Genomic DNA, 105625 nt, shown 5'->3' with positions numbered 1-105625 from the left:
CCTGTGGACACTACGGAAGTAGGCCGCGAAGGCCATCCGCCCGGGGCCAATCAAGGCGTACCGCGCCGCCCGCACTGATGTGCGGGCAAGCGGTGCAACGCGGAGTGGCCCCGGGCGGATGGCCTTCCCTGCGGGTTGCGGCCAGAAAACCCGCGCGCGGCGTTGCGAAGCCTCGCTTGGGGCCTACCCAAGCCTCGTTTCGCGCCTTGCTCGCGGGCTTTCTGGCCACAACTCGGTCTGCTGCCGTAGTGTTCACAGGCCCTAGCCAAGTTTCTTCAGCAGATCGGCCTTCTTGGCGGCGAATTCCTCGTCGGTCAGGATGCCCTTGGCCTTGAGGTCGCCGAGCTTTTCCAGCAGCGAGACGATGTCTTCGGGCTTGCTGGCCGCCGGTGCGGGCGCTGCGGTGCCGACGCCGGCCAGGCCCTGGCCCAGCGTCTGCGCCAGCGTCTGGCCCAGGGCCACGCCGGCGCCCAGGCCCACGGCCTGGCCGGCGATGCCACCGCCGTCGCCACCGCCCTTGGCCATCTCGGGCAGGGCTTGCGCGGCCTGGTACTGCATGAACTGGCCCATGTTCTGGCCAATGATGCCCATGCCGATGCGCTGGTCGAGGATCTTCTGCAGCTCCTCGGGCAGGGACACGTTCTGCATCGTCACCGAGATCAGCTCCAGACCGATGGCCGAGAAGGACTCGGYAGTTGCGTTCTTCAGCGCGGCAGCGAACTCGACCTGGTTGGCGGCCAGGTCCAGGAAGGGCGTGCCGCTGCTGGCGACGGCGTCGCTGATGTGCTGCAGCATCAGGCCACGCAGCTGGCCGTCSAGGTCCTGCACCGTGTAGCGCTCGCGCGTGCCGGAGATCTGGCTGTGGAAGACCTTSGGGTCCAGGATGCGGTAGSCATAGTTGCCGAASGCRCGCAGGCGCACGGCGCCGAAGTCCTTGTCGCGGATGGCGACCGGCTGGCTGGTGCCCCAGCGCTGGTCGATCTGCTGGCGCGTGCTGAAGAAGTAGACGTCGCTCTTGAAGGGCGACTCGAAGAGCTTGTCCCAGTTTTTGAGGTAGGTCAGCACCGGCAGGGTCTGGGTCGTCAGCTTGTGGGTGCCGGGGCCAAAGACGTCGGCCACTTGACCCTCGTTGACGAAGACCGCGACCTGGGATTCCCGCACGACGAGCTGGCCGCCGTTCTGGATTTCCATGCCGGACATCGGGAAGCGCCAGGCCAGCACGCCATCGCCGTCCTCCGTCCACTGGATGACGTCTATGAACTGTTTCTTGATGAAATCCATCAGGGCCATGTCGATTCCTGGCTGCGTGAGAAGAAATGAGGGGCAAGTATCCGGCGGCGGGCTCAGACTTCAACGGCCAAACATGTGAATCTCACCGCGCGCCAGGGTGAGAATCTCTGTCATGCCCAGAGTTTGCATCCAGTCCGGGGACTTTGACGTCGGCGCCGAAACCTCCGCCCTGCGGATGGGGGATGGCGGCGTCGGTGCCGTCGTCGCCTTCGTCGGCACCGTGCGCGAGCACAGCAGCGGCGCGGCAGTGTCGGCGATGGAGCTGGAACACTACCCGGGCATGACGGAGGCGGCCATCGAAGCCATGGTCGACGCGGCCATGGCCCGCTTCGACATCCGTGCCGCCAAGGTCATCCACCGCGTCGGCACCCTGCAGGCCCGCGACCAGATCGTGCTGGTGCTCGTCACCAGCGCCCACCGAGGGCAGGCCTTCCAGGCCTGCGAATTCCTGATGGACTATTTGAAGACCCAGGCGCCGTTCTGGAAGAAGGAACACACGCCGGACGGCGCGCACTGGGTGGATGCCCGGGTGGCGGACGACGAGGCGCTGGCGCGCTGGGGCATCGCGGCGGGGAATGCTTCTTGAACACGCTGGCGGTGGCCTTCGGCGCGGCCATGGGGGGGCTGACGCGCTGGCAGATCGGCCTGTGGCTGAACACGCGCTGGACGGGCTTCCCGCTCGGTACGCTGCTGGTCAACCTCGTCGGCGGGTTGCTGATCGGCATGGCGCTGGAGTGGTTCGGGCGGCAGCCCAACGAAGTGCTGAAGTTGCTGCTGGTGACGGGCTTTCTTGGCGGGCTGACGACGTTCTCGTCCTTCTCGGGCGAGTCACTGGCCATGTTGCAGCGCGGTGAATTGCTGCTGGCACTGGCGCACACGCTGGCCCATGTGACGGGCGCGCTGGCCGCGGCGGCGGCGGGTTTCGCCCTGATGCGCGCTGTCGTTTGATCCAGGACAAAGAGGCGCTGTCCGACAGCCGCCTTTCACTCGCTGGCGCCAGACTGTGACTTGAAAATGCAGGGCTTGTGCCCACTTGGCTTCGCAACCGGAGGATTCCCACCATGCGTGCCGACAAGTTCACCACCCGCTTCCAGGAGGCCCTGGGTGAGGCCCAGAGCCTGGCCCTGGCCCGCGACAACCCCTATATCGAGCCCGTCCACGTGCTGGCGGCCATGCTGGCCCAGGATGAAGGCCCGCGCGCCCTGATGGAGCGCGCCGGCGTCAACGCTGGCGGCCTGCGTACGGCGCTGGACGGCTTGATGGCTGGCCTGCCCCAGGTCAGCGGCTCGGGCCAGACCGTGCAGGCCGGGCGCGATCTCGTTTCCCTGCTGCAGGCGGCCGAGAAAGAAGCCACCAAGCGCGGTGACCAGTTCATTGCCAGCGAGATGTTCCTGCTGGCGCTGACCGAGGCCAAGACCGACCTGGCCGGCGTCGTGCGCGGCCATGGTCTCACCCGCCGATCGCTGGAGTCGGCCATCGAGGCGGTTCGCGGCGGCCAGAAGGTCGAGTCGGCCGAGGCCGAGGGCCAGCGCGAGGCGCTGAAGAAATACACGCTGGACCTGACAGAACGCGCCCGCATGGGTAAGCTGGACCCCGTCATCGGCCGCGACGAGGAAATCCGCCGCACGATCCAGGTGCTGCAGCGCCGCAGCAAGAACAACCCCGTGCTGATCGGCGAGCCGGGCGTGGGCAAGACGGCCATCGTCGAGGGCCTGGCCCAGCGCATCATCAACGGCGAGGTGCCCGATTCGCTGAAGGGCAAGCGCGTGCTGGTGCTGGACATGGCCCTGCTGCTGGCCGGCGCCAAATACCGCGGCGACTTCGAGGAGCGCTTGAAAGGTGTGCTGAAGGAAGTCAGCCAGGACGCCGGCCAGACCATCCTCTTCATCGACGAGATCCACACCATGGTGGGCGCCGGCAAGTCCGAGGGCTCCATCGACGCCGGCAACATGCTCAAGCCCGCTCTTGCGCGCGGCGAGTTGCACTGCATCGGCGCGACGACGCTGGACGAATACCGCAAATACGTCGAGAAGGATGCAGCCCTGGAGCGCCGTTTCCAGAAGGTGCTGGTCGACGAGCCGACGGTGGAAGCCACCATCGCCATCCTGCGCGGGCTGCAGGAAAAGTACGAGGTCCACCATGGCGTGGAGATCACCGACCCGGCCATCATTGCCGCGGCCGAGCTGAGCCACCGCTACATCACCGACCGCTTCCTGCCCGACAAGGCCATCGACCTCATCGACGAGGCCGCGGCCAAGATCAAGATCGAGATCGACTCCAAGCCCGAGCCGATGGACCGGCTGGACCGCCGCATGATCCAGCTCAAGATCGAGCGCGAGGCGGTCAAGAAGGAGAAGGACGAGGGCTCCATCAAGCGCCTCGGCCTCATCGAGGACGAGCTGCTGAAGCTGCAGCGCGAGTACAACGACCTGGAAGAGATCTGGACGGCAGAGAAGGCCCAGGCCCAGGGCTCGGCCCACGTCAAGGAAGAGATCGATCGCGCCCGCCAGCACATCGAGGAATGGAAGCGCAAGGGCGACTTCAACAAGGTTGCCGAGTTGCAGTACGGCAAGCTCCCCGAGCTGGAGAAGCAGCTCAAGGAGGCCCAGGCCAAGGAGGCCGGCAAGGCCGGCACCAACAGGCCGCAACTGCTGCGCACGCTGGTGGGTGCCGAGGAGATCGCCGAGGTCGTGGCGCGCTCTACCGGCATTCCGGTCTCCAAGCTGATGCAGGGCGAGCGCGAGAAGCTGCTGCAGATGGAAGCCAAGCTGCACGATCGCGTCATCGGCCAGGACGAGGCCATCCAGGCCGTGTCCGACGCCATTCGCCGTTCACGTGCCGGCCTGAGCGATCCGAACCGGCCGCTGGGCTCCTTCCTCTTTCTCGGTCCTACCGGCGTTGGCAAGACCGAGCTGTGCAAGGCCCTGGCCGGCTTCCTGTTCGACAGCGACGACCACATGGTGCGCATCGACATGAGCGAATTCATGGAGAAGCATTCGGTGAGCCGCCTCATTGGGGCGCCCCCCGGCTATGTCGGCTACGAGGAAGGCGGCACGTTGACCGAGGCCGTGCGCCGCAAGCCCTATTCGGTGCTGCTGCTTGACGAGGTCGAGAAGGCCCACCCGGACGTGTTCAATGTGCTCTTGCAAGTGCTGGACGATGGCCGCCTGACCGACGGCCAGGGCCGCACGGTGGACTTCAAGAACACCGTCATCGTGATGACATCCAACCTCGGCTCCCAGCACATCATGGCGTTGTCGGGTGAGAAGGACGAGGTCATCCGCGAGGCCGTGTGGGGCGAGGTCAAGGCCCACTTCCGGCCCGAGTTCCTGAACCGCATCGACGAGACGGTCATCTTCCACGCGCTGGGCGCCGACCACATCAAGTCCATCGCCCGCATCCAACTGCGGCTGCTCGAGGCGCGCCTGGAAAAGATGGAGATGAAGCTGGACATCAGCGAGGCGGCGCTGAACGAACTGGCCAAGGTCGGCTTCGACCCCGTCTTCGGCGCCCGGCCGCTGAAGCGCGCCATCCAGCAGCGCGTCGAGAATCCGCTGTCCAAGCTCATCCTCCAGGGGCGCTTCGGCCCGAAGGATGTCATCCCGGTGCAGGTCGAGGGCGGCGAGTTCTCGTTCGGGCGCGTCGTGCACTGAGCGGCGTGCGCGGCGCCCGCCACGCTCAGAGCGTGGTGACGGCGTCGTGCGTGGTGTCGAGTTCGACGCGGTTGCGACCGGCGGCCTTGGCGCGGTAAAGGGCCGCGTCGGCCCGCTTGAAGGCGCGGTGGGTCGACGCTCCGGGCGGTGCCAGCGCAACGCCGAAACTCGCCGTGATGCCGAAACGACCCTTGGCGTCGAAGTTGCCGCGTTGCACGGCATCGCGCAGCTTCTCCGCCAGCCGCACCGCGTCGTCGGCATGGCGGCCCTGGCAGGCGACGAGGAACTCCTCGCCGCCCCAGCGACCGATGACGTCACTGGTGCGCAGATTGGCCGACACGATGGCGGCCATGCGGCGCAGCACCTCGTCGCCGACGGGGTGGCCCCAGCGGTCGTTGATGTGCTTGAAGTGGTCGATGTCGAGCAGCACGAGCGCCACGCCGGCCGATTCGGCCTCGAAGTCCTCCAGCGCAGACTCCAGACCGCGCCGGTTGAGCACCCCGGTCAACTCGTCGATGGTGGCCAGGCGGCGCAGCTTGTCCTGCTCGACGCGCAGCAGGCGGGTGCGTGCCGTCAACGCGTCGATCTCGCGCTGCTGGCGCAGATGACTGCGCCGCAGCGCGCGCCAGTGCCGGCCCACCACGGTGCCGGCCGCTAGCAGCCAGGCGCAGAGCAGGCCGAGGTAGAGGGTGTCGCGGGCGATCCACGGCCCCTTGAGCGTGAGATGGCGTAGCTCCAGCTCGTGGTTCTGGCCGGCGAGGCCGTCCGCCACGTCGATGGACAGGGACGTCACGTTCTCGACACTGGGCCGGTTGAACTCGCGCGGCAGGTCGAACTGCGTGATCCACCACTCGGGCACGGTCAGCTCGGAAAGTTCAAGGGTGACCGGCCCGGTGACATCGCGCCCCCTCAGGTTGATCGACTGCATGCGGGAGCTGTTGCCGTCGGTCAGCTTGGAGAAGCGCGGGTCGAAATTGCGCAGGGCCACGCGCAGATGAGCGGCACTGCCCTGGTAGGCCAGGTCCATCTCCAGGTTGTCGAATCCGCTCAGGTTCCTGCCGCGGGCCGGGTCATCGCCGCTCAGCACGAGGGTGATGCCACACGATTGCGAAGGGCTGTTCGCGGGATAGCGGCAAACCCAGCGGCGGCGTTCGAAATCGACCCACTGCACGGGGGGCTCGCCCGGTGCGTCGCCCGCGGTGATCAGGAACAGGTTGCTCACCGCACCGGGGGCCGCGAGGTCGATGCTGCGCTCGGGCAGCCAGGCCTGCGCCAGCACCAGTGCCACGGTCAGCGCAATGCCGGCCGCGAGGTTGCGTGTGGGTGTGGTGGCGTGGGGCACGTGGGGGGCGACTGGAGATGCGCCATGACTGTATCGACCCGCCCCGGTCTTTGAACCGACCTGCCGAGCCCGAGCGTGACGTATCACCAGCGGGAGCGGTGGTCCTCGGTCACGCCCAGCAGGCCGTCGATGCGGCGCGCCGGTGCGCCGGCACCGGCCCGCACCGTGCCGGCGAAGCAGCCGATGGGCTGAACGTAGTGGCTGGCGGCGACAAGGAGGTCACGGTCCTCGGCACGTGCGCCTTCAGGCGTGAAGACCAGGTCGAGCAGGCCGTCGTCGGTGTGCACCCGCCACGGCCGCAACGGCTGGGTGGGGTCGAAGTCGAAATGGGCGCCGGCCAGCGCGATCGGCATGCCGTCCAGCCACAGCACGTTCTCCTGCCCGCCGAAATAGCCCTGCTGCAGATTGAAGCCGGCGTCGGCGCGGTGGGCGCTGGCCCAGCGCCAGGCGGTGTCGCGGGCGAGCAGGCCATTGGACGCGTCGACCGCCGCCCAGGCGCCATCCAGGCCGAAATGATGGCCCTCGGCCTCGGCCCAGCCTTGCACGGGCAGGGCTGTGGTCTTTTGCGTCGCATGGACGATGCCGCCGTCGACCGGGCCGATGGCCAGCAGCGGCGGCGCCATGCGGCCGAGGTCCAGGCGGGCCTGGATGCGCAGCGCGCGCGTGGCGACCGTGAGGCGCAGGCTGTCGTCCGGCTCGTGGCAGAGCGTCAGACGCGCGCCTGGGCCGCGGAACCAGGTGCGGGCGCCGGCGAGCGGCGCGTCGGATACACCGGCCTGCAATCCCGGCAGGCCGTCCTGGCGCCAGTTGGCCAGCAAGGTGCGGCGGCGACGGTCGAAGAGGTAGGCGAAAGCCGTGCAGGTCCAGCCGAGGTGGACGATGGCGACGCCGATGAAGAGCTGCTCATTGCCCAGGCCAACGTAATGCCAGCGCTTGTGATGCAGCTTGTGCCAGAGCCAGGAGCGGCGCTCACGCATGGGTGACCAATCGATGCGCGATATGCGGCCGGCATAGCGGCCCATGGCCGGCGCGCCATGGGTGACGACGGTTTGGGGAGCCAGGTTCATCGTGAATGCTGTCTGCGCCACTGCAGCGGCGCCTGGCCTGTCCACTGCCGGAAGGCGCGCGTGAAGGCGCTTTGTTCGGAGTAACCGAGCAGCAGGGCGACCTCGGCCAGCTCGACGCTGGCGTCGCGCAGATAGGCCTCGGCGAGCTGCTGGCGGGTCTGCGAGAGCAGGGCCTGGAAGCTCTGGCCGTGCTCGGCCAGGCGCCGCTGCAGGCTGCGCGGGCTCATCTGCAGGCTCAGGGCCAGGTCGGGCAGTTGGGTGCGCCCGCTGCGGATCAGGCCGACCAGGGCCTGGCGCCAGACGCCAACTGGTTCGCTGACGGCCGCCACCTCCTGCAGCAGGCGTTCGGCCTGGGTGTCGAGCAGAGCCAGCAGGGCTGAATCCGCGCCGCGCAAGGGCAGGGCGAGGTCGCGCAGTGACAGCACGAGGCGGGTGCTGGGCTGCCCGAAGCGCACCGGACCGCCGAAGAAGTCCTCGTAGGGGCGCACATCTGCCGGGCGGCGGTTGACGAAGTCGACGGCCAGCGCCCGCAAGTGCTTGCCTGTGAACTCGCGCGTCAGCTGCACCAGCGCGGCAATGGCTGTCTCGTCGACCAGCGCACCCGGCCGGCCGCGCTCCACGCCCCATTCAATGCAGATGCCCTCCGTGCACGGATGCACCTGGGCGATGTTCACGTCATACACCGAGCGGTGATAGCGCTCCAGCCGCTGCAGCGCCTCGCCCAGCGTGCCGCAGGCCAGCGCCACGAAGCCGACCACGCCGAAGTGGCGCGGCGCGATGCCGCGCGCCAGGCGCAGCGGGAAGGTTGATTTGGGGCCGGGGTCGAGGTCGCGCGCCTGTTCCAGCAGCGCCTGCCAGCGGCGCAGCGCGACGAAGGTTTCGGTCGGCGCTGGCGGTGTGCCCAGAGGGTCGGCACGGCCGAGCGCCGCCATGTGCTCGAAGAGCAGCTGAACATAGCTGGCGGCGACACGGGTCTCATCCATAGCCAGTCGATGATGCAGCAGCGCCGACCGCCGTCTCCTGCGTGATCTCCCCAGGGCTGGCGCGATCCGTCAAAAACGCGGGTTTTGCCGTCAAGAAGCGGCGGCCTTTTCGGATCAACATGGCGGCATGGACTGGCTGCTCGACCTCTACCACCGCCACGGCGACTGGCGCGACCTGACGCTGGTCATGTTGTCACCCGTCTTCGGCGTCTTCATCGCGATGGAGGCCTGGCGCTTCCGCAGGACCGGCGTCTTCGACCTCTGGGACACCTTTGACAGCATGAACAGCGGCGGCAGCTACCTGGTTGCCGACCTGGTGCTGCTCGTCGTGCTGGTGTTGCCGGCCATGGGCTGGGTCCATGACCACCGCCTCTTCACCGTGGACGTGACCGTCTGGCGCTTCATCGGCCTGTTCCTGCTCGTCGAGTTCCTTTATTACTGGTTCCACCGTGGCAGCCACCGCATACGCTGGTTCTGGTGTGCCCATGTCGTGCATCACGGCTCGGAGAAGATGAACTTCGGCACCGCGCTGCGCCAGAGCTGGTTCTATCCGATTGCGGGCAACTGGCTGTTCTACCTGCCGGCCGTGTGGCTGGGCTTCGAGCCTCGCTGGGTGCTGTTCGCGCTGTCGCTCAACCTGGGCTACCAGTTCTTCGTGCACACCGGCTGGGTCGGCAAGATGCCGGCCTGGTTCGAGTTCATCTTCAACACGCCGTCCCACCACCGCGCCCACCACGGCCGCAACCCGCAATACATCGACAAGAACTTCGGCGGCACGCTGATCGTCTTCGACCGCCTCTTTGGCACTTTCGTGCCCGAGGAGGCGGCGGTCGACTACGGCCTGGAGCACCCCTTTTACACACACAACCTGTTCTGGCTGAATGCGCACGAGTGGCGGGCGATGTTCCACGACATGGCCCAGGAGAAGACCTGGGGCATGCGCCTGGCCCACCTGTGGAAGCCGCCGGAGTGGCGGCGGCATTACAACGGGTTCAAGGGCTAGTCGGGCCCAGGTATTTGGCCAGGAAAGCCTCCATGCGCTCGGCGAAATCGACGCGATTCTTGAGCACCGCAAAGCCATGGCCTTCGCCGGGGTAGGTCACCCAGGCCGGCTCGTTGCCGGCCTCGCGCATGGCCTTGCGCAGGCGCTCACCGTGGGCCAGCGGCACCCGCAGGTCGGCTTCGCCGAAGGCCAGCAGCACGGGCGCCTTGATGCGCGCCGCCTGCTTGACGGGTGAATGGGCGGCGATGAGGGCGGCGTCCTTCTCGGGGTCGCCCACCATGTCGCGCAGCTGGAACTGGCGGCCCCACTCGGGGATGTCATCGCGGACCCACCAGGACCCCGCCACATACAGATCCAGGTCGGTCACGGCCACCCAGGCCACGCCGCAGCGGTAGAGCTCGGGGTCCTTGATCAGGCCCATCAGCGTGCTGTAGCCGCCGTAGCTGGCGCCGGCGATGCAGGCCTTGTCGCTGGCGATCTTCTGTTCCTGCGCCCAGCGCAGCGCGTCCGCCACGTCGTCCTGCATGGCCTGGCCGAACTGGCGGAAGCCGGCGCGGAAATGGTCCCGGCCGTAGCCGGTGCTGCCGCGGAACTCCGGCTCGATCACGGCGTAGCCTCGCGAGGCCAGGAATTGCGCATAGGCATGCCAACCCCAGGCATTGCCGCGCACCCAGGGCCCACCGTGTACGAGGACGACGGCCGGCAGCGCACCTGTGGCCTCGGCGTTCTTCGTGACCCAGACAGGCAAATCGCGGCCATCGCGTGCCTTGATGCGGTGCAGGTCCATCTGTGCCATCTCGGACGGCTCGATTGCGTTGCGCATGCGGCCCACGGGGCGCCAGACTGATTCGCCCGCGGGCGGCTGGGCCTGGTAGAGCCACAACTGGCCGGGCTCGCGGTCGCTGTAGGAGCGCACCAGCGCCACGACATCGGCCTGGCCGCAGCGTCGGCAACTGATGCTGTTGACGCGGCCCGGCATGCGCTCGTCCGCCGCCTTTTGCAGCGCCTGCATGGCGGCGTTCTGCCAGACCGTCGTCTCGGCGTCGGTCGTGACACGCACGCCCAGGGCAGTGCCCGCGGCGTCATTGAGCACACGACCGTTGAAGTCGAAACCCGGTGTCACGACCAGAGGCTTGGGGTCTGGCGCGTGACGTTCGAAGTCGTACAGGCTCAGCACCGTTTCGCTACCGCGCTGGGTGTGCGTCACATAGAGCCGGCCGGCATCGTCGACGGCGTTGATGCCGAAGGGCGCGTTCAGCAGATCGCTTTCGTACAAAGGCTGCCAGTCCTGGCGGCCCGGGCCGCGCCACAGGGCGCCTCGCCGGCCGTCGCGGCGCGTCAGCGCGACGCGCAGCTCGCCGCGGCTGTCGGTCACCCAGCCCACGGTGTCGGGTGGGGCGTTCACGCCGGCCAGCCGCGTGCGGCCGGTGCGGGTGTTGAGCCACAGCGGCGTTTCCAGGTGGCGCTCGTCGGGCGTGAACTCGGCCAGCAGCACCTCTTCGTTGACCTCGTTCGGTTGAGGCCGTGGCACGGCCAGCAGGCGGTGGTTCCAGTCCAGCAGACGATCCTGCCGGCTGCCGTCAGTGAAGAATGGCCGCCCCATGCGCCGCACCAACTGTCGGATCTGGCTGCCGTCGGGGTTGATTGCAAACAAGCCAGGCGCGCCATTGGGGCGGCCGCTGCCATCGGACAGGTCCGTGACGCTGAAGACCAGCCGGTCATCGTTGATCCAGTTGACCTGCGAGATGTCGCCATCATTGAACTGCGCTGTGCGCATCGGCTTGCCGCCAGGGTTGAGGTCGAAGACGCCGAGGCCGACGCGCGGCCCGCCGAAGGTGCTCCTCACGGCGAGCTTGCGGCCCGACGGCGACAGCACGGCCTCGACGATGGTGGGGTCCTTGAAGAAGGCCTCGACTGGCGGCGGCGCGGCCAGGACCGGGGTCCCCGTGGCGAGCGTGGCCAGCAGGATCAGTGGGGCGAGCAGGCGCTGCTTCATGGCTGGTCCAATTGCTTGGCGAGAAAGGTCTCCACCCTGCGGGCGAAGTCCAGTCGGTTCTCGGGCTTGCCGAAGCCATGGCCTTCTTCGGGGTAGCTGACCCATTCCGGCGGATTGCCGGCCGCCTTCAGGGCGTCGCGCATGCGCTTGCCATGCACGATGGGCACGCGCAGGTCTGCCTCGCCGTAGGCCAGCAGCACCGGCGCCTTGATGCGCGAGGCCAGCTTCACCGGTGAGTTGGCGGCCAGCATGGCGGCATCCTGCTTGGGGTCGCCGACCATTTCGGGAAGGGTCAGCTTGCGGGCGATGCTGCTGTCATCGCTCACCCACCACGACCCCTGCACCATCAGCTCCAGGTCCGTCACGGCCACCCATGCCACGCCGCAGCGGTAGAGGTCGGGATCTCTGGCCAGGCCCATCAGCGTGCTGTAGCCGCCGTAGCTGGCGCCGATGATGCAGGCCTTCTCGCTGGCCAAGCCTTCCTTCTGCGCCCAGCGCAACGCGTCGGTCACGTCGTCCTGCATGGCCTGGCCCCATTGCTTGAAGCCGGCGCGCAGATGCTCCTCGCCGTAGCCGGCGCTGCCGCGGAACTCCGGCTCGATGACGACGTAGCCGCGCGAGGCCAGGAACTGCCCCCATTTGTCCCATTCCCAGACATGGCCCCGCACCCAGGGCCCGCCGTGCACCAGCACAACGGCCGGGCGCGGCCCCTTGGCATCGTCGGCGCGCGTGATCCACACCGGCAGTTCGCGTCCGTCACAGGCCTTGATGGTCTTGAAATCCATCGTCGCCATCTGCTCGGGGGCGACTGCCTCGCGCACCCGGCCGATGGAGCGCCAGTGCGGTTCTCCGTCGGGCGGTTTACCCAGGTAGAGCCAGACCTTGCCGGGGTCGTGATCGCCGTAGGACTTGATGATGGCCACCATGTCCTGCTGGCCGCAGCGAAGGCAGCTGATGCGGTTGATGAAGCCCGGCAGGCGCTTGTCGGCCTGCTGCTGGAACTTGGCCATGCGTTCATCCAGCCAGACCGTCGCCTCGCTGTCCACCAGCGCCCGCACGCCCAGCACGGTGCCGCCTTCGGTGATCAGGTGGCCGGCGAAATCGAAGCCAGGCGTTGCCACGATGGCGGCCTGAGCGGGCGCTTTCGTTTGGACGTCGTAGCGCGCCAACACGCCTTGCGGGCTTCCTTTGGGCACGTGCGTGACGTAGAGCGTGCCTTTGCTGTCGACGTCGTGGAGCCTGAAGGGCTGCTTCAGCACCGTCGTGTCGTAGAGCTGCTCCCATTGCGTGCTGCCCGGCTTGAGCCAGTAGGCCTGCAGGCGGTCGTTCGTGAAGCTCACTGCTGCGCGGGGCGCGCCGCTGGCGTCGACCAGCCACTGCTGGATGTTGTCGGCCGGTGCCTGGACGGCGACATCGCGCGTCATGCCCGTGCGAGTGTTCAGCCACAACAGCGCCTGGGTGCGGCGCGAGTAGGAGGTCACCAGCACTTCTTCATTGGGTTCGCCGGGCCGTGGCTCGGGCACCAGGCGCAGGCTGTGGCTCCAGTCCAGCAAGCTGTAGTCAGGCTCCCCCTTGTTGATCCCGAAGCGGTTGTCGCGCTCGATGAGCTTTCGCAGCCCGGTGCCGTCCGCGTTCACGGCGAACAGGCCCGGCGGCCGCCAGTTCTCGCCACTCAGGTCCGTGAGGCTGAAGACGAGCCGGTCATCGTTGACCCAATGGACCTGAGTGACATCCTCCTTGCCGAATTGCACGGCTCGCGTCAGCTTGCCACCGGGGGCCAGTTCCAGCACGACGAGGCCGACGCGCTTGGCGCCTTTGGCGGTCGTGATGGCCAGCCGCTTGCCCGAGGGCGACAGCGCGATTTCGCCGATGTCCGGATCGCCAAAGAACACCTCGGCCGGCGGTGGGGCCGCCCGCGCGGCGCTGACGAACAGCAAAAGGCCGGCAACGACGCCGGCCCAGCACTTCAATATCTCCATATCGCTCCCTGCACTGCTTCGTTGACAGCGGCGCGCAGCATAGGGGAGGGCGTGGCGTAGGCAGCCTGCGTGTGATGGCAATCCTCACCATGGCGCGGGAGTGCCGGCACTGCACGACAATGCCCGGCCATGACTGCTGCCCCCCCAGACGACGCCCCCGTCGTCATCATCGGCGCCGGCCTGGCCGGCCTCACCGTGGCCCTGCATCTCGCCGACAGCGTGCCCGTCGTCATCCTCGCCAAGCGCGAGCTGACCGAGGCGGCCACCGCGTGGGCCCAGGGCGGCATCGTCGGCGTGCTGGGCAGCGACGATTCCATCGAAAGCCATGTGCGCGACACCCAGGACGCTGGCGCAGGCCTCGTCGACGAAGCCGCCGCCCGCTTCATCGCCGAGCGCAGCGCTGCGGCCGTGGGTTGGCTGGTAGACCAGGGGGTGCCCTTCACGACCGACGACACCGGCCCGATGGGCCTGCACCTGACGCGTGAGGGCGGGCACGCCGTGCGCCGCATCGCCCACGCGGCCGACGCCACCGGCAAGGCCATCCACGACCAGCTGCTGGAGTTGGCCCGCAAGCACCCCAACATCACGCTGCGCGAGCGCTGGATGGCTCTGGACCTGATCACGTCACGGCATGTGCAGCGCGACGAACCTCCGCGCGTCTACGGCACTTACGCGCTGGACATCGACACCCAGCGCGTGGAGACGCTGCCGGCACGCGCCGTCGTGCTGGCCACCGGCGGCGCCGGCAAGGTCTACCGCTACACCACCAACCCCGACACCTCGACCGGCGATGGCATCGCCATGGCCTGGCGCGCCGGCTGCCGGGTCGCGAACATGGAATTCATCCAGTTCCACCCGACCTGCCTGTATCACCCGCAGGAGCGCAGCTTCCTCATCACCGAGGCCTTGCGCGGCGAGGGGGCCTACCTGAAGCTGCCTGAACATCTCGGGGGCACCCGCTTCATGGCCGCCCACGACGAGCGCATGGAGCTGGCGCCGCGCGACATCGTCGCCCGCGCCATCGACTTCGAGATGAAAAAGCACGGCCTGGACCATGTGTGGCTGGACGCCACCCACCTGGGAGAAGCCTTCCTCATCGAGCATTTCCCGACCATCCATGCCCGCTGCCTCAAGCTCGGCATCGACATCGCCAGGCAGCCTATTCCCGTCGTGCCGGCTGTGCACTTCACCTGCGGCGGTGCTGTGACCGACCTGCTCGGCCGCTGCGACCTGCCGGGCCTGTATGCCGTGGGCGAAACCGGCTATACCGGCCTGCACGGCGCCAACCGCCTGGCCAGCAACTCGCTGCTGGAATGCGTGGTGCTGGGCCAGACCTGTGCGGCCGACATCCTGTCGCACCCGCTCCCCGACGGGGCCCCCATCCCAGCCTGGGACGAGAGCCAGGTCGAGAACGCCGACGAGCAGGTCGTCATCGCCCACAACTGGGACGAACTGCGCCTGTTGATGTGGAACTACGTCGGCATCGTGCGTACCACCAAGCGCCTGGAGCGCGCGCTGCATCGCATCAAGCTGCTGCGCGGCGAGATTGATGACTACTACGGGAGCTTCCGCGTCACACGCGACCTGCTAGAGCTGCGCAACCTCGTCGAATGCGCCGAGCTGATCGTGCGCTCGGCCCTGATGCGCCACGAGAGCCGCGGCCTGCACTTCAGCCGCGACTACCCGCGCACGCTGCCGGTGAGCTTCCCGACGGTGTTGATCAGCAAACGGCGCCGACGCTAGCACCGAGCGCGGATATGCCGGGCCTCAGCTCTTCACCATACAAGCTCGCCGTCGTGCCAGGCTGCTCGTTCCGACTCAAGTTCTGATCAGGCCTGCCGATACATGCGAGATGGACATCGCCAACTCCGCCAGCGTCAACATCGCGTCGAGCAATACCCAAGGGGCAGCCGATGCGGTCGGCCTCCTGGTGCTGCGCAAGGCGATCGACATTCAGGCGGCGGGCGCCATGGCCCTGCTCAGCGCGCTGCCGCAGCAGCCGGCACTGGCGACCGAAGGCACGCTGGGGCGCAACGTGAACGTTTACGCCTGAGTAAGACCGGGGCGCGGTTCAGGCGCCCAGAATCCCCCGACCACCGCGCATCGCCCCTCTGCCCCAACGCGAGACCCGGCGCCGGCATAGGGCATCGTGACAGGCGTGGGCGAATTGAAGGCGGCAGCCAATCGGGCGCCGAAGAGCGGGCCGGTGGCGATGGCCATCACCAGGTTCCCGTCGCCATCGCGGGCGCTGATCCTGCCGGCGGCGCTGTCGAAGGCCCAATGGCTGACGCCGGCCTCGGCGCCAAGATGGCGGTTCGCATCAAGCAATCCCATGATCGTCTCCTGCTCTGGCGGCGAACTCGGCGACGGTGTCTTGCCACTCGTTCCAGCCGCCTTCCTTCACCTCGATGGCGCACAGAAATTCCATCTCGAAGCGCTTGGCCTGAGCCTCACGCCTGAGCCTGGCTCGCTCTTCGACCCGCTTGGCCCGGGCCGCGAAACGCCGCGGCATCTTCTCGAGCAGCGCGGCGAAGCCGACAGGTTTGTTGATCGTCAAAGCACCGTCCTCCGCGGGTCCAGTTCGGTGCCTTCCCAGGCCTCTTCATCGGTCGTCGGCTGCGCGGCGAGGTGCGGCGCGTATTCGGCTTCCCATGCGCGCAACTGGCTGATGGTGATGCGCAGCAGCGAGGCGCTGGCCCAGAGCGCGTCATCCGGGGCAAGTGGGGTGGATTGAGATTGCATGGCGGCTCCTGTTTTCGATGGAGCCAGTCTCGGAGCCCGCCGGCCGCGGGGGTATCGCCCTTTGGGGGTGCCGAGGGGGGATGGGCGGGCGGGCATCCCCCGTCGTATCCCTCCAAAGGGGGATGGCGGTCGACTCGAAAGCCACGACCTCAGATGCGAGAAAGGCGCCTAGGCTGTTGATTTCGCTAGGGATTCGTGGGCCTACGGCACCGGAGCCTGCGTCTGCGCCCGGGAAGGTGTCTCATTCAGTGCCGTCGCGGGCGGGCAGAAAGTCCTGGGCAGCACCGAGCGCCCGCTGAGTCTGACGCAGTTCGGCTGCAGGCCCTGCCAGGCCCGGCTGCCGAAGTTGGCTGTCACGGCCCTGCCGTCTGCGTAGCTGACCTGCTGCACGCTGTGGTCGTCCGTGAGCCACGCGAAGGCCGTGAGCGCCATGGGTGCCGACACGCCGTGCACGGCCTGGAAGTCGTCATGCGCCGCCTTCAGCCAGGCGGCGGCACTGGCGAGGTCGCGCCGGTCAAGGTTCCACAGAGTCGGCACGCCATACAGCAACGAACGCGCGTAGCGGCGCGCTTCCTGGCCCACCACCTTGGTCAGGCTGAGCTCCCAACGATCCACGGTCACCAACGCGTCGTGGTAGACCGCATCGAACAGGGGCAGGCGATCAGCGGGTTCGAACAGAGCGCGTGCTTCGTCAGCCGTGGGCGTGAAACGGCCGAAATAGATCGGAGGGCGCTCCGGTGGCCAATAGCCGCTGAAGCGCTTGTCGCTGAGCAGGGGCCAGAACGCCGCCACGTGGGCCTGCCCGGTGCCGTGCGAGTAATGCGTGACGTCGGCGCTCCAGGCGGTCACGTTCTCCGAGCCCAGCACCAGGCCGAACTTGCGCATGCCCAGTTTCAGGCGGGCCAGGACGTTGCGGCGGTCCTGCGCCTTGGTCATGCGGTGCTCGGGGCTGAAGTCGTCGTAGAAGTTGCCGAAGCCGTCCACGTCGATGAAGACCTGGCTCGCGCCGTCACGGATGTGCCCCTCGTAGCGCTGCGCCGGGACAAAGCCTGCCGGGTGCCGTGCGATGGCTTCGCTGGACATCTGGCAGCCTCTGCTGGCGAAGCCCGGCACGACGGCGCCCTGCTTGTCGCGCAGGCAGCCCGACGGATAGAGCTCAGGCCCCCAGATCGCGGCGGGCATGTCGGCCGTGTCGTCGGGTTGGCCATTGTCGAAGGCGTCGTAGGGCCCCGCCAGGTAGCCCAGGCCATGGGCCTTCTTCAGGTAGGCCGGCCGGACCAGGTGCTTGTGCGTCTTCGGGTCCTGGTCGTAGCTGATCACGAGCCTGGCAATACCCAGCGCCTTCAAGTCGTCCAGGAAAGCGAGATCGCGGCCATCGCCCCAGACGTACAGATGCGGGGCGCCAAACAGGCGGTCCAGTTCAGGCACCTGCTTGTCGGCAAAGGATCGCAACCGACCCTGCTGCCGCAGGTAGTCTCTGTAGAACAGCGCCGGTGCGAGCGGGTTGGGTGCACCGAGCTCGATCATCAGGTCCAGCGTGCTGGCACCGTCGGCGAAGTCATGCTTCAGGCTGGCCTGCAGCCCGTTCGAGTTCTGCAGGCAAAGCTCGGACTGAAAGCCGTCGTCCAGCGCGTAGGTGATGGCCCGCGTGCCTGTGAGGTGGGTCCACGCCGGGAAGGACAGCAGGGTGGTGCCGCCGAAGCACTGCGGGCGATTGAAGACAGAGCGCCAGTAGGCATCGTTGACGCCGAAGGCCATGCCCTGCCCGTCCGGCACGATCCACGTTCCTGACGAGACTTCCGGCATGGACACCTGCCAGCGCGTGCCGTGCTGCCCGGTGACCGACACCTTGAGCGCCCGGCCTTGCACACTGAGGCGCACCTGCTGGCCTTCGCCGGTTGTCCAGGCCCAGGCCCCCGGGCTTGTGGTGACCGGGCTGTCATGCGCTTGCACCTGGGGCTTGAGCAGGGGGATCGGTGCGGCATCGCCGTCGCGGGCTTCGATGCGCAAGTTGGCGCTGTCGACGAGGTAGGTGACCGAGCCGGCATGAACCTCGATCACGGCCGCCTGCGCGATGGTCGACAGAATGGCCAGCAGCAGACCGCCGAGGCCCAAGGCGCGGGACGTCATGGATTCAGATGGCGTTGTGCGGTGTGGGCGATTGTCGTGGCCACCGCCGCGTACGGAGCGGTTCGGACTTCCGATTGTCGATTTCTGCCGTCTCGGATCGTCGTGAGGTTGTGGCGGCAGAAACCGCAGCGACTCCCGGGCCGATGCCCCTGGCCATCAACGAAGGAATCCTTATGCGCAACGGTCTTGTTCCCGTGTCGCCGTGCCGGTGGGTCCATCTTCATGTCGCGATCGTCGTGTGTGCCGTGATCGCAGCGACGATCCAGTCAATCTGCGCCGTGGCGCCCATGGAAATGCAGGGTGCAACGGCTTCGACCCCTTCTAGAGACGCGCCGCAGCGCAGCGACACCTGAGTGTCGGCCGAACTGGGCACGGTGCGCAGGCAAGCCGTTGAATCATTCGGTCAGAGGACAGTTCCATGAGAAGGATCGTGTCGGTCGCTGACGGCATCGCCGGGCGCGGTGGGCGAGCGATAGCCCTGCAGGCCGAGCTCGGCGATATAGCGTCCATCCAGCGCCTGTTCGACGCAGCACAGCAGGCGTTCGGGGCGCCTGACATCGTGGTCGTCAACGCGGGCGTGGTGGTCATCAAGCCGGCGCGCCCAATCAACCCCCTTCGGCATCGAGATCAAGGAGGTCATTGACCGCCGCGTCCTGCGCATCGGCACTGCTCTTCAAGTCCAAGGCTGATTGACGCTTGTCGAGTAGCGAGACTGCGCCCGAAACGATCAGCGCCAGCATCGCAACTCCGAAGGAGAAACATCCACCGATGAAAAGCAGCACGGCGTGCGATTCAAGGTGGCGGAAATTCGCGCCGGCGTAGTACGCCGCATAGCCTGCGGCCAGTGCCATGCTGGCTAGACCGCTTCCGGTCATGACAATGGCCACGAGAAGCAGGAACCAGCAGACAAGCATTCCGGCGAGGGGAACCCGCCGCGCGCTGTGGATATCGACAACCTTCTCAGAGAACGTGATTGATGCGACGAGGATGGCGACCAGAATTGTCAAAAAACTCTTTGCCAAGTCCTTCGACTCCGCGTAGTCCTTTTCCAGAAACAACTTCGCGTTGCGCTCGATGCAGTCAGCGAACTTGGCATCCGTCGACTGCAAGACCTGGTTCGAGCCATCCACGCAGATGGTCAAGGAGCCGGGCGCCTGGAACCACGGGAGGGTCAATTGCCTGGCAGCGAAGATCGCTAAGGCAGCAATACCAACGACTAAGAACCAGCGAATTGATTTGGTCATGGCTCCGTGTACAGGCGCGGGGCATTGGATCGCCCTCAAGCAGTCGCACGTTCGCACGCAGGTCCAACCGAGCGAATCATCAGATGTGAGGAGGAAGATCGTTCGCATATCGGACTGTCACGCTTTTCCGTTCGACAGCTTGGCCCAAGGCGCGACGCCGAGCCGGCCGATGCATCGAAGCCGACGGCGAATTGCATCAGATGGCCGCCGGCATACTTAAAGAAGCGACGGGAAGGCGAGGATAAAAGCGACTCAATGGGTCGAGGTCAGCGCGCTTGCCGTGGCCCGCCGCTGCCAAAAGCGGACATGCTCCGTCTCTCGCGGTCCGGTCCGCGATGCCATTAGTCCCGTGCCACTCGGTCAACCGCCACCTGACACGAAAAAAGCGCCTAAGCCCTTGAGGAACTTAGGCGCCTGATCGGCAGTGAGTTCTCGTGAACTCTTGATTTGGCCTGCCCGGAGGGACTCGAACCCCCGACCTGCTGCTTAGAAGGCAGCTGCTCTATCCAGTTGAGCTACGGGCAGACAGAACAGGTGATTATCAGATCAGCACGCCGATGATCGCGTCGCCGATGCCCATCAGGGCGGCGCCTGAGATCAAGCCGGCGCAGATGGGCTCCATGCCTTCGACCCAGATGCGGTGGCCGCGGGAGTCGGCGGGGGCGTTCTTGTACTTCTTGGCCATGTACCAGAACATCAGCGCGCCGACGAACATCATGAAGGTGGCTTGCGGCGGCAGCGTGACGCCCAGGCCGATGGCCACGGCCGACAGGCCCGATTTGCCCTTGGTGACGATGCGAGCCACTTCGATGGCGACGGCCGCCAGGGCGGCAACGGCCATGGAGATCAGCGCCGAGGTGGGCAGGCTCTTCAATCCCTTGGCGATGATGTCGGCCACGCCCTTCCACTGCAGCGCGGCAGGGAAGCCGAACTGGTCGGACACCATGTTCGCCGCGCTGGCAGCGCCGTTGGCATCAGGCTTGATGAACAGCAGGAAGAACAGCGGCACGCAGACCAGCACGCCGGCCAGGTTGCCGATGATGTGACCGATGGCCTGGTGGCGCGGCTTGCCGCCGAGCATGTAGCCGGGCTTGATGTCGGACAGCAGGTTGGCCGCGTTGGAGGCGATCTCGGCCGTCATGCCCGCAGGCAGCAGGTTGGAGCCGGGGTTCGTACGGTCCAGCGCGCCCATCGTGAACTGCGTGATCTTGGACAGGGACCCGGTCGGCGTCCACGACGTCAGCGCCATGGAGTTGGTGCAGATCACGGTCAGCACGAAGATCAGCGGCAGCGACACGATGGCCAACCACAGCGGCACGCCGAAGAAGGCGTGCGTGGCGTAGCAGCCCATCAGGCTGACGACGGGCACGCCAATCCAGCTGATCCACAGCGGCACCTCGATGTCCTTGAGCAGGTCACTCTTGGGTTCCGCCTTGGCCGCGATCTGCGCCGGCGTCTTGCGCTTGAACGCACTCGTGAAGATCTCGGGCTTGGCCAGCAGCGACACCAGCGCGCCCACGACCATCATCGTCACGCCCCACCACAGCGACCATTGGTTGACGATCTCGACGCGGTTCAGCGGGATGAGCACGCCATTGGCGCCCAGGCGCGGTGCGATGTCGCCGGCCTGGATCATCAGCGGCGCCAGGATCACGAAGTTGACGATCACGCCGACAAAACAGCTCGCCGCCACCGCAAGGCCCATCAGGCCACCGGTGCCGATCAACGCGGCGTCCACCACCAGGCGCAAGCCCAGGGTGCGGAAGTCCGTTCCCAGGATGCTGGGAATGAAGCCATGCGCCTTGACGGCCCAGGCGTAGTAGTAGTCGTCGATGCGCTCGTGCAGATGCCAGGGCTCCGCCATGCCGGCCCACTTGTCCATGGCCAGCAGCTTGAACTGGATCAGCTTCATCCAGCCTTCGCCGCAGATGCCCTGCAGCAGCGCCGCGCCGCCCGCCACCCAGCCCAGCAGCTTGGCCTTGAACATGCCCTCGCTGCCCTTGCCGTGGTACAGCGAGTCGAGCACCACGCCGCAGGCACGGCCTTCCGGGAAGGGGGCCTGGTCTTCATTGATGAAGCGGCGCTTCAGCGGGAAGGCCAGCAGCACGCCCACCAGCGACACCAGGAACATCCAGATGGCGATCTGCCACCACAGCGGCACATGGCCCGTCACCAGCATGTAGGCCGGCAGGCTGGAGATCAGCGCCGTGGTGACATAGCCCGACGCCGTGGCGATGGACTGGGTGCAGTTGTTCTCAAGGATGGTGTAGTCCTGGGCCAGGCCGGCTGCGTGCAGCGCGCGGAACAGCGCAAAGGCCAGGATGACCGAAGTGAGGCCAACGCCGAGGGAAATGCCCGTCTTGGCACCGATGTACAGGCCGGTGGAGGAGAGCACACCGCCGAGCAGGAAACCGGTGATACCGGAGCGCAGCGAAAGCTGGGCCATGTCGCCGCGGAAGACGTTCTTGAACCACCACTCGTCCTTTTGGGCGCGTGACATGGTGGCGATCTGCTCGTCGGTCAGGTGTTGGAGTGCCATGAGATCRGGGCGGCGCTTGTGGCGCGGCCTGGTTAAAGCAAAGCTGGCGATTGTCYCGGCCGACCGCTCGGTCGGACTTTGGGATATGCCCTGGGTCGAAGCCCCTGGATGCGGGGGCTCAAAAAAATACCGCCACGGCAAGGCCAGCGGCGGCGCATCGGTCAGAAGCGGGCGCATTTTGCCAGCTTTCCCGAACCGGGCCGCGCCACAATGCGGCGGCTCCAGGCATTGGCATGACAGCTCCCATTTCTCCCCTGATCCACGCACTGCGCCTGCTCAAGGCCGAACTGGCGCAGGCGCGTCATTCGCCGTCGCAACGCCAGGCAACGGCCGGGGCCTCGGCTGGCTTGGTCAATCGGGCCGCGCCACCCGCGGCCGTGACGGCATTGCAGGGGCTGACCGCCAAGCTCAAGGCCGCCCGAGCTCAAGGCGGTGCCATCCCCCGTGCCAAGGCCTTGCGCCTGTTCGTCGAGGCTGCGTTGCTCGATGAACTCGGCGGCGAGCTGCAACTGGATCCGGCGCTGGAAGGCCTGGTGGAGCGCACCTGCCGGGCCATCGAGCAGGATGCCGGCAGCGCGGCCTTGTTGGACGAAGCCTTGCAGGAGCTTCAGGCCCTGGTTGACTGAGCCTCACCGGCTGGGCCGCAGGGCCTATTGCTATTCCTGGATGGCCTCGATGCCGAGTTCGCGCATCCGCTGCACATGCGCCAGCATGGTTTGCAGCTGCTCGGGGGAGTGACCCTGCCATTGCATGACTTCGCCCGTCACCCGCAGCCCCGCCTTGCAGCGGTAGGACTTGGTTGGATTGCCGGAGAACTTGCGGTCAGTCAGGTTGGGGTCGTCTTCGATGGGGCCGGTGGGCTCCACGATGTAGATGCGGCCGCGGCCGTCGCCCACGGCCAGCTCTGCGCCCCAGATCGCTGCTTCCAGCGTCGCGGACAGATAGACGTAGTTCGCCTTCTTGCGCTGGCCGTAGTTGGACACGTAGCCAGGCTGGATCAGGTCACCGGCCTGCAGGTCGGCCTTGGTGCCGTGGTAATACGGTGGAGGGCTTGGAGCGTCGGTGCTTGTCATCGGGCCGTTAGGGGCGAGGGCGCGACAGTGTCCATGACAGAGGCAATCTCGTGAAGCCCCGTCACGCCTGGGCCGGCACCGCCGCCGTCCTGCGGCTCAGGCCCAGCCCCACCAGGCCCGCCGACGCAATGCCCATCATCAACGCCGCCGCCGAGCCCGCGAACACGCCGCGCGGCATGCCCTGGTCCAGGATGGCCCCGAACACGGGTGCGGCAATCGCGAAGCCGATGTCGAGGCCCGAATACACCGTGCCATAGACCCGGCCGGTCGCTCCCGGTGGCGAGGCGCGCTTGATCAGCATGTCGCGCGACGGGCCGGCCAGGCCGGTGCCAAAACCCGCCAGCGCGGCCACGATGGCCGCCAGCCCGCCGGGCAGCCAGCCGGTCGCCGTCAGCAGCAGCAGTGCGGCGGCAAAGGCCATGGCAAACGCAATCGTGCGCTCCAGCCGCTCGGCCTTGGCGACCAGGAAGCCGCCGCAGACCATGCCCGCCGCGCCGGCCAGCATGTAGCCCGTGACGACATAGGCCGTCAGTGCCAGCGGCAGGCCGTAGATCTGGTGCAGGGCCGGGCTGGCAAAGCTCTGGATGGCCGACAGCGCCGCCGTGCTCCAGAAGAAGAAGGAAAAGCACAGCCACACCGACGGCAGCTTCAGGAAAGCCATGGGGTGCTCGGCCTTGACGCCGGCCGCCGGCTTCGCGTGTCCCCACGACCCTTGGCGGTCGTCGATTGCCGAGCGCTGCCAGAACAGCAGGGCCATCACCGAAAGCGCAACGAGGGCGGTGCCGACATAGGCGAAACGCCAGTTGCCCGTCGCCTCGGCAATGCCGATGGAAAACACCGGCGCGAAGGCCCAGCCGAGGTTGCCGCTGATGCCGTGCACCGAGAAGGCATGACCCAGGCGCGGCTGGGAGACGCGCTTGTTCAGGATGGTGAAGTCGGCCGGGTGGAAGGGGGCGTTGCCGACGCCGGCGAGTGCTGCCGCCAGCATCAGCCCGCCAAAGCCCTGGGCCAGGCCCGCAGCGATGGAGGCGAGAAAGAAGCTCGCCATCGCCGCGAACAGCACTGGCCGGGCACCGATGCGGTCGACGATGAAGCCCGACAGCGCCTGCCCGGCGCCCGAGATGACGAAAAAGGTCGTCACCAGCAAGCCCAGTTCCGAATAGCTCAGGCCAAAAGCCTGGATGAAGGCCGGGAACAGCGGCGGCAGCAGCATGTGGAAGAAGTGCGACGTGCCGTGGGCGACACCGATGGTCGAGATCGTCGTGACGTCACGCCGGCGCTGCAGGCCGGCGTCGAGGGAAGAGGCGAGGGCGGTATCCATGCCCTCAATGTAGGCAGGGCAGCGTCGGCGTTGTTACGATGGTTCGTCAACTTCTGTCGAAATTCAGCCATGGCCGGCCGCCGCAGCTTTCCTGCCTTTTCGCCCGAGCTCTTCGCGCCGACGCCCGAGCGGCCGCTGCGCGCCAAATCGCGGCTGCTGGAGCACCTGGCCGACATCCAGCCGCACCGGCACGACTGGGCCCAGCTCGTGTTCTCGATGACGGGCGCCGTGCGCGTGAACACCGAGGCGTCGACCTACATCGTGCCGCCGTCGCGGGCGGTGTGGATTCCGCCTGGCGTCGTCCACGCGGTCACGGCCATCGAGCAGTGCGACCTGCGCACCCTCTACCTCGGCCCCGAGCTGCTGGCGGGCGAGGCCTGGCAGGTGGGGCGGGTGCTGGAGGTGTCGCCGCTGCTGCGCGAGTTGGTGCTGGCCCTGCCCGCCATGCCCGATCCCGCACCCCCGGAGAGCCGCGACGACGCCGAGCGCCGCGGCGCCATGGAGCGGCTGGTGCTCAGTGAACTCCAGCGCGCCCGCCCGTTGGCGCTGGGCGTTGCCCTGCCTCAGGACGCGCGGCTGCGCAAGCTCTGCGAGGCCATGCTGCGCGAGCCCGGCCGCCATGCCGGCCTGGACGAATGGGCCGCCGAGGCGGGCGCCAGCCCGCGCACGCTGAGCCGGCTGTTCCGCGAGCAACTCGGCACCAGCTTCGCGCAATGGCGCTCGCAACTGCTGCTGGCCCACGCGCTGACCCTGGCGGCGCGCGGCCGGCCCATGAGCCATATCGCCAGCGAGCTCGGCTATGCCAGTGCCAGCGCCTTCACGGCCATGGTGACGCGCACGGTGGGCATGCCACCAAGCCGGTTCTTTGCAGAGGCGTGATCAGGCGTTCCGCCCGCACCCCACCCGTCGCAGCGCCGGCCGGAATGCATCTTTGAGTCGATAGAGTTGCGCCGGCCTGGAGGCACACAACAACAGGACACGCCCATGAAGACGCATCTGCTGCTGATCGACCCTCAGAACGATTTCTGCGACCTGCCGGTGGACTGGCTGCCGCGCTCGCCCGTGACGGGAGAACTCATCCAGCCCGCGCTGCCGGTGGCCGGTGCTCACGCCGACCTGCAGCGCGCCGCTGGCCTGGTGGAGCGCCTGCGCGGCCAGATCGACGCCATCACCGTGACGCTGGATTCGCATCACCGCATCGACATCGCCCACCCTGGCTTCTGGCTGGAAACAGCCAGCGGCCGCCACCCCGGGCCGTTCACGCCCATCACGGCCGCCCAGGTTCGCGCGAACGAATACCTGCCGCGCGACCCCGCCCGGCTCGACCGCGCGCTGGCCTATCTGGATGCGCTGGAGGCCGCCGGCCGCTACACGCTGATGGTCTGGCCGGTGCACTGCCAGATGGGCAACTGGGGCCATGGCGTGCACGCCGGCCTGCAGGCTGCGCTGGACGCCTGGACGGACAGGCAAGGGCGCTCGGTGGCCGTCGTCACCAAGGGCGAGAACCCCTGGACCGAGCACTACAGCGCGCTTCAGGCCGAGGTGCCCGACCCCTCCGACGAAAGCACCGCGCTGAACCAGGCCCTGCTGGCCGAGCTGGACCGCTTCGACCGCGTGCTGATCGCCGGCGAGGCCGGCAGCCACTGCGTGAGAGCCACCGTCGAACACCTGGCCGACCATCTGCCGTCGCGGCAGTTGGCCAAACTGGTGCTGCTGACCGATTGCATCAGCCCCGTGGCGGGCTTCGAGGCCCAGCAGGCCGGCTTCCTGGCCGCGATGCGGGCACGCAGTTTGCAGTTGTCCACCAGCACGGAGATCCAGGCATGAGCACCCCCGTCATCACCAGCCTGCTGGACACCGACCTCTACAAGTTCACGATGTGGCAGGCGCTGCTGCATCGCCACCCGCAGACGCAGGCGGAGTACCGCTTCGTCTGCCGCAACCAGCCCGGCTACCCGCTGGCCGAGCTGAAGGCCGACGTCGAGCGCGAGCTGCAGGCGCTGTGTGCCTTGACCTTTCGCGCCGATGAGCTGGCCTATGTGAAGGGCCTGCGCTTCATCAAGAGCGACTTTGTCGACTTCCTGCGCATCTTCCGGTTCCAGCGCGATTTCGTCGAGGTGACGACGGACGGCGCGCAGCTCAACATCGTCGCGCGCGGCCCGCAGGTGCATGTGATGGGCTTCGAGATTCCGATACTGGCCATCGTCAACGAGCTCTATTTCCGCCGGCTGGATACGCCCGAGGTCCGCGCCGAAGGACAGCGCCGGCTGAACGCCAAGATCGCCACGCTGCAGGCCTTTGCCGCGGAGCCCCTGCCGCAGCGCCACCCCTTCGACCTGTTCGACTTCGGCCTGCGCCGCCGTTTCTCCGGCGCCTGGCAGCGCGAGGTAGTGACCCGGCTGCGCGACGCCTTGCCCCAGCATTTCAAGGGCAGCTCCAACGTGCTGCTGGCCAAGGAGCTGGGCCTGGTGCCCATCGGCACCATGGCGCACGAATACCTGCAAACCTACCAGGCCCTGGGCACCGTGCGCTTGCGCGACCACCAGAAGGCGGCGCTGGAGGACTGGGTGCAGGAATACCGCGGCGACCTCGGCACGGCGCTGACCGACGTCGTCGGCATGGACGCCTTCCTGGCCGACTTCGATCTCTACTTCGCCAAGCTCTTCGACGGCCTGCGCCATGACAGCGGCGACCCGGTCGCCTGGGGCGAGAAGGCCCTGGCCCACTACGCCAGGCTGCGCATCGACCCGCACACCAAGCGCCTGGTGTTCAGCGACGGCCTGACCGTGACCAAGGCCATCGAGCTCTACCGCCACTTTGCTGACCGCGTGCAGCTGGGCTTTGGCATCGGCACCCACCTCAGCAACGACCTGGGGCCCACGCCGCTGAACATCGTCATGAAGCTGACTCACGCCAACGGCCAGCCCGTGGCCAAGCTCAGCGACAGCCCCGGCAAGACGCTCTGCGACGACGAGACCTTCCTCGCCTACCTGCGACAAGTGTTTGGCATCAAGCCATGATCAAGCTCACCCTCGTCCCGGTGCTGGACGAACTGCTCAAGCTGCTCATTGAACGCGTCACCCGCATGGTCCAGCGCCGCGGATACAAGCGCCGCCAGGCGCCACCGCTGATCCGGCTGCGCGCGGGCGCTTTCGGCCAGGGGCGGCAGATGCCCATTGCGGCGGTTTTCCCCGGAGTGCTGTCATGACCTCTGCCGCCGTCGTCATCGGCCGCTTCCAACCGGTCCACAACGGCCACGTCAGCTTGTTGCGCGCGGCGCTGGCCGAGGCGCCCCGCGTCATCGTGCTGCTCGGCTCGGCCCACCAGGCGCGTTCACCGCGCCATGCCTTCAGCTGGACCGAGCGCGCCGAGATGCTGCGCCTGGCCCTGACCGACGCCGAGCGTGAACGCGTGGAGGTCGTGCCGCTGCGCGACCTCTACGACGAGGCGCGCTGGGTGCAGGCCGTGCATGCGGCCGTGCAGGAGCGCGTGGGCGACGCCGACGTCACGCTGGTCGGCCACTTCAAGGATGCCACCAGCGACTACCTGCGCCGCTTCTCGCCCTGGCGCCTGCTGAGCCTGCCGCGCCAGCACCGCGTGGACGCCACCGACCTGCGCGCCGCGCTGTTCGAGGCCGGGCCCGAGGCCCTGGACGGCGTGCTGGCCAGCTGGGTCGATCAGGTGCCGCCGGGTACGCGCAGCTTCGTGCAGGCCTGGGCGCATCTGCCCTACCTGGCGGCGCTGCGGCGCGAATGGGCCATGCTGAAGGCCTACCGGCAGGCCTGGGCGGCGGCGCCGTATGCGCCGGTCTTCGTCACCGTGGACCTGGTGCTGCGCTGCGCCGACCATGTGCTGCTGATCCAGCGTGCCAAGGACCCCGGCCAGGGGCTTTGGGCCCTGCCGGGTGGCTTCGTCGAGCCGCGTGACACGCTCCACCAGTCCGCCGTGCGCGAACTCGAAGAGGAAACCGGCTTGCGACTGCTGCCCGAGACGCTGGCGGGCGCGCTGCAGGGCGTGGCCGTCTTCGACCACCCCGACCGCAGCCAGCGCGGTCGCACGATCTCGCACGCCCACCACTTCGATCTGGGGGATCGCGAGTTGCCCGAGGTGCTGGGCGCAGATGACGCGGCCCAGGCACGCTGGGTGCCGGTGGCTGAACTGGTGGCGATGGAAGAGCAGTTCTTCGACGACCACTTCCACATGCTGGACCGCTTCCTGAGCTTGCTGCCGGCATGACGATTGCCGGAGGCTGCTCACAGCCAAGGAACAGCCATGAACAACCCTTTGCGCCACGTGGGGCAGACGGCGCGCCCGGAGGATCCGCAGGCGCCTGCCGCTCAGCCCGGCGATGCCGCCGCCCAGTCGCTTCCGCAGCATCCGACGGAGAAATCGGACCCGGCTGATGCGCAGCTGCCGACGCCCGCCGGGAAGAAGGACATCCCCGACCTCAAGCCCGGCGAGCCGCCACCGGAATCCAGCGCGGGGTCGTAAGTCCTCAGGACAGCCGGGCCAGCATCATGGCTTCGGTGGCTTCGTCCCAGGCCAGCGGGTAGAGGCTGCGCGCCGAGGCCAGGGAGTCCGGGTGGCCGCCCCACAGCGAAATCTGCTCGCGGATGTCGGCGAAGGCAATGCTCATCAGCACGGCCGGCGCGTCAACACGCGGATTGTGGCGTTCCGCGGTGTAGGGCACGAGGCCCAGGCAACGCCGGTAGAAGCCCACGTGGCGCGGGTTGACCTCGATGACGAGGCGCGCGCAGCGGGCACGGCGGTGGGCGTGCAGATAGCCCAGGTGGAAGATCTGTGCCAGCACGCGCTTGGGGTCATGGGAATGCCTGTCAACGGCCAGGCCGCCGAACTCGCAGAGCTTGTCGCCCGCGGCGCGCCATTCGTCCAACTCTTGCTTGAACAACAGATCGGCGTGAAGGCCGCCGCTGCCGTCGAAGCGCACGGACAGGGTGCCGACGATCTGATCGCCGTCGCGCGCGGTGCAGACGATGTCGCCGTCCTGGTTGCGGCTGCTGTAGCGCTCGCGTGAGATGACCAGCCCGCGGTCGCCATAGCGGCGCTCGACAAGGCCCAGGGCCTCGCCATCGAGCGCGCCGAAGTCGCTGTTCAAAGCCAGTGCGGCAGCGCCCGAGAAACTGGGCGACGACGCACTGTGCCGCGTTTGCATGGCAGGGGTCATGGACTGCATCCTTCTTTCCGCGCCGAACGCGCGAGCGGCGCAGTCTAGGAAGGACACCCCCCAAATGGGGGGAGTCTCACAGACCGATACACCGGTCGCATTCAGGGCATGAGATTTCTCACGGGGTACCGGTTGCAAGCCGTGCCTTTTGTTAGCGCATGTTTCTCGCTGGTGCGGCGTCGTCCTACAGCGCGGCCTTCGCGCCGGGGCTAACGTTGCGTTCGTCTGCTTCTCCCTCCCTGAGCAGACCGCTGGCAGCCTCGCAGGCGTGCAAGTGATTGCCCCGGCCACTGGCCGGGGCATTTTTTTGGGTGCTACGTGTTTGGGTCCCTGTTGGCACCGGCCGCCTGACGGCCCTGCGTAGCGCTCGCCCGGTCGAACTGACCGAGGAAGGGCGCCCTTATGCGGCGCTAACGCCGCCCCGCACACAGTGAAGGCCTCTTCACCACTCGTGCTCCTCATGGACGCCCTGTTCACCCTGTTCGCCCACCCTCTGCTGACGGCCGCCGGCCTGCTTGGCATCATGGCGCTGGTCTTCTACAAGCGCACCCTGCGCCTGTTCGGCTTTGTCAGCGTGCCCGACGACTCCATCGGCACGGTGACCAAAAACTTCGTTCTGTTCGGCCGCCACCGCGAGCTGCCGCCCGGCCGCATCGTCGCCCTCTACGGTGAAGCCGGCCTGCAGGCCGACACGCTCGCCCCGGGCCTGCACCTGGGCCTGTGGCCCTGGCAGTACGAGATCGAGCTGGTCAAGTTCACCGTCATTCCCGATGACGCCGTCGGCATCGTCGAGGCCTGCGATGGCCTGCCCATGCCCGACGGCCGCGTGCTGGCCCGCCATGTCGACTGCGACCACTTCCAGGATGCCCGCACCTTCCTCGCCGCCGGCGAGCGCGGCCTGCAGATGACCGTCGTGCCCCCGGGCGCCTGGCGCATCAACACGCTGCTGTTCACCGTGCACCTGGAGCGCATGACCGTCATCGAGCCCGGCAAGATCGGCATCGTCGAGGCCCGCGACGGCAAGCCGCTGGCCGGCGGCCGCGTCATCGGCCGCACGGTGGCCTGCGACAGCTTCCAGGACGCCCGCGCCTTCATGGCCGGCGGCGGCGAGCGTGGCCCGCAGATGACCGTCATCCCGCAAGGCAAGTACCGCATCAACCCGCGCTTCTTCAAGGTCGTGCAGGTGCCCGTCACCGACGTGCCCGACAACAAGGTCGGCATCGTGACGACCCGCGAGGGCACGTCCCTGACCACCGGTGAGATCGCCGGACCGGAAGTGCCCGGCCACAACCTGTTCCAGGAGCCGCATGCCTTCGTCAACGCCGGTGGCACCAAGGGCCTGCAGGAGCAGGTGCTGCTGGCCGGCCGCTACTTCATCAACCCGATGTTCGCCACCGTCGAGATCATCGACATGACCGAGGTGCCCATTGCCTCGGTGGGCGTCGTCGTGGCCTTCGTCGGCAAGCCCGGCGTGGACGTGACGGGCGAGGGCTTCCGCCACGCCAACATGGTCCGCCGTGGCGAGAAGGGCGTGTGGGTGGATGTGCTCGACCCCGGCAAGTACGCCATCAACACCTACACCCACAAGGTGCGGGTCGTGCCCACGGCCAATGTGGTGCTGAACTGGGCCACCGGCAAGACCGAGGCCCACCGCCTGGACGCCAACCTGTCAACCATCACCGTGCGCTCCGCCGACGGCTTCACCTTCAACCTCGACGTCAGCCAGATCATCCACATCCCGCGCAACGACGCGCCCAAGGTCATCGCCCGCTTCGGCAGCATGGAGGCGCTGGTCACGCAGGTGCTGGAGCCCACCATCGGCAACTACTTCCGCAACGCCGCGCAGAACTCGGACGTCATCGACTTCCTGAAGAAGCGCAGCGAGCGCCAGGCCGAGGCCAAGGCCGCCATCGCCGTGGCGTTGAAGGCCTATGACGTCGGTGCGGTGGAGACGCTGATCGGCGACATCGTGCCGCCGGCCGAGCTGATGAAGACGCTGACCGACCGCAAGCTCGCCGAGCAGGAGAAGGTCACCTTCACGACGCAGATGGAAGCCCAGGGCGTGCGCCAGCAGCTCGAGCAGGCCACAGCCCTGGCCCGCACCCAGGCCCAGGTGGTGGATGCCGAGCGCAAGGTGGCCATCGCCGAGTTCAGCGCCCAGGCGGCGGTGAAGACGGCCGACGGTGCGGCGCGCTCGAAGAAAATCACGGCGGAAGCCGATGCCGAGGTCACGCGCGTGACCGGCCAGGCCGAGGCCGGCCGCACGCTGGCCATCGGTGAGGCCGAGGCCGAGGTCATCCGCCAGAAGATCGGCTCGATGGAATCGGGCAACTACGCCATCGTGCAGGTCGCCCAGGCCCTGGCCGGCGCCGGCGTGCAACTGGTGCCCGAGGTCGTGGTGGGTGGTGGTCAGGGCGCGGGACAGGGCGGCACCCTGGTGGACGTGCTGCTGGCTGGCCTGGTGAAAGATCGCCTCGACAAGCCGGTGCGGCCGCAGGTCGAGGTGGTGGAGGCCTCCTAAACTCCGCCGCCTCATGATCCCTCGTCCCGTTGTCCAATTCCTGCCCTGGATCGCCGTCGGCTCGCTGATGGGCCTGGCCTGGGCGGGCTGGCGGCTGCGCCTGGCCTGGCAGGGCCTGCAGGCTGCCCAGCGCGCCGCTCAGCTCGAGCGCGCGCTGCGCGAGTTCGGCGACTTGATGCGTGACGCTGACCTTCCCGAGGTCCATGTCCACGAACTGTTGCAGGCGCTGGCCGGCAACACCGGCCTGGCCACGGCGGCACTGCTGCGGCCGTCGCCCGGCGCGCAGGACATCGTCGTCGGCGAGCCGGATGCGAATGCGCTGGCCGGCCTGCAGCTGTGCGCCGATGGCGGCCGGGCGCTGGGCCCCGGCACCGACCATCACGCCGAGGAGCCTGACCTCTATCTGCCGCTGCGCGGCCGCGATACGGCCCTGGGCGCCGTCACGCTGCGCGGGCTGGGCACCGAGGCCTTGGCCGTGGACCAGCTTGCGCACGCCCAGGCCCTGTGCGACCAGATGGGCCTGGCCCTGCAGCGCCGCCGTGTGCAGGATGAGGCCCGGCAATCGGCCGAACTGGCCGAGACCCAGTCCACCCGCAACGCCATGCTGGCCGCGATCTCGCATGACTACCGCACGCCGCTGGCCACCATCATGGGCTCGGCCTCGGCCCTGCAGACCCAGGGCGAGCGGCTGACGACGGCCCAGCGCAGTGAGCTGGCCGGTCGCATCGTCGACGAGACCGCCCGCCTGGTGCGCCTGACCGACAACACGCTGCAGCTCGCCCGCCTGGGCGCGCCGGGCGTTGCGCTGCGCTGCGACTGGGAATCAGCCGAGGAGATCGTCGGCGCGGCCCTGCGCCGCGTGCGCCGTAGGCCCGACGGCGAGCGCGTGAAGGCGCGCATCGAGCCGGAGCTGCCGCTGCTGTGGTGTGATGCGGCCTTGATGTCGCAGCTGCTGGACAACCTCATCGACAACGCCCTGAAGTACAGCCCGGCCGAAGCCGCCGTCGAGCTCGTTGTGCGCCGTCTCGGCGGCGAAGCGATGTTCGCCGTCCGCGACCGCGGCCCCGGCATCGACCCGGCCTGGCGCGAGCGCGTCTTCGATGCCTTCCAGCGCGGCGACCTGGCTGCCTTTTCTCAGCGTCCGCCGGGCTCGGGTGTGGGCCTGGCCTTGTGCCGGGCGATCGCCGAGGCTCACGACGGGGCCCTGAGCCTGCGCCCACGTGGCCACGGCGGTTGCAGCTTCGAGCTGCGCCTGCCGTTGCGCACCGCACCCGAACTTCCGGAAGTGGCCGCATGAAACTGCTGCTCGTCGAAGACGACCGCGAACTGCGCGTGACGCTGCGCGAGGCCCTGGTCGTCGAGGGCTACGAGGTGCTGACCGCCGCCAGCCTGGCCGACGCGATGGCCCAGCTCGCCCACGCCGGTCATCTGGACGCCGTGCTGCTCGACCTCGGCCTGCCCGACGGCGATGGTGAGGAACTGCTGCAGGCCCTGCGCCGAGAGCGCTCGACGCCGCTGATCGTCATTTCGGCCCGCCAGGTCGAAGGCCAGAAGATCCGCCTGCTCGATGCCGGTGCCGACGACTACCTCGTCAAGCCCTTCGGCATCGGCGAGCTGCTGGCACGGCTGCGCGTGGCCCTGCGCCACCGCGGCACCGTGGCCCAGCCGGCCATCACGATGTACCGGCGCGCCGGCCTGGAAGTCGACCTGGCCGCCCACCGCGTACGTCGCGATGGCGCCGACGTGCGCCTGACGCCCACCGAGTTCAAGCTGCTCGCCCGCCTGGTGCGCCAGGCCGGCCAGGTCGTCACCCACCGCCGCCTGCTGGCCGACGTCTGGGGCGCGGACGCGACCGAGCAGACCCACTATCTGCGCCTGTACATGGGCCAGTTGCGCGCCAAGCTCGAGGTCGAGCCGGCCGAGCCCTGCGTGCTGCTGACCGAGCCGGGCGTGGGCTATCGCATCGCCGAACCGAACTGATCCCGCTCATGCAAGTCACCCACTGGATTCCCGTTGACGGCGCCGAGCTGGCCGTCGAATACCGCCCCCACGACGATGGCCGCGCGCCGCTCGTGTTCCTGCACGCCGGCGTCACCGACAGCCGGTTGTGGGACGGCGCCATGGCCGCGGCTGCCGGGCAGCGCTCAGCTCTGCGCATCGACCGCCGCGGCTTTGGTCAGACGCGCGTGGCCGCCGCTCGCCCGCATGCCTGGGTCAGCGACCTGCGCGCCGTGCTGGACGTGCTGCGGCTGGACCGCGTGGAGCTGGTGGGCTGCTCGTTGGGCGGCCGCATCGCCATCGATTTCGCGCTGGCCTCGCCCGAGCGCGTGGCCGGCCTGACGCTGGTGGCGCCTGCCGTCACCGGCGCCCCCGACCCCACGCCCGAGCTGGATGCCGCCAGCCGTGAGTTGAACGACGCCACGCAGGCCGCCCGCGCCGCGGGCCAGCTCGACGAGGTCAACCGCCTGCAGGCCCGCCTGTGGCTGGACGGCCCCGGCCAGCCCGAAGGCCGGGTCGGCGGCGCCGCGCGCGAGCTGTTCCTGGCGATGAACCGCATCGCGCTGCACGCGCCGGCCATCGGCGAGTTGCAGCCYGCGCCCGACGCCTGGCCGCGGCTGGAGCAACTGGCCATGCCCACGTGCGTGGTGTGCGGCGACCTGGACCTGCCTTACCTGGTGCAGCGCTGCCGGCAGATGGCCGCGCGCATGCCTGGCGCGCGCCACGTGGCGCTGCCGGGGATGGCCCACCTGCCGTCGCTGGAAGCGCCGGAGGCCTTCACCCGCGTGATGCAGGACGCCGGGCTGCTGGACCGCTGAGGGCTCAGCGCGGCGGCTTCACGCTGGCCAGGTGCATGCCGCTGTCCAGCATCAGCAGCTCACCGGTCACCGTGCGGGCGCCGTCCACCAGCCAGACGATGGCTTCCGCCACGTCCTCGGGGGAGCAGGCGCGCTGCAGCGGCACGCCGGCTTCATAGGCCTTCAGGCCAGCCTCGTAGCCCTGTTGCCCCACGCCCTGCACGAACCAGCGTGACGTGATGAGGCCAGGGCACACGGCGTTCACGCGCACGGCGGGTGCCAGGGACCGGGCCAGGTGCAGCGTCATCGCGTTGATGGCGCCCTTGGACGCGATGTAGGGCATGGACGAGCCCACGCCCAGAGCGCCGGCCACCGACGATACGTTGACGATGCAGCCCTGCGCGGCTTTCAGCGCGTCGACGCAAGCCCGCACCATCTGGAAGCTGCCCAGCGCATTGACGGCCAGGATGCGCTGGAATGTGTCGGCGTCCAGCGCGTCCCAGTCGGCCGCGGCGCCGAACACCGACACGCCGGCGTTGTTCACCAGTGCGTCGATGCGGCCCCAGCGGTCCAGCGCGGCCTGCGCCAGCGCGCGGCAGTCGCCGTCCTGCGCCACGTCGCCCTGCTTCACGAACACGTCGGACCCGGCCGCACGGCAGGCCGCGGCGCAGGCTGCGGCCTCGTCCGCGCTGCGCGAGTAGTTGATCAGCAGGTCGTAACCCCTGCCGGCCAGCATCAGCGCCGTGGCGGCGCCCACACCCGTGCCGCCGCCGGTGATCAGCGCGACCTTGCCTGCCGTAGCCATGCGTCTTCTCCAGTGGAATTGCGGCGGGTCAGTCCAGGACCCGCCGCCGCCTCAGGCCTTCTTCGCCGTCAGCTGGTCCTTCAACGGCAACTGCCGGATGCGCTTGCCCGTGGCAGCGAAGATCGCGTTCATCAGCGCCGGTGCGATGGGGCCGATGGCCGGCTCGCCGACGCCGCCCAGCGGTTGGTCGTAGCTCTTGGCCGGCATGATGTGCACGGCGATGGTCTTGGGCGCGACGTTGAGCCGCGCGATCTCGTAGTCGTGGTAGTTGCTCTGCTCGACGCGGCCGTCCTTGAACGTGATCTCGCTGTACAGCGCCTGGCTCAGGCCCATGATGCAGGCGCCCTCGATCTGGGAGCGGATGCGGTCCGGGTTGATGGCTGGGCCGCAGTCCACGGCCACATCGATGCGCGGGATGCTGAGCTCGCCCTTGGCGCTGACGCGCACCTCGACGACCACGGCCATATAGGTCACGAAGCTGTAGTTGGCTGCCAGGCCCAGCCCTTGGCCGCGCGGCAGTTTGCGGCCCCAGTGCGCCTCCTTCGTCACGCGCTCGATGACGCCGCGCAGCCGCCCGGTGTCGACCGGGTAGAGCTGGGGCGACTCGCCGTGGTTCCAACCGTCACTCAGCTGCGGCGGCGGGATCTGGGCCGCCGGGCCGAGCAGCTCGAACAGGAAGTCGCGGTGGTCGCGCTTGGCCGCGTGGGCCAGTTCGGCCACGAAGGACTGGGCCGCAAACTGGTGCTGGATGTTGTTGACGGAGCGCAGCCAGCCGATGCGGGCGTGCGCCGTCGCGGCCGGGTTCTCGATGCGGATGTTCGGGATCGCGTAGGGCAGGTTGATCAGGCCCAGGCCCAGCTCGAAGGGGGCCAGCTGCTTGGGGTCGGGCATGAAGATGGACAGGATGGTGGGCTCGGCCGCGCGCTGCAGCCAGGCGGTGACGCGGCCCCTGGCGTCCAGCCCGGCTTCCAGATGCTGGGCGGTGACGGTGTGCAGATAGTCGTGGTGCAGGTCGTCTTCGCGCGTCCAGGTCAGCTTGACCGGCGCGCCCTGCATCTGTTGTGAAGCCAGTGCCGCCTCGATGACGAAGTCGGGCTTGGACTTGCGGCCGAAGCCGCCGCCCAGCAGGGTCACGTTGACCGTCACCTTGTCCACGCCCAGCCCCAGCCGCGCAGCCACGCGCTCGCGCGCGGCCTGGGGCGACTGCACGCAGGCCCAGACCTCGCAGCGCCCGTCGACGATGCGCGCCGTCGCGGCCGGTGGCTCCATCGTGGCGTGGGCCAGGTGCGGTGCGTAGTAGTCGGCCGCCACGCGTTTGGCGGCCTTGCTCAGCGCGGCAGGCGCGTCGCCATCGTCGCGCACGACCTTGCCGCCCGGCTTGGCCACCGCCGCCTCCAACTCCTTGCGGAAGGCGACCGAGTCGTAGCTGGCGTGCGCGCCGTCGTCCCAGACGATCTTCAGCGCCTCGCGGCCCTTCATCGCGGCCCAGGTGTCCTTGGCGACGACGACGACCCCGCCCAGCGGTTGGAACTCCGCTGGCGCCGGCGTGCCCGCCAGCTCGAAGACCTTGACGACACCCGGCACCTTAAGCGCCGCGCTGCTGTCGACGGACTTGAGCTTGCCGCCAAACACCGGTGGCCGTGCGATGACGGCGTAGAGCATCCCTGGCAGCCGTGTGTCGATGCCGTACTGCGAGCGACCCGTGACGATGGCCTCGGCGTCCACGAGGTGGCTGTCCTGCTTGCCGATATAGCGGAAAGCCTCGGGGCTCTTGAGCTTGATCGCCTCGCGCTTGGGCACCTCCAGCTTGGCGGCGGCCTCGGCCAGGGCGCCATAGCCCAGGGATCGGCCGCTGGCCTTGTGCGCCACCACGTGGTTGCTGGCCTGCACCTCGGCCACCGGCACGCCCCATTGCAGCGCGGCGGCCTGCTCCAGCATCTGACGGGCCGCGGCACCGCAGCGGCGCATGGGCATGAACCAGTGGCGCATGCTGCGCGAGCCATCGGTGTCCTGGTTGCCGTACTTCTCTTCGTCGCCGGGCGCCTGCACGACCTTGACCTTGGCCCAGTCGGCCTCCAGCTCGTCCGCCAGCACCTTGGGCAGGCTGGTGCGCACACCCTGGCCCATCTCGGAGCGGTTGACGACGATGCTGACCGTGCCGTCGGGCGCAATGGCCACAAAGGTGCGCGGGCTGTCCTGGATGCCGTGGGGCATGGCGTCGCCGCCGTACTTCTTGGGCTCGTCGGCGCCGGCAATGCCGGGCAGGCCGACACCAAGAACAAGGCCGGTCAACGGCAAGGCACGCAGGAGGGTGCGGCGGTTGACGCCGGTGCCTCGCAGCAGACGCTGCGGAATGAATGCGTTCATGCGGCACCGCCTTCCAGGCCGGCGGCCGACTTGATGGCGCTGCGGATGCGCGTGTAGGTGCCGCAGCGGCAGAGGTTGCCGCTCATGGCCGCGTCGATGTCGGCGTCGGTGGGCTTGGGCTTTTGCTGCAGCAGGGCTGTCGCGCTCATGATTTGACCCGCCTGGCAGTAGCCGCACTGCGGCACGCCGAGCTTGACCCAGGCGTGCTGCACGGCCTGTCCGGTCTTGGTCGCGCCAACGCCTTCGATGGTCACGACGCGCTTGCCCGCCGCGGCGGACAGCGGCGTCTGGCAGGCGCGCACCGGCTGGCCATCGAGGTGCACCGTGCAGGCGCCGCACAAGGCGAGGCCGCAACCGAACTTGGTGCCCGTCATGCCGAGATGGTCGCGCAGCACCCACAGCAGCGGGGTCTCGTCGCTGGCCTCTACCGTCATCGATTGGCCATTGATCTGCAATGTCGTCATCGAAGTCTCCACGGGTCGGAAACGTGCGCGGAACCGGCGCATTCGGCTACAGCAGCCGCGAACGCTACACGTTTCCGGCCAAACGCGCTGGCGGCTCAGTGCGATTGCTCGTCCAGCATCTGCGCCAGCGCCTGCGCGAAGGCGTGGGCGTCGCCCGGCCAGCGCGCGCTGAGGTAGTGGCCGTCGCGGACCGTGAAACCGCGGCCGAGGTGCTGGGGCGTGTCGCGCAGCAGGGGTGGCGGGCCGGCGTCGAAGTCCCGCGGGCTGGCCAGCAATGACTGCACTTCGGTCTGCAGCGGTGTGGGATAGGTGCGGTAGTAGCTGCCCAGCCAGGCGGCCGTCATCAGCCAGGCCGTCATTTCCTGCTGCTTCGTCAGGCCGGTGGTTCGCCGGCCGTGCAGCACGGACTTGCCGTCGGCGCGCTTCGAGCGGGCCGCCAGCAGCACGCCGTGGCAGATGGCGGCGACCGGCTTGTCGGCCGCGAACTGCGCCGCCACCACCGCCTGCAGCCGAGGCGATTCGAGATAGACCTTCATGCCCGGCGCATGGCCACCGGGCAGCAGCAGGGCGTCGACGCTGCCGGCGTCGATGTCGTCATAGGGAACAGGTTGCCGGAACGCCTCGCTCTGCACCATCGCCGCATGCGCCTCGCGGGCCGTGGCATCGGCCCTGAGCACGGATTTCCAAGGTCCCAAGCCTTTGCCATCCAGCATGCGCGGATCGGCCTGGGCGGGGCGGCCGTCGGGCGTCGCGAAGCGGATGGTGTGGCCCCGTGCCGTCAGCAGCTTCCAAGGGATGCCTGCCTCGGAGGGGTCGTAGTCCTGGGCGGGCAGGGGGATGAGGATGCGGGCCATGTTGAGCATCCTAAAGACAGAAAGGTGCCGATGCTGCTAGGCTGCCCCGCGCCCGCCAGCGGTGGCGGAACGGGAGCGAGGCATGGCGGAATTGACGGTCAACGGCAAGCGGATGCAGTTCGAGGCGGAGGCCGACACGCCGCTGCTGTGGGTGCTGCGTGAGCAGCTCAGCCTCACGGGCACCAAGTACGGCTGTGGCGTCGCCCAGTGCGGCGCCTGCACCGTGCACATCGACGGCGCGCCGGTGCGAAGCTGCGTGATGCCGGCCTCGGCGCTGACGACGGCGCAGAAGATCACCACCATCGAGGGCCTGGCGCCCAACGCCTCGCACCCGCTGCAGAAGGCCTGGGACGCGCTGGACGTGCCGCAGTGCGGCTTCTGCCAGAGCGGCATGCTGATGGCCGCCGCGGCGCTGCTGAAGGCCAAGCCCAAGCCGACCGATGCCGACATTGACGCGGCCATGACCAACATCTGCCGCTGCGGCACCTACAACCGTGTGCGCGCCGCCATCCACCTGGCTGCCGGCCAGGTGCAGCGCAAGCAGATCCCCATCGTCATCGAAGGGGGCCAGGCATGAGCCCCGCACGGCCGCCCGAAGGGGCTCAACGCCCGCTTGGCGGGACAGCGCGCAGCGCGAAGGGTGCACCAATGAGCGCGGTTCTTTCCCGTCGAAGCTTTCTGCACACCATGAGCGCCGCCGCCGGCGGGCTGATGGTGGGCTTCCACGTGCCAGGCCTTGCCGAGGGTGAAGCCACGCCCGAGCTGAACGCCTGGGTGCAGATCCTGCCGGACGAGAGCGTCGTCATCCGCATCGCGCGCTCGGAGATGGGGCAGGGCACGCTGACCGGCCTGGCCCAGCTCGTGGCCGAGGAGCTGGAGTGCGACTGGGCCAAGGTGAAGACCGAATACCCGACGCCGGGCCAGAACCTCGCGCGCAACCGCGCCTGGGGCAGCATGAGCACGGGCGGCAGCCGTGGCGTGCGCGAGTCGCACGAGTACGTGCGCAAGGGCGGGGCGCTGGCGCGGGCGCTGTTGATCCAGGCGGCGGCCAACCAATGGCAGGTGTCGGTGGTGGAGTGCACGACCTCGGCGGGTTGGGTGGTGCATGCCGGCAAGCGCTTGAGTTACGGCCAGCTCGCCGCCGAGGCCGCCAAGCTGGCCGCGCCGGCCGACATCCAGCTCAAGCCGGCCAAGGAGTGGACGTTGGCGGGCAAGCCGATGAAGCGGCTGGATACCCGCCCCAAGCTCGACGGCTCGCAGGTCTACGGCATGGACCTGCAGCTGCCCGGCATGCTGAATGCGGCGATCAAGGACTGCCCGGTCTTCGGCGGCAAGCTCAAGAGCTTCGACGCGGCGGCCATCGAGGGCCGGCCGGGCGTGAAGAAGGTGGTGAAGGTGGGCGACTCGGCCGTGGCCGTCGTGGCCGACACCTGGTGGCGGGCCAAGACGGCGCTGGACGCGCTGCCCATCGTCTGGGACGAGGGCGCGAATGTCAGCCAGAGCAGTGCCGACACGGCCGCCACGCTGAAGGCCGGCCTGGACGCCGCCGAGGCCGCGGTGGGCAGCAGCCAGGGCGATGTGAAGGCCGCGCTGGCGGCTGCCGCGAAGAAGGTCGAGGCCGTCTACAGCTACCCGCACCAGAACCACGCGACGATGGAGGTCATGAACGCGACGGCCAAATGGACCCCCGAGCGTTGCGAGGTCTGGACCCCGACGCAGAACGGCGAGGCCGCGCTCGCCGCTGCGGCCGAATCGTCGGGCCTGCCGCCCTCGGCCTGCGAGGTCTACAAGCTGCATCTGGGCGGTGGCTTCGGCCGGCGCGGCGCCGTGCATGACTGGGTGCGCCAGGCCGTGGCCATTGCCAAGGAGCTGCCGGGCACGCCGGTCAAGCTGATCTGGAGCCGCGAGGAGGACATGACCCACGGCCGCTACCACCCCGTCACCCAGTGCAAGCTGACGGCGGGCCTGGACGCGGCGGGCAAGCTGACGGCCCTGCACATGCGCATCTCGGGCCAGAGCATCATCGCGGGCATCTTTCCGCAGAACATCAAGGACGGGAAGGACCCGGTCGTCTTCCAGGGGCTGAGCGCCGGCGGCGCGGAAGGCGCGCTCGGCTACGCGGTGCCGAACCTGCTCGTCGACCACGCGATGCGCAACCCGACGGTGCCGCCGGGGTTCTGGCGCGGCGTCAACCTGAACCAGAACGCGGTCTATCTGGAGTGCTTCATCGACGAGGTGGCCCACGCCGCCAAGCGCGATCCGCTGGAGCTGCGCCGCGAGCTGCTCGCCAACTCGCCCAAGCACCTGGCCGTATTGAATGCCGTGGCGGCGAAGGCCGGCTGGGGCAAGCCACGAGCGAAGGGAAGATATCTGGGCCTGGCACAGATCATGGGCTTTGGCAGCTATGTGGCGGCCTGCGCCGAGGTGTCGGTGAGCAAGAAGGGTGAGCTCAAGATCCACCGCATCGTCGCCGCCACCGACCCCGGCCATGCGGTCAACCCGCAGCAGATCGCGGCCCAGGTCGAGGGCAGCTTCGTCTATGGCCTGTCGGCGGCGCTCTTCGGCGAGATCACCGTCAAGGATGGGCGCGTCGAGCAGCAGAACTTCGACACCTACCCGGTGCTGAAGATGGAGCACATGCCGGCCGTCGAGACCATCGTCATGCCCTCGGGCGGCTTCTGGGGCGGCGTGGGTGAGCCCACCATCGCGGTGGCGGCCCCGGCCGTGCTGAATGCGATCTTCGCGGCGACCGGCAAGCGCATCAGGGACCTGCCGCTCAGCAAGAACAAGCTCGCGTGATGCGTGCGCTGCTGGCACTCGTGCTGACCGCCAGCGCGCATGCCGGCGACGTCGAGCGTGGCCGGGCGCTGGTGGCCGACCGCACGCAGAGCCTGTGCCTGCTGTGCCATGCGCTGACGGCCTCAGGAGATGCCAACCAGGGCAATCTCGCGCCGCCGCTGGATGCAGTGGCGACGCGTTTGAATGCGCAGGGCCTGCGCGATCGCATCGCCGACATGCGCCGCTTCAACCCCGCCACCGTCATGCCGCCCTTCCGCTCCACGGAGGGGCTGCGCGATGTGGCGCCCGCCTGGGCGGGCCGGGCGGCGCTGACCGAGCAGCAGCTCGACGACATCGTGGCCTATCTCGGCACGCTCGCGAAATGAAGCGGCGCGAGTTCACGCTGGCCGCCGCGGCGCTTGCGCTGCTGCCGGAGGCTCGCGCGTCCGACGAAGTCATGCGTGCAGCCATCCGTGCCTGGGCCGGTCGCGACCCCGAGCCCGGCGTGCTGAAGATCGAGATGGCCGAGCTGGTGGAGAACGGCAATGCGGTGCCGGTGCGTGTGGCCGCCAGCGAGGCTGTCGTGGGCCTGGCGCTGTTCACGCCGCTCAACCCCGAGCCCGAGGTCGTGCATGTCGCCTTTGGCGCCAACAGCGACAGGCCCGAGTTCAGCACCCGCATGCGCCTGGCGCGCAGCCAGCGCATCGTCGCCGTCGCCAAGGCAGCCGATGGGCGCTGCTGGCAGAGCGGAGTCGATGTCATCGTGACCTTGGCCGCCTGCGTGGAGCCCTGATGGCGACGCGCGCTGTCATCACCCTGCCTGCTGCCATCAAGGCCGGTGAGCCTTTCGAGGTGCGCGTGACCGTCGCCCATGCGATGGAGACCGGCTACCGCAGCAGCGACGAAGGCGCCCGCCTGCCGCGCGACCTGGTGAGGCGCTTCGAATGCCGCCTGGACGGCGAACTGGTGTTTGCCGCCGACCTGTTTGCGGCTGTTTCGGCCAACCCCTATCTCGCCTTCTGGCTGCGGGCTGAAAGACCTGGCGAGTTGAGCTTTGTCTGGCGCGGCGACAACGGCTTCGAGCACCGTGAGACGCGATCACTGAACGTCGGCCCATGAACACAGCCACAGAGGCACAGAGGCACAGAGGCCAGGCGCTTGCACGAGTTCTCTGTGTCTCTGTGCCTCTGTGGCTGTGTTGCTTGACAGCTCATTCCGACGAGCGCCGCTCCGGCCGCGACACCATGAGCCCGGCATTGCGAACTCTGCAGGCCGACGACGCTCAACACCCCGCCCAGCTCGGCCTGGCCTTCGGGAGAGATCTGTGGAGCCAGGGGGCCAAGTCCTGCGCCAGCTGCCATGGCGAGCCCGAGAAGCTGCGTGGCGCGGCGGCGCGCTACCCGGCGTGGGACCAAGGCCTGCTCGACCTTCCCGCCCGCATCCAGCGCTGCCGCGTGCGCCACCAGCAGCAGCCGGGCTGGGCGCCCGACGCCGAGCCGCTGCTCGCGCTGACCGCTCTCGTCGCCCAGCAGTCGCGCAGCATGCCGCTCAGCCCGCCGCGCGGCCCCGAGCTGGACGCAGCCGCCAAGCAAGGCCAGCGTCTTTACACGGCCCGCATCGGCGCGCTCAACCTGTCCTGCGCCCAATGCCACGACGAGCGTGCGGGCCTGCGCCTGGGCGGCAGCCTCATTCCCCAGGGCCATGTCGACGACTACCCCGTCTTTCGTCTGGAATGGCAGTCGCTGGGCAGCCTGCAGCGCCGCCTGCGTGGCTGCCTGAGCGGCGTGCGCGCGACAGTGTGGGACTGGGACAGCGCCGAACTGCTGGCGCTGGAGGTGTATCTGTCGCGCCGCTCGGCTGGCATGGCGATGCAGCCGCCGGGTGTGCGCCCCTAACAAGCAGGGTGACTGTTACACCGCGTCCTTCCTAGTATGGGGCCATGGCAGTCACGACAACAAGGCGCGAACCGACACTGGAGCGTCTGCGGCTGTCGGTGGGCGAAGCGCTGGTTTTCATCGACCTGGCCAGTGGCGACCTCATCACGACGGGTCTGCGCTGCAGCCTGGTGCAGCGTGGCGGTGGCCGGCTGCTCGGTCGTTCGGTCGTCACCCCGTCGGGGCTGCATGTGTGGCCGGACCTGCCCGAGCGCTGGCGCCAACCGCAGGAGGGCGTCTGTGCCGACGTGCTGGTGCGCGATGAACTGCAGCGTTTCCAGCCCCTGAACCTGCCCTGGCCGCTGCCGATCCGACCGGTGGGCCAGATCCTCAGTGACCGGGTGCTGGGAGGCATGCGCATGATGCGGGTGGGCTTGCTCAGCGCACCGACACGCAGGCCGCCGCCGGGTGTCTGCAGCGTCTACGGTCTGCTCACCTGGCAGGGCGACGGCGAGCCGGCGGCCTGGGCCCGCGTGTGCCTGATCGATGGCGAAGGCCGTGTGCACGAAGGCGCGAGCGATGCTGAGGGCAGGCTGGCCTTGCATCTGCCGCCGCCTCGCCCGGGCGGCGTCGGAGCGACAGCGCTTCAGGTCTTCGCCGATCCGGCGCTGGGCTTGGCTTCAATGGGCTTGGGCGCGCCCGATGTGATGGCCTTCGCCGACCAGCCGGCGGTGGTCGCACTGGCCGACGTCGAAGGGCAGGCGGCTTTTGTGCCGGGCGTCGTGGCGGCGCACGAGCCCCTCATCCTCGCCAGTCATGGCCTGCCGCCCGCGCATCGCGAGCTGCGCCTGGTGCCTGTCTGACGCCGCGCTTCAGCGCTGTTCCAGCTGGCGCTTGCCGAACAGCACCTCGCGCGCCTTGTCGTCGGTCAGCGGCTTGCGCGCACCGGCCAGCACCTCCACGCCACGCTGCACGGCCGGGCGCTTGGCGATCTCGTCGAACCAGCCTTTCAGATGCGGGTAGTCGCCCATCTCCACGCCCTGGTTCTTCCAGGAGCGCAGCCACGGGAAGAYGGCGATGTCGGCGATGCTGTAGTCCGGCCCACCGAGATAGGTGGCATGGGCCAGGCGCTTGTTGATGACGCTGTACAGGCGCTTGGCCTCGTTGGTGTAGCGATCGATGGCGTAGTCGATCTTCTCGGGCGCGTAGATGCGGAAGTGATGCGCCTGGCCCAGCATGGGGCCGACGCCGCCCATCTGGAACATCAGCCACTGCAGCACCTCGTATTTGCCACGCACGTCGGCGGGCAGGAACTTGCCCGTCTTGCCAGCCAGGTAGAGCAGGATGGCACCGCTCTCGAACAGCGAGATGGGCTGGCCGCCGGGGCCGTCGGGGTCGGTGATCGCGGGGATTTTGTTGTTGGGACTGATGGCGAGGAAGTCGGGTGCGAACTGCTCACCGGCGCCGATGTCCACGGGATGCACCCGGTAGGCGAGGCGGCACTCCTCCAGCATGATGTGCACCTTGTGGCCGTTGGGCGTGGGCCATGAATACACTTCAATCATTCGTCGCCTCCATGCGGTGTGCCTAGCAAGCAGGCCCCATTCTCAGACTTCCTCACGACTCATGGTGGTAAAGCAAGTCAAGCACTGGCTCGTGACGCGCGCCAACGCGTCGCGCTGGCGTCCGATCGAGGACTGGGCCGAGGCACGCGGGGCCGGATTCACGCAGACGCGGGACGGGTTGGGCTTCCTCGTCGAGCAGCCCAAGGCGTCGCCGGGGCCGCTGCGCATCGAATGGGGTGTGTCGCAGCGCAGCTATCTGCCCGGCTTTGAGCTGCGCATGCGCTGTGAGATGGGCCTGCACCATGACCTGCAGATGATGGTGCTGTGCCGGGCGCTGATGGAGAACCTTGAGCGTGCTGTCTTCGAGGCCTACACCGACACGCTCAAGACCCGCGTCGATACCGACACGCCGGAAGAGATGCGCTGGCTGGTGATGTTCCCCAAGTTCAACAACGCCGCCTCGCAGATGCTGCGCCAACGCTATGGGATCGTCGGCGTGACCAAGGATCTGACCGGCGCGTGGATCGAGGGCGAACTCAGCGAAGCCCTGGTTCAGGCCAGCCAGGACCTGCTGCCCGAAGGCCATCCCTTCGTGCTGATGGCGATGCGCGGCAACCTCTATCTGCGCACGGAAATGAGTGAGGCCGACCTGCCCAGGCTGCAGGCCCTGGTGAAGCTGCTGGAAGTCGCAGCGCGTGAGGCGCAGCGCGTGAACGGGCGGCTGTCAGACAGCGGGGCCTGGCCGACGACGACGTCGATCGCCTGGACGCCCTCGACGCGCCCGGGGGATGTGACCTGAGGCCGTCCAAGGTCTCAGGCCTTCTGCGCGAAGCTCCAAGCTAGATCCGCTAGCGGTCGGGCGCTTTTGGCCGTCTCCCTGGCCTGGGCGCTGGAGGCCGTGCCGTCCACCACGCGTTTGGCAATGCCCTGCACGATCGCCGCGATGCGGAACATGTTGTAGGCCATGTAGAAGTTCCAGTCGGCCATGACGGTGCCGGCGTCCCCACGGCCGGTGCGCTCACAGTAACGCTGCACATACTCGCGCTCGCTCGGAATGCCCAGTGCAACCAGATCCTTGCCGCCCAGGCCGCGCGCGGCGCCCGAGGTCTGGATGTGCCAGCTCATGCAGTGGTAGCTGAAGTCGGCCAGCGGATGGCCGAGCGTCGAAAGCTCCCAGTCCAGCACGGCGATGATGCGAGGCTCGCTGGGGTGGAAGACGACGTTGTCCATGCGGTAATCACCATGGACGATGGCCACCTCGCTCTCGTCGCGGGCCGAGGCCGGGATGTGGGCCGGCAGCCAGGCCAGCAGCGAATCCATCGCCGGGTTGGGCTCGGTGACGGAGGCCAGGTATTGCTTGCTCCAGCGGCCGATCTGACGCTCGAAGTAGTTCCCCGGCTTGCCGTAAGCCGCGAGGCCCACGGCCTTGAAGTCGACCTGGTGCAGGGCCGCGATGACCCGGTTCATCTCGTCGTAATGTGCGGCGCGCTCGGCATTGGTCATGCCGGGCAGGCTCTGGTCCCACAGCACGCGGCCGGGCATGAAGGACATGACGTAGAAGGCGCGGCCGATGACGGCCTCGTCCTCGCACAGCGCGTACATGGCCGGCACGGGCACGTCGGTGCCGGCAAGAGCGCCCATGACCTGGAATTCACGCTCGATGGCGTGCGCCGACGGCAGCAGCTTGGCCACCGGGGCGGGCTTGCTGCGCATCACGTACTGCGCGCCCGGCGTCTTCAGCAGATAGGTCGGGTTGGACTGGCCGCCCTTGAATTGCTCGATGGCCAGCGGCCCGACAAAGCCGTCGACATGCGCGGCCAGCCAGGCTTCGAGAGCCGTGGTGTCCAGGGCTTGGGCAAGGGGACGGGTGCCGGTGAATGCTTCCATGGATGTCTGGGTAGAGAACGCCAACTGTCCATTCTGCGAGTCGAGGCCCGGCTGCCGTGTCTCCTCGGCGCCAGCCTTATCGGGATGCGGCTGCTAGCAGCTTCTCGCGGCTGAGCACGACCAGGCGGGTCGGCTCGACGCGCACCGCGCCTTCGCGTTCGAAAGCCTTGAGCTCCTGGTTGACGCGCTGGCGCGAGGCGCCGAGCAACTGGGCGAGGTCTTCCTGGGCCAGTTGCAAACCGATGCGGATCTCGTCGCCCTCCTGCACGCCATAAGAGCGCGCCAGCAGCAGTACCTGCTTGGCCAGGCGGGCGGCCAGTGGGCGCGTGTTGAGGTCCTCGATCATGTCGAACATCAGCCGCAGCCGGCGGCAGTTCAGCCGCAGCAAGGCGTCATAGAGCTCGGAGTGGGCCTGCAACAGCGCGCGGAAATCGGACTTGCGCACGCACAGCAGCGTCGTCTCGCCGTGCGCATAGGCGTCGTGGGTGCGGGGCAGGCCGTCGAAGAGGGCGATGTCGCCGAACCAGGTGCCTGGCTCGACATAGGTCAGCGAGATCTGCTTGCCGGCCAGGGACACCGAGCTGACGCGCACGGCGCCCTTGGCCACGGCCGACCACTCCTCGGCAGGCTCGCCGCGGTGGGACAGCATGGTCTCGTCGGGCAGGCGGCGCACGAAGGCGCGCTGCAGGATGTCGTTGCGCAGCGCCTCGGAGAGCTTGGAGAACCAGGCGCCCTGATCGATCTGCTGGCGTTCGGCGGGGGTGAGGCTGAGTGCGTTCATGGTCTGGGGGCATTGTGCCGCCCGCGGTTCCCTGGGAATGGGGCCGTTGGCGAGGTGGCCCCATGCTAGAGTGATCCGCGCCGTCTTCACCCCCTCGTTCAACCGATAGCTAGCCGCCCGCAGTCAATGCCCTTCACGGCCTTGCGCCCGACCTTGCTGGGTGCTCTCACACCCACTTTGGCACTGCTGCTTGGCCTGGCGCCAGACGCCCAGGCTCTGGGCCTGGGACGGCCGCAAATTCATTCTGCCCTCGGCAAACCGCTGGACGCCAGCATCCCGCTGACGCTGGCGGATGGTGAACGACTGACCGATTCCTGCGTGCGCGCCGAGGTTTCCGCTGGCGACGCACGGGTGCCGGCGGGGCTGTTGCAAATGCGTGTCGAGGGTGAACCCGGCCAGCAACGCATTCGCCTGCAGAGCCTGGCGCGCATCGACGAGCCGGCCCTGCGCATCACGCTGGCCCTGGGCTGCCCGCTGCGGCTGACGCGCGAATTCAATGCTTTCGTCGACCCTGCGGCCGATGCCGCCACAGTGCCGGCACCGCCCGCGCCTGCGGCGCCGCCGGTGGTCGCCCCGCCGACGAGCGTGATGGCCGAGGCATCGCCCGCACCGGCGCCAGGCCCGGTGGTACGGCAAAAAACCCGCTCCAAGCCGCGCGCCAGTGGCCCACGCCTGGTGCTGGAACGGCCTGAGGTGCTGGTGGCCGAAGCGCCGCGGCCCGTCCAGCCTGCCGCCAGCGCGCCCGAGATGGAGCTCACGCCCGAGCTGGAAGCCCAGATCGCTCAGCTTGAGCAGACCGTGGCCCAGCTGCGCGCCGACCTGGAGGCACGGCTGCTGGCCGAAGCCGCCGCGGCCTCGGCGGTGGCCATACCGCCGGCCTCCGCACCGGCCGTGGCACCGCCGCCCGTGGCGGTGCGCAGCGCACATGCCTCGCCCTATCGCGACCCCATGACCTGGGTGCTGACGTTGGGGCTGAGCCTGCTGGCGGGCTCGGCGGCTTTCTATTTCAGCCGCTGGCGCGATCAACGGGCCCGCCGCGAGCTTGCCTATTGGCGTGCCCTGCATGCCGCCGAAGGGGCCGGCCTGCCGGCGGTGCTGCCACAACACTCGCCGGGCATGGCGCCGCCTGTCGTCGGCCAAGCCGCGGCGCTGCCGGACGAAGGCCAGCACCAGGTCACGCGGCCACAGCCTCGACCGATGGCGTGGCCGCCGGCGCCCATTGCATCACCGCCACCACCCGCTGTCGCACCGCCCGCGATGGACATGCAGGCGACCATGCGTCTGCCGGTCCAGGCCGCGGCCGCGCCGGTGCTGTCCAACGAGCTGACCGTGGCGGACGAGCTGCTGGACCTGCAGCAACAGGTCGATTTCCTGCAGCTGCTCGGCCAGCAAGAAGCGGCGGCCGACCTGCTGGCCACGCGGTTGGCGCGTGGCAATGCCGGCGCCATGCCCTATCTGATGCTGATGGAGCTCTGCCAGCAGCGCGGTGAGCCCGAGGTATTCGCTGAGCTAGTCAAGCAGTTCGAGCAGCGTTTCCGGGTGCTGGCGCCGCAGTGGTCGCAGAGCCTGGCGCGTGGCCGCAGCCTGGATGCCAGCCCCAGCGTCATCGCTCATCTGCAGGTCGTCTGGCCTGAACCGGGCACCGCTTTGCAGATGCTGCAGGACCTGCTCGCCCGCGGCGGCGGACCGGGCGTGCCGAGCTTCGAGCTGCCCGCCTACCGCGATCTGCTGACCCTCTACAGCGTGGCGCGCGATCTCTTCGAGGCCGGCCTGCGCGGTGAGGAGGTGGACCTGATGCTGCCGATCGACTCCAGCTTCGGCCGGGAGTCCTGAGAGGGCGTGCCCTTAGATCCCAAAGTCGGTCGAGTCGCCGTTCATGGCCTTCTCGATGAGCTTGCGTGACAGTCGTTCGGACAGCAGTTCGGCAAAGGCGTACACGTAGTTGCGCAGATAGGCGCCGCGCTTGAAGGCGATGCGCGTCACGTTGCTGCCCAGCAGCGTGCCCAGTGGCCGCGCGACCAGGTCGCTGTTGGCGGGCTCCTCACGCATGGCCATTTCGGCCACGATGCCCACGCCCATGCCCAGGCGCACATARGTCTTGATGACGTCGGAGTCGATGGCCTCCAGCACCACATTGGGCGTCAGATGACGCGAGGCGAAGGCCTTGTCGACGCGGGTGCGGCCCGTGAAGCTGGGGTGGTAGGACACCAGCGGCTCGCCAGCGAGCTGTTCCAGGCTGACGCGCTCGACGCTGGCCAGTGGATGGTCGCGCGGCACGACCATGACGTGCTGCCACTCATAGCAGGGCAGGGTGACAAGCTCCGGGTACTGGGCCAGGGACTCGGTGGCCAGTCCCAGGTCGGCGGTCTCGTCGAGCAGCATCTTGGCGACCTGGTCCGGGCTGCCCTGGTGCAGGCTGATGCGCAGCTGTGGCAGGTTCTTGCGCAGCTGGGCCACCGGCGCGGGCAGCACATAGCGGGCCTGGGTGTGGGTCGTCGCGATGGAGAAGGTGCCGCTGTCCTGGCGCGAATACTCCTCGCCGATGCGCTTCAGATTGCCGACTTCGCGCAGGATGATCTCGATGCAGGCCAGCACCTGCTGGCCCGGTTCGGTGATGCGGCGCAGCCGCTTGCCGTGGCGCGAGAAGATGTCCACGCCTAACTCCTCCTCGAGCTCGAGGATGGCCTTGGACACGCCCGGCTGGGAGGTGAACAGCGCCTTGGCTGTCTCGGTCAGGTTGAGGTTGCGGCGGGCCGCTTCCTGGACGAAGCGGAATTGATGCAGGTTCATTCGAGTATTGCCAGGCAGGCCAGGCTGATGGCGTTGAGCACGGCTTCCTGTTCACCCAGCGGCGCATGGAGCAGCCATTGAATGGCGTCGCCATGGCGCTCGCGCAGGCGGTCGAGCAGGGGCGGGATGTCACGGCGCACATGGCCACCGGTGCCGAGGAAGAGCGGCAGCACATGGACGCGTGTGCAGCCGGCCGCGGCCAGCTGCTCGGCCGCTTCCTCGATGCCGGGCGACATGAACTCAAGGTAAGCCATCGCCAACGGCGTGCCGGGACGCGCGGCGCGCAGCCGCTCGGCAATGGTCTCGAAGGGCCGCGCCCAGGCTGGGTCGCGGGCGCCATGGGCGAAGAGCAGCAGGCCTTCCATCAGCGTCCGCACGGCCGCCCGAAGGACGCTGACGCCCCCTCGGGGGGCTGAGCCCGCGCACGCAGCGTCCGGTGGACGCTGCGTGGCTGGCGAAGAGCCGGGCCACTGGCCTGGCGCGGCCTGCAAGGCAGGGCACGAAGTGACCGTGGGGGCTTCATCAGCGGTATCTGACGAGCCAGGTGAAGGCCGCCATCGACAACCCGAGGTAGAGCAGGCTGGGCGTTGCCGCGACGACCCAGGGTGTCCAGTTCTTCAGCAGGCCCAGATGGCCGGTCACGTTGTTCAGCAGCACGAAGCTGATACCCAGCATGATGCCGCCGAAGACCTTGATGCTGATGCCGCCCGAGCGCCCATGCAGGTAGGCAAAAGGCAGGGCCAGGGCCACCATGACGAAGCAGGCAAACGGATAGAAGGCCTTGCGCCAGAACTGGATGTTGTGCGCCTGGGCCGACTGCTCCTGGGCCGACAGATGCTTGGTGTAGCGGTAGAGCTCCAGCGTCGACATGGACATGGCCGGCAGCACGGCCGCGGCGATGACGCCGGCGTGCAGGGAACTCTGCCAGTCGAGCTTATCGAGCTGCTGCTCGCTGATGACGACGTCGCCGACGCTGCCGCTGGCCGTCGCCGTGCCGGGGTTCCAGACCGTGCGCTTGACCGCCTGCAGATGCCACATGCCCTGAGCGTCGACGTCGACCTTTTCCGCTTCGGTGCGCGACATCAGCCGGCCTTCGGCGTCGAACTCGAAGATGCGCACATCCTCCAGTTCGCCGCCGCCGCCAACGCGGCCAACCTTGACTGAATAGCTGCGCTCCCGACCATCGATATTCTGGTGGTCCTTCAGCCAGGCGCCGCGCTTGGCCGGGTTGCTGTCGTGCACGAAGCGGGCGCGCATCTCGTCCCCCTCGCGTTCGAAGCGCGGCGCCACGTAGTCGCCGACGAAGAAGGTGAGCGCCGCGAACGCGGCGGCCAGGCCGGCCAGCAGGGCCAGGGCCCGCGCGGGACCGAGGCCACCAGTGCGCAGGATGGTGAACTCGCTGCTCTGCGCCAGTCGGGCCAGGGCGACGATGGCGCCGATCAGCACGGCGATGGGGAATAGCTCGTAGAAGTGGCCAGGCAGCTCCATCGCTGCGAGCACGGCGGCCTTGCCCGCACCCGCGCCGACGCGGGTCATGCGCTCGATCTCGTCGACGAAGTCGATAAAGAAGAACAGCGACAGGAAGGCCAGCGCGACCATCAGCACCGAACCGGCGATGTCCTTGTAGAGCAGGGCGCGGACGGTCCTCATGCCATCGCCTCTTTGCTTACGCGGCGGCGCAGGCAGAAGCGGTTGGCGTTGTCGCGCAGCCAGATGACGGCCAGGGCCAGGAACAGGGCACTGCCATGCACGGTCAGCAGGCCGCGGGGCAGGCTGGTGCGACCGTTGCCTACCCAGGACTGCGACAGGTTGATGAGATTGAAGTAGATGACGAAGGCCAGTAGCGCAAACAGCAGATTCCAGTTGCTGGCGCGGCGCGGGTTGGATGCCGACAGGCCGACGCCGAGCAGGGCCATGTTGAAGCCGGCGAGGATCATGCCGAAGCGCCAGGCCAGCTCGCCCTGGTTCTTGGGCGTGGGCAGGCGCAGCAGGTCCAACGTCGCCATGGCCTTGGGCGGCAGCTGGTTGGCATTGGCCAGCACCTGCGGGTCGGTCATCACCTTGTACTGCTCGAAGCGTGCCAGGCTTTTCTCGCCGGTCTTGAGCTGGCTCTCGTTGCGCTGGCCGTGATCCAGCACGAGGAAGCGGTCATCGCCTTCCATCTCGAGATGGCCGCGGGCCGAGGTCGTCACCGACTCGCGTTCGTTCTGGTTGGCGAGGATGAAGACATTGCGGCCGGTGGCGGCGTTGTCGCCGTCGCGTTCGATGAAGAAGACCCGGCTGCCGTCGCGCGAGGTCTGGAACTGGCCCGGCGCCACGCGCGAGAGGTCGCCGCGCTTCTGATAACGGTCCCGCAATTCGGCGCTGTTCTGATTGCCCCAGGGCCAGACCAGCAGCTCGAGCACGATGACGCCGAGCAGCACCGGCCAGGCCATGCGCAGCACCGGGCGCACGAAGCGCGACAGCGGCACGCCGCTGGCAAACCAGATCGTCATTTCCGACTCGCGATAGGAGCGGCTGAGCGTGATGACGACGGCAACGAACAGCGACAGGATGAGCATGGTCGCGAGGTGGGCGATGGTCGCGTAGCCCATCAACAGCACGACGTCCTGAGGCGCCACATTGCCCCCCGCGGCCTGGCCCAGCGTGCGGATCAGCGTCGACGTCAACATGATGGTCAGGATGACCACCAGCGTGACGCCGAAGCTCTTGGCCAGCTCGGATCGCGTGGATGAATCGAATAACATCAAAAGTACTTCTACCTACTTCTGGTCATTATGGACTTCAAGATTCAAACCGCTGAGCTCGATGGGCTCGCGGGCGCCGGTGCCGACGCCCTGGTCGTCGTGCTCGGCGGTGAGGCGCTGCCCAAGGGCCTGGATGCAGTGGTTGCCCGTCATGCGCAGGCGGCCATCAAGCTCGGCGACTTCGCGCTGAAAGGTGGCCAGGCACTCACGCTGACCCACGCCGAAGGGGTCAAGGCGCCTCGCCTTGTCCTCGTCGCCAGCGGCAAGACGACGTTGGCTGCCGGGCGCGCCGCATTGGCTGCAGGCCTGGCGCAGATCAAATCCCGTGGCGTGGTCAGCGCGGCTGTCGCGTTTGTGGGTTTCGACGCCGGCAACGTCGAATCGCTGGCCGAACAGACCGCCCTCGCGGCCACGGATGCGGTCTATGTCTACCGCCACACCAAGCCCAGTGCGCCGGCAGCCCCCAAGCTGGCCAGGCTTGCCCTGCTGGTCGGCAAGGCTGACATCAAGACGGCCAAGGCCGGCCTGGCTCGTGGCGAAGCCATTGCCGCCGGCGTCGAACTGGCGCGCGAATGCGCCAACCGCCCGGCCAACTTCGCGACGCCGACCTATCTCGGTGAGGTCGTGCAGGGCCTGGGCAAGGCCCATGGCCTGAAGGTCGAGGTGCTGGACAAGAAGGCCGTCGAGAAACTCGGCATGGGCAGCTTCCTGTCCGTCGCCCAGGGTTCGGACGAGCCGCTGCGCTTCATCGTTGCCCGCTATGAAGGCGCGGCCAAGACGGTGGCGCCCGTCGTGCTGGTGGGCAAGGGCATCACCTTCGACACCGGCGGCATCTCGCTCAAGCCCGGTGCCGAGATGGACGAGATGAAGTTCGACATGGGCGGCGCGGCCAGCGTCATCGGCACGCTGCGCGCCATCGCCGAACTCAAGCCCAAGCTCAATCTGGTCATGATCGTCGCTGCCTGCGAGAACATGCCCAGCGGCCGCGCGATCAAGCCGGGCGACGTCGTCACGTCGATGTCCGGCCAGACCATCGAGATCCTGAACACCGACGCCGAAGGCCGCCTCATCCTGTGCGATGCGCTGACCTATGCGGAGCGTTTCAAGCCCGCGGTCGTCGTGGACGTGGCGACGCTGACCGGCGCCTGCGTCATCGCGCTGGGCGGCGTGCGCAGCGGCATGTACGCCAGCGACGACGAACTGGCCGCTTCGCTGACCGCAGCGGGCGACGCGGCCCTCGACCCTTGCTGGCGCATGCCGCTGGACGACGAGTACGCCGAAGGCCTGAAGAGCAACTTCGCCGACGTGCCCAATATCGCCGGCCGCGCGGGCGGCTCGATCACGGCGGCCAAGTTCCTGCAGCGTTTCACCAGCAAGTACCGCTGGGGCCATCTCGACATCGCCGGCACGGCATGGAAGGGCGGCGCTGCCAAGGGCTCGACCGGCCGGCCGGTGGGCCTGTTGACGCACTTCGTGTTGAGTCACGCGAAGTAAGTGACCCTGCAGGTCAGTTTCTACAGCGACGCGGCGGACCCGCTGCACTTTGCCTGCCGCTTGATCCGTCGCGCCCTCGCGTCGGGCAAGCCGGTGGGTGTCTGCGTGGGGGCGGCGCAGGCAACTCGTCTAGACGAGTTGCTGTGGAGCTTCGACGCGGCGGAGTTCATCCCGCATCGGCGTTGGGACGGCGCCACGGCGCCCGCGCCGGGCGAGGTCCTCTTGGTTGATGACGCGGCGCGTCTGCCACACCGCGGATTGCTGTTGAACCTGCGCGACGACGTGCCTTCGGATGCGCTTGCATTTGAACGCGTGCTGGAGGTCATCGGACAGGCCCCCGAGCGCGTTCAAGCTGGGCGTGCGCGCTATCGCGTCTACCAGCAGTCGGGAGCCAAGCTGGACCACTTTTCCGCGGCGGGTTGACAACGCTGCGTCCACGCTTTCCCGAATGAGAGCCCCCCGGATTTGGGGTATGTTCAATTGGTTGAAAAATCAACGGTTCTCTGTTTGTTCCTCTCTCTTTCAAACTGGAGTTGATCCATGCAAATCAAGTTGAATATCGTGGTGGGTGCAGTTGCAGCACTGCTCAGCGGCGCTGCCATGTCGCAGGACCTGGTCGTCAAGATCGGCCACGTCGCACCGACCAGTGGCGCGATTGCCCACCTGGGCAAGGACAACGAACTGGGTGCCCGCCTCGCCATCGAGGACCTGAACGCCAAGGGCGTCATGATCGGCGGCAAGAAGGCCAAGTTCGAGTTGCTGGCTGAAGACGACGCTGGCGATCCGAAGCAAGGCACCGCTGCTGCGCAAAAGCTGGTCGACTCCAAGGTCAACGGCGTCGTGGGTCACTTGAACTCGGGCACTTCCATCCCGGCCTCCAAGGTCTACAGCGACGCCGGCATTCCGCAGATCTCGCCGTCGGCCACCAACCCCAAGTTCACCCGCAACGGCTACAAGACGACCTTCCGCGTCGTGGCTGACGACGTGCACCTGGGTGGCACGCTGGGCCGCTACGCCGCCAAGGACCTGAAGGGAAAGTCCATTGCCGTCATCGATGACCGCACGGCCTATGGCCAGGGCGTTGCCGACGAGTTCGAAAAGGGTGTCAAGGGCGCGGGCGGGAAGATCGTCGGCCGCGAATTCACCAACGACAAGGCCACGGACTTCACCGCCATCCTGACCTCCCTGAAGGGCAAGAAGCCCGACGTCGTCTTCTTCGGCGGCATGGACGCCGTGGCCGGCCCGATGCTGCGCCAGATGAAGCAGCTTGGCATCGAAGCCAAGTTCATGGGCGGCGACGGCATCTGCTCGGGCGAACTGCCCAAGCTGGCCGCTGGCACGATGGCCGATGGCCAGGTCGTCTGCGCCGAAGCCGGTGGTGTCGAGGGCGAAGCCAAGAAGTCGATGGACGACTTCAAGGCCAAGTTCAAGGCCAAGTTCAACGTCGATGTGCAGATCTACGCGCCGTACGTCTATGACGCCGTCAATGTGATGGCGGCTGCCATGGTCAAGGCTGGTTCGGCTGACCCGGCCAAGTACCTGCCTGTGCTGGCCAAGACGGCCGGCTACAAGGGTGTGACGGGCACCATCGCCTTCGACGAGAAGGGCGACATCAAGAACGGCGCCCTGACGCTGTTCACCTACAAGGGCGGCGCCCGCGAGCAGATCGCGGTCGTGCGCTGATTCGGATTCGCGTCCAGAACGCCCGCCTCGGCGGGCGTTTTTCATGACGAACCCGCCCTTGGCGGGTTCGTCGCTTTGAGGAACTCCGAAATGGGATCGATCAGATTCAAGGACGACAAAGGAGTGCTCGTTGCGACAAGCCTTACGGCCGATCGTGAATACTGCCCAGAAAATAAGCAGGGCAATATTTGATTTGCTCGAAAACCGGACCTCGCCGCCGCAAGAGCGCATGAATCGGGTTTCGTCGGATTTCAATGTGACGCCTGTGCGTTTCGCACGTTTTGCAGCGGCTGGCGCCATCCCTGTCATGGTGTTGTCGCCCGCTTTCGGTTCTACTGCGGCCCGTTGTGAAAATGACCGCGGCGGAGACCTCGCGGGCTGCGGCACGACGCGGATTCAAGGGGCAAGCACCCTCTAAACGGGGGGCTTTCAAGCCAGGGGGCCAGAGGCATGATGCCGGCGCGATCAAGGGTTGGTCGGATATGTCCGTTGCGGCGTGTGGCCGAAACGGGCATTCAGAGCCGGCCGGGCGGTCTCCGAGGAGGTCTGCGCAGTCGAGGTTGTCATCGAGGTGGCGATACGGCAGGCGGTCTCCGCGCTAGGGTGAATGGAATATCGATATTGATTCGAATTCCATTGATCGGATTGCAGATGCGGGAACGCCAGTAGTAATGATCGGGGAATGCAAATGATTCGAATATTCAACCATTACCTGCATAAGCAGACCTTGCTTCAGGTCTTCTTCGATCTCGGCCTGATAGTTTTCGCCGTCATTGCGGTCGTGCTCAGCCAAGGTGAGTCGGCGCAGATGGTGCTGCCGTTCGCGGCGTCGCACGGCCTGTCACTGGCCGGTTGCATGTTCGTGATCAATTCGGCTACGGGCTTCTACCAGCATGTGCACAACCGCTCGATCACGGAGTCCTGCGCCCGGGCCCTGTTCGGGCTGCTGTTTGGCCTGCCGCTGGCCTATGCCATCTTCAGCCTGGTGCCTTCGAACACCAGCCACCGCGACATGCTGACCCTGGTTGCCATGAGCGCTGTCGCCGCAGTCATGGTGCATCGTGTCTATGCGGCCCATTCGGGTACTCAGGCACGCATGCGCAGCCGCATCCTGATCTTCGGCACCGGCATTGCGGCCCGCTCCGTCGGCAATACCTTGCGCGCCTCCGATCCGCATGCGCAGATCGTCGGTTTCTACGCCGGCCCCAACGAGGACCAGCCCGAAGTGCCGCGCGCCGAGATCATCAATGACGGCGCCAACCTGACCGAAGCTGCGCTCAAGCACAACGTCGACGAGATCGTCGTGGCCCTCAGCGAGCGCCGCGGCGGCAGCATGCCGTTGCGGCAACTGCTGGATTGCAAGCTGTCCGGCGTGCGCGTGGTGGATATCGCCACCCACTTCGAGAAGACACTGGCCCAGATCAACATCAAGCATGTCAATGCCGGTTGGCTGGTGTTTGGTGACGGCTTCAGCCAGGGCATGCTGCGCGCCGCGATCAAGCGCGTGTGCGACATCGTCTTCGCCGCGCTGATTCTGGCGGTGACCTGGCCCATCATGCTGATCACGGCCCTGGCCATCCGCTTCGAATCGCGTGGGCCGATGCTCTACCGTCAGGAGCGGGTGGGGCTGAATGGTGTGCCCTTCAACGTCATCAAGTTCCGCAGCATGCGCACCGATGCTGAAAAGGACGGCAAGCCGCGTTGGGCCACCAAGAACGACGACCGCGTGACGCGTATTGGTCGCTTCATCCGCAAGGTTCGCATCGACGAACTGCCCCAGCTCTTCAATGTGCTGTGGGGCGAGATGAGCATGGTCGGCCCGCGCCCGGAGCGCCAGTTCTTCGTCGACGAACTCATCAGCAAGATCCCCTATTACGCTGTGCGCCACAGCGTGAAGCCGGGCGTCACGGGTTGGGCCCAGGTGCGCTATGAGTACGGCTCGACCATCGAAGACTCGGTCGAGAAGCTGCAGTACGACCTGTACTACGTCAAGAACCACTCCCTCTTCCTTGATCTGCTGATCATGCTGGAGACGGTGGCCGTGGTGCTGACTGGCAAGGGCGCTCGCTGAGCGCGGCGGCGCTTCGGCGTAAGCGCCGATGCCCGAACGCCAGGGGCATGCTTGAATGATGCATGTCTCTTGTCGCCGATTTGGACTCTGCCCCGGGCGCCATGATTGAGGCGCTGGCTCCCTTCCTCTCCTTGAGCAGCCTTGGCGATCTGATCTGCTGTGCGGCCTACGGGCTGTTCGCGCTCTACTTCGCGCAGCGGCTGCTGCGGGGCAGCATGCCCGTCTCCGTGCTCGCCATGGTGTTCCTGGCGGCGCTGACAGCCAGTTCGATCTGGGCCGGCCTGGCGCTGATGGATGAACTGAGGCATTGGTCCGACCGCTTGCCGACCTGGGTCGTTCCGGGCCTTGACCTGCTGCGCATCAGCTTCTGGTTTGCCTTCATGCTGATGCTGCTCCCGCCACCGCGGCGGGGCGGTGGCCTGGGTTGGTTGCGTCCCCTCGCGATCGTCGCGGTGCTGGCGCGTCTGGTGTTGCTCCTGGTCGGCGAGAGCGTACCGGCGGAGAGCCTGGCTCGTCCCCAGGCCTTCGCCGCCTTGGGCTTGGCAGTGCTGGGCCTTGTGATGGTCGAGCAGATGCTGCGCAATGCGACCGGCGACGCGCGATGGAATGCCAAGCCGGTCTGCCTGGGGCTGGGTGCCATCTTTGTCTTCGACCTCTTCATCGGGTCGCAGGCCGCGCTGTTCCAGCGTTTTGACGGTGACGCGATCAGCGTTCGCTCGCTGGTCCATGCCGCGGCGGTGCCGCTGCTCTATGTGGCGTCCCGCCGCTATGCCGACTGGCTCGGCAGGCTGCATGTGTCGCGGGCGGCGGTCTTCCATTCGGCGACGCTGCTGCTCGTCGGCGTCTACCTGCTGATGGTGGCCGGCGTGGGCTACTACGTGCGCTACACCGGCGGCGAGTGGGGGCGGGCGCTGTCCGTGGCCCTGGTTTTCGTCGCGCTGGTGGCACTGACGCTGCTGATGGCCTCCGGGTCGATGCGTTCGCGCCTGCGTGTCTACATCAGCAAGAACTTCTTCAGCTATCGCTACGACTACCGCGAGGAGTGGCTGCGGTTCACCCAGCTCTTGTCCGGCAGCGCAGAACCCCAGCACACGGCCGAAACCGTGGTGCGCGCCCTCGCCAACCTGGTCGAAAGCCCGAGCGGCATGCTGTGGTTGCCGCGTGCCGCGGGTGGCGACTTCGTGCAGGCCGCCCGCTGGAACCTGCCCGCCGAACTGGGCAGCGAGGCGCACGATGGCCCGCTGGCGACGTTCTGGCGCGAGCGCGCCTGGATCGTCGACGTGGATGAGTGTCGTGAACGCCCTGAGGCCTACCCCGGCCTCGAATTGCCGGCCTGGCTGGCCGAGGAGCCACGTTGCTGGCTGCTGGTGCCCCTGCTGGTGCGCGAAGCCTTGATCGGCTTTGCGGTATTGGGGCGGCCGCGTGTGGTTGTCGAGGTGAACTGGGAGGTGCGCGACCTGCTGCGCACGGCCGCCAGCCAGGCGTCAGGCTATCTGGACCAGGCCCAGGCCACGGAGGCGTTGCTGGAGGCGCGCAAATTCGATGCCTTCAACCGCATGTCGGCCTTCGTCGTGCACGACCTGAAGAACATCGTCACCCAGCTCTCGCTGATGATGAAGAACGCCAAGCGCCTGCGCGACAACCCTGAATTCCAGCAGGACATGCTCGATACGGTGGAGAACTCGCTGGAGAAGATGCGCCAGTTGATGCTCCAGCTGCGCGAGGGCGACAAGCCGCATGGCGTGACCAGCGGTGTCGACCTGGAGCAGATCGCCAAGCGCCTTGCGGCTGCGGCTTCCAGCAAGGGCAGGGTACTGGAATTGACGCTGCAGGGCGGTGTCAGCACGCGTGGGCATGCGGAGCGCGTGGAGCGCGTGCTTGGCCATGTCGTGCAGAACGCCTTCGATGCCACGCCCGCGAGCGGCCGGGTCTGCCTGACCCTGGATGCCCAGGGCAGCCAGGCGCGCGTTCGCGTGGAGGACAGCGGCTGCGGCATGAGCGAGGATTTCATTCAGAATCGCCTCTTCAAGCCGTTCCAGACCACCAAGGCCAGCGGCATGGGCATAGGCGCCCACGAGAGCTATCAAAATACATACAGGAACTGGGAGGCAAGATCAGCGTGCAGAGTGAATTGAACCGGGGCACCACCGTGACCCTGCTACTCCCGCTGTTCCATGCGCAGGCGGACGCACCCTTGACGGCGTTGGACGTTCAATGAGCGCCGCGCCGGGCCGTCCCAAGCAAGCTCGCTCCCGCCTGGCGGGAGTGAGCCCGGACATGGGATGCCCTGTGGGCATCCCGTGCCTGGCGAACGCCTGGCCGCGCTGTCGGTCAGGCAAGGCCGCAGGCCGAAGGGTGCACCTATGAACACGCCTCGCCATGCGCCGCTGTTGATCGTCGAAGACGATCTGGCCCTGCAGAAGCAGCTCAAGTGGTCGCTGGACCGCTTCGAATCGGTCACGGCCGATGACGTCCCCAGCGCGGTGCTGCAGTTCCGCCGTCACAACCCGGCGGTGGTCACGATGGATCTCGGCCTGCCGCCCGATCGGGACTCGGTGTCCGAGGGCTTCAGATGCCTGGAGAAGCTGCTGGAGCTCGACCCCGGCGTGAAGGTCATCGTGCTGACCGGCCAGAACGACCAAGGCAACGCGCTGCGCGCCATCCGCATGGGTGCCTACGACTTCCTCGCCAAGCCCGTCGATCCCGACGTGCTCAGCCTGACCGTCGAGCGCGCCTACCGGCTCTATGAGCTGCAGCAGGAGAACCGCCGCCTGCAGACGCAGCAAAGCAGCGACGTCTTCTCGGGCCTCATCACGCGCGACCCCGGCATGCAGCGCGTCTGCCGCATGATCGAGAAGGTGGCCCCCAGCGACGCCACCGTGCTGCTGCTTGGCGAAAGCGGCACCGGCAAGGAAGTGCTCGCCCAGGGCCTGCATGACGCCTCCAAGCGCAAGGGCCGCTTCGTCGCCATCAACTGTGCGGCCATCCCCGAGACGCTGCTGGAGAGCGAACTCTTCGGCTACGAGAAGGGGGCCTTCACCGGTGCCAACAAGTCGACGCTGGGCAAGATCGAGACCGCCAACGGCGGCACGCTGATGCTCGACGAGATCGGCGACCTGCCCATGCCCTTGCAGGCCAAGCTGCTGCGCTTCCTGCAGGAGCGGGTCATCGAGCGTGTCGGCGGCCGCCAGGAGATTCCGATCGACGTGCGCGTCGTCGGCGCGACCCACCAGGATCTCAAGGCCCGGATCGTCGACGGTCGCTTTCGTGAAGACCTGTACTACCGCCTGGCAGAGATCGTCGTCGAGATACCGCCGCTGCGTGACCGTGTGGGCGACCCGGTGCTGCTTTCGCATGCCTTTGCGCGACGCTTCGCGACCGAAATGCGCCGCCCGGTACCCACACTGGCCGACGATGCCGTGCGAGCGCTGGAAGCGCATCGCTGGCCGGGCAATGTGCGCGAACTGCAGAACATGCTCAAGCGTGCCGTCATCATGGCCGAGGAGGACCGCATCGCGGCGGTGGACCTCGGTCTGCGGCCGGCGTCGGCACCGGCCGATGACAACGTGACGCTGGACCTGCGCACCGTGCGCGAAAACGCCGAACGCCAGGCCCTCATCACGGCGCTCGCCCGCACCGATGGCAACATCGTCCGTGCGTCCGAACTGTTAGGCATCAGCCGCCCAACCCTCTACGACATGATGAACCGGTTGCAGATCAAATGAACAACAAGATGCATTCCACACCCGCGCGGTTCGCCGGTGCCGTGCTCGTGGCCTCGGTGCTTCTGACCGGTTGCTGGGGTCCGTCGGCGCCGCAGATGGTCGAGTCGGGCAAGGCCCGCATGCAGAAGGCTGAATACAAGGCGGCCGTCATCGAGTTCAAGAACGCGTTGCAGAAGGATGCGTCGCTCGTCGATGCCCGCTTCTGGCTTGGCAAGGCCCTGCTGGAGACCGGCGATGCGAACGGCGCCTGGGTCGAGTTGTCGAAGGCGCGCGAAGGTGGCTACAGCAAGGACGAGCTCGTGCCTTTGATGGCCGCAGCGATGATCCTGCGCGGCGAGTCCACCAAGTTCATCGCCGAATATGCGGATGTCCAGCTCACCGACCCCAAGCGCCAGGCGGAGCTGAAGGCCGCGCTGGCCACGGCCTATGGCTCCAAGGGCAAGTATGTGCAGGCGCGCGCCGCGGCAGACGCCGCCCTGCAGGCTGATCCCAACAACATCGTCGCGCAACTCGCCGTTTCCCAGCTGATGTTCGTCGCCGGCGACCGGGTCGGTGCGATGGAGCAGGTGGAAAAGTCGCTCAAGGCCCATCCTGAATCGGCGCGGCCGTGGGTGTCCAAGGCCGAGCTACTGCAAAGCAACGGTGCCGACCCCGCCCAGGTGATGCTGGCCTATCGCGAAGCGCTCAAGCGCAACGGTGACGAGCTGCAGGCCCACGTCGGCGTGATGCGGCTGCTGATGGCGCAGCGTGACTTCGATGGCGTCGACAAGCAGTTGGCCGCACTGCGCAAGGTGCAGCCGAACAATCCCCTGGTGCTGTATTACTCGGCCACGCTGGCCTTCGAGAAGCGTGACCTGAAGAAGGCCGCCGAGTTGTCCCAGCAACTGCTGAAGATGGCGCCGCAGAACCCGTCCTTCCTGTACCTGGCTGGCACGATCGAATACGAGCGAGGCGGCTACCTCCAGGCCGTGGCCCACCTCGGCAAGGCGCTGCCGAATTCGCCGGCGCCAGGCCCCGTGCGCGTCCTGATGGCGCGTGCGCAGCTCCGCGCCGGCGATGCGCGAAAGGCGCTGGGGTTCGTGCTGCCGCTGCTCGATGACGAGAAGCTGGCCAGCTCCGAAGCCTATTCGGTGGCCGCCGATGCCCATCTGCAGATGGGGAACGGTGAGGCGGCCAAGCGCATGTACGCCCAGGCCGTCAAGCTCAATCCTGGCAACACGCGCGGCCGTACTGCCCTGGCCGTGGCTGAAATGACGGCGGGCCAGACCGAGCAGGCCATGGAAGAGCTCAAGTCCGTCGCCGCCAAGGATCCCGGTGTCGAGGCCGAAGTGGCGATGGCGATGTCGCTGTACCGCCGCAATCGCCTGGACGACGTCGCTGCGATCATCGATGCAGTGGAAAAGAAGCAGCCCGGCACGCCGGTGGCACCCTTGTTGCGCGGACGTACCGAGCAGTTGCGCGGCAATCGCGACAAGGCTCGCGCACATTACGAAGAGGCTTTGCGGCGCTTGCCGTCCTATATGGCTGCCGCCACCGTGCTGGCGGCCATGGACTACGAGGATGGCAAGCCGGCAGCCGCGGTCGGCCGCTTCGAAAAGGTCGTCGCGGCAGATCCGCAGTCAATTGACGGCACCGTCGCATTGATCTCGGCGAAGACCCGGGCTGGCGCACGCGCGGAGGACATCCGCAGCCAGCTGGACGCTGCCATCAGGCGCTTCCCGGACCATCAGTTGCCCCGCCTCGCGCTGGTTTCTTATTTGATGGAAATTGGAGAGAACAAGCTGGCGAGCCAGATCGCCAATGAGACCGCCAGCCGTTTCACCGACAGCCCCAAGGTGTACGAGGCGGTGGGCCTGGCCGAGATGGCAGTCGGCAACCTGAATCAGGCCGCCCAGGCGTTCAACAAGATGACGACGCTGCAGCCGAACTCGGTGCTGCCCATGATGCGTATGGTCGACCTGTACGACGCGCGCAAGGATGCGCCAGCGGCGATGAGCCAGCTGCGCAAGGTGCTGGCCATCAAGCCCGACCATCTGCAAGCGCAGATGCGGCTGATCACGCTGCTGGGGCGCGCCGGCAAGATGGATGAGGCCCTCGCCATCGCCAAGTCCGTGCAGGCCCAGGCGCCCAACGAGCCGCAGGGCTGGTCTTTTGAAGGCGATGTGCAGGCCGCGAAGCGCAACTGGCCGGCGGCGGTGGTGGCATTCCGTACCAGCCTGTCCAAGCGTCCGCTGGAAGAGACGGTCATCAAGCTTTATCTGACACAGGCCAGCGCGGGAGCGCAGGCGGAGGCCGACAAGCTGGCTGCCGACTGGCTGACCAAGTACCCGGATTCGCCGGCGCTCGACTACCTGCTGGGCGACCAGGCGCTGGCACGCGGTGAGTTCGACCGGGCAGAACGGCATTTCCGAAGGGTGATTGCCGTGCGGCCCAACAATGCGGTGGCGCTGAACAATCTGGCCTGGTTGCTGCATCGTGCTGGCCGGCCCGGCGCACTGGAAATGATCGAGAAGGCGCTCAGCCTGGCGCCGAATTCACCTTCCCTCACCGACACTGCGGCGGAAATCCAGGCGGGTGCGGGTCACGTGGACAAGGCCCTGGTGCTGCAAAGGCGTGCGGTTCAGCTGGATCCCGAGCAGCCCTTGCACCGCCTTCATCTCGCCGAATACCTGATCAAGAGCAACCAGAAGGCCGAAGCCAAGATCGAGTTGCAGAAGCTGAACGAACTGGGCAAGAGTTTTGCCAGGACTGCGGATGTGCAGAAGTTGCTGGCGGAGCTGTAATCTGTTGCTCAACTAACCCTCGGATCGACCGGGCAGCGTCATGAAGATCAAACAAGCCAGCTTCAGAAAACGCTTGCACCAGTTGATGCGGCGGGGCTTCGGCCGACTGCCGCGCGACACACGGCATGCCATCTATCGCGGCATGATCGACTGCGACCCGGCGCCGGATCCAAGGCTGGAGCTCAAGGTCGCCGAGACCCGCGAGGAGCTCGAGGACTGCTTCCGCATCCTGCATGATGCCTACGTGGCCAGCGGCTTCATGAAGCCGTCGCCCTCAGGCCTGCGCGTCACCATGTATCACGCGCTGCCGACGACAACCACGCTGTGCGCCAAGTACGACGGCCGCGTTGTCGGTACCATGTCCATGATCCGCGAGGGCGTGTTCGGCTTTCCGCTGCAGTCGGTCTTCGACCTCAGTGAGGTGCGCGCCAAGCAGGGCCAGATCGCCGAGATTTCAGCGTTGGCCGTGCATCCGGACTTCCGCCAGACGGGTGGCGCCATCCTGTTCCCGCTGATGAAGTTCATGTACGAGTACTGCACCAAGTACTTCGACACGCGCCACCTCGTCATCGCGGTCAATCCGGACAAGATCGAGCTCTACGAGTCGCTGCTGTTTTTTGAGCGGCTGCAGGAAAACGTCGTTGCCAACTACGACTTCGCCAATGGCGCACCCGCCGTCGGCGCCACGCTGGACCTGCCGGTAGCGAAAGAGATATTCCGGCGCGTGTACGGCAAGCGCAGGGAACGCAAGAACCTCTATAACTACTTCGTCCAGCTGAGCCTGCCCAACATCAAGCTGCCCAAGCGCCGCTATTTCACGACCAATGATCCGGTGCTGACGCCGGACATCCTCGACCACTTCTTCAATCAGCGCAGCCCGGTCTTCGCGGAACTGGACGACCGCCGCAAGGCGCTGTTGTGGTCCATCTACGACCAGCCCGAGTTCCGGGCCGTTCTGCCGATGATGAGTGGATCGGACACGGGCTTTCATCCGATGCGCCGGCATCAGCGCTTCTCGCTGCGCTGCCCGGCCGAGTTGCGTGTGCGGCTCGACGGCGATGAGCGCTCCATCGTGATGACCGTCATCGAAATTTCCCTGTCGGGCTTCCAGGCCCAGTCCAAGCTCGACATACCGATCGGGGCTGACGGCGCGGTCCGGGTGGAATTGGGCGTGCAGGACAAGGCGACGCTGGACGTGAAGGTGATGCGGCATCACCACACCGACACCGGCGAGTTCTATGGCTTTCGCGTGGATGAGCCCGACGATGTCTGGCGCCGCGCCGTCAGTGCGCTGGAAACCGAGTACGTTGCAGGCGAGCTGTGAACAGCCCCGGCCGACGTCGCCTGCTGGCCCTTGCGGCTGGACTGGCATGCATCGGCACCGCAGCCGGTGCGGAAACTCTGCCGGAACTGATTGCGCGGGCCAAGCGCTCGGTCGTTGTCGTGGGCAGCTGGGGGTTGATGGACAACCCCCGCTTCGGGTTCAAGGCGGCAGGCTTTGTTGTCGCGGACGGCCTGCACGTGCTGACCAATGCGCACGTGGTGCCGACGGAAACGCCCGATCGAGTCGATCGCAGCATCGCGGTCAAGATCTGGACGCCCGACGCGCAGTGGGTGATGCGAAGCGCCAAGCTCATCAGCCTGGATCGTGCGCATGACCTTGCATTGCTGCAGATGGACGGACCACCCGCGCCCGCGCTGCGCCTAGCCGCCAGGGAGGCGCCGGAGGGCACCTCCATCGCCCTGATCGGATTTCCGATCGGCAATGCGTTGGGCTATGACGTGCACGTGACGCACAGAGGCATCGTGTCGGCGCGCACGGCCATCGTGCCGCCCGCCGCCGCGCCCTCGGGCCTGACCGAACGCGCGGTGCGGCAACTGCGTGCCGGTGCCTTCGAGGTGTTGCAGCTGGATGTCCTGGCCTTCCCGGGCAACAGTGGCGGGCCGGTGCTGGACATCGAGACCGGCGAAGTGATCGGCGTCCTGCAGGGCGGGGCCATCAAGGGAACCCGGGAGGCCGCGCTCAGCGCCCCCACGGGCATCAGCTACGCCGTGCTGATCCGCGATGCAGCGCCCATGCTGAAGTACATCGACCGCTGACCTGCGTCGACGGGCGACTGTCCGTCCAGCGAGACAAACCGCGCGGCCAATAAAAAACCCCGCCGTAGCGGGGTTCTCTGAGTGCGGAGCAGCGACGACTGGCGTCGCTGTTCACATCACTTGGCTTGACGGCGGCGGCCGGCGAAGCCCAGGCCAGCGAGAGCCAGACCCACCAGACCCACCGTGGCGGGCTCAGGCAGCTTGGTGGCTTCGATGGTGGCAGACCAGTCGTTCTGATCCAGGGTGCCGCCACCCAGGATGATGGCAACCAGGGCTGCAGTCGAGGTGTTCGTGTACTGCGCCGAGAAGATGCCCGTCCACTTGGTTTCGTCTTCGCCGATGTCGCAGCTCTTGTTGCCGTTGGTGTCATCACACGCACGGCCCAGGATGCTCATCGTGACCGACGTATTGCCGGCGTTGTCGGTGAAGATGAAGGGCGAACCGAACTGGCCGGGAGCCAGGTAGGTTTCGCTGAACAGCCAGTTCGGCTTGGCATCGAAGTGCAGGAAGTTGGGGATCGGCGTGCCGTTCACGCCGATAGGCACATTGTTCGGACCCGCGCCTTGGGTCATGTCTTGCACCCAGCCAGCGGTCGGAGCGAAGATCGTGCCGAACGCCGGGTCATTGAAGGAACCGGTGCCGCCCAGTTGCTTGGTGGCGAACTGGCCGTAGGTCTTGCCAGCGGTCTGGTAAGCATCGGGAGCGGGATCCGGAACCCAGTTGACGGTGCCGAAGGACACGATCACTTGGCCCAGGCTGACACTCGTCTTGCCGACGATGGGGGTGGCGGATGCGGCAGTGGCCACTGCGAGGGCCGCTGCAGCAACCAGCGTCTTCAGGGTCTTGCTCATTTGAATCTCCTTGATTCACTTGCTAGAAGTTGGGGCGCGGCCCCGGACGCTGGGTAATAAGCAGGTCGCGTGCCAGCTTTGAAGGTGCCGCCTGCTTTCCCTTTTAAAACAACGAGTTGCCGTGCTCTTGGATGACGTATTGCCGGTGTTTTGAGGGCTGGTTGATGGTCGCTGTAAAGTCCTCCGACACCCGTCTCAGGCAGGCGGGCAGGGAGATGGTGTGGACGGACTGTCAGGCGAACATGGAGTGACGCGGCGGAACTCTGGCAATGTGACCGGCTGGGACCGCGGGGCGCTGGACTGCTGGCGGGCCACGACTGTCGATGAGGTGAAGGCTTGCGTGGACGAGGCGCGCCGCCGGGGGATTTCGCTCTACCCGCTATCGACCGGCTTGAACTGGGGGTATGGCTCGGCTGCGCCGCCCCAGGCAGACGCCGTGCTGCTGGATCTGAGCGGCATGAACCGCATACGCAATGCGGCAGAGATCTCGCAAGCGAATCCTGTCGCGGTCATCGAACCTGGGGTGACGCAGCGGCAGTTGCACGAATTCCTGAGCGAGTCCTGCCCGGGCCTGAGCTTCAACGTGACGGGTTCGTCGGTGGACACCAGCATCCTCGGCAATGCGCTGGACCGGGGCGTGGGATATCTGGGGCCGCGCCGCGAGGATGTTTTCGGGCTTGAGGTGGTGACCGGCCGAGGGGAGTTGCTGCGGACCGGGTTTCGCCGCCTGGGCGAGGATTCGCCGCTTGCGCATGCCCACCCTTATGGCCTCGGGCCGATGCTGGATGGCCTGTTCTTCCAGGGTAATTACGGCATCGTCACCAGCGCCTGCCTGAAACTGCTGCCGCGGCCGGCCCGCTCGGTTGCCGTGTCGCTGGCCCTGCGTGATGTCTCGAAGTTAGGGGACTTCCTGGATGGCCTGGCGCTGCTGAAGCGGCTGGGCGTCATGGCTGGCGTGACCCATGTCGGCAATCAGGCGCGCACGCGGGCCAGCATGATGTCGGGCATCAGTGAATACCTGCGTATTTCCTGCGGTGTTGCGGAGAGTGACCTGGCGGCCGAGGCGGATCGGGCGCTGGCGACGGTGGCGCCCTATGAATGGACCAGCCTGGGCGGCGTCGCCGGCAGCGCCGCCCAGGTGAAGGCCGCGATTGCCGAGGTCAGGCGGGTCCTGGGCGGCATGGCCAAGTTGACCGTGGTGGACGATGCCAAGCTGGCGGCCGGTTTTCGGCTGCTGAATCCCTTGCGAAACCTGTGGCCCTGGGCGCGCGCCAATGCGGCGGCTATTTCGGCCATCCGGCCCTTGCAGGGTTTGGCGGATGGCCGGCCGACCGATGCCGCCATCACCAACCTGTTATGGCGATATGGCCAGCCGCAGCTGCCGGCGCGGGAACTGGACGCTTCCGGTTGTGGCCTGATCTTCATCAACCCGGCGCTGCCCATGGCAGGCGGGGCGGTGGCGAAGGTCGTCGATGCCATGAAAGCGGTCGCCGCCGGATTCGGCCATGAGCTCTATGTGACGCTGAATATCGAGACGACCACCTCGCTGGTGGCGGTGGCCAATCTGTTGTTTGACCGCGGCGACGCGGCTGCGGTTGCAAACGCCCGAGCCTGCGCGCGGGCGCTGTGGGAATATTTACGCAGTTGCGGCCTGGAGGTGTACCGGGCGCGGGCGGACATGATGGAGGACGTGGTCGACCCCCAGGATTCGTTCTGGCGCACCGCCTGGGCGCTGAAATCCGTGTTCGACCCGGACAATCTGATTGCGCCGGGGCGCTACAACCTGGCTCGGGCGCCCGACGCCTGAGCGGATTTCGCGGTCGCCGCGCGCGTGTGAAAGTCCGCGTTGCCCGGGGGAAGCCCCCGATTTAGGTTGCCAGACATGGGGTGGGGCTATGGCATCATTCCAAGGCTTTGGCCCTGGGTGACGGCAGGTTTTGCCGTTCCCTCTCGACTGCAACGGTTTGCGGGGGCCTTCGATGAACAGACCCACAGAGGACTCGCCTTGAACGCTTCCAACAACCGTGATGCGCAAATGACGTCGGCAAGAGGCTCGCAGAGGGCGGCAAAGGCAGCCGGCGCGTGGTGGGGCCGGGCCCTGGCAATGCTTGCCATCGGCGTGCTGGCCGGCTGCGCCAGCACCAGCTTCCCGCCAGCGCCGGCGGCAGTGGCCAACGATGACTACAGCTACATCATCGGCGCGGGTGACAACCTCAATATCCAGGTCTGGCGCAATCCGGAGCTGTCGATGTCGGTGCCGGTTCGCCCGGACGGCAAGATCGCCGCCCCGCTGGTGGACGAGATGGTCGTGCAGGGCAAGACCTCGGTGCAGGTGGCTCGTGAAGTCGAGAAGCAGCTCGGCAAATACGTGCGCGACCCGGTCGTCACTGTCATCGTCACGAGCTTCATTGGCCCCTACAGCGAGCAGATCCGCGTCGTCGGCGAGGCGGCCAAGCCGCAATTCCTGCCCTACAAGCAGAAGATGACGGTGCTGGACGTGATGATCGCCGTCGGCGGCCTGACGGACTTTGCATCCGGCAACAGCGCCACCATCCTGCGCACGGCCGAGGGCAACAAGCAGTACTCGGTGCGCCTGAAGGACCTGATCAAGCGCGGTGACGTGTCGGCCAATGTCGAAATGCGGCCGGGCGACATCCTCATCATTCCGCAGAGCCTGTTCTGAATTGAAGGGAGAGGACCTGCGTTCGCTGCCGGCCTCTCCTAGCCATAGCTTTAACCGAGACTGTTCCCCATGGAATTGCTGATTGGTCAGCTTCTGATCATCGTCCGGCGGATGTGGAAATACCGCTGGGTCGGCCTGGTCGTGGCCTGGGTGGCCGGGCTGGTCGGCGCCGTGGTGGTGTTCGTGCTGCCTGACCGCTACGAGGCCAGCGCCCGCATCTACGTGGACACCCAGTCCATCCTGAAGCCACTGATGTCCGGCCTGGCCGTGCAGCCCAATGTCGAGCAGCAGGTGATGATGCTGAGCCGCACGCTGATCAGCCGGCCCAATGTCGAAAAGCTGGTCCGCATGGCCGACCTGGACTTGAAGAACCAGTCCAAGGCCCAGCAGGAATCCACCATCGAGACGGTGACGAGCAATCTGTCCATCCAGAGCAGCGGGCGGGACAACCTCTACATCCTCGGCTACCGCGACAGCGATCCGGAAACGGCCAAGCGTGTCGTGCAGGCGCTGGTGTCGATCTTTGTCGAATCCAGCCTGGGCCAGACGCGCGTGGGCACCTCGACGGCAACGACCTTCATCAACGAGCAGATCAAGTCCTATGAGGCCAAGCTGGAAGAGGCCGAAACACGGCTCAAGGAATTCCGGCTCAAGAACCTGTCCAATATGTCGGGTGACGGGAAGGACTCCGCGGCTCATATCGCGGAGTTGAGTGGCCAGCTGGAGCGCGCCCGCCTGGAGTTCCGCGAGGCTGTCAATGCGCGCGATGCCGCCAAGGCCCAGCTGGAGGCCGAGAAGGCCCGCGGCGGCGCCCAGACGACGGCCCAGAGCCTGATTCAGGAATCCAACGCCAACGTCAGCACGCCTGAACTCGACGCGCGCCTGGCGGAGCATCGCCGCAGCCTCGACGCCTTGCTGCAGCGCTACACCGACCAGCACCCCGACATCATCGCCACGCGCAAGCTCATCAAGGATCTCGAGGAGCAGAGAAAGCGCGAGCTCGCCGAGCTGCGCAAGGCCGCCATGAATGTCCCGACGGCTTCCGTGGGCCAGAACAGCGGCAGCCTGGCCACGCAGGAACTGGTGCGCGTCCTGGTGACGACCGAAGTCCAGGTCGCGGCCCTGCGCGCCCGCGTCGACGAATACTCGGGGCGCTACTCTCAGGCCCTGGTGGCGCTGAAGACGGCGCCTCAGGTTGAGGCCGAGGCTGCCCAGCTGAACCGCGACTACGCGATTCACAAGAAGAACTACGAGGATCTGGTGCAGCGCCGCGAACAGGCGTCGATCTCCGGCGAGCTTGATGTGGCGTCCGGCGTGGCGGACTTCCGCGTCATCGACCCGCCGCGCGCCAATCCCAAGCCGGTCGCGCCGAACCGCCTGCTGCTGCTCGCCGGTGCAATGGCGGCGGCCCTGGGCGTCGGCCTGTTCACGACCTTTGCCGCCAGCCAGCTGCGCCCCGTCTTCCATGACGCGAACGACCTGCGCACCCGCGTTGAATTGCCCATCCTGGGCGTCGTGACGCGGCTTGTGACGGATGCTGATCGTGCCCGCCAGCGCGTCGACCTGATTCGTTTCTCAGCGGGGGCCGGAGGGCTGCTGGCGATGTTCGCCGTCGCATTGACGGTCTTGGCTGTGCAACTGAGCCGGCAGGTGGTTTGACATGACGAGCCTGATTGAACAAGCCGCCAAGCGGCTCGAGCAACTGCGCCAGGCCGGCGTTGTGCTGCCCGGCGACGAGCAGGCGCAGCCAGCGGCGGCGCAGCCGCCGGTCGTCGCGCCCTTGGCCGCGCCCGCCGCCGCTTTGCCTGCGCAGCCGCAGGCAGAGCCTCGGCCCCATGTGGGCATCTCGGTCCTGGACGATGGGCTCCATCCGTCGTCCAAACGCGTGGAGCTGGACGTCGTGGCGCTGGCCGCGCAGGGCTTCCTGATGCCCCACACGCCGCGTTCGCAAACGGGCGACCAGTACCGGGTCATCAAGCGCCCCTTGATCAAGAACGCGATGGGCAAGGGCGCCGCGACGATCAACCACGCCAACCTGATGATGGTGACCAGTGCGTTGGCCGGTGAAGGCAAGAGCTTCACGTCCATCAACCTCGCGCTGAGCATCGCGGCCGAACTGGACAACACGGTCATGCTGGTCGACGCCGACGTGGCCCGCCCGTCGGTGTTGCGCATGCTGGGCCTGCCGCAAGGCCCCGGCCTGCTCGACGTGCTGGAAGAGCGTGTCGAGATGTCCGAGGTGCTGCTGCGCACCAATGTCGAGAAGCTGACCATCCTGCCCAGCGGCACGCCCCACCCGCGTGCGACCGAACTGCTGGCCAGCGACGCCATGCGCCATCTGCTGGACAACATGGCCAAGCGCTATCCCGACCGCATCATCATTTTCGATTCGCCGCCGCTGCTGCTGACGACGGAGTCACGCGTACTGGCTTCGCACATGGGCCAGATCGTCATCGTCGTCCATGCCGAGAAGACGGCGCAGAGCGCCGTCCAGCAGGCCCTCGCCGCCATCGAAACCTGCCCGGTCAAGATGATGCTGCTCAACCAGGCCAGCCCCAACGCTGCCGGTGGTTACGGCTACGGGTATGGCTACGGCTACGGATACGGCTACGGCTACGGATATGGCAGCAATGACTCGGCTCAGACCTGAGCCGCGCCATCTGCCTCTGGCCCTCGCCCTTTGTGCGATCGCGGCTCACGCCCAGCAGGGAGACGCTGCTGCTGGTGCCGGCGGTGGCGCCATCCAGCCTCGCATCGGCGTGTCACTGAGCTGGACCGACAACCTGCGCCTCGACGATCAAGAAAAGGACGCGGCGGTGATTGCGACGGTATCCCCCGGCGTCAGCATCGTGCGCAATACGGGTGCGCTGCGCGGCAGCCTGGACTACTCGCTGAACGGCATCACTTACCTGAAGACGACCTACAAGTCCCAGCTGCAGAACGCGCTGACGGCAACCGCCCAGGCCGAGATCATTCCTCGTACCTTCCTTGTCGATGCGCAGGCCAGCATCGGGCAGCAGAACGCGACGGCCTTCGGCTCACAGGCGGCACCCACGCTGGGCTCGCAAGGCTCGGTGTCCGCTTTGGACAACCCCAACCGGCGCGAGACGGGCACCTTGAACGTCTCACCGTTGCTGCACGGCCAGCTGGGTGGATTGGCCAGCGTGGATCTGCGTGGCAATCTTTCGGTCACCGAGGTGCGCGGTAGCGCCCTGGGCGACAGTCACGGCAGCGGTGGTTCCATGCGCATCGCACAGCTCAGCGCCGGCGTGCTGAGTTGGTTCCTTCAGGCGAACACACAGCAGATACGGCCCAAGGCTGCGTTCTCCAACCGCACCAGCTCGGCGACGGCGGGCCTGAACTACCACCCCAACCCCGACTGGCTCTTCAGCGTCAATGCGGGCCAGGAGCGCAATGATTACCTCAGCCGCAGCGGCGGCGAGCAGACCGGGCTCACGGGCGGCCTGACCGCCGATTGGACGCCCACGCCGCGTACGCGCGTCAATGGCAACTGGCAGCGTCACAGCTATGGCAACAGCCACGGCCTGAGCTTCGAACACCGCATGCGCAACTCGGTCTGGCGCTTCTCGGACTCCCGCAACGTCACGCTGGGCAACGCTGGCGCCACGGGCGGCGTGCGGACCAACTACGACCTGTACTTCCTGTTGTTCGCATCGCTGGAGCCGGACCCGATCAAGCGCGACACCCTGGTGCGTGCCTATCTGCTGTCACAGGGCTTGTCGCCCGATGCGCAGGCCGCGGTGGGCTTCCTGTCCACCGGGCCGAGCCAGCTGCGCAACCAGATGCTCAGCTTTGCCCTCCAGGGCGTGCGCAGCAACGTGACGGCCACGGTCAGCCGTTCCGTCACCAGCCGCCTGGGGGACAATCTGAACCAGGGCGATCTGGCCAACAACTCGCGCATCGACCAGCGCTCCTATTCGCTGTCGGGCAGCTACCAGCTCACGCCGGTGTCGGGGGTGTCGTTGACGGCTTCGCGCCAGGAGACTATCGGCGACTCCAGCAATCGCCGCACCCAGCTGACCAGCCTGGTGGCCAACTGGAACAGCCGCCTGGGTTCGCGCATCAGCATTCAGCTTGGTGCGCGCCACAGCCGCTTCGAAGGTGTCAGGCCCTATTCCGAGAATGCGGCCTACGCCAACCTGACGCAACAGTTCTGAAATGAAATTGGAGCCCCTCGTCCGGTCTCGCCCCGCTGAACGCGGGCGCGCCCAGCCGGTCCCCCGTGGGGACGGCGATGCTCGCGGCATCGAGCCGCGAGCACATCGCCAAACGGGCCGGCTCGGGAGCGGCCCAGCGCTCGGCCCCGCAGACGCCGGTTTCGTGCGCCGAGAATGCGTAATGGACAACTGACATGTACGAAGCCTTCTATGGCCTGAGCAGCAAGCCCTTCCAGCTCAGCCCGGACCCGAACTTCTACTACGGCAGCAAGCAGCATCGCCGGGCCAAGGCGTACCTGGACTATGGCGTGCTGCGCAATGACGGCTTCATCGTCATCACCGGCGAGATCGGTGCCGGCAAGACCACGCTGCTGCGCGGCCTGCTGGACAGCCTGAACCGCAGCAACGTCGTCATCGGCAATGTCGTGACCACCCAGCTCGACGCCGAGGACACACTGCGCATGGTGGGCGCGGCCTTCGGCGTGCGCGTCAAGGATGCGCCCAAGTCCGAGCTGCTGATGACGCTGGAAGCCTTCTTCGTCAACCAGGTCACCCAGGGCAAGCGCTGCCTGCTCATCGTCGACGAGGCGCAGAACCTGACGGCCCGCGCGGTCGAGGAGTTGCGCATGCTGTCCAACTTCCAGTTTGCCAACCAGTCGCTGCTGCAGACCTTTCTCGTCGGCCAGCCCGAGTTCCGCGGCATCCTGCAGAAGCCCGAGATGGAACAGTTCCGCCAGCGCGTCGCGGCGACCTGCCACATCGGCCCGCTGGACGAGGACGAGACCCAGCGCTACATGGAGCACCGCCTGAAGTGCGCGGGCTCCGCCGGCAAGCCGACCTTCGACCACGACGCCTTCCCGGCCATCCACAAGGCCAGCAACGGCATCCCGCGCCGCATCAACCGCCTGTGCGACCGCCTGCTGCTGCTGGGCTTCATGCAGGGCCGCAGCCATCTGACGCTGGCGGACGTGAAGGAAGTGCTGCGCGACATCGCCCAGGAGAGCGAGATCCCGCGCCACAGCGACGTCAGCCCGCTGGACAGCACGCCAGCCAAACTGCCCGACAGCCGCCCCGGTGCGCTGGACAGTGCACCTGGCGCGCTGGACGTGTCCAGGCTGAAGTTGAGCGTCGCCGAGGTCGATGGCCTGTCCAGCGAGATCGCGGCCCTCAGCGCCGATCACCACACCGACCGCCTGCAGCGCCTGGAGCGCAGCATGATGCGGCTGGAGCGCATCAATCTCCAGACGCTGGCGCTGCTGCAGAAGCTGGTGGACGCCGTGAAGCAGCACTGATGGAGTCCCGATCATGCTGATGCCCACCAAGACCCCGGCCCTGCGCAATGCGATGAGCATTGACGTGGAGGACTACTTCCAGGTCTCCGCCTTCGCGCCCTACATCAAGCGCGAGGACTGGAACGGCCTGGAATGCCGCGTCGAGCGCAACATCGAGCGCATCCTCGCGCTGCTGGCCGCCAAGCAGGTCAAGGCCACCTTCTTCACGCTGGGCTGGATCGCCGAGCGCTATCCGCAGGTGGTGAAGGCCATCGTGGCCGGCGGGCACGAACTGGCCAGCCATGGCTATGGCCACGAGCGTGCCAGCGACCTCAGCCCGACGGCCTTCCTGGACGACATCAGCCGCGCCAAGAAAATGCTCGAGGACCTGGGCGGCGTGCCCGTCATCGGCTACCGTGCGCCGAGCTTCTCCATCGGCAAGGCCAACCTCTGGGCCTTCGACGTGCTGCGCGATGCCGGCTACCGCTACTCCAGCAGCGTCTACCCCATCGCCCACGACCACTACGGCATGCCCGACTCGCCCCGCTTCGCCTACCCGGTGCGTGAGGGCCTGCTCGAGATCCCGGTGACCACCCTGCGCATGGGCTCGCGCAACCTGCCCAGCAGCGGCGGTGGCTATTTCCGGCTGCTGCCCTATGCGCTGTCACGCTGGATGATCCGCCGCGTCAACGAGATTGACGGCGAGCCAGCGGTCTTCTACTTCCATCCGTGGGAGATCGACAGCGAGCAGCCGCGCATCCCCGGCATCAACGCCAAGACGCGCTTCCGCCATTACGTCAACATCCCGCGCACCCACGACCGGATCGCGCGGCTGCTCGGCGACTTCCGCTGGGGCCGGATGGACGAGATCTTCCTCGGCCGTGAGGCCAGCCCGCGCGCTTCGGCGCCCTCGCTGAGCCCGGCCTGAATGAACTCCCCCCTTCGCATTGCGCGCCTGGCCGCGCAAGACAAAGCCTTGTCCGCGCGCTGGGACGCCTTCGTCTTCGCCCACCCGCAAGCGACCTTCTTCCACCGCAGCGGCTGGCTGCGCATCATCCAGTCGGTGTTTGGCCACAAGGGATTCTTCCTCTACGCCGAGCGAGACGGTGTCATCGAGGGCGTGCTGCCGCTGGCCGAGGTCAAGAGCCGGCTGTTCGGCCACTCGGTCACGAGCCTGCCCTTTGGCGTCTATGGCGGCGTGGCCGCGTTGAACGACGAGGCCACCGCAGCGCTGGAGGCCGAGGCCGAGAAGATCGCGCGAGGGCAGGGCGCCGAGCACCTCGAATACCGCAACCKCGGCCCCACGCGCCACGCCGACTGGCCGCGCCAGGATCTCTACGTGACCTTCCGCAAGGAGATCCTTGCGGAGGAGGAGGCCAACATGCTGGCCATCCCTCGCAAGCAACGAGCGATGGTGCGCAAGGGCATCAAGAACGAGCTCAAGGCCGAGATCGACGCGAATGTCGATCGCTTCTTCGACCTCTACGCCGACAACGTGCACCGCCACGGCACGCCGGCCATGCCCAAGAAGTACTTCCAGGCCTTGCTGGACGAATTTGGCGCGGATGCCGAGGTGCTGACCGTCACGAGCCCCAGCGGCAAGCCGCTGTCGACCGTGCTGACGTTCTATTTCCGCGACGAATGCCTGCCCTATTACGCCGGTGACGATGAAGCGGCACGCGACCTGGCGGCGAACGATTTCAAGTATTGGGAGCTGATGCGCCGGGCCTGCGCCCGGGGCCTCAAGGTCTTCGACTACGGCCGCAGCAAGCAGGGCACCGGCCCCTATGCGTTCAAGAAGAACTGGGGCTTCGAGCCGCAGCCGCTGAGCTACGAGTACCGGCTGTTCAAGCGCGACGCGATTCCCCAGAACAACCCGAACAATCCCAAGTACCAGCTGATGATCAAGGCCTGGCGCAAGCTGCCCATCGGCTTTGCGAACTGGCTCGGGCCCTTCATCGTGAAGAACCTCGGGTGAACGTCGGATCATGAAGATCCTCTACCTCGTCCACCGCCTGCCTTACCCGCCCAACAAGGGCGACAAGGTGCGCTCCTACCATCTGCTCAAGCACCTGGCGGCGCGGCACGAGGTCCATCTCGGCACTTTCCTCGACGACCCCGATGACGAGCAGCACCTGCCGCGCGTGCGCGCGCTGTGCAAGAACGTGCATGTGGCGCGCCTGAACCCGCGCTCGGCCAAGCTGCTGAGCCTGCGCGGCCTGCTCAGCGGCGAGGCGCTGAGCCTGCCGTACTACCGCGACGCCGGCCTGCAGGCCTGGGTGGACGACGCCGCGGCCCGTGTCGGCTTCGATGCCGTCGTCGTCTTCAGCGGCGTGATGGCGCAATACACGCACGGCCTGAAGGGCGTGAAGACGCTGGTGGACTTCGTCGACGTCGACTCCGCCAAGTGGCGCGATTACGCACCCGAGCATGCCTGGCCGATGTCCTGGCTCTACCGCCGCGAGTTCGCCAAGCTGCTTGGCTTCGAGCAGCGCGTGGCAGAAGGCGCCGCCTGCAGCTTCTTCGTCACCGACAACGAAGTCGCGCTGTTCCGCGCGTTGAGCCCCGGCCATAAGCTACGCCTCGCGGCCCTGGGCAACGGCGTCGATGCCGATTTCTTCACGCCGGACGCGGCGCGCACCAACCCGTTTGCGTCCGGCGAGCTGCCGCTGGTGTTCACTGGCGCCATGGACTATTGGCCCAACGTCGACGCGGTGACCTGGTTCGCCAGCGACATCCTGCCCGCGCTGCGCGAGCGCTTTCCGGCACTGCGCTTTCACATCGTCGGTCGCAGCCCGGCGCCCGCCGTGCAGGCGCTCGCTGGCGACACCATCAACGTGACCGGCACTGTGCCCGACGTGCGACCGTATCTGCAATACGCGGCCGCGGTTGTGGCGCCGCTGCGGCTGGCGCGTGGCATTCAGAACAAGGTGCTGGAGGCGATGGCCATGGCACGTCCGGTTGTCGCAGCCAGTACCTGCGTGCGTGCGATCGCGGCGGGTGTGCAGCCTGGGCTGCAGCCGGCCGATACCGAAGCGGACTACGCCGAACGCCTCGGCGCGCTGCTTTCCAATCACGAGGCTGCCAATGCGGCCGGCCGTACGGCGCGCGACTTCGTGCTCGGCGCCTACAGCTGGGACGCCCATCTGGCTGGCCTGGACCGCTACCTGGAGGTTGCTTGATCACCCTGCCCAAGCCCTGGCGACTGCCCCTGCTCGGCCTGGCCCTGGCCTGGGGGCTGCTCGCGATCCTGTATTTCGCGACCGGCGCCGCCATGGTCGAGATCTGGAACCGTTCCGAGACCTTTGCCCATGCCTGGGTGGTGCCGCCAATCTCGGCCTGGCTGGTCTGGCGTCGGCGCGCCGAGCTGGCGTCGATCACGCCGCGGCCAGCGCCCTGGTGGTTGCTGGCCTTGCTGCCCCTGGGCCTGCTGTGGCTGATCGGTGACCTTGCCGCCGCCAATGCCGCAACTCAATTCGCGTTGCTCGGCATGGCCGTGGCCCTGGTGCCTGCGCTGATCGGCACGCAGGCCGCCGGGCGCATTGCCTTCCCGTTGGGCTTCCTGTTCTTCGCCGTGCCTTTCGGCGACTTCCTGACGCCTTGGCTGATGGAGCGCACGGCCGACTTCACCATCGTTGCCCTGCGCGCCACCGGCATCCCGGTGTTCCGCGAGGCGCTGCAGTTCGTCATTCCGTCGGGCTCGTGGTCCGTGGTGCAAGCCTGCAGCGGCATCCGCTACCTGATGGCTTCGGTCATGGTGGGCACGCTGTTCGCCTACTTGAATTACCGCACGACCGGCAAGCGGTGGGCCTTTGTGGGCGTGGCCATTGTTACGCCGCTGGTGGCCAACTGGTTGCGCGCCTACATGATCGTCATGCTGGGCCATCTTTCGGGCAACAAGCTCGCCGTGGGCGTAGACCACATCATCTACGGCTGGGTCTTCTTCGGACTCATCATGCTGGCGATGTTCATGATCGGGGCGCGCTGGTCGGACCCCGACCCCGAGCCCGTGCTGGCCTCGCCGGATGCGGCCGGACTGGGGCTGTCGCCTACGCGCTTCGCGACGGTCCTGGTGGCGGCGCTGCTGCTGGCGGCCCTGCCTTCGGGCATGCGGGCCCAGGCCGCGCACTCGGGTGCCCATGGCGAGCCCAGCCTTGCAGCGCCTCAACTGGCGGGCTGGACCTGGTCGCCCGAAGCCCTGACCAACTGGAACCCCCATTTCAAGAACCCCAGAGCGGTCCTGCGTGGCCGGTTCGCGCCCGCCACCGGCGACGCGCCGGTGGGGGTCTATGTCGGCTATTACCGCGACCAGCGTTACGGTCGCCAGCTCRTCACCTCAGTCAACGACCTCGTCAATGACGAGGACGACAAGGAATGGTCGCGCACGGGCGCTGGCCAGGCGCAGCTGGACGGCCTGACCTGGCGCACCGGGGAGCTGCGCGGCCAGGCCCTGAACCAGGTCAGCGGCGGCGGCAACATGGCGCCGCGGCTGCGCGTCTGGCAGATCTACTGGATCAACGGCCGGCCCTTCACCAGCGACTGGCAGGCCAAGCTTTATGGCGCCTGGCAGAGTCTGCTGGGCCACGGCGACGATGCGGCGGTCATCCTGGTCTATGCCGACAAGACCGTCGCCGGCGCTGATGACGCCCTGCTGCGCGAATTCCTGCACGCGCACTGGGGCAGTCTGGACACCGCTTTGCGCGGGGTGCGCGACCGCGACGCCGCGCGCCAGCAGTGACAATCACGCGCCTTCAAAAATCACAGCAACGAGAAACGATCCATGAATACGCTCGCAGTCATCGGCCTGGGCTACGTGGGCCTGCCCCTGGTGGTGGAGTTCGGCAAGCAGGTGCGCACCATCGGCTTCGATATCGCCAAGAACAAGGTGGAAGCCTGCCAACGCGGCACCGACCCGAGCCGCGAGCTGACGGACGAGGAAGTCCAGGCGGCCAAGCACGCCGTCTACACCGACGATCCCAAGATGCTGGCCGAGGCCGACGTCATCATCGTCGCCGTGCCCACGCCGGTTGACGAGGCCCACATCCCCGATTTCCGCCCGCTGATCGGCTCCTCCACCAGCGTCGGCCGCCACATGAAGAAGGGCGCCATCGTCGTCTACGAGAGCACGGTCTACCCCGGCGCCACCGAGGAGGTCTGCATCCCCGTGCTGGAGCGCGAATCGGGCCTGAAATGGAAGCAGGACTTCTTCGTCGGCTACAGCCCCGAGCGCATCAACCCGGGCGACAAGGAGCACACGCTCACCAAGATCCTGAAGATCGTGTCCGGCGACACACCCGAGACCCTCGACACGGTCGCCAAGGTCTACGAGATGATCGTCGAGCCCGGCGTGCACCGCGCGTCCAGCATCAAGGCCGCCGAGGCCGCCAAGGTCATCGAGAACACGCAGCGCGACCTCAACATCGCGCTGATGAACGAGTTGTCCATCATCTTCGACAAGCTCGGCATCGACACCTCCGAGGTGTTGGAGGCTGCCGGCACGAAGTGGAACTTCCTGAAGTTCAAGCCGGGGCTGGTGGGCGGCCACTGCATCGGCGTCGATCCCTATTACCTGACGCACAAGGCCGACATGCTGGGCTACCACCCGCAGGTCATCCTGGCTGGCCGTCGCATCAACGACGGCATGGGCAAGTTCATCGCCGAGCAGACCATCAAGCAGATGATCGCCAGCGGCAGCCCGGTGAAAGGCGCGCGCATCAACGTGCTGGGCCTGACCTTCAAGGAGAACTGCGGCGACCTGCGCAACTCCAAGGTCATCGACATCATCAACGAGCTCAAGACCTACGGCGTCGAGATCTTCGTCACCGATGCGCAGGCGGAGGCCGATGAGGCCATGCACGAGTACGGTGTGCGCCTGATGCCCTTCGAGGACCTGCCGCAGGCCGATGCCATCGTGGCCGCCGTGTCGCACCGCGAGTACGCCGGCCTCAGCGCCGCGGACATTGGCAAGAAGCTCGTCAAGGGCGGCGCCTTCATCGACGTGAAGGCCGCCTTCGACGCCAAGGCGCTGGTGGACGCGGGCTTCCGCCTCTGGCGCCTGTGACCGCGACAAGCGGCGCGGATGCACGGCCACTGGTCGTGCATCTGCTGCACCGCTTCGACACCGGCGGGCTGGAGAACGGCGTCGTCAACGTCATCAACCACCTGCCGGCGTTCCGGCACGCGGTGGTGGCGGTGACCGAGATCACTGCGTTCAAGGAGCGGGTGAAAGCGCCCGGCACGCAGTTCATCGCCCTGCACAAGCCGCCTGGCCAGGGCTTCTGGCTCTATCCGCGCGTCTACCGGCTGCTGCGCGAGCTGCGCCCCGCCGTCGTGCACACGCGCAACCTCGGCGCGATGGAGTTTCAGATGCCGGCCTGGGCCGCCCGTGTGCCGCTGCGGGTTCACAGCGAGCACGGCTGGGACGTCAACGATCTCGGCGGCGTCAGCCGCACCAACCAGCGCCTGCGCCGTGTCTACGGTTCTGGCGTGCATCGCTTCGTGGCCTTGTCCAAGGCCATCGAAACCTATCTGACCGGCCCGGTCGGCTTTGCGGCCGAGCGCGTGCAGCGCATCTGCAACGGCGTGGACACGCAGCGGTTCATGCCCGCGGCCATCCCGCCCGAGGCCTGGCCCTATCGCCGCGGCGAGCATCTTGTCATCGGCGCGGTGGGACGGATGCAGGCCGTGAAGGACCCGCTCAACCTCGTCAACGCCTTCCTGAGCCTGCGCGAGCTTTGCCCGGCCGACTGGCCGCGCTTGCGCCTGGTGATGCTCGGCGGCGGCCCACTGTTCGACGCGGCGCGCACGCGGCTGGCCGAACGGAGCGCAGCCGATCAGGCCTGGCTGCCCGGCGACCGCAGCGATGTCGCGGCCCTGCTGCCGAACTTCGACATCTTTGCGCTGCCGTCGCAGGCCGAAGGCATCAGCAATACGCTGCTGGAGGCCATGGCCTGCGGCTGCGCGCCGGTCGCGACGGACGTGGGGGGCAACCCCGAACTGGTGGAGAACGACGCGAACGGCCTGCTCGTGCCGGTGCAGGACAGCGCTGCGCTCGCCGCGGCGCTGGCCCGGCTCGTCAACGATGCGGCGCTGCGCCAGCGTCTGGCCGAGGCGTCGCTGGCCCGCGCACGGGCGCAGTTCAGCCTGGACGGCATGATCGCCGCCTATGGGGCCTTGTACGCGTCGGCGGCGCGCGGCCGCAGTTCGTAGGCGGGGAAGCCGCCGGCATCAACCGGGCCGCTGATCGCATAGCGCGCCGCCAGGTGTTCGCGCAGCTTGGCGCGCGGCATGCCGGCCAGCGCCACCTGCATGACCGGGCCGCGCCAGTCCTGGTCGTCCAGCGCACGGAACACCAGCACGCGACCGCCGCGTGCCAGCGCGGCATCGACCTGCGCATCCAGGCGTGCCAGCAGCGCCGCCGTATCGGCCTTGGTGTCGTTCATCTGCACGAGGTCGATGTTGAAGCGCTCGACGCCCGGCGTGTCGAAGAGGCTGCTGTCCGGCTCACCCGGGTAGGCGGCAAAACCCACGTACAAGCCCTGCGGCCCCAGCGCCGCCTGCAGCGCCTGCTGGCGCTCAGCCAGCGCGAAGCGCGCCTTGGGGATGCCGTAGCCGATGAGGTTGACGACCAGCAGCGCCGGCATCGCGACGCCCAGCAGCCACACGTCAAGCCAACGCCGGCGCAACTGCAGCGCCAGCACCGCGACCGGCATCGTGAACTGGAACCAGTGCTCCGGGTCGTTGAGGTTGTAGTAGTACGAGAAGGCCGCCGCGCCCAGCACAAAGGCCCAGGGTGACAGCAGGCCGGGCTCGGCGCTGCGCAGCGCCTGGCGGGCACCCACGACGGCGATGGCTGCCAGCAGCAGCCCCACCAGCGCCGCCAGCAAAGCCTGGCCCAGCAACGATGGCAGCACCGCATGCACATCGGGCAGCCAGCCCCACATATAGGCCCGGCCCAGCGTACCGAGGGACGGCAGGAAGGCGAAGTTGTTGATGAGGCTGAAGGCGAAGCGCACCGGCATCTCCTTCCAGGAGACCAGCCAGTTCTGCAAGGCCTGCTTCTGCTTCAGGCCACCCAGCGTGAAGCCCAGCAGGTCCTGCGCCTGCGTCGTGCCGGTCTGGCGTGCCATCACATAGGCGGCCAGCAGCAGCGCAAAGCCCACGACGGCCAGCGTGATCGCATAAGGCAGGGTCTGGCGAAGTGCCACCATGAAGCCCCGGCGGCGTGCGCCGCGGATCAGCATGAAGAGGGCCAGCAGCAGGGCCTGGGGCAGTACGCTGACGAGCAGGTTCACGCCCACGCCCGACCAGGCCGCGCTTGCGATCATGTCGCGCGTGCCGGGCTGGCCGGCGGCCTCGGCGCGTTCCCAGCGCAGCGCATGGTGCAGGGCCAGCGCCAGCGGCGGGAACACCATCAGCTTGATGTGCGCCGTGGGGCCGAGGGTCAGGAGATTGAAGCTGACCGCGACAAAGACGACGGCGGCGACGCTCTTCAGCACCGGATGGCCGGCCTCCCGCAGCGTCGCGAAAAAGACCGCGCAGCCCCAGGCCACCGAGAGGACATTGATCGCCTCCAGGCTGTGGTTCACACCCAGCACGCCGCCGGTGGCGCGATACAGCAGCATCGCCAGCGGCTGCATCCACAGGTGGCCCAGGTCCCAGAAGAAGCTGTTGGCACCCAGTTCGTGCCAGTAGCGGTCGACGTCATCGACCTTCAGCGCCGAGCACAGCCAGGCGTAGGCCAGCGCGACCGCCAGGCCGACGCCCAGCAGCTGTAGCGGGCGGGCGCGTTGCGCCGTGCCGCTCACTTCTGGCCCCAGTGGCCCGAAATGGCCTCCACATGGAAGCGCGGGCGCTGCTTGCTGGCCTCGTAGACCTTGGCGAGGTACTCGCCGATGACGCCCAGGCTGAGCAACTGGATGCCGCCGAGCAGATACATCGGGATTACCGTGGACGCCCAGCCGGGCAGGGCGACCTCGGTGAACAGCCTGATGAACAACGCCCAAAGACCGAAGGCCACGCTGACGAGTGACACCATGGCGCCCAGGCCCGTGATGGCCCGCAGTGGTGCGGCGGAGAACGATGTGACGCCCCGCCAGGCCAGGCTGAGCATCTTGGATAACGGGTATTTGGATTCGCCGGCAAAGCGCTCGGCGCGGTCGAAACTGACGACGCTGCTGGGGTAGCCGAGTTGGGGAATCATGCCGCGCAGGAAGAGGTGGGTTTCCTCATAGTTGCGCAGCGCCTCCAGCGGGCGGCGACCCATCAGCCGGTAGTCGGCGTGGTTGAAGACGACCTCGACGCCCATCATGGCCAGGACCTTGTAGTAGCCCTCCGCCGTGAAACGCTTGAAGAAGGTGTCGGTGTCGCGGCGGCGGCGCACGGCGTAGACCAGTTCGTCGCCATTGCGGAAGGCGCGGATCATGTCCGGGATGATGGACAGGTCGTCCTGCAGGTCGGCGTCAAGGCTGATCAGTGCGTCGCCGCTCACCGTCATCAGCCCGCACAGCAGCGCGTTCTGGTGGCCGCGGTTGCGGCTGAGCTTGATGCCACAGGCGTCATCGCGCTCGCGGCCCAGCGTCTCGATGAGGGCCCAGGTGCCGTCGCGGCTGCCGTCGTCGATGTAGTAGGCCGAGCTGGCCGCGGCGATCAGGCCTTCGGCTTTGAGCTCGTTCAGCAAAAGCCCCAAGCGGCTGGCCGTCTCGCGCAACACGGCCTCTTCGTTGTAGCAGGGCAGCACGAAGTTGACGACCGGCGCTTGGGCGCCGGCCCAGCTGGCACGGTGGAATTGGGCGGGGTCGATCAGTTCCATGGCGGGATGGCAGTCAAGGTTTGCGGAACACCCAGAGGCGGCTGAGCGTGAAATTGCTGGCCAGCACGCCGGCGGTGGCGATGAGCTGGCTCAAGACGGGGTGCAGGCCCAGCGACACGGCGATGCGCAGCAGGCCGGCATTCAGCGCGCAGCCCAGGGCCACCATGGCGATGAAGCGCAACTGCTGGGGGCGATTGCGCGCAGCGCTGCCCTGGGCGGCGAAGGTCAGGCGTGCATTGGCCCAGTAATTGAACGTCGCGCTGACCAGGAAACCCACGGTGGATGCCGGCACCAGCGGCAGCCAGCCCGCCAGCACGAGGCCGGCCGTCAGCACGTACTGCAGGCCCGTGGCGAGCACGCCGACGGACAGGAAGGAGAACAGCTGGGCGATCAAGATGGCCGGCGCTTTGGGAGCAGGGCGGTGGAGGGCGCCGAAGTATCGGCGTTGCCGGCAGGCCGCAGCCCCCGTTGCCCGCGGGTCAAGCATCCCCCGGACAGGGGGATAACCCGTGCCTGACATCACACCAGGGACAGCGAACGCCCGGCGCGGTCACCAAGCTCGGTAAGAATCCGCCTTTCCCCGTGCCTTGCCGTTTCGGCAGGCGCGGCTTTACCCAATGATTGGCTGAACCAGGTCCAACCCATGTGCGGCATCACCGGTCTGTTCGATACCCGCGGCCAGCGCCTCCCCGAGCGCGAGCGTCTGCACCGGATGAACGAGTCCCAGCATCACCGCGGGCCGGATGAAGGCGACCTGCACATCGAGCCCGGCGTGGGCTTCGGCCACCGGCGCCTGTCGGTCATCGACATCGCGACCGGCCAGCAGCCCATCTTCAACGACGACAAGACGGTGGCCCTGGTCTTCAACGGCGAGGTCTACAACTACCTGGAGTTGATGGACGAGCTGCGCGGCCACGGCTATGTGTTCCGTACCAAGAGCGACTCCGAAGCCATCGTGCGCGCCTGGGAGCACTGGGGCGAGGACTGCGTGCACCACCTGCGCGGCATGTTCGCCTTCATGATCCACGACCGAAAGCGCGACTGCCTCTTCATGGCCCGCGACCGCCTGGGCGTGAAGCCGCTGCACTACGCAATGACCGAGGACGGCTGGCTGCTGTTCGGCTCCGAGCTGAAGAGCCTGATGGCCCACGGCGGCCTGCGCCAGGAGATCGACCCGCGCGCCGTCGAGGCCTATTTCGCGCTGGGCTATGTGCCCGACCCCTGGACCATCTACCGCCACGCGCAGAAGCTCGCCCCCGGCCACCGCCTGCTCGTCAAGCGCGGCCAGCCCATCGGCACGCCGCAGCGCTATTGGGACGTCAAGTTCACGCTCGACGCCAAGATCGGTGAGGAAGAGGCCGCCGAGGAGCTGCGCCGGCGCCTGTCCGAGTCGGTCAAGCTGCGCCTGAAGGCCGAGGTGCCGCTGGGCGCCTTCCTGTCCGGTGGCGTGGACTCCAGCGCCGTCGTCGCGGCCATGGCCCAGCTGGACGACCAACCCGTCAACACCTGCTCCATCGGCTTCGACGACCCCAAGTTCAACGAGACCGAGTTCGCCCAGCAGGTGGCAGACCGCTACCGCACCAACCACCGCGTCGAGGTCGTCAGCAGCGACGACTTCGGCCTCGTCGACCTGCTGGCCCACCTCTACGACGAGCCCTATGCTGACTCGTCGGCCATTCCCACCTACCGTGTCTGCGAGCTGGCGCGCAAGCATGTGACGGTGGCGCTGTCGGGCGACGGCGGCGACGAGAGCCTGGGCGGCTACCGTCGCTACAAGATGCACATGATGGAAGAGCGCATGCGCAGCGCCTTCCCGCTGGCCCTGCGCAAGGGCGTGTTCGGCCCGCTGGCCAAGCTCTACCCCAAGGCCGACTGGGCGCCGCGCGTCTTCCGCGCCAAGACCACCTTCCAGGCCATCGCCCGCAACTCGGTCGACGCCTACTTCAACACCATGGGCCTGGTGCGCGACCCGCTGCGCCAGGAGCTGTTCAGCGACGCCTTCAAGCGCGACCTGCAGGGCTGGCATGCCAGCGAGGTCTTCCACCATCACGCCCAGCGCGCCAACACCGACGACCCGCTGGCGCTGATCCAGTACCTGGACATCCACACCTATCTGCCGGGCGACATCAACACCAAGGTCGACCGCGCCAGCATGGCCCACAGCCTGGAGGTGCGCGAGCCCCTGATGGACCACCAACTGGTCGAATGGGTCGCCTCGCTGCCTTCTGACCTCAAGCTGCGCGGCCAGGAAGGCAAATACCTGTTCAAGAAGGCGCTGGAGCCCATGCTGCCGCATGACGTGCTGTACCGGCCCAAGATGGGCTTCGCAGTGCCGCTGGCGCGCTGGCTGCGCGGTCCGCTGCGCGAGCAGACTCGCCAGGCCCTGCAGCAGGGCGCGCTGGCCCAGACGGGCTGGTTCAGCCCAACCGTCATCGGCCGCCTGCTGGACCAGCATGAGCGCGGCGTGATGGACCACGCCCAGCCGCTGTGGGTGCTGCTGATGTTCGATGCCTTCCTGCGCAATGCAGGCCTGGGCGCCGCAACCGCGCGCGCCGCGGCCTGAACGATTTCAAGAGATAAAGGGACGACATGAAGGTTTCGGTTTTCGGTCTCGGCTACGTCGGCGCGGTCTCCTGCGCCTGCCTGCCCGAACTCGGCCACGAAGTGGTGGGCGTGGACATCAACCCGCTCAAGGTCGAGCTGATCGCTTCCGGGCAGTCGCCGGTCGTCGAGGAAGGCATCGAGGAGCTGATTGGCGCCGCCGTGAAGGCCGGCAAGTTGACGGCCACGCGCGATGTGGCCGCCGCGGTGCGCGACACCGAGATCTCGCTGATCTCGGTGGCCACGCCCTCACTGCCTAACTACATGCCCGACCTGACCGCGCTGGACGCCGTCGTCGGCCAGATCGGCGCCGAGATCGCCAAGAAGGACGGCCAGCACACACTGGTGATCCGCAGCACGGTCGCCCCGGGCACCACGCGCGCCCGCATCGCGCCGCTGCTGGAGAAGGCCGCCGGCCGCAAGATCGGTGATCGGCTGTCGCTGGTCTTCAACCCCGAGTTCCTGCGTGAGGGCTCGTCGGTCTCGGACTTCCACAACCCGCCGCAGACCATCGTCGGCAGCCTGGACGAGGCTGGTGTCGAGGTCATGAAGCGCCTGTATGCCGGCGTGCCGGGCAACTTCGTCGCGGCCGACGTGGGCGTGGCCGAGTCGGTCAAATACCTGTGCAACGTCTTCCACGCGCTGAAGATCGTCTTCGCCAACGAAGCCGGCGCCGTGCTGAAGGAAACCGGCCTGGACTCGCGCGACGTGCTCGAGCTCTTCTGCCGCGACACCCAGCTCAACATCTCCAAGGCCTATCTGCGCCCTGGCTTTGCCTTCGGCGGCTCCTGCCTGCCCAAGGAGGTCAAGGGCTTCCTGACCATCGCCCGCGAGCGCGGCGTGAACATCCCCGTGCTTGGCGCGCTGCTGGACAGCAACGACGCCCACATCGGCCGTGCCTATGAGTTGATCGCCGCCAACGGCCGCAAGCCCGTGGCCCTGTTCGGCCTGGCCTTCAAGCCCGGTACCGACGACCTGCGCGACTCGCCGCTGGTGGTGCTGGCCGAGAAGCTGCTGGGCAAGGGCTTCGATCTGACGATCTACGACAAGTTCGTCAAGATCGCGCGCCTGCTGGGCAAGAACAAGGAATACATCGACCGCGAGATTCCCCACCTCGACAAGCTGCTGCAGGAGACGCCCGACGCCGTGCTGGCGCGCGCCGAGATCATCGTCGTCGGCCATGCCGACGCCGAGACCCGCCAGCGCATCATCGCGCTGGGCAAGCGCGCGCGCGTTGTCGACCTGAACGGCTACGCCGACCTGCGCGACGCTGGATTCGCACAGTACGAGGGCATCTGCTGGTGAACCGACTTCGGGTCGCGTTCGTCTCGCCGGTCTTCCTGTTCCCGGCCGATGCCGGGGGCAAGATCCGCACGGGCAACATCCTGCGCGGGCTCAAGGAGAGCGGCCGGTTCGACGTCACGCTGCTGTCGCCGGCCACGCCTGAGCAGCAGCGCGAATGGCAGGGCGAACTCGACCGTCTGTGCGAAAGCTTCATCGGCTGGCAGCCCAGCGAGGCTCGCCCTCGTTGGCAACGTGCCCCTGATCTGCTGTCCTCGTTGCCCATCAACGTGGTCAACGACCGCACGCCGGCCGCGGTTGCTGCGGTCGAGAAGGCGCTGGCTGCCGAGCACTTCGACGTCGTTGTCTTCGACTTCGTCCACGCCGCCGTGCTGCGTCCCGACCACCTCAAGGGCGCGACGGTCTGCTTCACGCACAACGTCGAGGCCGAGATCTTCGAGCGCCATGCCAAGACGGCGGCGAGCGCGCCGCTGCGCTGGCTGTGGGCCTCGCAGGCGGCCAAGATGCGCCGCTTCGAACGCGAGGCACTGGCCCGCTTCACGCGCGTCGTCGCCGTGTCCGAGCGCGACGCAAAAATGTTCGAGAAGAACGACGGCCTGAAGACCGCCCGCGCCATTCCCACCGGCGTGGACCTGGACTTCTTCTCCTGGCAGGCACCGGCTAACGGCAGCCCAACCGTCGTCTTCACCGGTTCGATGGACTGGGAAGCCAATGTCGACGGCATCCGCTTCTACATCGAAGAGGTGTGGCCGCGTGTGCGCGCCCAGGTACCGAACGCACAGCTGCGCGTCGTCGGCAAGAATCCGCCGGCGTCGTTGGTGCAGCGCAATGTCCCCGGCGTCAGCTTCACGGGTTTCGTCGACGACGTGCGCGACCATGCCCGCGACGCCCAGGCCTTCGTCATCCCGCTACGTGTCGGCGGCGGCACCCGCATCAAGGCCTTCGAGGCCATGGCCATGGGCCTGCCGGTGGTGTCCACCAGCATCGGCATCGAGGGCCTGGACGTTGACGACGGCACTCACTTTCTGCGCGCCGACGGCGCCGAGGCGCTGGCCGAGGCGACGCTCAGGCTCATCCATGACGGCGCCCTGCGCCTGCAGCTGTCACAGGCGGCGCGTCGGTTGGTCGAGGCCCAATTCGGTCACCGCGTGGCCGCCGAAGTCTTCGGCCGCATCCTGATCGAAGCCGTGGAGGCCGTCGCGTGAGAAAGCTGAAGGTCCTCACCTTCTCGACACTGTTCCCGAGCAGTGTTCGGCCCAGCCACGGCATCTTCGTGGAGACGCGGCTGCGCGAGCTGATGAAGAGCGGCGAGGTCGAATCTCGCGTCGTGGCCCCCGTGCCCTGGTTTCCGTCTACCAGCCCTCGCTGGGGCGACTACGCCAGGTTCGCCGCCACGCCGGCGCGTGAGCAGCGCAACGGCCTGGATGTGCTGCACCCGCGCTATCTGTTGCTGCCCAAAGTGGGCATGACGTTGGCGCCGCTGACGCTGGCTTTGGGCGCGCGTGGCACGGTGCAGAAGCTGATCGACGAGGGCTTCGATTTCGACCTCATCGACGCCCATTACTACTATCCCGACGGCGTCGCTGCGGCTTTGCTGTCCAAGTGGTTCAACAAGCCGCTGACCATCACCGCGCGCGGCACCGACCTGAACCTCATTCCCCAGTACGCCCTGCCCAAACGCATGATCGAGTGGGCGGCCGAGCGCGCATCAGGCTCCATCGGCGTCTGCGCCGCCTTGATGGACGTGCTGCGCGGCTGGGGCCATGACCCGGCGAAGCTGAATACCTTGCGCAATGGCGTAGACCTGGAGCGCTTCCGCCCCCTGCCGCAGGCCGACATGCGTGCGGAGCTCGGTGTGTCCGGCGAGCCGCTGCTGCTGTCCGTGGGGCACCTGATCGAACGCAAGGGCCACCACATCGCTATCGAGGCGCTGGCAGAGCTGGCGAAGCAACGGCCCGGAGCCCGTCTCGTCGTCATCGGCGAGGGCGAGGAGAGGGCGGCACTGACGGCGCTGGCAGCGCGTCTGGGCGTCGCCGACAAGGTGCGCCTGACGGGCTCGCTGCCCAACACCGAGCTGCTGAAGTGGTACAGCGCCGCCGACGTGCTGCTGCTGTGTTCCAGCCGCGAGGGCTGGGCCAATGTGCTGCTTGAGTCCATGGCCTGTGGCACGCCGGTCGCCGCCACCGATATCTGGGGCACGCCCGAGGTTGTTGCCGCACCCGAGGCGGGTGGGCTGGTGAGCGAACGCACGGGCAGCGCGTTCGCCGCGGCTATCGGGGCGTTGCTGGCCAAGGGTATAGACCGCGCGGCCACGCGCCGCTATGCCGAAAGCTTCAGCTGGCAGGCCACGACGGACGGTCAGATCGCTTTGTTCAAGTCCATCGCCGGAGTGGCCGCGCATGCGTGATCTGACATTGTTGGTGATCCTGGGCTGGATCTTCTTGCAGGCGTTCAGGCGGCCTTGGATTGGCATCCTCGGCTGGACTTGGCTGAGCATCATGAATCCCCACCAGCTGTCCTGGGCGCTGAAGACAATGCCCTTCGCCGCCGCCATCGGCGGAGCGACGCTGATCGGCCTCTTCATCACGAAGGACAGACGTGACTATTCGTTGAACCGCGAGAACGTCACGCTGATGGTCTTCATGCTGTGGATGTGCATCACCTTGCCGTTCTCGATGATCTTTGATCAGAGCTTCGAGTTGTGGAGCCGGGTCATGAAGATCGATCTGATGATCCTGGTCACCATGGTGTTGCTGCACAGCAAGCGCCACATGATGCTGCTGACCTGGGTGCTGGTCGCCTCTATCGGTTTCTTCGGTGTCAAGGGGGGCGCCTTCACGGTCCTGACCGGCGGCAGCTACAAAGTCTGGGGGCCCGAGAACACCTATATCGAGGGCAACAACGAGATCGCGCTGGCCATCGTCATCGTCATCCCGCTGATGCGCTTCCTGCAGATGCAGATGAAGGCCAAATGGGCCAAGACGACGATGACCATCTGCATGGTGCTGATGGCGATGGCGGCCCTGGGCAGCCATTCGCGCGGCGCTTTGCTGGCCATTGCCGCGATGGCGCTGGTGCTGTGGTGGCGCGGCAAGAACAAGATGGTGGGTGCGGTCACGATGGTCGTCGTCGCGGTGGCCCTGCTGTCGCTGATGCCGGCTGAATGGTGGGAACGCATGAACACCATCAAGACCTACCAGCAGGACGAGTCGGCCATGGGCCGCATCAATGCCTGGGGCATGGCCTGGAATCTGGCGAAGTCCAACTTCTTCGGCGGCGGCTTCATGATCTGGACGGGGGTCATCTTTGCCGTCTATGGCCCGGACCCCAACGACGTGCATGCGGCCCACAGCATCTATTTCATGGTGCTGGGCGAACAGGGCTTCGTCGGCCTGTTCATCTTCCTGGCGCTGTTCACCATGGGCTGGTTCACGGCCGGCACCTTGCGCACGAAGGCGCGCGGCAAGCCCGAGACGCAATGGCTGTCGGACCTCGGCGGCATGCTGCAGGTGAGCCTGGCCGGCTATGCCGTGGGCGGCGCCTTCCTGAGCCTGAGCTACTGGGACCTGCCGTACAACGTGCTGGTGCTGGCCGTCGTCGGCCGGCGCTGGCTGGAGCGCAAGGAGTGGCTGCGGGAGAAGGAGGAGCCGGTCATCTACTGGCCCGAGTTCCTGAAGAAGCGCTTCGAGAAGAAGAAAAGCATCCCCCTGCCATGAAGCCCCTGTTCAGCCTGCTGTCCCCGGCCGGCGCGCGTGCGCGCCTGACCGTGTTGATCTTCCACCGCGTGCTGCGCGAGCTCGACCCGCTGTTTCCCGACGAGGTCGACGCGGCCCGCTTCGATGAACTGCTGGGCTGGGCCAAGTCCTGGTTCAACGTGCTGCCGCTGGACACGGCGATCCGGCAGCTTCACGATGGCAGCCTGCCGGCACGGGCTGCCGCGCTGAGCTTCGACGACGGCTATGCCGACAACCATGACGTCGCCCTGCCGCTGCTGCAGAAGCACGGCCTGCCCTGCAGCTTCTTTGTCGCCACCGGCTTTCTGGATGGCGGCCGCATGTGGAACGACACGCTGATCGAATCGGTGCGGCTCAGCGCCAAGTCCATGCTGGACCTGCGCGGCCTGCAGGACGGTCGCGGCGAGGACCTGGGCCAACTGGCACTGGGCGATACCGCTGGCCGCCGCGCGATGCTGGGCAAGCTCATCGAACGCGTGAAATACCTGCCTCCCGAGCCGCGGCTGGCCTGCGTCAATGCCATCGCGGCGCGCGCCGAGGTCAACCCGCCGGACGACCTGATGATGAGCAGCGAGCAGGTGCGCAGCCTTCGTCGTGCCGGCATGCAGATCGGTGCTCACACGGTCAGCCATCCCATCCTGGCCACGCTCGACGCCAGCCAGGCCGCCGACGAGATCGGCCGCAGCCGCGATGTGCTGCAGCAGCTGCTGGGCGAGAAGGTCGGCCTGTTCGCCTATCCCAACGGCAAGCCGGGGACGGATTACCTGCCCGAGGTGCATCCCGCCCTCGTGCGCGAACTCGGCTTCGATGCGGCCGTGTCCACGCGCTGGGCCGCGGCGCGGCGCGGCGACGACGTGTTCCAGATCCCGCGCTTCACGCCCTGGGATCGCGACCGGCTGAAGTTCGGCCTGCGGCTGGCGCGCAACCTGCTCAGCTGATGCGCCGCGTTCTCTTCATCGCCTATCTGTTCCCGCCGATCACCAACTCCGGCACGCGGCGCAGCCTCGCTTTCGCCAACCATCTGCCCGATCTGGGCTGGGAGCCGCTGGTGCTGAGCCTGGAGCCCGACCCGCGCTCCCACGTCGACTCGGAGCTGCTGAGTGAGGTCAGGCCTGGCACGCGGGTCGAGCGCGTGCCGCTGCAGAGCCGCGTGCTGGCCCGCCGCTGGGCGGGCTGGCTGCCCGGGCGCCTGCGTGAGCGCGCCGTCGCGGCGCTGGCCTGGCGGCTGCGTGCGCGGTCCGAAGTGCCCGACCAGGCCGCGGGCTGGCTCAAGCCCGCCGTCGAGCGGGCCCTGTCCCTGCGCGACAGCGTGGGTTTTGACGCCATCTACGCCAGCGGCTGGCCCTGGACCGGTTTCCTCATCGCCCGCGAGGTGTCGCGCCGCACCGGCAAACCCTATGTGCTCGACTATCGCGACCAGTGGACGCCCAGCGGCGACATGGCCTGGGAGCAGGTGTCGGCCGAGCAGGCTCGCGAGAACCCGGCGCTGGAGCGGCTGGCGGCGCGCGACGCGGCGGCCGTCGTCACCGTGACCCACGCACTGGTGGACAGCATCGGCCGCGACTGCGGCCGCGGCGACCTGCACCTGATCACCAACGGCTTCGAGCCGGCCGACTTCGCTGGCGAGGCCTCGCCCGTCGCTGATGGCCTGCTGCGCATCGCCTACACCGGCGTCTGGCGCCCTGGCTACGGTTTGCAGGACCTGTATGCGGCCATCGCCTTGCTTCAGGCCCAAGGCTGCCCGGAGCTTTCGCGGCTGCGCGTGCAGGCCGCTGGCTTCAAACCAGGCCCGGCGGCTGAGGCTGGAGTCACCGCATGGGTGACGGAGCTGGGCCCCGTGCCGCACGGCCAGGCCGTCACGCTGATGAAGCAGGCCGACCTGCTCTATCTGCCGGTGCCGACGGGCTACTACGCCACCGCGTCGCTGCCGGGCAAGCTGTTCGAATACCTGGGCTGCGGCCGCCCCATCCTGGCCGTCGTGCCCGAGGCCAGCGAGGTGGCTCAGGTGCTCAACGGCACCGGCGGCGGCGTGCGCGTCGAGCCGGGTGACGTGGCGGGTCTCGCCCAGACGCTGCAGCGCTGGCTGCGTGGCGAGGCCAGCGTGGACACGCCGCGCGATATCGAGCGCTACAGCCGCGCGGCGACAGCACGGCGTCTGGCCGGCGTGCTGGACGCGGCCGCCGACGGCCGGCGCCTGGAGCCACTGAGATGAGCGGCGTACGCAGTGCGCTGCTGTTCTCCTTCGCGGAGCGGTATGCGCTGATCGTCATCAACCTGGCGAGCAACCTGATCATTGCCCGGCTGCTGACGCCGGACCAGATTGGCGTCTACTCGGTGACGCTGGCTGTCATGAGCATCGCCCAGGTGCTGCGCGACTTTGGCGTCGCCAGCTACCTGATCCAGGAGAAGGACCTCACCGACGATCACATCCGCACGGCCCTGGGGGTCACGCTGATCATCGGCATCGGTCTGGGCTTCATCGTCTTTGCCGTGGCGCCCTGGGTGGCCGACTTCTACCGCGAGCCGCGCATGCGCGACCTGCTGTGGCTGGCCTCCATGAACTTTCTGCTGCTGCCGTTCTCGACGATCTCGCTGGCGCTGCTGCGCCGCCGCCTCGCCTTCAAGGCCCTGGCCGTCGCGAACCTGGTTGCGACGCTGGCCGGTGCCATCACCAGCGTCAGCCTGTCCTGGGCCGGCTGGGGCCCCATCGGCCTCGTGGCCGGCACGCTGGTCGTCAGTGCGACCACGGGCTTCGCCGCCTGGTGGGCCCAGGGCGAGCGGCGGTTGCTGCGGCCGGGGCTGTCGCAATGGCGCAGCCTGTTCAAGTTCGGCGCCCAGAGCTCGGTCGTGGGCGTCGTCACGTCGGTGTCCATGGACATCAACGACCTGGCCGTGGGCAAGCTGATGGGCTTCACGCCCGTCGCGCTGCTGAGCCGCGCCCAGGGCCTGATGAACCTCTTCCATCGCGACCTGATGGGCGCCGTGCGCAACGTGGCCTATCCCGCTTTTGCAAAGGCCGTGCGCGAGCAGCAGGCCATGGAGCCGCTCTACATCGCCAGCGTCACCTATGTCTGCGTGGTGGCCTGGCCCTTCTACGGCTTCGTCGCCCTCTACGGGCTGGAGACCTTGCGGCTGCTGTTCGGCCCGCAGTGGGACGCGGCGGCGCCGCTGGTGCCCATCTTCTGCCTGGCCGGCGCGCTGGCCGCGGCGATCAGCCTGATCGGCAACCTGATGGTGGCCATGGGCCGCATGGACCTGCTGACCCGCATGGAGGTGGTCTTCCAGCCGGCGCGCGCGGCGCTCATCGTCGCGGCGGCGGCGTATTGGCGCGAGCCCTGGGCCTGCGCCGCCGGGCTGGCGCTGGCCATGCTGCTGCAGCTGCCGCTGGTCTATGTCGTGAAGGGCAAGTTCCTGCCCAACGACTGGCGCGTGCTGCGTGGCCAGCTCGTGCGCAGCATGGCCGTGGCGCTGATCGCGCTGGCGCCGCCCGCGCTGCTGCTGGTGCTTCACCCGCGCGAGCCTGGCCAGACCATGCCTATCCTCTGGTTCGTGCTGGCCATCCTCAGCTGCTGCGTTTCGTGGCTGCTGGCGCTGGGCTGGTGCCGCCACCCGCTGGCCGCCGATCCGGCCTTTGCAAGACTGACGCGGTTCTGGCGGCGAGCTGCCGACAATGCCGCCTAGACCGACAAGACAGACCGAACCCTCACAGGTGAACCCTATGCAACAGTCCCGCCCTCCCGTCATCGGCCGCCTGGTCCGTTTCGCGCTGATCGGCTGCGGCCGCATCGCCCAGAACCATATGGAGGCGATCAAGAAGCACGCCGAGCGCGCCGAGCTCGTGGCGGTGTGCGACACCGACCCCGCGGCCTTGGCGGCCGCCGTCGCCAAGACGGGGGGCCGCGGCTTTGCGTCGTTGACCGAGCTGCTGGCTGCCAAGGCCGAACTCGGCATCGACTGCGTCGTGCTGACCACGCCCAGCGGCCTGCATCCCCGCCAGGCCATCGAGGTGGCCCGCGCCGGCATCGACGTGATGACGGAGAAGCCCATGGCCACGCGCTGGCAGGACGGCCTGGCCATGGTCAAGGCCTGCGACGACGCCGGCGTGCGCCTGTTCGTCGTCAAACAGAACCGCCGCAACCCCACGCTGCAACTGCTCAAGCGCGCGATGAGCGAGGGCCGCTTCGGGCGGCTCTACAACGTCGCCGTCAACGTCTTCTGGACCCGCCCCCAGGCCTATTACGACAGCGCCGAGTGGCGCGGCACGTGGGAGTTCGACGGCGGCGCGTTCATGAACCAGGCCAGCCATTACATCGACCTGCTCGACTGGGTCTGCGGCCCCGTGGAGAGTGTCATGGCCTACACCGGCACGCTGGCCCGCAACATCGAGGTTGAGGACAGCGGCGCGGCGGCGCTGAAGTGGCGCAGTGGCGCCATGGGCACCGTCAACGTCAGCATGCTGACCTATCCCAAGAACCTCGAAGGCTCCATCACCCTGCTGGGCGAGAAGGGCTCGGTGCGCGTCGGCGGCCTGGCGGTCAACGAGATCCAGCATTGGGAATTCGATGCCCCCCATGAGATGGACGCGCTGATCAAGGACGCGAGCTACCAGACCACCTCGGTCTACGGCTTCGGCCACCCGCTCTACTACGACAACGTCATCCAGACGCTGCGCGGCGAGGCCCACCCCGAGACCGACGGTCGCGAAGGCCTGAAGTCGCTGGAGCTGCTGATCGCGCTGTACATGAGCTCCCGCGACGGCAAGCGCATCAACCTGCCGCTGGCCTACTGAAATGGCCACCACCATCCACCCAAGCGCCATCGTCGACGAAGGCGCCCAGCTGGGCGCCGATTGCCGCGTCTGGCACTTCGTGCACATCAGCGCCGGCGCCCGCATCGGCAGCAAGTGCTCCTTCGGCCAGAATGTCTATGTCGGCAACGACGTGGCCATCGGCGACAACGTCAAGATCCAGAACAACGTCTCCGTCTACGACGCCGTGACGCTGGAGGACGACGTCTTCTGCGGCCCCAGCATGGTGTTCACCAACGTCTACAACCCGCGCTCGGCCGTCACGCGCAAGGACGAATACCGCCGCACCCTCGTGAAGCAGGGTGCGACGCTGGGCGCCAACAGCACGATCGTCTGCGGCACCACCATCGGTCGCTTCGCCTTCATCGGCGCCGGCGCCGTCATCAACCGTGACGTGCCCGATTTCGCGTTGATGGTGGGCGTGCCCGCCAAGCAGATCGGCTGGATGAGCCGCTTCGGCGAGCGCCTGGAATTGCCCGTCGCGAGCGAACAGCCCGTCGACGCCACCTGCCCCCACACCGGCGACCGCTACCGTCTGAGCGGCAACCGCCTGGAGATCATCTGATGGACTTCATCGACCTCAAGAGCCAGTACGCGGCCCTGCGCGACAACATCAACGCCCGCATCCAGAAGGTGCTGGACCACGGCCAGTACATCCTGGGCCCCGAGGTCAAGGAGATGGAGCAGGCCCTCGTCACCTACACCGGCGCCAAGCACTGCATTAGCGTCGCCAGCGGCACCGAGGCGCTGCTGATCTGCCTGATGGCCCTGGACCTGCAGCCCGGCGATGAAGTCATCACCAGCCCCTTCACCTTCGCGGCCACGGCCGAGATGATCGTGCTGGCGGGCGGCGTGCCCGTCTTTGTCGACATCGAGCCTGGCACTGCCAATATCGACGCCAAGCTCATTGAAGCCGCCATCACCGCCAAGACCAAGGCCATCATGCCGGTCAGCCTGTACGGCCAGGTGGCCGACATGGACGAGATCAACGCCATTGCCGGCAAGCATGGCCTGGCCGTCATCGAGGACGCCGCGCAGAGTTTCGGCGCGTCGTACAAGGGCAGCAAGAGCTGCAACACCTCCACCTTCGGCTGCACCAGCTTCTTCCCGAGCAAGCCGCTGGGCTGCTATGGCGACGGCGGCGCCATCTTCACCAACGACGACGCGCTGGCCCAGGCCTGCCGCGAGATCCGCATCCATGGCCAGAGCCAGCGCTATCTGCACACCCGCGTCGGCGTGGGTGGCCGCATGGACACGCTGCAATGCGCGGTCGTGCTGGGCAAGCTGGATCGTTTCGAGTGGGAGGTCCGCCGCCGGCTCGAACTCGGCGAGGCCTACCGCGCCAAGCTGCAGGCGGCGATCCCGAGCCTGCAATTGCTGGAAGTCCGGCCCGACCGCGATTGCGTCTGGGCGCAATACACCGTCTTCGTGGACGACCGCGAAGCCGTGCAGGCCAAGCTCAAGGCCGCCGGCGTGCCGACCGCCGTGCATTACCCGCGCCCGCTGCATCACCAGCCGGCTTATGCCAAGTACGGCCAGCCGGACGCCTGCCCGCACAGCATCGCCGCGGCGGCTCGCGTCATGAGCCTGCCCATGAGCGCCGACCTCACCGAGGAGCAGCAAGACCAGGTCGTCGGGGCTTTGGCCGCGGCACTGGCCTGACCATTCGCGGATGAAATTCCGGCCCGACATCGAGGGACTTCGGGCCCTGGCCATCGTGCCCGTCGTGGTCTTCCACGCCTGGCCCGCGGCCATGCCCGGCGGCTTTGTCGGGGTGGACATCTTCTTCGTGATCTCGGGCTATCTGATCACGACGCTGCTGCTGCAGCGCCTGGCCGCTGGCAGCTACAGCATCGCCTCCTTCTATGCGGCGCGCATCCGGCGCATCTTCCCGGCGCTGTTCGCGATGCTGGCCTTGGTCGCGCCGGCCTGCCTGCTGCTGCTGGAGCCGCAGGCGCTGCGCGAGTTTGCGCGACTGCTGGGGGCCACGGGGCTGTTCGTCTCCAACATCGAGCTGTACCGGACGACCGGGTATTTCGAAGGAGCCGCCGAGCTCAAGCCCCTGCTGCACACCTGGTCGCTGGCCGTCGAGGAGCAGTACTACATCGTCTTTCCGCCGCTGCTGGCCCTGTTGTGGCGCTTCGCGCGCCGGCATATCGGCATCATGCTGCTGGGCGTGGGCCTCGTGTCGCTGGCCTGGTGCCTGCGGTTGATGCCTTATGACGCCGAGCTGGCCTTCTACGCGGCACCAGCGCGCACCTTCGAGCTGATGATCGGCTCGGGCCTGGCCTGGTGGTCCAGCCGCAGTGATTCACCGCCCGCGCGCCCGGCCTGGGTGGACTCGGGGCTGGGCTGGACGGCGCTCGCGGCCCTCGTCGCCTCGCTGTTGCTGATGCGGGCCGATCACGCTTTCCCGGGGCCGATGGCGCTGTGGCCCTGCCTCGCGACGGCGGCGTTGATCTGGGTCGGTGCCACGCAACGGGCGGTCGCGACGCGCTGGCTGTCGACCGCGCCGCTGCGCTGGATCGGCGCGCATTCGTTTTCGCTCTACCTCTGGCACTGGCCGGTACTGGTGCTGACGCGGCATCTGGTGCTGGACCAGCCCTCGCCGGTGCAGGCCGCGCTGGCCGTGGCCTTGTCCGTCGCGCTGGCCTGGGCCTCGCTGCGCTGGGTGGAGGCACCGGTGCGGCGCTCCAAGGTGGCGCAGCCGGTCATGCTCGTGGCGGGGGCGTCCACCATCGTGGCCAGCCTGGCCGCGGCCTGGGCGCTGACGGCCGTGTCCGACCAGCGTGCCGCCCAGCCGGGCCGCGATGCGGTGCTGCGTGCCGGCGCGAGCGACTTCAGCCTCGACCGCAAGCGCTGCCACTCCAGCGGCAACCGCTGGTTGGACTACGACGCCCGCTGCCTGTTCGGGCCGGCCTCCGCCACGAAGACGCTGGCGGTCTGGGGTGACAGCCATGGCGTCGAGATCGCCCGTGCGTTGGGCGACCAGGCGACGGACCGGCGTGTGGCTCAGCTGACGGGCTCGACCTGCCCGCCGGCGTTGGGCTTCGAGCCCCCCGGCCGGCCACGCTGTGCGGCCGTCAACAGCGCGCTGCTGGAAAGGCTGGTGGCTGACACCAGTGTCGACAGCGTGCTGCTGGTGGCGCGCTACCAGTTCTATCTGGACGGCCCCGGCGCGACGGCCTTCGAGGCGGGCCTGGTGCAAAGCATCCAGCGCCTGCACGCTGCCGGCAAGCAGGTGTTGCTGCTGGACCCGGTGCCCACCTACCACTACCCGGTGCCGGCGGCTCTCGCCATGCGCTGGCGACGCGGAGACGAGCTGGCCGCGCAGGGCCAGATGGCAGCCGACTACCGCATCCGGCAGGCCGCGTCGCTGGCCCTGGTGCAGCGGCTGACCGCTGATGGGCAAGCCGAACGTGTCGGGCTGGACCAGCTGCTGTGCGGCGGCCCGCGTTGTAAGGTGTTGGAGGGGGATGCCAGCCTGTACTTCGACGACAACCACCTCAGCATGACTGGCGCCGCAATAGTCGCCCCCGCCGTGCTGCGGTTGCTGGAGGTCAAGACGACCGCAACTGCGGCTGGGCCTGGTCTTCTCTGATGACGGTGTGCAGGCCAAGGTCAGGCGGCGAGTGTGCCGACGGCGATGCGCAACACGTGCCTGCTGCACCCCCGAGCCGAGGGTTTGGGTTGCGGAATGTCGACGCCAGTGTCCATGTGTGATGTAAAAGTGGTCATTTGATGACGAGGCGAGTCCGCTATGCGCGCTCGCAAGGGAAGAGGGCTCCGTGGACCTCCGCTTCACGTTGAGGTATTGATGGATTCTTTACACATCTCGATTTCGGTTCCTATGCGCGTCCTTCTCAACCGGCTAGTCGCGGTCTTGCTCGGCGCTTGCATCTGTTCCTTGGGACTTGCGGCGAACGACGCGCGCGCTGCGGAATTTATTGCTACATGGCGTCAGATTTCCACGACCAATGCGCCCCCATGGCGCGAGTGGAGCGCCATGACGTGGGTGGACTCGCTCAATCAGGCGGTTTTTTGGGGAGGGGCCGGCGGCGGAGCCTATCTCAACGATGTTTGGGCTTTTGATCCTCTTGCCAAGTCATGGACGCTGCTCGATCCCAATAACAGCTGCGCGGGCAATACTTCGTTCAATAAACCCAATGGCTCAGACGAAAGCGGTGTGGTATTTGATCCCATAAATAACTATTTCTGGCTTTGGAATGGTGGCAGTGGCTACAGATGTGCCAGCCAGCAGGGTTTTACGCGGTCTGCTGGTGCCGGTACGACGGGCACGAAGTTGGTAGATCCGACGCTGCCAGCCACGACGAATGACTTCTACAAGGATTGGCTCGTGCAAAACGGCGGTAGCCCGACTGCCGTGGTCCTGTCCTATGATGCGGCGCTCAAGACGCTGACGTTGGACCGCGATATCGGGATCGGCGCCGGCGCGGCCTATTCCGTATACGCGGACTTCGGAAGCGGTGCTTGGGCATACTCCCTGAGTACTGGGCAATACATCAGGCTGATGGAGCGTCACTGGGGCTATACCGGATTGGCGCCCACAGAGCGTCATAGCCCAGGGTTCGCTGGAGATGGCACCAATGCCTATATGTTCGGAAGTGCCAGCAATGATAATTCATTGTATAAACTGAATTTTTCGACCAGAGAATTTACGCTTGCGATCCCTGCTGGCCAAGGGACTTCGCCTGAGCCTCGCGGCCAGATAGAGAACCAGTTTGTCTACGACTCCTTCAGTCGCCAATTCGTGCTGTTTGGAGGGGTATGCTTTGATCGACAGTCGGTGCGGTGCATCAACAATGCCTATTTAAACGACACGTGGCTGTACGACCCTGCAACCAACAGTTGGAGGGAAGTAACCGGAGCCGTTGGCCCGAGCGAACGCAGCTACGCGCAGATGTATTTCGACTCGAAAAATGGAGTTGTCGTTCTGTTTGGTGGCGTTTCGCCTTCCGGTTCGGCATTGGACGATCTGTGGACTTTCGACACGAGAACCCTCTTGTGGACCGAGGTGCACGTGCCGACAACAAACCCGGGGAACGTGTCTCTTGCGCTGACTACGTTTGCACCTTCCACGGGGTGTGGCTACTCGGTGTACGGCCACTCCAGGGGCTCGGCGCTGTTCGGCATCTGGGAGCTTTGCCTTCAGCCGAACACGCCCCCCGTGGCGGTCATTTCCGTGCCCTCGGTTAATTTGCAGGCCGGAATCTTCACTACCTTTTCCGGTTCTGCGAGTACAGATGCTGAAGCCAACATTGCAAGTTATGGGTGGGACTTCGGCGACGGCACGACCGCGGTTGGAGTTTCAGCTAGGAAGGTTTATGCAAACGCTGGAACCTACACCGTCCAGTTGACGGTTACCGACTCCGTGGGTGCGACATCTACTGCTACGCAGCAAGTTGTGGTTTCACAAGGGGCTTACCCGCCGCCAAGCGCGAATTTTGAAATACAGCCAGGTGTTGGAACTGCAGGGGCGGTTGCGCAGTTTTCCGCTGCGTTGAGCAGCGCCCCTGGTGGTTCCATTGCTTCTTATGTTTGGGATTTCGGCGATGGCACGACCGGAGTCGGAGTCGGCGTCGCCAAGACATACCAGTACATCGGCACGTATAAAGTCGCCTTGACGGTGGTGGATAATCATGGATTGAGTTCTGTGAAGACCGCTTTGTTTTCGGTTGGAGCGCCTCCAGGTATTGCCACGAATGTGGCGTTGGCTGCCAATGGCGGTATTGCATCTGCCTCCAGCGTGTATGACGGCCATTACCCGGTTAAATCGATCAATGACGGTGATAGAAAGGGTTTGAATTGGGGCGCCGGAGGGGGGTGGAACGATGCCACGTCGCGTGTCTATCCCGACTGGGTGCAGGTCGACTTCAACGGCATGCAGACGATCAGCGAAATTGACGTATTCACACTGCAGGATGATAAGGAATCGCCGTCGGCGCCTACGCTGGCGATGACCTTCGCAAAATATGGAATCACTCAATACGACGTCCAGTATTGGGATGGCGGAGGATGGGTGACTGTAGAAGGCGGCAATGTCACCGGAAATGACAAGGTGTGGCGGCAATTTGTATTTGCACCGGTTAGTACGACCAGTATTCGAGTCCTGATAGCAGGTGCGATGAACAACTTCTCGCGCATCGTCGAAGTGGAGGCCTGGACGCCGGGAGGCATGGCCAACCAGGCGCCGGTGGCCAACATCAGCGGCCCGACGAGTGGGCAGGTGGGCGCGAACCTGAGCTTCTCCGGTGCGGGGAGCACGGATGCGGAAGGCCCCATCGCCAACTACGCGTGGACGTTCGGGGACGGCACGAGCGCCAGCGGGGTGTCGGCCACGAAGAGCTACAGCGCGGCAGGCAGCTACACGGTGACGTTGACGGTGACCGACGCTGGAGGCCTGACCAACAGCAAGACGCAGGCGGTGGTGATCACGGCGCCGGCCAACCAGGCGCCGGTGGCCAACATCAGCGGTCCGACGAGTGGGCAGGTGGGCGCGAGCCTGAGCTTCTCCGGTGCGGGGAGCACGGATGCGGAAGGCCCCATCGCCAGCTACGCGTGGACGTTCGGCGACGGCACGAGTGCCAGCGGGGTGTCGGCCACGAAGAGCTACAGCGCGGCGGGCAGCTACACGGTGACGTTGACGGTGACCGACGCTGGAGGCCTGACCAACAGCAAGACGCAGGTGGTGGTGATCACGGCGGCAACGGGAGGACAGGCGGTCAATGTTGCTGC

At 67.2% G+C, this 105625-nt stretch carries 91 protein-coding genes and 1 tRNA gene; 60 read left to right on the top strand and 32 right to left on the bottom strand.

Translation table 11 applies throughout. From position 1 onward, the window contains the following. Positions 1-261 precede the first annotated feature (261 nt). Positions 262-1290 (bottom strand): SPFH domain-containing protein, encoded by a 1029-nt coding sequence (locus ACXJKM_RS25615; protein WP_457356021.1) that lies wholly within the window; start codon positions 1288-1290, stop codon positions 262-264. A 112-nt stretch (positions 1291-1402) separates the two neighbouring features. Between ACXJKM_RS25615 and ACXJKM_RS25610 the strand changes: the two genes are divergently transcribed. The 3 genes from ACXJKM_RS25610 to clpB all read left to right on the top strand — a co-directional run bounded on the left by ACXJKM_RS25610 (position 1403) and on the right by clpB (position 4943). Then, positions 1403-1876 carry a molybdenum cofactor biosynthesis protein MoaE gene (locus ACXJKM_RS25610; RefSeq protein WP_457324840.1) on the top strand — a complete coding sequence of 158 codons (474 nt, stop codon included), beginning with the start codon at positions 1403-1405 and terminating at the stop codon, positions 1874-1876. Then, positions 1873-2238, top strand: a complete 366-nt coding sequence (crcB, locus tag ACXJKM_RS25605; protein ID WP_457356020.1) for a fluoride efflux transporter CrcB — start codon at positions 1873-1875, stop codon at positions 2236-2238. The genes ACXJKM_RS25610 and crcB overlap by 4 nt, the downstream gene beginning before the upstream one ends. Before the next feature lie 113 nt (positions 2239-2351). Further along, complete coding sequence (gene clpB, locus ACXJKM_RS25600) at positions 2352-4943, top strand: ATP-dependent chaperone ClpB (RefSeq protein WP_056195633.1); 2592 nt, start codon at positions 2352-2354, stop codon at positions 4941-4943. Between the two features lie 25 nt (positions 4944-4968). On the opposite strand, the gene ACXJKM_RS25595 is transcribed toward clpB, so the two are convergent. The 3 genes from ACXJKM_RS25595 to ACXJKM_RS25585 form a co-directional block, all read right to left on the bottom strand. Continuing rightward, complete coding sequence (locus tag ACXJKM_RS25595) at positions 4969-6285, bottom strand: GGDEF domain-containing protein (RefSeq protein WP_457356019.1); 1317 nt, start codon at positions 6283-6285, stop codon at positions 4969-4971. Between the two features lie 83 nt (positions 6286-6368). Then, positions 6369-7352 (bottom strand): DUF2804 domain-containing protein, encoded by a 984-nt coding sequence (locus ACXJKM_RS25590; RefSeq protein ID WP_457324327.1) that lies wholly within the window; start codon positions 7350-7352, stop codon positions 6369-6371. Further along, the gene (locus ACXJKM_RS25585) at positions 7349-8335 is read right to left on the bottom strand and encodes an AraC family transcriptional regulator ligand-binding domain-containing protein (protein WP_457356018.1); all 987 of its coding nucleotides are present in this window, start codon (positions 8333-8335) and stop codon (positions 7349-7351) included. The genes ACXJKM_RS25590 and ACXJKM_RS25585 overlap by 4 nt, the downstream gene beginning before the upstream one ends. A 127-nt stretch (positions 8336-8462) precedes the next feature. On the opposite strand from ACXJKM_RS25585, the gene ACXJKM_RS25580 reads away from it, so the two are divergent. Further along, complete coding sequence (locus ACXJKM_RS25580) at positions 8463-9338, top strand: sterol desaturase family protein (RefSeq protein WP_457356017.1); 876 nt, start codon at positions 8463-8465, stop codon at positions 9336-9338. On the opposite strand, the gene ACXJKM_RS25575 is transcribed toward ACXJKM_RS25580, so the two are convergent. After that, a complete protein-coding gene (locus tag ACXJKM_RS25575) occupies positions 9328-11334 on the bottom strand; it encodes an alpha/beta fold hydrolase (protein WP_457356016.1) in 2007 nt (668 codons plus the stop codon). The two genes, ACXJKM_RS25580 and ACXJKM_RS25575, sit on opposite strands and share 11 nt — an antisense overlap. Continuing rightward, entirely contained in the window at positions 11331-13313 is a 1983-nt protein-coding gene (locus tag ACXJKM_RS25570) for an alpha/beta hydrolase family protein (protein WP_457356015.1), read from the bottom strand. Before ACXJKM_RS25570 ends, ACXJKM_RS25575 begins: the two co-directional genes overlap by 4 nt. A 129-nt stretch (positions 13314-13442) precedes the next feature. On the opposite strand from ACXJKM_RS25570, the gene nadB reads away from it, so the two are divergent. Both nadB and ACXJKM_RS25560 read left to right on the top strand, forming a co-directional pair. After that, positions 13443-15056, top strand: coding sequence for an L-aspartate oxidase (gene nadB, locus ACXJKM_RS25565; protein WP_457356014.1), 1614 nt, complete (start codon positions 13443-13445; stop codon positions 15054-15056). A 109-nt stretch (positions 15057-15165) separates the two neighbouring features. Further along, on the top strand, positions 15166-15366 hold the full coding sequence (locus tag ACXJKM_RS25560; RefSeq protein ID WP_056195652.1) for a putative motility protein: 201 nt from the start codon (positions 15166-15168) through the stop codon (positions 15364-15366). On the opposite strand, the gene ACXJKM_RS25555 is transcribed toward ACXJKM_RS25560, so the two are convergent. From ACXJKM_RS25555 to ACXJKM_RS25520, 8 genes are all read right to left on the bottom strand, one after another. Further along, positions 15357-15647, bottom strand: a complete 291-nt coding sequence (locus ACXJKM_RS25555; protein WP_157281397.1) for a hypothetical protein — start codon at positions 15645-15647, stop codon at positions 15357-15359. The genes ACXJKM_RS25560 and ACXJKM_RS25555 overlap by 10 nt on opposite strands. Beyond that, positions 15634-15870 (bottom strand): hypothetical protein, encoded by a 237-nt coding sequence (locus tag ACXJKM_RS25550; RefSeq protein ID WP_056195655.1) that lies wholly within the window; start codon positions 15868-15870, stop codon positions 15634-15636. The genes ACXJKM_RS25555 and ACXJKM_RS25550 overlap by 14 nt, the downstream gene beginning before the upstream one ends. Beyond that, entirely contained in the window at positions 15867-16055 is a 189-nt protein-coding gene (locus ACXJKM_RS25545; RefSeq protein WP_457325013.1) for a hypothetical protein, read from the bottom strand. Before ACXJKM_RS25545 ends, ACXJKM_RS25550 begins: the two co-directional genes overlap by 4 nt. A gap of 201 nt (positions 16056-16256) precedes the next feature. Then, entirely contained in the window at positions 16257-18185 is a 1929-nt protein-coding gene (locus ACXJKM_RS25540) for a glycoside hydrolase (RefSeq protein WP_457356013.1), read from the bottom strand. Between the two features lie 403 nt (positions 18186-18588). After that, positions 18589-18825: a hypothetical protein gene (locus ACXJKM_RS25535; RefSeq protein WP_457356012.1), complete on the bottom strand. Its 237-nt coding sequence runs from the start codon at positions 18823-18825 to the stop codon at positions 18589-18591. Continuing rightward, a complete protein-coding gene (locus ACXJKM_RS25530; protein WP_457356011.1) occupies positions 18791-19429 on the bottom strand; it encodes a hypothetical protein in 639 nt (212 codons plus the stop codon). Before ACXJKM_RS25530 ends, ACXJKM_RS25535 begins: the two co-directional genes overlap by 35 nt. Before the next feature lie 448 nt (positions 19430-19877). Next, positions 19878-19954: transfer RNA gene (locus tag ACXJKM_RS25525), tRNA-Arg, on the bottom strand. A gap of 16 nt (positions 19955-19970) precedes the next feature. Further along, a complete protein-coding gene (locus tag ACXJKM_RS25520) occupies positions 19971-21968 on the bottom strand; it encodes an OPT family oligopeptide transporter (RefSeq protein WP_457356010.1) in 1998 nt (665 codons plus the stop codon). 233 nt (positions 21969-22201) lie between these two features. On the opposite strand from ACXJKM_RS25520, the gene ACXJKM_RS25515 reads away from it, so the two are divergent. Further along, entirely contained in the window at positions 22202-22594 is a 393-nt protein-coding gene (locus tag ACXJKM_RS25515; RefSeq protein ID WP_056195669.1) for a hypothetical protein, read from the top strand. 30 nt (positions 22595-22624) lie between these two features. Here the strand turns inward: ACXJKM_RS25515 and arr are convergent, their stop codons facing one another. Together arr and ACXJKM_RS25505 are read right to left on the bottom strand one after the other, a co-directional pair. Then, entirely contained in the window at positions 22625-23041 is a 417-nt protein-coding gene (arr, locus tag ACXJKM_RS25510; protein ID WP_457356009.1) for an NAD(+)--rifampin ADP-ribosyltransferase, read from the bottom strand. 61 nt (positions 23042-23102) lie between these two features. Then, positions 23103-24362 carry an MFS transporter gene (locus tag ACXJKM_RS25505; RefSeq protein WP_056195675.1) on the bottom strand — a complete coding sequence of 420 codons (1260 nt, stop codon included), beginning with the start codon at positions 24360-24362 and terminating at the stop codon, positions 23103-23105. A gap of 69 nt (positions 24363-24431) precedes the next feature. Between ACXJKM_RS25505 and ACXJKM_RS25500 the strand changes: the two genes are divergently transcribed. The 6 genes from ACXJKM_RS25500 (at position 24432) to ACXJKM_RS25475 (ending at position 28853) form a co-directional block, all read left to right on the top strand. Then, a complete protein-coding gene (locus ACXJKM_RS25500) occupies positions 24432-25241 on the top strand; it encodes an AraC family transcriptional regulator (RefSeq protein ID WP_457356008.1) in 810 nt (269 codons plus the stop codon). Positions 25242-25346: 105 nt separating this feature from the next. Then, positions 25347-26189 (top strand): cysteine hydrolase, encoded by an 843-nt coding sequence (locus tag ACXJKM_RS25495; RefSeq protein ID WP_457356007.1) that lies wholly within the window; start codon positions 25347-25349, stop codon positions 26187-26189. Continuing rightward, positions 26186-27382 (top strand): nicotinate phosphoribosyltransferase, encoded by a 1197-nt coding sequence (gene pncB / locus ACXJKM_RS25490; protein ID WP_457356006.1) that lies wholly within the window; start codon positions 26186-26188, stop codon positions 27380-27382. The genes ACXJKM_RS25495 and pncB overlap by 4 nt, the downstream gene beginning before the upstream one ends. Continuing rightward, positions 27379-27570, top strand: coding sequence for a hypothetical protein (locus tag ACXJKM_RS25485; protein ID WP_457356005.1), 192 nt, complete (start codon positions 27379-27381; stop codon positions 27568-27570). The genes pncB and ACXJKM_RS25485 overlap by 4 nt, the downstream gene beginning before the upstream one ends. Further along, on the top strand, positions 27567-28598 hold the full coding sequence (locus tag ACXJKM_RS25480) for a bifunctional nicotinamide-nucleotide adenylyltransferase/Nudix hydroxylase (protein ID WP_457356004.1): 1032 nt from the start codon (positions 27567-27569) through the stop codon (positions 28596-28598). Before ACXJKM_RS25485 ends, ACXJKM_RS25480 begins: the two co-directional genes overlap by 4 nt. Positions 28599-28634: 36 nt before the next feature. Next, positions 28635-28853 carry a hypothetical protein gene (locus ACXJKM_RS25475; RefSeq protein WP_056195694.1) on the top strand — a complete coding sequence of 73 codons (219 nt, stop codon included), beginning with the start codon at positions 28635-28637 and terminating at the stop codon, positions 28851-28853. 4 nt (positions 28854-28857) lie between these two features. Here ACXJKM_RS25475 and ACXJKM_RS25470 read toward each other — a convergent pair whose 3' ends face one another. Continuing rightward, on the bottom strand, positions 28858-29547 hold the full coding sequence (locus ACXJKM_RS25470) for an N-acyl amino acid synthase FeeM domain-containing protein (protein ID WP_157281403.1): 690 nt from the start codon (positions 29545-29547) through the stop codon (positions 28858-28860). Positions 29548-30007: 460 nt separating this feature from the next. Between ACXJKM_RS25470 and ACXJKM_RS25465 the strand changes: the two genes are divergently transcribed. From ACXJKM_RS25465 to ACXJKM_RS25450, 4 genes are read left to right on the top strand one after another with little or no spacing between them, the layout of a single operon-like run. Next, on the top strand, positions 30008-32068 hold the full coding sequence (locus tag ACXJKM_RS25465; protein ID WP_457356003.1) for an SPFH domain-containing protein: 2061 nt from the start codon (positions 30008-30010) through the stop codon (positions 32066-32068). A 13-nt stretch (positions 32069-32081) separates the two neighbouring features. Further along, positions 32082-33365: a sensor histidine kinase gene (locus ACXJKM_RS25460; RefSeq protein ID WP_457356002.1), complete on the top strand. Its 1284-nt coding sequence runs from the start codon at positions 32082-32084 to the stop codon at positions 33363-33365. Next, a complete protein-coding gene (locus ACXJKM_RS25455; RefSeq protein WP_056195706.1) occupies positions 33362-34048 on the top strand; it encodes a response regulator in 687 nt (228 codons plus the stop codon). Before ACXJKM_RS25460 ends, ACXJKM_RS25455 begins: the two co-directional genes overlap by 4 nt. A gap of 8 nt (positions 34049-34056) precedes the next feature. Next, positions 34057-34884, top strand: a complete 828-nt coding sequence (locus ACXJKM_RS25450) for an alpha/beta fold hydrolase (protein ID WP_457356001.1) — start codon at positions 34057-34059, stop codon at positions 34882-34884. Positions 34885-34888: 4 nt separating this feature from the next. Here the strand turns inward: ACXJKM_RS25450 and ACXJKM_RS25445 are convergent, their stop codons facing one another. The 4 genes from ACXJKM_RS25445 to ACXJKM_RS25430 all read right to left on the bottom strand — a co-directional run bounded on the left by ACXJKM_RS25445 (position 34889) and on the right by ACXJKM_RS25430 (position 39353). After that, the gene (locus tag ACXJKM_RS25445; RefSeq protein ID WP_056195711.1) at positions 34889-35668 is read right to left on the bottom strand and encodes an SDR family NAD(P)-dependent oxidoreductase; all 780 of its coding nucleotides are present in this window, start codon (positions 35666-35668) and stop codon (positions 34889-34891) included. Between the two features lie 51 nt (positions 35669-35719). Next, on the bottom strand, positions 35720-38035 hold the full coding sequence (locus tag ACXJKM_RS25440) for a molybdopterin cofactor-binding domain-containing protein (RefSeq protein ID WP_457356000.1): 2316 nt from the start codon (positions 38033-38035) through the stop codon (positions 35720-35722). Further along, on the bottom strand, positions 38032-38499 hold the full coding sequence (locus ACXJKM_RS25435; protein WP_056195716.1) for a (2Fe-2S)-binding protein: 468 nt from the start codon (positions 38497-38499) through the stop codon (positions 38032-38034). Before ACXJKM_RS25435 ends, ACXJKM_RS25440 begins: the two co-directional genes overlap by 4 nt. 95 nt (positions 38500-38594) lie before the next feature. Beyond that, positions 38595-39353 carry a type 1 glutamine amidotransferase domain-containing protein gene (locus ACXJKM_RS25430; RefSeq protein WP_200955256.1) on the bottom strand — a complete coding sequence of 253 codons (759 nt, stop codon included), beginning with the start codon at positions 39351-39353 and terminating at the stop codon, positions 38595-38597. A gap of 82 nt (positions 39354-39435) precedes the next feature. On the opposite strand from ACXJKM_RS25430, the gene ACXJKM_RS25425 reads away from it, so the two are divergent. The 7 genes from ACXJKM_RS25425 to ACXJKM_RS25395 all read left to right on the top strand — a co-directional run bounded on the left by ACXJKM_RS25425 (position 39436) and on the right by ACXJKM_RS25395 (position 44868). Next, entirely contained in the window at positions 39436-39930 is a 495-nt protein-coding gene (locus ACXJKM_RS25425; protein WP_119042024.1) for a (2Fe-2S)-binding protein, read from the top strand. Positions 39931-40040: 110 nt separating this feature from the next. After that, the gene (locus ACXJKM_RS25420) at positions 40041-42152 is read left to right on the top strand and encodes a molybdopterin cofactor-binding domain-containing protein (RefSeq protein WP_457355999.1); all 2112 of its coding nucleotides are present in this window, start codon (positions 40041-40043) and stop codon (positions 42150-42152) included. Beyond that, positions 42152-42517 (top strand): sulfur oxidation c-type cytochrome SoxX, encoded by a 366-nt coding sequence (soxX, locus tag ACXJKM_RS25415; RefSeq protein ID WP_457355998.1) that lies wholly within the window; start codon positions 42152-42154, stop codon positions 42515-42517. The genes ACXJKM_RS25420 and soxX overlap by 1 nt, the downstream gene beginning before the upstream one ends. Continuing rightward, on the top strand, positions 42514-42924 hold the full coding sequence (locus ACXJKM_RS25410; protein WP_056195729.1) for a thiosulfate oxidation carrier protein SoxY: 411 nt from the start codon (positions 42514-42516) through the stop codon (positions 42922-42924). The genes soxX and ACXJKM_RS25410 overlap by 4 nt, the downstream gene beginning before the upstream one ends. Further along, positions 42924-43250, top strand: coding sequence for a thiosulfate oxidation carrier complex protein SoxZ (locus ACXJKM_RS25405; protein WP_457324072.1), 327 nt, complete (start codon positions 42924-42926; stop codon positions 43248-43250). Before ACXJKM_RS25410 ends, ACXJKM_RS25405 begins: the two co-directional genes overlap by 1 nt. An 83-nt stretch (positions 43251-43333) precedes the next feature. Further along, entirely contained in the window at positions 43334-44026 is a 693-nt protein-coding gene (soxA, locus tag ACXJKM_RS25400) for a sulfur oxidation c-type cytochrome SoxA (protein WP_457355997.1), read from the top strand. Between the two features lie 44 nt (positions 44027-44070). After that, positions 44071-44868, top strand: a complete 798-nt coding sequence (locus tag ACXJKM_RS25395; RefSeq protein ID WP_457355996.1) for a hypothetical protein — start codon at positions 44071-44073, stop codon at positions 44866-44868. 9 nt (positions 44869-44877) lie between these two features. Here the strand turns inward: ACXJKM_RS25395 and ACXJKM_RS25390 are convergent, their stop codons facing one another. Continuing rightward, a complete protein-coding gene (locus tag ACXJKM_RS25390) occupies positions 44878-45570 on the bottom strand; it encodes a glutathione binding-like protein (protein WP_457355995.1) in 693 nt (230 codons plus the stop codon). A gap of 61 nt (positions 45571-45631) precedes the next feature. Between ACXJKM_RS25390 and ACXJKM_RS25385 the strand changes: the two genes are divergently transcribed. Then, positions 45632-46369: a hypothetical protein gene (locus ACXJKM_RS25385; RefSeq protein ID WP_056195743.1), complete on the top strand. Its 738-nt coding sequence runs from the start codon at positions 45632-45634 to the stop codon at positions 46367-46369. Between the two features lie 14 nt (positions 46370-46383). Here ACXJKM_RS25385 and ACXJKM_RS25380 read toward each other — a convergent pair whose 3' ends face one another. Together ACXJKM_RS25380 and ACXJKM_RS25375 are read right to left on the bottom strand one after the other, a co-directional pair. Further along, the gene (locus tag ACXJKM_RS25380; RefSeq protein ID WP_457355994.1) at positions 46384-47457 is read right to left on the bottom strand and encodes a phosphotransferase; all 1074 of its coding nucleotides are present in this window, start codon (positions 47455-47457) and stop codon (positions 46384-46386) included. A 76-nt stretch (positions 47458-47533) separates the two neighbouring features. Beyond that, complete coding sequence (locus ACXJKM_RS25375; RefSeq protein WP_457355993.1) at positions 47534-48238, bottom strand: Crp/Fnr family transcriptional regulator; 705 nt, start codon at positions 48236-48238, stop codon at positions 47534-47536. A gap of 126 nt (positions 48239-48364) precedes the next feature. On the opposite strand from ACXJKM_RS25375, the gene ACXJKM_RS25370 reads away from it, so the two are divergent. Then, the gene (locus tag ACXJKM_RS25370) at positions 48365-50071 is read left to right on the top strand and encodes a type IV pilus assembly protein FimV (protein WP_457355992.1); all 1707 of its coding nucleotides are present in this window, start codon (positions 48365-48367) and stop codon (positions 50069-50071) included. Between the two features lie 12 nt (positions 50072-50083). On the opposite strand, the gene ACXJKM_RS25365 is transcribed toward ACXJKM_RS25370, so the two are convergent. The 4 genes from ACXJKM_RS25365 to lptF all read right to left on the bottom strand — a co-directional run bounded on the left by ACXJKM_RS25365 (position 50084) and on the right by lptF (position 53775). Beyond that, positions 50084-51028 carry a CysB family HTH-type transcriptional regulator gene (locus ACXJKM_RS25365; RefSeq protein WP_056195754.1) on the bottom strand — a complete coding sequence of 315 codons (945 nt, stop codon included), beginning with the start codon at positions 51026-51028 and terminating at the stop codon, positions 50084-50086. Beyond that, entirely contained in the window at positions 51025-51405 is a 381-nt protein-coding gene (locus ACXJKM_RS25360; RefSeq protein WP_327082878.1) for a sirohydrochlorin chelatase, read from the bottom strand. Before ACXJKM_RS25360 ends, ACXJKM_RS25365 begins: the two co-directional genes overlap by 4 nt. A 145-nt stretch (positions 51406-51550) precedes the next feature. After that, on the bottom strand, positions 51551-52678 hold the full coding sequence (lptG, locus tag ACXJKM_RS25355; RefSeq protein ID WP_457355991.1) for an LPS export ABC transporter permease LptG: 1128 nt from the start codon (positions 52676-52678) through the stop codon (positions 51551-51553). Beyond that, a complete protein-coding gene (gene lptF / locus ACXJKM_RS25350; RefSeq protein ID WP_457355990.1) occupies positions 52675-53775 on the bottom strand; it encodes an LPS export ABC transporter permease LptF in 1101 nt (366 codons plus the stop codon). Before lptF ends, lptG begins: the two co-directional genes overlap by 4 nt. Before the next feature lie 30 nt (positions 53776-53805). Here lptF and ACXJKM_RS25345 point away from each other — a divergent pair, with 30 nt between their 5' ends. The 9 genes from ACXJKM_RS25345 to ACXJKM_RS25305 all read left to right on the top strand — a co-directional run bounded on the left by ACXJKM_RS25345 (position 53806) and on the right by ACXJKM_RS25305 (position 67631). Further along, the gene (locus ACXJKM_RS25345) at positions 53806-55269 is read left to right on the top strand and encodes a leucyl aminopeptidase (RefSeq protein ID WP_457355989.1); all 1464 of its coding nucleotides are present in this window, start codon (positions 53806-53808) and stop codon (positions 55267-55269) included. Then, the gene (locus ACXJKM_RS25340) at positions 55270-55692 is read left to right on the top strand and encodes a DNA polymerase III subunit chi (protein WP_457355988.1); all 423 of its coding nucleotides are present in this window, start codon (positions 55270-55272) and stop codon (positions 55690-55692) included. It abuts the gene before it with no gap. 117 nt (positions 55693-55809) lie between these two features. Continuing rightward, positions 55810-56952, top strand: coding sequence for a branched-chain amino acid ABC transporter substrate-binding protein (locus tag ACXJKM_RS25335; protein ID WP_056195771.1), 1143 nt, complete (start codon positions 55810-55812; stop codon positions 56950-56952). Between the two features lie 682 nt (positions 56953-57634). After that, on the top strand, positions 57635-59023 hold the full coding sequence (locus ACXJKM_RS25330; RefSeq protein WP_235531933.1) for a TIGR03013 family XrtA/PEP-CTERM system glycosyltransferase: 1389 nt from the start codon (positions 57635-57637) through the stop codon (positions 59021-59023). Positions 59024-59154: 131 nt separating this feature from the next. After that, complete coding sequence (gene prsK, locus ACXJKM_RS25325; RefSeq protein ID WP_457355987.1) at positions 59155-61158, top strand: XrtA/PEP-CTERM system histidine kinase PrsK; 2004 nt, start codon at positions 59155-59157, stop codon at positions 61156-61158. A gap of 228 nt (positions 61159-61386) precedes the next feature. Then, on the top strand, positions 61387-62748 hold the full coding sequence (prsR, locus tag ACXJKM_RS25320) for a PEP-CTERM-box response regulator transcription factor (RefSeq protein WP_056197184.1): 1362 nt from the start codon (positions 61387-61389) through the stop codon (positions 62746-62748). Continuing rightward, entirely contained in the window at positions 62745-65531 is a 2787-nt protein-coding gene (prsT, locus tag ACXJKM_RS25315; protein ID WP_457355986.1) for an XrtA/PEP-CTERM system TPR-repeat protein PrsT, read from the top strand. Before prsR ends, prsT begins: the two co-directional genes overlap by 4 nt. Positions 65532-65571: 40 nt before the next feature. Next, on the top strand, positions 65572-66855 hold the full coding sequence (locus ACXJKM_RS25310) for a GNAT family N-acetyltransferase (RefSeq protein ID WP_457355985.1): 1284 nt from the start codon (positions 65572-65574) through the stop codon (positions 66853-66855). Further along, a complete protein-coding gene (locus ACXJKM_RS25305) occupies positions 66852-67631 on the top strand; it encodes a S1C family serine protease (protein WP_457355984.1) in 780 nt (259 codons plus the stop codon). Before ACXJKM_RS25310 ends, ACXJKM_RS25305 begins: the two co-directional genes overlap by 4 nt. Before the next feature lie 116 nt (positions 67632-67747). Here ACXJKM_RS25305 and ACXJKM_RS25300 read toward each other — a convergent pair whose 3' ends face one another. Beyond that, entirely contained in the window at positions 67748-68482 is a 735-nt protein-coding gene (locus tag ACXJKM_RS25300) for a PEP-CTERM sorting domain-containing protein (protein WP_056195784.1), read from the bottom strand. A gap of 220 nt (positions 68483-68702) precedes the next feature. On the opposite strand from ACXJKM_RS25300, the gene ACXJKM_RS25295 reads away from it, so the two are divergent. The 12 genes from ACXJKM_RS25295 to ACXJKM_RS25240 all read left to right on the top strand — a co-directional run bounded on the left by ACXJKM_RS25295 (position 68703) and on the right by ACXJKM_RS25240 (position 83823). After that, entirely contained in the window at positions 68703-70289 is a 1587-nt protein-coding gene (locus ACXJKM_RS25295) for an FAD-binding oxidoreductase (protein WP_457355983.1), read from the top strand. 297 nt (positions 70290-70586) lie between these two features. Further along, entirely contained in the window at positions 70587-71165 is a 579-nt protein-coding gene (locus ACXJKM_RS25290; protein WP_235531973.1) for an XrtA/PEP-CTERM system exopolysaccharide export protein, read from the top strand. A gap of 69 nt (positions 71166-71234) precedes the next feature. Then, on the top strand, positions 71235-72824 hold the full coding sequence (locus ACXJKM_RS25285; RefSeq protein ID WP_056195789.1) for an XrtA system polysaccharide chain length determinant: 1590 nt from the start codon (positions 71235-71237) through the stop codon (positions 72822-72824). Position 72825: 1 nt separating this feature from the next. Next, a complete protein-coding gene (locus tag ACXJKM_RS25280) occupies positions 72826-73815 on the top strand; it encodes an XrtA-associated tyrosine autokinase (RefSeq protein WP_056195792.1) in 990 nt (329 codons plus the stop codon). Then, positions 73796-75343 (top strand): TIGR03016 family PEP-CTERM system-associated outer membrane protein, encoded by a 1548-nt coding sequence (locus tag ACXJKM_RS25275; protein WP_457355982.1) that lies wholly within the window; start codon positions 73796-73798, stop codon positions 75341-75343. Before ACXJKM_RS25280 ends, ACXJKM_RS25275 begins: the two co-directional genes overlap by 20 nt. A 194-nt stretch (positions 75344-75537) precedes the next feature. Continuing rightward, complete coding sequence (locus ACXJKM_RS25270; RefSeq protein WP_056195797.1) at positions 75538-76635, top strand: XrtA/PEP-CTERM system-associated ATPase; 1098 nt, start codon at positions 75538-75540, stop codon at positions 76633-76635. Positions 76636-76648: 13 nt separating this feature from the next. Continuing rightward, on the top strand, positions 76649-77542 hold the full coding sequence (locus ACXJKM_RS25265; protein WP_457322867.1) for an XrtA system polysaccharide deacetylase: 894 nt from the start codon (positions 76649-76651) through the stop codon (positions 77540-77542). Beyond that, positions 77543-78592 carry a FemAB family XrtA/PEP-CTERM system-associated protein gene (locus ACXJKM_RS25260; RefSeq protein WP_457355981.1) on the top strand — a complete coding sequence of 350 codons (1050 nt, stop codon included), beginning with the start codon at positions 77543-77545 and terminating at the stop codon, positions 78590-78592. It begins immediately after the preceding gene. A gap of 10 nt (positions 78593-78602) precedes the next feature. Further along, positions 78603-79796, top strand: a complete 1194-nt coding sequence (locus ACXJKM_RS25255; protein ID WP_457322865.1) for a TIGR03087 family PEP-CTERM/XrtA system glycosyltransferase — start codon at positions 78603-78605, stop codon at positions 79794-79796. After that, positions 79793-81352 (top strand): exosortase A, encoded by a 1560-nt coding sequence (gene xrtA / locus ACXJKM_RS25250; protein WP_457355980.1) that lies wholly within the window; start codon positions 79793-79795, stop codon positions 81350-81352. Before ACXJKM_RS25255 ends, xrtA begins: the two co-directional genes overlap by 4 nt. Before the next feature lie 42 nt (positions 81353-81394). Further along, positions 81395-82675 carry a nucleotide sugar dehydrogenase gene (locus tag ACXJKM_RS25245; protein ID WP_457355979.1) on the top strand — a complete coding sequence of 427 codons (1281 nt, stop codon included), beginning with the start codon at positions 81395-81397 and terminating at the stop codon, positions 82673-82675. Further along, a complete protein-coding gene (locus ACXJKM_RS25240; protein WP_457355978.1) occupies positions 82672-83823 on the top strand; it encodes a TIGR03088 family PEP-CTERM/XrtA system glycosyltransferase in 1152 nt (383 codons plus the stop codon). Before ACXJKM_RS25245 ends, ACXJKM_RS25240 begins: the two co-directional genes overlap by 4 nt. On the opposite strand, the gene ACXJKM_RS25235 is transcribed toward ACXJKM_RS25240, so the two are convergent. Genes ACXJKM_RS25235 through ACXJKM_RS25225 form a run of 3 tightly spaced genes read right to left on the bottom strand, consistent with a single transcriptional unit; the run spans position 83778 to position 86819 of the window. Continuing rightward, a complete protein-coding gene (locus ACXJKM_RS25235) occupies positions 83778-85421 on the bottom strand; it encodes a hypothetical protein (RefSeq protein ID WP_457355977.1) in 1644 nt (547 codons plus the stop codon). The genes ACXJKM_RS25240 and ACXJKM_RS25235 overlap by 46 nt on opposite strands. Next, entirely contained in the window at positions 85418-86425 is a 1008-nt protein-coding gene (locus ACXJKM_RS25230) for a glycosyltransferase family 2 protein (protein WP_457355976.1), read from the bottom strand. Before ACXJKM_RS25230 ends, ACXJKM_RS25235 begins: the two co-directional genes overlap by 4 nt. 13 nt (positions 86426-86438) lie before the next feature. Continuing rightward, on the bottom strand, positions 86439-86819 hold the full coding sequence (locus tag ACXJKM_RS25225; RefSeq protein ID WP_457355975.1) for a GtrA family protein: 381 nt from the start codon (positions 86817-86819) through the stop codon (positions 86439-86441). A 249-nt stretch (positions 86820-87068) separates the two neighbouring features. Between ACXJKM_RS25225 and ACXJKM_RS25220 the strand changes: the two genes are divergently transcribed. The 13 genes from ACXJKM_RS25220 to ACXJKM_RS25160 form a co-directional block, all read left to right on the top strand. After that, a complete protein-coding gene (locus ACXJKM_RS25220; RefSeq protein WP_457355974.1) occupies positions 87069-88988 on the top strand; it encodes an XrtA/PEP-CTERM system amidotransferase in 1920 nt (639 codons plus the stop codon). A 26-nt stretch (positions 88989-89014) separates the two neighbouring features. After that, positions 89015-90331 carry a nucleotide sugar dehydrogenase gene (locus ACXJKM_RS25215; RefSeq protein ID WP_457355973.1) on the top strand — a complete coding sequence of 439 codons (1317 nt, stop codon included), beginning with the start codon at positions 89015-89017 and terminating at the stop codon, positions 90329-90331. Beyond that, positions 90328-91533 carry a glycosyltransferase family 4 protein gene (locus tag ACXJKM_RS25210; protein WP_457355972.1) on the top strand — a complete coding sequence of 402 codons (1206 nt, stop codon included), beginning with the start codon at positions 90328-90330 and terminating at the stop codon, positions 91531-91533. Before ACXJKM_RS25215 ends, ACXJKM_RS25210 begins: the two co-directional genes overlap by 4 nt. Before the next feature lie 5 nt (positions 91534-91538). After that, entirely contained in the window at positions 91539-92735 is a 1197-nt protein-coding gene (locus ACXJKM_RS25205) for a glycosyltransferase family 4 protein (protein WP_457356022.1), read from the top strand. Further along, positions 92650-94044 (top strand): putative O-glycosylation ligase, exosortase A system-associated, encoded by a 1395-nt coding sequence (locus ACXJKM_RS25200; protein ID WP_082532570.1) that lies wholly within the window; start codon positions 92650-92652, stop codon positions 94042-94044. Before ACXJKM_RS25205 ends, ACXJKM_RS25200 begins: the two co-directional genes overlap by 86 nt. After that, a complete protein-coding gene (locus ACXJKM_RS25195) occupies positions 94041-95000 on the top strand; it encodes a polysaccharide deacetylase family protein (RefSeq protein ID WP_457355971.1) in 960 nt (319 codons plus the stop codon). The genes ACXJKM_RS25200 and ACXJKM_RS25195 overlap by 4 nt, the downstream gene beginning before the upstream one ends. Beyond that, a complete protein-coding gene (locus ACXJKM_RS25190; RefSeq protein ID WP_056195834.1) occupies positions 95000-96274 on the top strand; it encodes a glycosyltransferase in 1275 nt (424 codons plus the stop codon). The genes ACXJKM_RS25195 and ACXJKM_RS25190 overlap by 1 nt, the downstream gene beginning before the upstream one ends. After that, entirely contained in the window at positions 96271-97743 is a 1473-nt protein-coding gene (locus ACXJKM_RS25185) for a lipopolysaccharide biosynthesis protein (protein WP_056195836.1), read from the top strand. Before ACXJKM_RS25190 ends, ACXJKM_RS25185 begins: the two co-directional genes overlap by 4 nt. Before the next feature lie 37 nt (positions 97744-97780). Then, entirely contained in the window at positions 97781-98851 is a 1071-nt protein-coding gene (locus tag ACXJKM_RS25180) for a Gfo/Idh/MocA family protein (protein ID WP_056195838.1), read from the top strand. Between the two features lies 1 nt (position 98852). Then, the gene (locus ACXJKM_RS25175) at positions 98853-99434 is read left to right on the top strand and encodes an acyltransferase (RefSeq protein WP_457324022.1); all 582 of its coding nucleotides are present in this window, start codon (positions 98853-98855) and stop codon (positions 99432-99434) included. Beyond that, positions 99434-100531 (top strand): DegT/DnrJ/EryC1/StrS family aminotransferase, encoded by a 1098-nt coding sequence (locus ACXJKM_RS25170; protein ID WP_457355970.1) that lies wholly within the window; start codon positions 99434-99436, stop codon positions 100529-100531. Before ACXJKM_RS25175 ends, ACXJKM_RS25170 begins: the two co-directional genes overlap by 1 nt. Before the next feature lie 10 nt (positions 100532-100541). Beyond that, positions 100542-102470 carry an acyltransferase family protein gene (locus ACXJKM_RS25165; RefSeq protein WP_457355969.1) on the top strand — a complete coding sequence of 643 codons (1929 nt, stop codon included), beginning with the start codon at positions 100542-100544 and terminating at the stop codon, positions 102468-102470. 216 nt (positions 102471-102686) lie between these two features. Then, the coding region (locus tag ACXJKM_RS25160; protein ID WP_457355968.1) for a PKD domain-containing protein at positions 102687-105625 on the top strand (2939 nt) is incomplete at its 3' end.

It is taken from the genome of Roseateles sp. P5_D6 (genome assembly GCF_054049415.1).
Note: the sequence above shows the minus strand (reverse complement) of the source record. Positions and strands in the feature narration are given on the sequence as shown.

Excerpts from the sequence above, each read along its gene's own strand:
- ACXJKM_RS25610 (WP_457324840.1), top strand. The coding sequence starts at position 1,403 with ATGCCCAGAGTTTGCATCCAGTCCGGGGACTTTGACGTCGGCGCCGAA.
- clpB (WP_056195633.1), top strand. The coding sequence starts at position 2,352 with ATGCGTGCCGACAAGTTCACCACCCGCTTCCAGGAGGCCCTGGGTGAG.
- ACXJKM_RS25590 (WP_457324327.1), bottom strand. The coding sequence starts at position 7,352 with ATGAACCTGGCTCCCCAAACCGTCGTCACCCATGGCGCGCCGGCCATG.
- ACXJKM_RS25585 (WP_457356018.1), bottom strand. The coding sequence starts at position 8,335 with ATGGATGAGACCCGTGTCGCCGCCAGCTATGTTCAGCTGCTCTTCGAG.
- ACXJKM_RS25580 (WP_457356017.1), top strand. The coding sequence starts at position 8,463 with ATGGACTGGCTGCTCGACCTCTACCACCGCCACGGCGACTGGCGCGAC.
- ACXJKM_RS25575 (WP_457356016.1), bottom strand. The coding sequence starts at position 11,334 with ATGAAGCAGCGCCTGCTCGCCCCACTGATCCTGCTGGCCACGCTCGCC.
- ACXJKM_RS25570 (WP_457356015.1), bottom strand. The coding sequence starts at position 13,313 with ATGGAGATATTGAAGTGCTGGGCCGGCGTCGTTGCCGGCCTTTTGCTG.
- nadB (WP_457356014.1), top strand. The coding sequence starts at position 13,443 with ATGACTGCTGCCCCCCCAGACGACGCCCCCGTCGTCATCATCGGCGCC.
- ACXJKM_RS25560 (WP_056195652.1), top strand. The coding sequence starts at position 15,166 with ATGGACATCGCCAACTCCGCCAGCGTCAACATCGCGTCGAGCAATACC.
- ACXJKM_RS25555 (WP_157281397.1), bottom strand. The coding sequence starts at position 15,647 with ATGGGATTGCTTGATGCGAACCGCCATCTTGGCGCCGAGGCCGGCGTC.
- ACXJKM_RS25545 (WP_457325013.1), bottom strand. The coding sequence starts at position 16,055 with ATGCAATCTCAATCCACCCCACTTGCCCCGGATGACGCGCTCTGGGCC.
- ACXJKM_RS25540 (WP_457356013.1), bottom strand. The coding sequence starts at position 18,185 with ATGACGTCCCGCGCCTTGGGCCTCGGCGGTCTGCTGCTGGCCATTCTG.
- ACXJKM_RS25535 (WP_457356012.1), bottom strand. The coding sequence starts at position 18,825 with ATGACCTCCTTGATCTCGATGCCGAAGGGGGTTGATTGGGCGCGCCGG.
- ACXJKM_RS25530 (WP_457356011.1), bottom strand. The coding sequence starts at position 19,429 with ATGACCAAATCAATTCGCTGGTTCTTAGTCGTTGGTATTGCTGCCTTA.
- ACXJKM_RS25520 (WP_457356010.1), bottom strand. The coding sequence starts at position 21,968 with ATGGCACTCCAACACCTGACCGACGAGCAGATCGCCACCATGTCACGC.
- ACXJKM_RS25515 (WP_056195669.1), top strand. The coding sequence starts at position 22,202 with ATGACAGCTCCCATTTCTCCCCTGATCCACGCACTGCGCCTGCTCAAG.
- arr (WP_457356009.1), bottom strand. The coding sequence starts at position 23,041 with ATGACAAGCACCGACGCTCCAAGCCCTCCACCGTATTACCACGGCACC.
- ACXJKM_RS25505 (WP_056195675.1), bottom strand. The coding sequence starts at position 24,362 with ATGGATACCGCCCTCGCCTCTTCCCTCGACGCCGGCCTGCAGCGCCGG.
- ACXJKM_RS25500 (WP_457356008.1), top strand. The coding sequence starts at position 24,432 with ATGGCCGGCCGCCGCAGCTTTCCTGCCTTTTCGCCCGAGCTCTTCGCG.
- ACXJKM_RS25495 (WP_457356007.1), top strand. The coding sequence starts at position 25,347 with ATGAAGACGCATCTGCTGCTGATCGACCCTCAGAACGATTTCTGCGAC.
- pncB (WP_457356006.1), top strand. The coding sequence starts at position 26,186 with ATGAGCACCCCCGTCATCACCAGCCTGCTGGACACCGACCTCTACAAG.
- ACXJKM_RS25485 (WP_457356005.1), top strand. The coding sequence starts at position 27,379 with ATGATCAAGCTCACCCTCGTCCCGGTGCTGGACGAACTGCTCAAGCTG.
- ACXJKM_RS25480 (WP_457356004.1), top strand. The coding sequence starts at position 27,567 with ATGACCTCTGCCGCCGTCGTCATCGGCCGCTTCCAACCGGTCCACAAC.
- ACXJKM_RS25475 (WP_056195694.1), top strand. The coding sequence starts at position 28,635 with ATGAACAACCCTTTGCGCCACGTGGGGCAGACGGCGCGCCCGGAGGAT.
- ACXJKM_RS25470 (WP_157281403.1), bottom strand. The coding sequence starts at position 29,547 with ATGACCCCTGCCATGCAAACGCGGCACAGTGCGTCGTCGCCCAGTTTC.
- ACXJKM_RS25465 (WP_457356003.1), top strand. The coding sequence starts at position 30,008 with ATGGACGCCCTGTTCACCCTGTTCGCCCACCCTCTGCTGACGGCCGCC.
- ACXJKM_RS25460 (WP_457356002.1), top strand. The coding sequence starts at position 32,082 with ATGATCCCTCGTCCCGTTGTCCAATTCCTGCCCTGGATCGCCGTCGGC.
- ACXJKM_RS25455 (WP_056195706.1), top strand. The coding sequence starts at position 33,362 with ATGAAACTGCTGCTCGTCGAAGACGACCGCGAACTGCGCGTGACGCTG.
- ACXJKM_RS25445 (WP_056195711.1), bottom strand. The coding sequence starts at position 35,668 with ATGGCTACGGCAGGCAAGGTCGCGCTGATCACCGGCGGCGGCACGGGT.
- ACXJKM_RS25440 (WP_457356000.1), bottom strand. The coding sequence starts at position 38,035 with ATGAACGCATTCATTCCGCAGCGTCTGCTGCGAGGCACCGGCGTCAAC.
- ACXJKM_RS25435 (WP_056195716.1), bottom strand. The coding sequence starts at position 38,499 with ATGACGACATTGCAGATCAATGGCCAATCGATGACGGTAGAGGCCAGC.
- ACXJKM_RS25430 (WP_200955256.1), bottom strand. The coding sequence starts at position 39,353 with ATGGCCCGCATCCTCATCCCCCTGCCCGCCCAGGACTACGACCCCTCC.
- ACXJKM_RS25425 (WP_119042024.1), top strand. The coding sequence starts at position 39,436 with ATGGCGGAATTGACGGTCAACGGCAAGCGGATGCAGTTCGAGGCGGAG.
- ACXJKM_RS25420 (WP_457355999.1), top strand. The coding sequence starts at position 40,041 with ATGAGCGCCGCCGCCGGCGGGCTGATGGTGGGCTTCCACGTGCCAGGC.
- soxX (WP_457355998.1), top strand. The coding sequence starts at position 42,152 with ATGCGTGCGCTGCTGGCACTCGTGCTGACCGCCAGCGCGCATGCCGGC.
- ACXJKM_RS25410 (WP_056195729.1), top strand. The coding sequence starts at position 42,514 with ATGAAGCGGCGCGAGTTCACGCTGGCCGCCGCGGCGCTTGCGCTGCTG.
- ACXJKM_RS25405 (WP_457324072.1), top strand. The coding sequence starts at position 42,924 with ATGGCGACGCGCGCTGTCATCACCCTGCCTGCTGCCATCAAGGCCGGT.
- ACXJKM_RS25395 (WP_457355996.1), top strand. The coding sequence starts at position 44,071 with ATGGCAGTCACGACAACAAGGCGCGAACCGACACTGGAGCGTCTGCGG.
- ACXJKM_RS25385 (WP_056195743.1), top strand. The coding sequence starts at position 45,632 with ATGGTGGTAAAGCAAGTCAAGCACTGGCTCGTGACGCGCGCCAACGCG.
- ACXJKM_RS25380 (WP_457355994.1), bottom strand. The coding sequence starts at position 47,457 with ATGGAAGCATTCACCGGCACCCGTCCCCTTGCCCAAGCCCTGGACACC.
- ACXJKM_RS25375 (WP_457355993.1), bottom strand. The coding sequence starts at position 48,238 with ATGAACGCACTCAGCCTCACCCCCGCCGAACGCCAGCAGATCGATCAG.
- ACXJKM_RS25370 (WP_457355992.1), top strand. The coding sequence starts at position 48,365 with ATGCCCTTCACGGCCTTGCGCCCGACCTTGCTGGGTGCTCTCACACCC.
- lptG (WP_457355991.1), bottom strand. The coding sequence starts at position 52,678 with ATGAGGACCGTCCGCGCCCTGCTCTACAAGGACATCGCCGGTTCGGTG.
- lptF (WP_457355990.1), bottom strand. The coding sequence starts at position 53,775 with ATGTTATTCGATTCATCCACGCGATCCGAGCTGGCCAAGAGCTTCGGC.
- ACXJKM_RS25345 (WP_457355989.1), top strand. The coding sequence starts at position 53,806 with ATGGACTTCAAGATTCAAACCGCTGAGCTCGATGGGCTCGCGGGCGCC.
- ACXJKM_RS25335 (WP_056195771.1), top strand. The coding sequence starts at position 55,810 with ATGCAAATCAAGTTGAATATCGTGGTGGGTGCAGTTGCAGCACTGCTC.
- ACXJKM_RS25330 (WP_235531933.1), top strand. The coding sequence starts at position 57,635 with ATGCAAATGATTCGAATATTCAACCATTACCTGCATAAGCAGACCTTG.
- prsR (WP_056197184.1), top strand. The coding sequence starts at position 61,387 with ATGAACACGCCTCGCCATGCGCCGCTGTTGATCGTCGAAGACGATCTG.
- prsT (WP_457355986.1), top strand. The coding sequence starts at position 62,745 with ATGAACAACAAGATGCATTCCACACCCGCGCGGTTCGCCGGTGCCGTG.
- ACXJKM_RS25310 (WP_457355985.1), top strand. The coding sequence starts at position 65,572 with ATGAAGATCAAACAAGCCAGCTTCAGAAAACGCTTGCACCAGTTGATG.
- ACXJKM_RS25300 (WP_056195784.1), bottom strand. The coding sequence starts at position 68,482 with ATGAGCAAGACCCTGAAGACGCTGGTTGCTGCAGCGGCCCTCGCAGTG.
- ACXJKM_RS25290 (WP_235531973.1), top strand. The coding sequence starts at position 70,587 with ATGCTTGCCATCGGCGTGCTGGCCGGCTGCGCCAGCACCAGCTTCCCG.
- ACXJKM_RS25285 (WP_056195789.1), top strand. The coding sequence starts at position 71,235 with ATGGAATTGCTGATTGGTCAGCTTCTGATCATCGTCCGGCGGATGTGG.
- ACXJKM_RS25280 (WP_056195792.1), top strand. The coding sequence starts at position 72,826 with ATGACGAGCCTGATTGAACAAGCCGCCAAGCGGCTCGAGCAACTGCGC.
- ACXJKM_RS25275 (WP_457355982.1), top strand. The coding sequence starts at position 73,796 with ATGACTCGGCTCAGACCTGAGCCGCGCCATCTGCCTCTGGCCCTCGCC.
- ACXJKM_RS25270 (WP_056195797.1), top strand. The coding sequence starts at position 75,538 with ATGTACGAAGCCTTCTATGGCCTGAGCAGCAAGCCCTTCCAGCTCAGC.
- ACXJKM_RS25265 (WP_457322867.1), top strand. The coding sequence starts at position 76,649 with ATGCTGATGCCCACCAAGACCCCGGCCCTGCGCAATGCGATGAGCATT.
- ACXJKM_RS25255 (WP_457322865.1), top strand. The coding sequence starts at position 78,603 with ATGAAGATCCTCTACCTCGTCCACCGCCTGCCTTACCCGCCCAACAAG.
- ACXJKM_RS25245 (WP_457355979.1), top strand. The coding sequence starts at position 81,395 with ATGAATACGCTCGCAGTCATCGGCCTGGGCTACGTGGGCCTGCCCCTG.
- ACXJKM_RS25230 (WP_457355976.1), bottom strand. The coding sequence starts at position 86,425 with ATGGAACTGATCGACCCCGCCCAATTCCACCGTGCCAGCTGGGCCGGC.
- ACXJKM_RS25220 (WP_457355974.1), top strand. The coding sequence starts at position 87,069 with ATGTGCGGCATCACCGGTCTGTTCGATACCCGCGGCCAGCGCCTCCCC.
- ACXJKM_RS25215 (WP_457355973.1), top strand. The coding sequence starts at position 89,015 with ATGAAGGTTTCGGTTTTCGGTCTCGGCTACGTCGGCGCGGTCTCCTGC.
- ACXJKM_RS25200 (WP_082532570.1), top strand. The coding sequence starts at position 92,650 with ATGCCGAAAGCTTCAGCTGGCAGGCCACGACGGACGGTCAGATCGCTT.
- ACXJKM_RS25195 (WP_457355971.1), top strand. The coding sequence starts at position 94,041 with ATGAAGCCCCTGTTCAGCCTGCTGTCCCCGGCCGGCGCGCGTGCGCGC.
- ACXJKM_RS25190 (WP_056195834.1), top strand. The coding sequence starts at position 95,000 with ATGCGCCGCGTTCTCTTCATCGCCTATCTGTTCCCGCCGATCACCAAC.
- ACXJKM_RS25185 (WP_056195836.1), top strand. The coding sequence starts at position 96,271 with ATGAGCGGCGTACGCAGTGCGCTGCTGTTCTCCTTCGCGGAGCGGTAT.
- ACXJKM_RS25180 (WP_056195838.1), top strand. The coding sequence starts at position 97,781 with ATGCAACAGTCCCGCCCTCCCGTCATCGGCCGCCTGGTCCGTTTCGCG.
- ACXJKM_RS25175 (WP_457324022.1), top strand. The coding sequence starts at position 98,853 with ATGGCCACCACCATCCACCCAAGCGCCATCGTCGACGAAGGCGCCCAG.
- ACXJKM_RS25170 (WP_457355970.1), top strand. The coding sequence starts at position 99,434 with ATGGACTTCATCGACCTCAAGAGCCAGTACGCGGCCCTGCGCGACAAC.
- ACXJKM_RS25165 (WP_457355969.1), top strand. The coding sequence starts at position 100,542 with ATGAAATTCCGGCCCGACATCGAGGGACTTCGGGCCCTGGCCATCGTG.